General features: G+C 62.1%; 108 protein-coding genes, 1 tRNA gene and 1 pseudogene (1 of these 110 running past the window's edge). 57 read left to right on the top strand and 53 right to left on the bottom strand.

Annotated elements, in window-relative coordinates:
• Together IVA74_RS02955 and IVA74_RS02950 are read right to left on the bottom strand one after the other, a co-directional pair.
• Nucleotides 1-763, bottom strand: partial view of an amidohydrolase family protein gene (locus IVA74_RS02955; protein ID WP_247339724.1) — the 5' portion only. It extends 302 nt beyond the left edge of the window; only the first 763 of its 1,065 coding nucleotides appear in the window; it begins with the start codon at nt 761-763; the stop codon falls past the left edge of the window.
• A gap of 338 nt (nt 764-1,101) precedes the next feature.
• On the bottom strand, nt 1,102-1,242 hold the full coding sequence (locus tag IVA74_RS02950; RefSeq protein WP_164718835.1) for a hypothetical protein: 141 nt from the start codon (nt 1,240-1,242) through the stop codon (nt 1,102-1,104).
• 79 nt (nt 1,243-1,321) lie between these two features.
• Here IVA74_RS02950 and IVA74_RS02945 point away from each other — a divergent pair, with 79 nt between their 5' ends.
• The 5 genes from IVA74_RS02945 to IVA74_RS02925 all read left to right on the top strand — a co-directional run bounded on the left by IVA74_RS02945 (nt 1,322) and on the right by IVA74_RS02925 (nt 6,261).
• Entirely contained in the window at nt 1,322-1,891 is a 570-nt protein-coding gene (locus tag IVA74_RS02945) for an alpha-ketoglutarate-dependent dioxygenase AlkB (protein WP_247339723.1), read from the top strand.
• Nucleotides 1,892-2,123: 232 nt separating this feature from the next.
• The gene (locus IVA74_RS02940) at nt 2,124-2,618 is read left to right on the top strand and encodes a hypothetical protein (RefSeq protein ID WP_247339721.1); all 495 of its coding nucleotides are present in this window, start codon (nt 2,124-2,126) and stop codon (nt 2,616-2,618) included.
• Between the two features lie 125 nt (nt 2,619-2,743).
• Nucleotides 2,744-3,673, top strand: coding sequence for a carboxylesterase family protein (locus tag IVA74_RS02935; protein WP_247339720.1), 930 nt, complete (start codon nt 2,744-2,746; stop codon nt 3,671-3,673).
• A 168-nt stretch (nt 3,674-3,841) separates the two neighbouring features.
• Nucleotides 3,842-5,065 (top strand): ABC transporter substrate-binding protein, encoded by a 1,224-nt coding sequence (locus tag IVA74_RS02930; RefSeq protein WP_247339817.1) that lies wholly within the window; start codon nt 3,842-3,844, stop codon nt 5,063-5,065.
• Nucleotides 5,066-5,169: 104 nt separating this feature from the next.
• Nucleotides 5,170-6,261, top strand: a complete 1,092-nt coding sequence (locus tag IVA74_RS02925) for an enolase C-terminal domain-like protein (protein ID WP_247339719.1) — start codon at nt 5,170-5,172, stop codon at nt 6,259-6,261.
• A gap of 220 nt (nt 6,262-6,481) precedes the next feature.
• Here the strand turns inward: IVA74_RS02925 and IVA74_RS02920 are convergent, their stop codons facing one another.
• Nucleotides 6,482-7,909 carry a sulfatase-like hydrolase/transferase gene (locus tag IVA74_RS02920; RefSeq protein WP_247339718.1) on the bottom strand — a complete coding sequence of 476 codons (1,428 nt, stop codon included), beginning with the start codon at nt 7,907-7,909 and terminating at the stop codon, nt 6,482-6,484.
• Nucleotides 7,910-8,077: 168 nt separating this feature from the next.
• Between IVA74_RS02920 and IVA74_RS41095 the strand changes: the two genes are divergently transcribed.
• From IVA74_RS41095 to IVA74_RS02895, 5 genes are read left to right on the top strand one after another with little or no spacing between them, the layout of a single operon-like run.
• On the top strand, nt 8,078-8,842 hold the full coding sequence (locus IVA74_RS41095; protein ID WP_247339715.1) for a FadR/GntR family transcriptional regulator: 765 nt from the start codon (nt 8,078-8,080) through the stop codon (nt 8,840-8,842).
• 30 nt (nt 8,843-8,872) lie between these two features.
• Nucleotides 8,873-10,225: an extracellular solute-binding protein gene (locus IVA74_RS02910; protein WP_247339714.1), complete on the top strand. Its 1,353-nt coding sequence runs from the start codon at nt 8,873-8,875 to the stop codon at nt 10,223-10,225.
• The gene (locus IVA74_RS02905; RefSeq protein WP_247339695.1) at nt 10,222-11,118 is read left to right on the top strand and encodes a sugar ABC transporter permease; all 897 of its coding nucleotides are present in this window, start codon (nt 10,222-10,224) and stop codon (nt 11,116-11,118) included. The genes IVA74_RS02910 and IVA74_RS02905 overlap by 4 nt, the downstream gene beginning before the upstream one ends.
• The gene (locus IVA74_RS02900; protein ID WP_247339693.1) at nt 11,115-11,942 is read left to right on the top strand and encodes a carbohydrate ABC transporter permease; all 828 of its coding nucleotides are present in this window, start codon (nt 11,115-11,117) and stop codon (nt 11,940-11,942) included. The genes IVA74_RS02905 and IVA74_RS02900 overlap by 4 nt, the downstream gene beginning before the upstream one ends.
• 4 nt (nt 11,943-11,946) lie before the next feature.
• On the top strand, nt 11,947-12,759 hold the full coding sequence (locus IVA74_RS02895) for a hypothetical protein (RefSeq protein ID WP_247339691.1): 813 nt from the start codon (nt 11,947-11,949) through the stop codon (nt 12,757-12,759).
• A 35-nt stretch (nt 12,760-12,794) separates the two neighbouring features.
• Here the strand turns inward: IVA74_RS02895 and IVA74_RS02890 are convergent, their stop codons facing one another.
• The 4 genes from IVA74_RS02890 to IVA74_RS02875 form a co-directional block, all read right to left on the bottom strand.
• Nucleotides 12,795-13,037 carry a hypothetical protein gene (locus IVA74_RS02890; RefSeq protein ID WP_247339815.1) on the bottom strand — a complete coding sequence of 81 codons (243 nt, stop codon included), beginning with the start codon at nt 13,035-13,037 and terminating at the stop codon, nt 12,795-12,797.
• 14 nt (nt 13,038-13,051) lie between these two features.
• Nucleotides 13,052-13,525, bottom strand: a complete 474-nt coding sequence (locus tag IVA74_RS02885; protein ID WP_247339690.1) for an L-2-amino-thiazoline-4-carboxylic acid hydrolase — start codon at nt 13,523-13,525, stop codon at nt 13,052-13,054.
• A 200-nt stretch (nt 13,526-13,725) separates the two neighbouring features.
• Nucleotides 13,726-13,800 (bottom strand) — tRNA-Val (locus tag IVA74_RS02880).
• A gap of 74 nt (nt 13,801-13,874) precedes the next feature.
• Nucleotides 13,875-14,234 carry a response regulator gene (locus IVA74_RS02875; protein WP_007597092.1) on the bottom strand — a complete coding sequence of 120 codons (360 nt, stop codon included), beginning with the start codon at nt 14,232-14,234 and terminating at the stop codon, nt 13,875-13,877.
• Between the two features lie 359 nt (nt 14,235-14,593).
• On the opposite strand from IVA74_RS02875, the gene IVA74_RS02870 reads away from it, so the two are divergent.
• From IVA74_RS02870 to IVA74_RS02860, 3 genes are all read left to right on the top strand, one after another.
• A complete protein-coding gene (locus tag IVA74_RS02870; protein ID WP_247339689.1) occupies nt 14,594-15,484 on the top strand; it encodes an N-formylglutamate amidohydrolase in 891 nt (296 codons plus the stop codon).
• 538 nt (nt 15,485-16,022) lie between these two features.
• Nucleotides 16,023-16,805, top strand: coding sequence for a histidinol-phosphatase (gene hisN, locus IVA74_RS02865; RefSeq protein ID WP_247339684.1), 783 nt, complete (start codon nt 16,023-16,025; stop codon nt 16,803-16,805).
• Nucleotides 16,806-16,823: 18 nt separating this feature from the next.
• Entirely contained in the window at nt 16,824-17,789 is a 966-nt protein-coding gene (locus tag IVA74_RS02860) for a tripartite tricarboxylate transporter substrate binding protein (protein ID WP_247339683.1), read from the top strand.
• Nucleotides 17,790-17,797: 8 nt separating this feature from the next.
• Here the strand turns inward: IVA74_RS02860 and IVA74_RS02855 are convergent, their stop codons facing one another.
• A complete protein-coding gene (locus IVA74_RS02855; RefSeq protein WP_247339682.1) occupies nt 17,798-18,691 on the bottom strand; it encodes a LysR family transcriptional regulator in 894 nt (297 codons plus the stop codon).
• 94 nt (nt 18,692-18,785) lie between these two features.
• Between IVA74_RS02855 and IVA74_RS02850 the strand changes: the two genes are divergently transcribed.
• The gene (locus tag IVA74_RS02850; RefSeq protein WP_247339680.1) at nt 18,786-19,538 is read left to right on the top strand and encodes a sulfite exporter TauE/SafE family protein; all 753 of its coding nucleotides are present in this window, start codon (nt 18,786-18,788) and stop codon (nt 19,536-19,538) included.
• A gap of 5 nt (nt 19,539-19,543) precedes the next feature.
• On the opposite strand, the gene IVA74_RS02845 is transcribed toward IVA74_RS02850, so the two are convergent.
• Nucleotides 19,544-20,176, bottom strand: coding sequence for a LysE family translocator (locus IVA74_RS02845; protein ID WP_247339679.1), 633 nt, complete (start codon nt 20,174-20,176; stop codon nt 19,544-19,546).
• Between the two features lie 244 nt (nt 20,177-20,420).
• Here IVA74_RS02845 and IVA74_RS02840 point away from each other — a divergent pair, with 244 nt between their 5' ends.
• Together IVA74_RS02840 and IVA74_RS02835 are read left to right on the top strand one after the other, a co-directional pair.
• Nucleotides 20,421-22,217 carry an adenylate/guanylate cyclase domain-containing protein gene (locus IVA74_RS02840; RefSeq protein ID WP_247339678.1) on the top strand — a complete coding sequence of 599 codons (1,797 nt, stop codon included), beginning with the start codon at nt 20,421-20,423 and terminating at the stop codon, nt 22,215-22,217.
• A 174-nt stretch (nt 22,218-22,391) separates the two neighbouring features.
• On the top strand, nt 22,392-25,157 hold the full coding sequence (locus tag IVA74_RS02835; RefSeq protein WP_247339676.1) for a di-heme-cytochrome C peroxidase: 2,766 nt from the start codon (nt 22,392-22,394) through the stop codon (nt 25,155-25,157).
• 205 nt (nt 25,158-25,362) lie between these two features.
• On the opposite strand, the gene IVA74_RS02830 is transcribed toward IVA74_RS02835, so the two are convergent.
• Nucleotides 25,363-26,310, bottom strand: a complete 948-nt coding sequence (locus IVA74_RS02830) for an alpha/beta hydrolase (protein ID WP_247339671.1) — start codon at nt 26,308-26,310, stop codon at nt 25,363-25,365.
• Nucleotides 26,311-26,516: 206 nt separating this feature from the next.
• Here IVA74_RS02830 and IVA74_RS02825 point away from each other — a divergent pair, with 206 nt between their 5' ends.
• Together IVA74_RS02825 and IVA74_RS02820 are read left to right on the top strand one after the other, a co-directional pair.
• Nucleotides 26,517-26,987 carry an Hsp20 family protein gene (locus IVA74_RS02825; RefSeq protein WP_247339814.1) on the top strand — a complete coding sequence of 157 codons (471 nt, stop codon included), beginning with the start codon at nt 26,517-26,519 and terminating at the stop codon, nt 26,985-26,987.
• 360 nt (nt 26,988-27,347) lie between these two features.
• A complete protein-coding gene (locus IVA74_RS02820; RefSeq protein WP_247339669.1) occupies nt 27,348-28,118 on the top strand; it encodes an alpha/beta hydrolase in 771 nt (256 codons plus the stop codon).
• Nucleotides 28,119-28,179: 61 nt separating this feature from the next.
• Here IVA74_RS02820 and IVA74_RS02815 read toward each other — a convergent pair whose 3' ends face one another.
• Nucleotides 28,180-28,956, bottom strand: coding sequence for a hypothetical protein (locus IVA74_RS02815; RefSeq protein WP_247339668.1), 777 nt, complete (start codon nt 28,954-28,956; stop codon nt 28,180-28,182).
• A gap of 490 nt (nt 28,957-29,446) precedes the next feature.
• Here IVA74_RS02815 and gltB point away from each other — a divergent pair, with 490 nt between their 5' ends.
• Entirely contained in the window at nt 29,447-34,180 is a 4,734-nt protein-coding gene (gene gltB / locus IVA74_RS02810) for a glutamate synthase large subunit (RefSeq protein WP_247339667.1), read from the top strand.
• Nucleotides 34,181-34,337: 157 nt separating this feature from the next.
• Entirely contained in the window at nt 34,338-35,789 is a 1,452-nt protein-coding gene (locus tag IVA74_RS02805) for a glutamate synthase subunit beta (RefSeq protein WP_247339666.1), read from the top strand.
• A 48-nt stretch (nt 35,790-35,837) separates the two neighbouring features.
• On the opposite strand, the gene IVA74_RS02800 is transcribed toward IVA74_RS02805, so the two are convergent.
• Entirely contained in the window at nt 35,838-37,769 is a 1,932-nt protein-coding gene (locus IVA74_RS02800) for a DUF262 domain-containing protein (protein ID WP_247339665.1), read from the bottom strand.
• A gap of 86 nt (nt 37,770-37,855) precedes the next feature.
• Complete coding sequence (locus IVA74_RS02795) at nt 37,856-39,607, bottom strand: outer membrane beta-barrel protein (RefSeq protein WP_247339664.1); 1,752 nt, start codon at nt 39,605-39,607, stop codon at nt 37,856-37,858.
• A 192-nt stretch (nt 39,608-39,799) separates the two neighbouring features.
• Between IVA74_RS02795 and IVA74_RS02790 the strand changes: the two genes are divergently transcribed.
• Nucleotides 39,800-40,807 (top strand): KpsF/GutQ family sugar-phosphate isomerase, encoded by a 1,008-nt coding sequence (locus IVA74_RS02790; RefSeq protein WP_247339662.1) that lies wholly within the window; start codon nt 39,800-39,802, stop codon nt 40,805-40,807.
• A gap of 48 nt (nt 40,808-40,855) precedes the next feature.
• Here the strand turns inward: IVA74_RS02790 and IVA74_RS02785 are convergent, their stop codons facing one another.
• Entirely contained in the window at nt 40,856-41,407 is a 552-nt protein-coding gene (locus IVA74_RS02785) for a carboxymuconolactone decarboxylase family protein (RefSeq protein ID WP_247339660.1), read from the bottom strand.
• A gap of 72 nt (nt 41,408-41,479) precedes the next feature.
• On the opposite strand from IVA74_RS02785, the gene IVA74_RS02780 reads away from it, so the two are divergent.
• Nucleotides 41,480-41,818: a winged helix-turn-helix transcriptional regulator gene (locus IVA74_RS02780; RefSeq protein WP_247339658.1), complete on the top strand. Its 339-nt coding sequence runs from the start codon at nt 41,480-41,482 to the stop codon at nt 41,816-41,818.
• A 118-nt stretch (nt 41,819-41,936) separates the two neighbouring features.
• Here the strand turns inward: IVA74_RS02780 and IVA74_RS02775 are convergent, their stop codons facing one another.
• The 4 genes from IVA74_RS02775 to hemH all read right to left on the bottom strand — a co-directional run bounded on the left by IVA74_RS02775 (nt 41,937) and on the right by hemH (nt 45,713).
• Nucleotides 41,937-42,380, bottom strand: coding sequence for an NfeD family protein (locus IVA74_RS02775; protein ID WP_247339656.1), 444 nt, complete (start codon nt 42,378-42,380; stop codon nt 41,937-41,939).
• A gap of 72 nt (nt 42,381-42,452) precedes the next feature.
• Complete coding sequence (locus tag IVA74_RS02770) at nt 42,453-43,457, bottom strand: SPFH domain-containing protein (RefSeq protein WP_247339654.1); 1,005 nt, start codon at nt 43,455-43,457, stop codon at nt 42,453-42,455.
• Nucleotides 43,458-43,687: 230 nt separating this feature from the next.
• Entirely contained in the window at nt 43,688-44,665 is a 978-nt protein-coding gene (locus IVA74_RS02765) for an ABC transporter substrate-binding protein (protein ID WP_247339652.1), read from the bottom strand.
• A gap of 10 nt (nt 44,666-44,675) precedes the next feature.
• Nucleotides 44,676-45,713, bottom strand: a complete 1,038-nt coding sequence (hemH, locus tag IVA74_RS02760) for a ferrochelatase (protein WP_247339650.1) — start codon at nt 45,711-45,713, stop codon at nt 44,676-44,678.
• An 83-nt stretch (nt 45,714-45,796) separates the two neighbouring features.
• Between hemH and IVA74_RS02755 the strand changes: the two genes are divergently transcribed.
• Complete coding sequence (locus IVA74_RS02755; RefSeq protein WP_247339637.1) at nt 45,797-46,195, top strand: MAPEG family protein; 399 nt, start codon at nt 45,797-45,799, stop codon at nt 46,193-46,195.
• 154 nt (nt 46,196-46,349) lie between these two features.
• Here the strand turns inward: IVA74_RS02755 and IVA74_RS02750 are convergent, their stop codons facing one another.
• The 3 genes from IVA74_RS02750 to IVA74_RS02740 are packed head-to-tail and all read right to left on the bottom strand — an operon-like array spanning nt 46,350 to nt 50,178.
• Nucleotides 46,350-47,462 (bottom strand): nickel/cobalt transporter, encoded by a 1,113-nt coding sequence (locus IVA74_RS02750; RefSeq protein WP_247339634.1) that lies wholly within the window; start codon nt 47,460-47,462, stop codon nt 46,350-46,352.
• A complete protein-coding gene (locus IVA74_RS02745; RefSeq protein WP_247339633.1) occupies nt 47,459-48,097 on the bottom strand; it encodes a DUF1007 family protein in 639 nt (212 codons plus the stop codon). The genes IVA74_RS02750 and IVA74_RS02745 overlap by 4 nt, the downstream gene beginning before the upstream one ends.
• The gene (locus IVA74_RS02740) at nt 48,097-50,178 is read right to left on the bottom strand and encodes a M3 family metallopeptidase (RefSeq protein WP_247339631.1); all 2,082 of its coding nucleotides are present in this window, start codon (nt 50,176-50,178) and stop codon (nt 48,097-48,099) included. The genes IVA74_RS02745 and IVA74_RS02740 overlap by 1 nt, the downstream gene beginning before the upstream one ends.
• A 138-nt stretch (nt 50,179-50,316) precedes the next feature.
• Here IVA74_RS02740 and IVA74_RS02735 point away from each other — a divergent pair, with 138 nt between their 5' ends.
• The 5 genes from IVA74_RS02735 to IVA74_RS02715 all read left to right on the top strand — a co-directional run bounded on the left by IVA74_RS02735 (nt 50,317) and on the right by IVA74_RS02715 (nt 55,117).
• Nucleotides 50,317-50,571 carry a hypothetical protein gene (locus IVA74_RS02735; RefSeq protein ID WP_247339629.1) on the top strand — a complete coding sequence of 85 codons (255 nt, stop codon included), beginning with the start codon at nt 50,317-50,319 and terminating at the stop codon, nt 50,569-50,571.
• Nucleotides 50,572-51,228: 657 nt separating this feature from the next.
• Nucleotides 51,229-52,371: a type III PLP-dependent enzyme gene (locus tag IVA74_RS02730; protein WP_247339628.1), complete on the top strand. Its 1,143-nt coding sequence runs from the start codon at nt 51,229-51,231 to the stop codon at nt 52,369-52,371.
• Between the two features lie 143 nt (nt 52,372-52,514).
• The gene (locus IVA74_RS02725) at nt 52,515-53,102 is read left to right on the top strand and encodes an N-acetyltransferase (protein WP_247339626.1); all 588 of its coding nucleotides are present in this window, start codon (nt 52,515-52,517) and stop codon (nt 53,100-53,102) included.
• Between the two features lie 134 nt (nt 53,103-53,236).
• Nucleotides 53,237-53,626, top strand: a complete 390-nt coding sequence (locus IVA74_RS02720; protein WP_247339622.1) for a RidA family protein — start codon at nt 53,237-53,239, stop codon at nt 53,624-53,626.
• Nucleotides 53,627-53,674: 48 nt separating this feature from the next.
• Complete coding sequence (locus IVA74_RS02715; protein WP_247339619.1) at nt 53,675-55,117, top strand: homospermidine synthase; 1,443 nt, start codon at nt 53,675-53,677, stop codon at nt 55,115-55,117.
• 66 nt (nt 55,118-55,183) lie between these two features.
• Here IVA74_RS02715 and IVA74_RS02710 read toward each other — a convergent pair whose 3' ends face one another.
• The 11 genes from IVA74_RS02710 to IVA74_RS02660 form a co-directional block, all read right to left on the bottom strand.
• Complete coding sequence (locus IVA74_RS02710; RefSeq protein WP_247339618.1) at nt 55,184-55,519, bottom strand: hypothetical protein; 336 nt, start codon at nt 55,517-55,519, stop codon at nt 55,184-55,186.
• A 102-nt stretch (nt 55,520-55,621) separates the two neighbouring features.
• Nucleotides 55,622-56,338, bottom strand: a complete 717-nt coding sequence (locus tag IVA74_RS02705) for an MgtC/SapB family protein (protein WP_247339616.1) — start codon at nt 56,336-56,338, stop codon at nt 55,622-55,624.
• Between the two features lie 30 nt (nt 56,339-56,368).
• Complete coding sequence (locus IVA74_RS02700) at nt 56,369-57,388, bottom strand: WD40 repeat domain-containing protein (protein WP_247339813.1); 1,020 nt, start codon at nt 57,386-57,388, stop codon at nt 56,369-56,371.
• Nucleotides 57,388-58,434 (bottom strand): GTP-binding protein, encoded by a 1,047-nt coding sequence (locus tag IVA74_RS02695; protein WP_247339614.1) that lies wholly within the window; start codon nt 58,432-58,434, stop codon nt 57,388-57,390. Before IVA74_RS02695 ends, IVA74_RS02700 begins: the two co-directional genes overlap by 1 nt.
• 53 nt (nt 58,435-58,487) lie before the next feature.
• Entirely contained in the window at nt 58,488-59,351 is an 864-nt protein-coding gene (locus IVA74_RS02690; protein WP_247339612.1) for a zinc ABC transporter substrate-binding protein, read from the bottom strand.
• Between the two features lie 5 nt (nt 59,352-59,356).
• Nucleotides 59,357-60,226: a metal ABC transporter permease gene (locus IVA74_RS02685; RefSeq protein ID WP_247339610.1), complete on the bottom strand. Its 870-nt coding sequence runs from the start codon at nt 60,224-60,226 to the stop codon at nt 59,357-59,359.
• 6 nt (nt 60,227-60,232) lie between these two features.
• On the bottom strand, nt 60,233-60,988 hold the full coding sequence (locus IVA74_RS02680; RefSeq protein WP_247339604.1) for an ABC transporter ATP-binding protein: 756 nt from the start codon (nt 60,986-60,988) through the stop codon (nt 60,233-60,235).
• Nucleotides 60,989-60,990: 2 nt separating this feature from the next.
• On the bottom strand, nt 60,991-61,215 hold the full coding sequence (locus IVA74_RS02675) for a hypothetical protein (protein ID WP_247339603.1): 225 nt from the start codon (nt 61,213-61,215) through the stop codon (nt 60,991-60,993).
• A gap of 44 nt (nt 61,216-61,259) precedes the next feature.
• Complete coding sequence (locus IVA74_RS02670; RefSeq protein WP_247339602.1) at nt 61,260-61,760, bottom strand: hypothetical protein; 501 nt, start codon at nt 61,758-61,760, stop codon at nt 61,260-61,262.
• Complete coding sequence (locus IVA74_RS02665) at nt 61,757-62,368, bottom strand: permease (RefSeq protein ID WP_247339601.1); 612 nt, start codon at nt 62,366-62,368, stop codon at nt 61,757-61,759. Before IVA74_RS02665 ends, IVA74_RS02670 begins: the two co-directional genes overlap by 4 nt.
• A 214-nt stretch (nt 62,369-62,582) precedes the next feature.
• Nucleotides 62,583-63,179 (bottom strand): superoxide dismutase, encoded by a 597-nt coding sequence (locus IVA74_RS02660; protein ID WP_247339596.1) that lies wholly within the window; start codon nt 63,177-63,179, stop codon nt 62,583-62,585.
• Nucleotides 63,180-63,417: 238 nt separating this feature from the next.
• Between IVA74_RS02660 and IVA74_RS02655 the strand changes: the two genes are divergently transcribed.
• From IVA74_RS02655 to IVA74_RS02645, 3 genes are all read left to right on the top strand, one after another.
• Complete coding sequence (locus tag IVA74_RS02655) at nt 63,418-63,945, top strand: GNAT family N-acetyltransferase (protein ID WP_247339595.1); 528 nt, start codon at nt 63,418-63,420, stop codon at nt 63,943-63,945.
• 82 nt (nt 63,946-64,027) lie between these two features.
• Nucleotides 64,028-65,413, top strand: a complete 1,386-nt coding sequence (locus tag IVA74_RS02650; protein WP_247339594.1) for an MATE family efflux transporter — start codon at nt 64,028-64,030, stop codon at nt 65,411-65,413.
• A gap of 105 nt (nt 65,414-65,518) precedes the next feature.
• Nucleotides 65,519-65,953 carry a DUF2147 domain-containing protein gene (locus tag IVA74_RS02645; protein ID WP_247339593.1) on the top strand — a complete coding sequence of 145 codons (435 nt, stop codon included), beginning with the start codon at nt 65,519-65,521 and terminating at the stop codon, nt 65,951-65,953.
• Here the strand turns inward: IVA74_RS02645 and IVA74_RS02640 are convergent.
• From IVA74_RS02640 to IVA74_RS02615, 6 genes are all read right to left on the bottom strand, one after another.
• Entirely contained in the window at nt 65,950-67,101 is a 1,152-nt protein-coding gene (locus IVA74_RS02640; protein ID WP_247339592.1) for a DUF3095 domain-containing protein, read from the bottom strand. The two genes, IVA74_RS02645 and IVA74_RS02640, sit on opposite strands and share 4 nt — an antisense overlap.
• 206 nt (nt 67,102-67,307) lie before the next feature.
• Entirely contained in the window at nt 67,308-67,517 is a 210-nt protein-coding gene (locus tag IVA74_RS02635; RefSeq protein ID WP_247339591.1) for a hypothetical protein, read from the bottom strand.
• Between the two features lie 126 nt (nt 67,518-67,643).
• Nucleotides 67,644-68,366 (bottom strand): SDR family NAD(P)-dependent oxidoreductase, encoded by a 723-nt coding sequence (locus IVA74_RS02630; RefSeq protein ID WP_247339588.1) that lies wholly within the window; start codon nt 68,364-68,366, stop codon nt 67,644-67,646.
• The gene (locus IVA74_RS02625) at nt 68,359-69,741 is read right to left on the bottom strand and encodes a fatty acid--CoA ligase family protein (protein WP_247339580.1); all 1,383 of its coding nucleotides are present in this window, start codon (nt 69,739-69,741) and stop codon (nt 68,359-68,361) included. The genes IVA74_RS02630 and IVA74_RS02625 overlap by 8 nt, the downstream gene beginning before the upstream one ends.
• Nucleotides 69,728-69,973, bottom strand: a complete 246-nt coding sequence (locus tag IVA74_RS02620) for an acyl carrier protein (RefSeq protein WP_015688794.1) — start codon at nt 69,971-69,973, stop codon at nt 69,728-69,730. Before IVA74_RS02620 ends, IVA74_RS02625 begins: the two co-directional genes overlap by 14 nt.
• 141 nt (nt 69,974-70,114) lie before the next feature.
• Complete coding sequence (locus IVA74_RS02615) at nt 70,115-71,929, bottom strand: long-chain-acyl-CoA synthetase (protein ID WP_247339576.1); 1,815 nt, start codon at nt 71,927-71,929, stop codon at nt 70,115-70,117.
• A 385-nt stretch (nt 71,930-72,314) separates the two neighbouring features.
• Between IVA74_RS02615 and IVA74_RS02610 the strand changes: the two genes are divergently transcribed.
• Nucleotides 72,315-73,034 (top strand): SGNH/GDSL hydrolase family protein, encoded by a 720-nt coding sequence (locus tag IVA74_RS02610; protein ID WP_247339574.1) that lies wholly within the window; start codon nt 72,315-72,317, stop codon nt 73,032-73,034.
• Between the two features lie 44 nt (nt 73,035-73,078).
• On the opposite strand, the gene IVA74_RS02605 is transcribed toward IVA74_RS02610, so the two are convergent.
• Together IVA74_RS02605 and IVA74_RS02600 are read right to left on the bottom strand one after the other, a co-directional pair.
• On the bottom strand, nt 73,079-73,348 hold the full coding sequence (locus tag IVA74_RS02605; protein WP_247339572.1) for a DUF3551 domain-containing protein: 270 nt from the start codon (nt 73,346-73,348) through the stop codon (nt 73,079-73,081).
• Between the two features lie 33 nt (nt 73,349-73,381).
• Nucleotides 73,382-73,663 carry a DUF3551 domain-containing protein gene (locus IVA74_RS02600; protein ID WP_247339570.1) on the bottom strand — a complete coding sequence of 94 codons (282 nt, stop codon included), beginning with the start codon at nt 73,661-73,663 and terminating at the stop codon, nt 73,382-73,384.
• Nucleotides 73,664-74,090: 427 nt separating this feature from the next.
• Here IVA74_RS02600 and IVA74_RS02595 point away from each other — a divergent pair, with 427 nt between their 5' ends.
• Nucleotides 74,091-77,228 (top strand): efflux RND transporter permease subunit, encoded by a 3,138-nt coding sequence (locus IVA74_RS02595; protein ID WP_247339569.1) that lies wholly within the window; start codon nt 74,091-74,093, stop codon nt 77,226-77,228.
• Between the two features lie 28 nt (nt 77,229-77,256).
• Here IVA74_RS02595 and htpG read toward each other — a convergent pair whose 3' ends face one another.
• Both htpG and IVA74_RS02585 read right to left on the bottom strand, forming a co-directional pair.
• Nucleotides 77,257-79,134 carry a molecular chaperone HtpG gene (htpG, locus tag IVA74_RS02590; protein WP_247339567.1) on the bottom strand — a complete coding sequence of 626 codons (1,878 nt, stop codon included), beginning with the start codon at nt 79,132-79,134 and terminating at the stop codon, nt 77,257-77,259.
• 120 nt (nt 79,135-79,254) lie between these two features.
• A complete protein-coding gene (locus IVA74_RS02585; RefSeq protein WP_247339564.1) occupies nt 79,255-79,668 on the bottom strand; it encodes a hypothetical protein in 414 nt (137 codons plus the stop codon).
• A gap of 390 nt (nt 79,669-80,058) precedes the next feature.
• On the opposite strand from IVA74_RS02585, the gene IVA74_RS02580 reads away from it, so the two are divergent.
• From IVA74_RS02580 to IVA74_RS02555, 6 genes are all read left to right on the top strand, one after another.
• On the top strand, nt 80,059-81,276 hold the full coding sequence (locus tag IVA74_RS02580; protein WP_247339563.1) for a site-specific integrase: 1,218 nt from the start codon (nt 80,059-80,061) through the stop codon (nt 81,274-81,276).
• A gap of 552 nt (nt 81,277-81,828) precedes the next feature.
• Nucleotides 81,829-84,546 carry a PriCT-2 domain-containing protein gene (locus IVA74_RS02575; protein ID WP_247339812.1) on the top strand — a complete coding sequence of 906 codons (2,718 nt, stop codon included), beginning with the start codon at nt 81,829-81,831 and terminating at the stop codon, nt 84,544-84,546.
• A gap of 368 nt (nt 84,547-84,914) precedes the next feature.
• Nucleotides 84,915-85,109: a hypothetical protein gene (locus IVA74_RS02570; RefSeq protein WP_247339562.1), complete on the top strand. Its 195-nt coding sequence runs from the start codon at nt 84,915-84,917 to the stop codon at nt 85,107-85,109.
• Nucleotides 85,110-86,310: 1,201 nt separating this feature from the next.
• Complete coding sequence (locus IVA74_RS02565; RefSeq protein ID WP_247339559.1) at nt 86,311-86,526, top strand: dodecin domain-containing protein; 216 nt, start codon at nt 86,311-86,313, stop codon at nt 86,524-86,526.
• Nucleotides 86,527-86,696: 170 nt separating this feature from the next.
• Nucleotides 86,697-87,014 (top strand): hypothetical protein, encoded by a 318-nt coding sequence (locus IVA74_RS02560; RefSeq protein WP_247339557.1) that lies wholly within the window; start codon nt 86,697-86,699, stop codon nt 87,012-87,014.
• A 143-nt stretch (nt 87,015-87,157) separates the two neighbouring features.
• Nucleotides 87,158-87,337 carry a hypothetical protein gene (locus tag IVA74_RS02555; RefSeq protein WP_247339555.1) on the top strand — a complete coding sequence of 60 codons (180 nt, stop codon included), beginning with the start codon at nt 87,158-87,160 and terminating at the stop codon, nt 87,335-87,337.
• A 126-nt stretch (nt 87,338-87,463) separates the two neighbouring features.
• On the opposite strand, the gene IVA74_RS02550 is transcribed toward IVA74_RS02555, so the two are convergent.
• The 4 genes from IVA74_RS02550 to IVA74_RS02540 all read right to left on the bottom strand — a co-directional run bounded on the left by IVA74_RS02550 (nt 87,464) and on the right by IVA74_RS02540 (nt 94,166).
• Entirely contained in the window at nt 87,464-90,784 is a 3,321-nt protein-coding gene (locus IVA74_RS02550) for an adenylate/guanylate cyclase domain-containing protein (protein ID WP_247339553.1), read from the bottom strand.
• A 247-nt stretch (nt 90,785-91,031) separates the two neighbouring features.
• Entirely contained in the window at nt 91,032-92,816 is a 1,785-nt protein-coding gene (locus tag IVA74_RS02545) for an adenylate/guanylate cyclase domain-containing protein (protein WP_247339551.1), read from the bottom strand.
• Between the two features lie 206 nt (nt 92,817-93,022).
• Entirely contained in the window at nt 93,023-93,157 is a 135-nt protein-coding gene (locus IVA74_RS40900; protein WP_256467606.1) for a hypothetical protein, read from the bottom strand.
• 10 nt (nt 93,158-93,167) lie between these two features.
• Nucleotides 93,168-94,166, bottom strand: coding sequence for an ABC transporter substrate-binding protein (locus IVA74_RS02540; RefSeq protein ID WP_247339549.1), 999 nt, complete (start codon nt 94,164-94,166; stop codon nt 93,168-93,170).
• A gap of 422 nt (nt 94,167-94,588) precedes the next feature.
• On the opposite strand from IVA74_RS02540, the gene IVA74_RS02535 reads away from it, so the two are divergent.
• Nucleotides 94,589-96,025, top strand: coding sequence for a DUF1254 domain-containing protein (locus IVA74_RS02535; protein ID WP_247339811.1), 1,437 nt, complete (start codon nt 94,589-94,591; stop codon nt 96,023-96,025).
• Nucleotides 96,026-96,199: 174 nt separating this feature from the next.
• Here IVA74_RS02535 and IVA74_RS02530 read toward each other — a convergent pair whose 3' ends face one another.
• Both IVA74_RS02530 and IVA74_RS02525 read right to left on the bottom strand, forming a co-directional pair.
• A complete protein-coding gene (locus IVA74_RS02530; protein ID WP_247339546.1) occupies nt 96,200-96,499 on the bottom strand; it encodes a J domain-containing protein in 300 nt (99 codons plus the stop codon).
• Nucleotides 96,500-96,900: 401 nt separating this feature from the next.
• Nucleotides 96,901-97,209 carry a hypothetical protein gene (locus IVA74_RS02525; RefSeq protein WP_247339544.1) on the bottom strand — a complete coding sequence of 103 codons (309 nt, stop codon included), beginning with the start codon at nt 97,207-97,209 and terminating at the stop codon, nt 96,901-96,903.
• 496 nt (nt 97,210-97,705) lie between these two features.
• Between IVA74_RS02525 and IVA74_RS02520 the strand changes: the two genes are divergently transcribed.
• Together IVA74_RS02520 and IVA74_RS41045 are read left to right on the top strand one after the other, a co-directional pair.
• Nucleotides 97,706-97,888, top strand: a complete 183-nt coding sequence (locus tag IVA74_RS02520) for a hypothetical protein (RefSeq protein ID WP_247339542.1) — start codon at nt 97,706-97,708, stop codon at nt 97,886-97,888.
• A 392-nt stretch (nt 97,889-98,280) separates the two neighbouring features.
• Nucleotides 98,281-98,535, top strand: coding sequence for a response regulator (locus tag IVA74_RS41045; protein WP_276577005.1), 255 nt, complete (start codon nt 98,281-98,283; stop codon nt 98,533-98,535).
• Here IVA74_RS41045 and IVA74_RS02510 read toward each other — a convergent pair.
• Complete coding sequence (locus IVA74_RS02510; protein ID WP_247339541.1) at nt 98,532-98,876, bottom strand: response regulator; 345 nt, start codon at nt 98,874-98,876, stop codon at nt 98,532-98,534. The two genes, IVA74_RS41045 and IVA74_RS02510, sit on opposite strands and share 4 nt — an antisense overlap.
• Nucleotides 98,877-99,194: 318 nt before the next feature.
• Here IVA74_RS02510 and IVA74_RS02505 point away from each other — a divergent pair, with 318 nt between their 5' ends.
• From IVA74_RS02505 to IVA74_RS02475, 7 genes and pseudogenes are all read left to right on the top strand, one after another.
• On the top strand, nt 99,195-99,464 hold the full coding sequence (locus tag IVA74_RS02505) for a hypothetical protein (RefSeq protein ID WP_247339539.1): 270 nt from the start codon (nt 99,195-99,197) through the stop codon (nt 99,462-99,464).
• Between the two features lie 5 nt (nt 99,465-99,469).
• The gene (locus IVA74_RS02500) at nt 99,470-99,658 is read left to right on the top strand and encodes a hypothetical protein (RefSeq protein WP_247339537.1); all 189 of its coding nucleotides are present in this window, start codon (nt 99,470-99,472) and stop codon (nt 99,656-99,658) included.
• A 79-nt stretch (nt 99,659-99,737) separates the two neighbouring features.
• Nucleotides 99,738-100,130 (top strand): hypothetical protein, encoded by a 393-nt coding sequence (locus tag IVA74_RS02495; RefSeq protein ID WP_247339535.1) that lies wholly within the window; start codon nt 99,738-99,740, stop codon nt 100,128-100,130.
• A gap of 162 nt (nt 100,131-100,292) precedes the next feature.
• Complete coding sequence (locus IVA74_RS02490; protein WP_247339534.1) at nt 100,293-100,502, top strand: hypothetical protein; 210 nt, start codon at nt 100,293-100,295, stop codon at nt 100,500-100,502.
• Nucleotides 100,503-100,874: 372 nt separating this feature from the next.
• A pseudogene (locus IVA74_RS02485) lies at nt 100,875-101,195 on the top strand (hypothetical protein); the annotation flags it as partial.
• A 2-nt stretch (nt 101,196-101,197) separates the two neighbouring features.
• Nucleotides 101,198-101,926 (top strand): SOS response-associated peptidase family protein, encoded by a 729-nt coding sequence (locus tag IVA74_RS02480; RefSeq protein WP_247339532.1) that lies wholly within the window; start codon nt 101,198-101,200, stop codon nt 101,924-101,926.
• Between the two features lie 113 nt (nt 101,927-102,039).
• Nucleotides 102,040-102,267: a hypothetical protein gene (locus IVA74_RS02475; protein WP_247339531.1), complete on the top strand. Its 228-nt coding sequence runs from the start codon at nt 102,040-102,042 to the stop codon at nt 102,265-102,267.
• A gap of 432 nt (nt 102,268-102,699) precedes the next feature.
• On the opposite strand, the gene IVA74_RS02470 is transcribed toward IVA74_RS02475, so the two are convergent.
• Nucleotides 102,700-102,933 (bottom strand): hypothetical protein, encoded by a 234-nt coding sequence (locus IVA74_RS02470; RefSeq protein ID WP_247339530.1) that lies wholly within the window; start codon nt 102,931-102,933, stop codon nt 102,700-102,702.
• A 191-nt stretch (nt 102,934-103,124) separates the two neighbouring features.
• Between IVA74_RS02470 and IVA74_RS02465 the strand changes: the two genes are divergently transcribed.
• The 4 genes from IVA74_RS02465 (at nt 103,125) to IVA74_RS02450 (ending at nt 105,761) form a co-directional block, all read left to right on the top strand.
• Entirely contained in the window at nt 103,125-103,346 is a 222-nt protein-coding gene (locus IVA74_RS02465) for a hypothetical protein (RefSeq protein ID WP_247339528.1), read from the top strand.
• Between the two features lie 2 nt (nt 103,347-103,348).
• A complete protein-coding gene (ligD, locus tag IVA74_RS02460; RefSeq protein ID WP_247339526.1) occupies nt 103,349-104,269 on the top strand; it encodes a non-homologous end-joining DNA ligase in 921 nt (306 codons plus the stop codon).
• Between the two features lie 2 nt (nt 104,270-104,271).
• Nucleotides 104,272-104,496 (top strand): hypothetical protein, encoded by a 225-nt coding sequence (locus tag IVA74_RS02455; RefSeq protein WP_247339522.1) that lies wholly within the window; start codon nt 104,272-104,274, stop codon nt 104,494-104,496.
• Between the two features lie 1,034 nt (nt 104,497-105,530).
• Nucleotides 105,531-105,761, top strand: coding sequence for a hypothetical protein (locus IVA74_RS02450; protein WP_247339520.1), 231 nt, complete (start codon nt 105,531-105,533; stop codon nt 105,759-105,761).
• A 48-nt stretch (nt 105,762-105,809) separates the two neighbouring features.
• Here IVA74_RS02450 and IVA74_RS02445 read toward each other — a convergent pair whose 3' ends face one another.
• On the bottom strand, nt 105,810-106,301 hold the full coding sequence (locus IVA74_RS02445; RefSeq protein WP_247339518.1) for an HAD domain-containing protein: 492 nt from the start codon (nt 106,299-106,301) through the stop codon (nt 105,810-105,812).
• Nucleotides 106,302-107,629: 1,328 nt separating this feature from the next.
• Here IVA74_RS02445 and IVA74_RS02440 point away from each other — a divergent pair.
• The 4 genes from IVA74_RS02440 to IVA74_RS02425 all read left to right on the top strand — a co-directional run bounded on the left by IVA74_RS02440 (nt 107,630) and on the right by IVA74_RS02425 (nt 109,900).
• Entirely contained in the window at nt 107,630-108,133 is a 504-nt protein-coding gene (locus IVA74_RS02440) for a ferritin-like domain-containing protein (RefSeq protein WP_247339516.1), read from the top strand.
• A gap of 57 nt (nt 108,134-108,190) precedes the next feature.
• Nucleotides 108,191-108,448: a hypothetical protein gene (locus IVA74_RS02435; protein WP_247339514.1), complete on the top strand. Its 258-nt coding sequence runs from the start codon at nt 108,191-108,193 to the stop codon at nt 108,446-108,448.
• Nucleotides 108,449-108,643: 195 nt separating this feature from the next.
• Entirely contained in the window at nt 108,644-109,597 is a 954-nt protein-coding gene (locus IVA74_RS02430; RefSeq protein ID WP_247339513.1) for a DUF72 domain-containing protein, read from the top strand.
• A 60-nt stretch (nt 109,598-109,657) separates the two neighbouring features.
• Nucleotides 109,658-109,900 (top strand): hypothetical protein, encoded by a 243-nt coding sequence (locus IVA74_RS02425; protein WP_247339511.1) that lies wholly within the window; start codon nt 109,658-109,660, stop codon nt 109,898-109,900.
• Nucleotides 109,901-110,650: 750 nt separating this feature from the next.
• Here the strand turns inward: IVA74_RS02425 and IVA74_RS02420 are convergent.
• On the bottom strand, nt 110,651-110,911 hold the full coding sequence (locus tag IVA74_RS02420; RefSeq protein WP_247339509.1) for a DUF3551 domain-containing protein: 261 nt from the start codon (nt 110,909-110,911) through the stop codon (nt 110,651-110,653).
• Nucleotides 110,912-111,335: 424 nt separating this feature from the next.
• Nucleotides 111,336-111,782 (bottom strand): IS3 family transposase (locus IVA74_RS02415; RefSeq protein ID WP_247339505.1); only part of this gene is annotated, 447 nt, incomplete at its 5' end.

The raw sequence follows: 111,782 nt of genomic DNA, 5'->3' as shown, positions 1-111,782 counted from the left end.
TGGCGCGCCACATGAAGGTCGGCAGCCAGCTCACACCGGATTCCATCAGCACGACCTTGAGGTTCGGAAACTTGCCGAACACGCCCTCATAGATCAGGCTCAAGATCTGCGCCTGAAACGCCTGCGCCTCGACGAAGTAATATTCGTAGCGGTGCGACGGCCAGCCGGCTGAGCTCGGCGCCTGCCGATATTGCGTGCCGGCGTGGATCGCGAGCGGCAGCTTGTATTTCTCCGCGAGCCGATAGACCGGCCAAAAATGCCGCCGCCCCAGCAGCGTCTCGCCCTGAGCCAGCACCAGGATGGAGACGAAGCGATTGTCGCCGGCGCGGCGCTCGATCTCCTCGATCGCCAGATCCGGATCCTGCATCGGCACTACGATCGAAGCCCGCAGGCGCGGATCGCGCGACAGCCACTCAGTGGCGATCCAGTCGTTGATCGCCTTGCAGAAATCGGCCGCCATGTAGGGGTCGAACACGGCCTGCGCGCCATAGAGCACGTTGAGGATCGCGTGGCTGGCACCGAGCTGCTCGAACGCGCCCTTCTGCACCATCGCGAGATCGGAACCAGGCTTCGTGCCATTGGCCGGCCGCCAGTCGGTACGGCCAGTGAGCGGCATGCTCGGTGGATAGGAGGTGAGATCGAGTCCGTCGATGGCGCGGCTCACGACCTGCTCTTTCCAGTGATCGCTGAGATAGGGCAGCAGCGTCGTGCGCGTGCCACCAACCGCCGGGTGGACGTCGCAGTCGATCCGCGTCACCGCCATGAGCTTCCTCGCCGAGATCTTGTAAGCACATCTTATTGGCGGCGTTCTTGTGCGCCGCCCGCGAAGACTGCCCCTGCCCGTACGTTTGCGCAAGGTCGCGCGACCGCGCGATCCGTCATGGCTCGGTTGCATTTCCCAAGCGCGATATGAAGTTTGGCGGAATGTGCTCCGCCGCCGAAGCAGCGGAGCGCATTGGTCCGCCGCCTTCTTGCGTATTGTCTATGCCCATCAAGCCTCGATCAAGGTCGGCCCGAAGCGATGGCGCAGCGGCTGCGCGGCTCGATCAGGCTGAAGCCGACCGACGAGGGCGCGGCCTTCGAGCTGCCGTTTCCAATAGCCTAGATCGCGAACACCCAGGCGGCGACGATGGTGCCGATGGTGACCAGACCGGCGATGGTCCAGCCGGCGGCGTATTCCAGCTCAGGATGACCGGTCGCCCGCATGATCTCTGCCGGATCGGCGGTATGCTTCTGTGCCATGACAGCCTCGCACATTACTTCCTGCGTCATATGTAAGTCGCATCAGCAGCCATTAGGTTCCATCACGGAAATGCGAGGAATGACGCAGCTTGGTTTGTTCGTCGATCCGCAAGAAGGCCCCGACGGCCTTCGCTACACCGACAATTTTATCGAGGACGCCGCCGAGCAGGCGCTGATCGGCCGCATCGCGGCATTGCCGCTCCAGCGCTTCCAGTTCGGCGCCTTCGAGGGCAACCGCCGGGTGGCGTCCTTCGGCTATCGCTATGACTACGCCCTGCAGCGGCTCGCGAAGGCCGAGCCGATCCCGGACTGGGTGCTGCCCCTCGCGCATCAGGTCGAGACATGGGCGGGCCTCGTTGGCGGCAGCGTCCAGCAGGTGCTCTGCACCGAATACGACGCCGGCGTCGGCATCGGCTGGCATCGCGACAAGCCGCATTTCAAAGAGATCCTCGGCCTGTCGCTTGGCTCGTCCTGCAAATTCCGCTTCCGCCGCCGTAGCGGCGACAAATGGGAGCGCGACACGCTCGAAGCCCTGCCGCGCTCGCTTTACATGATGGACGGCGAGGCGCGGTCGCAATGGGAGCACAGCATCCCGCCGGTCGAGGCGCGCCGCTACTCCATCACCTTCCGGACGATGAAGCAGGCCTGACGGGGCGGCCAAAACAAAAAACGCGAAAACAACCCCATGCACAGTAGAACGGCGTTCTCGGCGCGAGGCTCGGCCCTGCGGCGTAACCGTTTGACACCTCGATGCAAAACAGCCGCGCCGCGCAAAGGCGCAAGGCCTGGCGAACTTGCCTTCCAATTCGCGTTTACATGCTAAACTGGTTCCACGCGCCGCCCAGGAGGGAAGCCGCGATTGCAGGTCCAGGGAGCCACGGATGAAACCCGTTCGATTGATCCTCGCCTGCGCCCTCGTTGTCGCAACCGCCTCCGGCGTCGCCGGTGCCTCCGGCGCGGCGCCGGCAAAGGTCTCCGGCTCGACGGCGCTGGCGCTCGCGGGGGTGATCGCGCCGGTGTCACCGGTTCTGTCCGGCGCCGAGAAGAAGGCAATGGCGATGCTGTTCGCCGCCAACAGCGACATTCCCTACAAGAAGCCGATCGTGGTGACCGCCGATAGAATCGTCTGTCGCACCGGCAACGTCGACATCACCGTGCGGAACTGCGAGGTCGCCTTCGGCAAGAAGACCAGGACGGTGAACGGCTCCACGGCCAACGAGATATTCGCCACCGAAGCACTGGCCGGCATTCCGCCCGACGGCGCGGCGGGATCGAATTTCGAGAGCCTGACGAACCTGAGCTGCACGATCGACCCCAATACCATCAGGCGGAAGGACGGCGGCGGGGCGGATTGCACGTTCCAGCCGGGGAATTGAACCGGGCCGGGAGGACGAAACCGGGGTGCCGTGAAATCGCCTCAAGACCAACTAACTAATAAGGCGAATTGAAAAGACAGGCCAAACGCGCGAGCCCATATCGGGCACGCGGGGCCGACACCGACATGAAGAATTATCTCGCATTTTTTCTAATTCTGGGGGTGACGGCAGCCTCCGCGCACGCTCCGTTGCCGATGCTGCCGGCCGCGCCGTCCGATCTCGTCCGGGTGGGCCTCACCGACAACGACACGAGCGCCGGTGGCACCGCGCGGCTGTGCGAGCAGGTCACCTTCTCGCGCGGCCTGCGCTACGGCGAGAGCGAAGCCAATGTGCTCGATATCGCCACCAGCACGGCCAAAGCGGATACCCCGCGGCCGGTGCTGCTGTTCGTGGCCGGCGACACCTTCACCGGCGACCACGCCGCGCCGGAGCTGTCGCGCCAGATCCAGGACCAGGCCATGTGCTTTGCCGCGCGTAACGACATGATCGGCGTGCGCGTCAGCTACCGGCTGGCGCCCTCGGCGACCTGGCCCACCGGGGCGACCGATGTGGCGGCGGCGCTGTCCTGGATCCACGGCAATATCGACCTGTTCAATGGCGATGCCCGCGAGATCGTCGCGGTGGGCTACGGCGCCGGCGCCTTCCATGTCGCCACCCTGCTGGCCCATCCCGAGTTCCAGACCGACCGCGCCGATGTCGCGGCGGTCGTGCTGGTGTCCGGGGTCTATCGCGCGGGCAAGGACGCGAGCGACAGTGAGAAGGCTTATCTTGGCAGCGACGCCAGCCAATACAACAAGCGCTCGGTCTTCCCCGGCATCCTCAATGTCGAGGTGCCGATCGTGCTGGCCTGGGCCGCGGACGATTCCGCCGGGCTCGTGGCACAGGGCGAGACCCTGAAGAAGACGCTCTGCGGCGCCGGCCATTGTCCGCGGGCCACACTGCTGCGCAGCCGCGACGGCATCGCGAGCGCCTTCGGCCTCGATGGCTCCGGCGACAGCCTCGCCGAGCCGACGCTGCTGCTGGTGCATCAACTCGAGGCGCGCGGGTTGCCGTAGCGGCACCCCGCTATCAGCGTCAGCGAGGCTGCCGTGTGGCTCCGAGCGCGCCGCGCACGGTCGAACGGAGCCATCAGGCCACACGATCGACAAACGCTTGACCTAGATCAAGCGGCCCTGGTGCAAATTGAGCCGACCTCGATCAGGGCCAACGTCAAGGTATCGAGCATGCGCGTCTCCGGCAGGATGCTGTTCGTGTTGATGGTTGCCCTGGCATCGCTCGGGGCGATGTCCCAAGAGCGCGCCGATCAATCCACCGTCGATAACGAAATCCGCATCGGCAACGTCATGCCGTATTCAGGACCGCTCTCCGAATTCGGCGCCATCGGCCAGGCGGAAGCCGCCTATTTCGACATGGTCAACGCGCGTGGCGGCATCAACGGCCGCAAGATCCGCTTCATCACCCGCGACGACAATTCCGATCCGGCGACCGCGCTGGAGCTGACCCGCAATCTGGTCGAGACGGACGACGTGCACCTGATGTTCGGCTCGTTCGGCACGCCCGGCAATCTCGCCACGCGCTGGTATCTCAACGAGAAGAAGATCCCGCAGCTGTTCGTCGCGTCCGGCGACGAGGAGCTGAGCCAGGCCAAGGCGTTTCCCTGGACCATGGGCTGGCAGCCGCCGTTCCGGTCGGAGGGGCGCATCTATGCCAACTACATCCAAGCCTATTATCCGCGGAAGAAGATCGTAGTGCTCTGGCAGAACGACCAGTTCGGGCGTTCGCTCCTCAAGGGCATCGAGGAAGGTCTTGGCGATCTGAACCGTCTCATCCTCGTCGACATCGCCTTCGACATTGCCGACGAGCATCTCGACGGACACGTCTCGATCCTCAAACGCGCCGGCGCCGATGTTTTCGTCTTTCTCGGCGTGCCGTCGACGGCGTCCAAGGTGATCAAGCTGGCGGCGTCACTGAAATGGCGCCCGGTCTTCATCGTCAACGACGCCTCCGCCTCGATCGCCAACGCGATGGCGCCCGCGGGCCTGGAGAATTCGGCCGGCGTGATCTCGGCGGCCTTTCTGAAAGATCCAAGCGATCCCGCGTGGAAAGACGATCCTGCCATGAAGGACTGGTTCGCCTTTATGGACAAGTACCATCACGTCGAAAGCACCAACAACAGCGCGGCGCTCTATGGCTACGCCGCGGCCGAGACACTGACGCAGGTGCTGAAGCAATGCGGCGACGACTTCTCGCGCGAGAACATCATGCGTCAGGCAGCTTCGCTCAAGAGTTATCAGCCTTCCGTCGCGCTGCCCAACATCAGGATGAACACCTCGCCGAACAGCTATCTGCCGATCAGGCAGATGCGGCTGGTCCAGTTCGACGGCCGGTCCTGGCAACCGTTCGGCGAGGTGATCGAAACCGCATTCACGGAAGGTGCGGCGCGGTAGGCGCAACGTCAGTCTATTGTGGTCGCAGCAAGCGCCTTTTCGTTTCATGGCGAATGTTTAAGATCGGCATTGACCTGCATTCACTCCGCCCGGAGATCCTCCAAATGACCGAGACCATCCGCATCAAGCGCTTCAATGCGCGCCCCGTGATCGTGCCGATGAACCTGCCGCTCAAGACCTCGACCGGGGCTGTCGCAAAGGCGCCGCTGGTGCTGATCGACTGCGAGACCGACCAGGGCGTGCGCGGGCACGCCTATCTGTTCTCGATCACGCCCTCGGCCTTGAAGCCGCTGACGGCGATGGTCACGGAAATGTCGGACCTCGTCGCCGGCGACGAGCTGCTGCCGTTCGAGATCGAGCGCAAGCTGACCCAGCGTTTCACGCTGCTGGGGCTCGCCGGCCTGCAGCGGATGGCACAATCCGGCATCGACATGGCCGCATGGGACGCGCTGGCGCGCGCACGCAGCCTGCCGCTGGCGCGGCTGCTCGGCGGGGCGCCGAAACCGGTCAGAGCCTACAATTCGAAGGGCCTCGGCATCATGCCGGCGGGTGCCGCGGTGGAGGAAGCTCACAAGCTGCTGGCCGAGGGCTTTCAGGCCGCAAAGATCCGCGTCGGCCGCCCCGATGCGCGGGAAGACCTGAATGTGGTGCGCGCCGTGCGCGAGGCGGTCGGCGACGACGTGACGCTGATGTGCGACTACAATCAGGCGCTGACGGTCACCGAGGCCATCCGCCGCGGCGAGATGCTCGACGATGAGGGGCTGACCTGGATCGAGGAGCCGATCCGTCACGACGACTATTCCGGCTGCGCCCGTATCGCGGATGCGCTGCGCACCCCGGTCCAGATCGGCGAGAATTTTGACAGCGCGTTCGCGATGCAGTCCGCGCTGTCGGCGGAAGCCTGCGACTACGTGATGCCCGACGTGCAGCGCATCGGCGGCGTCACGGGCTGGCTGCGCGCCGCGGCGCTCGCGCATGCCGCCGGCAGCGAGATGTCGACGCATCTGTTCTCGGAAGTCAGCGCGCATTTGCTTTGCGTGACGCCGACCGCGCATTGGCTGGAATATGTCGACTGGGCCGACGCGGTGCTGGCGACGCGGTTGCAGATCAAGGACGGCTTTGCGCTGCCGAGCGAGGAGTCCGGCAACGGCATTGCGTGGGACGAGGCGGCGGTGAGGAAGTATCTGATTGATTAATCGACACGGTTCCTTGTGGCCATCCTTCGAGACGCCCGCTTTTAGCGGGCTCCTCAGGATGAGGTCCTGTTGCGCGGCGAGACCGTAGACCCTCCGGCAAGGCTGTAGACCCTCATGGTGAGGAGCGCCGCTTACGGCGCGTCTCGAACCATGAAGGCCGAGCACTCTCGCAGCCTCGCCATATACGTTAGGCCTGCCGGGACCGGGCGAGGGAGTGCCGTCAACGCACCGCCGCGTTCAAATCCATCGTCTCCAGCAGGCTGTTCTGGCGCCAGTCGATAAAGGCATCCTTGAGACGGCTGATGATTCCGGCATGCTCAGGCATACCCCAGAGATTGCGCTGTTCAAGCGGATCGCGCTCGAGATCGAACAACTGCCCGTCCTCGGCGCCGTGGATGAACACGACCTTCCAGCGGTCATCGCGCACCATCGTGATCAGCCGCGCGCCGGTCATGGCGACGTCGCCGGCTTGCTCGCTGAACACGAACTCGCGGCCACTCCATTCCTCGCCCTTCAGCGCCGGCAGCAAGCTGCGGGCCTGGAACGGCTTTGGATGCTGCGCGCCGGCAAGATCGAGGATGGTCGGGCCCAGATCGAACAGCTGGCACTTTTCCTGAATCCGTCGCCCGTCGGAAGGAAGGCTGGGTGACCAGAACAGCAGCGGGACGCGGGTGACGGGCTCGTACATCGACCATTTCTGGCTGAGACCGTGTTCGCCGAGATTGTCACCGTGGTCCGACATGAAGACAACGACGCAATTGTCAAGGTAGCCCTTGTTTTCCAGCACCTCGATCAGGCGGCCGATCTGCTCGTCGATCATGGTGACGTTGGCATAGTAATGCGCGCGCAGGCGCCGCATCTCTTCGTGCGTCGGCGCCAGCTTCCATGACACCGCGTCGTGGTCGACCTCGGTGTCATGGCGCCGCTTCTCCTTCAGATACGCCGGAAGCCCCTCGATCTCGGCCTCGGTCGGCTGCGGCACTGGAAGGTCGTTGCGCGCGAGATAATGCTCCAGATATTCCGGCAAGGGGTCATAGGGCGGGTGCGGTCCGGGCAGGCCGATCTGCATGAACAGCGCTTCCGGCTTGGGGCGGGTCTCCAGCCACCACATCGCGGTCTCGGCGACAAAAATGTCCGGATGCAGCGACTTCGGCATCTCCCAGGTGAACGCGCCCATCCGGTCGCCATAATCCGGCAGGCTGCGATAGCCGGCGCGCGACGGCTTTGTCAGCTTGTGCGTGGCGAAGGCCTTGTCGAGCTCGTCGGCGAACCAGCGTCCCTCCAAAAAGCGATCCTTGTTCTCGACCACGAAGCGTTCGTGAAAGCCGGCCTTGGCGTCATAGGGGATCGTGTGCATCTTGCCGACATTGACGCAGTGATAGCCGGCTTCCGCCAGATTGCTGACCCAGGTCTTCTGCCAGTGTTGCCCGTTCTTCAGGACGCCCGAGGCGTGCGGATAGAGACCGGAGAACAATGCCGCGCGCGAGGGAACGCAGCTCGGCGCATTGATGAAGCAATTATCGAAATAGATACCTTCACGCACCAGACGATCGAGATTCGGCGTCTTCATGTAGGGATGGCCCGTCGCCGCGATCGTGTCGAAGCGTTGCTGGTCGGTCATGACCAGGACGATGTGGGGCTTTGTCACGATTGTTTTGTCCTACGCGGCATTGGGAGAGGAGAAAATATGTCTGACATAATAATTCTTGTCAAACTGCCCTCGGCTGGATTATCCTTCAGAACGGCCGCATTTATGCCGGTCATTTCTTCGCAGCCGCAATATATCAGACATTAAACCCAGCAGAGCCGGATCAACGTGGCAAAGGCCGACAGCAAGGACAGTCAGCAATCAAGCGGTCACGTCGCCCGCGAGGTGGCGCGGCTGATCCTCACCGGCGTGTGGCGCGAAGGCGCGACCCTGCCGCGCGAGATCGAGCTTGCGTCGCGCTTCGGCGTCAGCCGCGCATCGATGCGCGAATCGCTTTCGCTCCTGAAGGCGAAGGGGCTGATCGCCTCGAAGCAGAAGGCCGGCACGCATGTGCGCACGCGCTTCGACTGGAACATGCTCGACGCGGAACTGCTGAACTGGACCTTGACGGCGTTGCCGACGCAGGAGTTTGCCAAGCAGATCATGGAGATCCGCAGGATCGTCGAGCCCGAGGCCTGCGCGATTTGCGCGACGCGCGGCACGGACGAAGACTTTGCCAGGATCGAGCGGGCCTATCGCGGCATGGACGCTGCCGGAATGGACCGCGTCGCCTATGCCGAGCCCGACTTGCAGTTTCACCGCGGCATTCTCATCGCCACGGGCAATGACTTTCTGATTGCCTTTGGCGCCACGGTCGCAGCCGCACTGCGGATGTCGTTCAACTTGTCGAGCACCAATCCGGGCGCGCCGCGCAAGAGCCTGCCCTATCATCGCGCGGTGCTTGAGGAAATCTGGGCGCGCAATCCCGACGGCGCGCGTCAGGCCATGCACAAGCTGATGGATCTCACCGAACAGAACATCGTCTCGGCCATGTCGCGCCAGAAGAAAAAGGACACCGAGGACGAGAAGGCCCGCACCAGACGGGCGCGTTGAAACCGGCATACAATATTGAGGGAGATCAAGATGAAGAACGCATCGCGCGCGAGTTCGCTCACCCGCCGTAAACTGCTCAAGGCCAGTGCCGCGACCGCGGCGCTAGCCGCGTTCCCCGCGCCGCTGATCGCGCAGACAAAACCGTTTGCCGGCGTGACGCTGCACGGCGCCTCGTTCCAGCACCGCTTCTTCACGCTGCTGCAAAAATACATCCCCGAATTCGAGGAGCAGACCGGCATGAAGGTCGACCTGCAGCTCTCGGCCTTCCCGGTCTACAACCAGCAGGCCAATCTCGAACTGTCCTCGGGCGGCTCGGCCTACGACTTCGTCAACGTCACCTTCATCCTCGCTGCGCGCTGGGTCGCTGCGGGGCTGCTCGCCGATCTCAACGAATTCACCGGCGATCCCAATTTGACGCCCGCCGAGTGGAATCCCAAGGACTTCGTCGAAGGCGCGCAGGTGCCCTATCGCGACGCCAGGGGCGGCACCTATGGCTATTCCTGGGAAGGCGGCGCGATGCTGATGGGGCTGTCGCGCATGGACCTGATGGAAAAGAAGGGACTGAAGATCCCCAAGACGTTCGCCGAGCTCCAGCAGGTCTGCGCCGAGATCAACGGCACCGATGGCGTCAGCGGCATCACATCCTTCCAGCTTCATCACTGGAACCTGCCGCCCTACATCCAGGGCTTTGGCGGCGACATCTTCCGCAAGCCGCCGGGCGACATCATGCCGGCGCTGAACACGCCGGAGACCATTCAAGGCATCGAGTTCTACGCGAACCTGTTGAAGAACGCGCCGAAAGGCGTGCTCACCTATACCGAGGACCAGGCGCGGCAGTCGCTGCTCACGGGACGTTCCAACATCTTCATCCATTCCAGCTCCTGGGTGACGCCGATCCTGCTCTCCGACGAGAGCAAGGTGAAGGAGACTTCGCGCGTGGTGCGCTCGCCCGCCGGTCCCGTGCATGATTATCCGGCGTCGAATAGCCAGGGGCTCGGCATTCCCAAGAACGCCAAGAACAAGAAGGCCGCGTGGGAATTCATCAAATGGGCGCTCTCGCCCGACATCTCGATGCGGCTGGTGAAGGAGCACGGTCATTCCTCGGTGTGCCGGCGCTCGATCATCACCAGCGAGGCCTATCGCAAGCTCAACACGGTGAACGGCCAGGACCTCGGCGCGCTCTATCTCGAAGTGCTGGAGCTGCCGGCCAAGGGCGAGAACTACATGGCCTATCGCACCGTGAAGGAATTCCCGATCGTGGGCGACGTCCTCAACAAGGCGTTCGAGCAGGTCGCGACCGGCCAGCTGCCGGCAAAGGACGCGATGAACGCGGCGCAGGACCAGGCTATCGCCGCACTGCGCCGTTCCGGGACGCAGCTTTGAGCGAGAGTGGAATTGACGGAGAGCGCCGCAGGTTCATCGCCTTCGCGCTCACGCCGAGCCTGATCGTGCTGTTCGCGATCGCCGTGCTGCCGGCGATCTATCTCGTCGTGACGAGCCTCACGCCGTTCCAGCTGACGATGCCGGGCTCGGCCACCGATTTCAGCGCGCCGCTCCGCAACTACGGCCTGCTACCCGGCGACCCCCGTTTCGTCAATTCGCTGTGGGTGCAGGCCAAGCTGTCTTGCTGGGGCGTGCTGTTCCAGGTGTTGTTCGGCATGCTGCTCGCGCTGCTGCTGAACGTGCCGTCGCGCCTTGTCGAGTTCGCCCGCACCTTCTTCCTGATTCCGATGGTGCTGCCGCCGATCGTGGTCGCGGTGATCTGGAAGCTGATCTACACGCCCGACATCAGCCCGCTCTATTACGCGGCACAAGCCCTGCATTTCACCATGCCGGCACTGACATCGAGCGTCGATTTCGCGCTGACCGCGATCATCATCGCCGACACCTGGGAATGGCTGCCCTTCACCTTCCTGATGGTTCTCGCGGCGCTGCAGACCATCCCGGATGAATATTCGGAAGCAGCCCTGGTCGACGGCGCCAGTACGCTGCAGATTTTCTGGTACGTCACGCTGCCCTTCATCATGCCGATCCTGGTCATATCGGGCATGTTCCGGCTGATCGACAGCGTGAAGGCGTTTCCGCTGATCTTTTTGCTGACCAGCGGCGGCCCCGGCACAGTCACTGAAGTCACCAATTACTATGCATATCTGCTCGCCTTCGACACTAACGAGATCGGCTATTCCAGCGCGGTCACGGTCGTGATGCTGCTGCTGGTCGCCGGCGTCAGCCTTGGCCTGGTCTGGATGGGACGGCGCCGGGAGGCGATGGCATGAACGCGCCCACCTCACGCAAGGCGACGCCCGGCCGGCTGGCCGCGATCATGGTGACCCTGCTCATCCTGCTCTCGCCGTTCCTCTGGTTGTTGCAGATGAGCTTCAAATCGAACGACCAGATCCTGCAATTCCCGCCACCGCTGATCTTCACGCCGACACTGGAGCACTACAGCGCGCTCTGGCACAGCGCGTTCTCAGCTTCCTTCGTCAACAGTCTGCTCAGCGCCTCGTTTTCGACCGCACTCGCGCTGCTGCTCGGCGTACCCGCCGCCTACGCGTTGTCGCGCTGGGCCGGACGCGGCAAGCACGCGCTCTCCTTTGCGATCCTGGTCACGCGCATGGCGCCCCCGATTGCGTTCACGATCCCGTTCTTCCTGTTCTACCGCTGGATCGGCCTGCTCGACACTATCACCGGCCTGGTGCTGGTTTATACCAGCTTCAACCTGCCGCTGGTCATCTGGATGATGCAGCCGTTCTTCGACACCATCCCGGTCTCTCTGGAGGAAGCAGCGCTCGTCGATGGCGCAAGGACCCGGACGATTTTCACCAAGATCGTGCTGCCGATGGTGACGCCGGGGATCGCGGCGACCGCGATCCTGTGCTTCCTCTACGCTTGGAACGATTTCTTCTTCGCGCTGATCCTGACCCGGACCAATGCGCGCACGGCCCCCGTCGCCGTCGTCAACTTCATGAACTACGAAGGCTGGGAATGGGGCAAGATCGCCGCCGGCGGCTCGCTGGTGATGGCGCCGGTGCTGATCTTCTCGCTTGCCGTGCGCCGCTATCTCGTCAGCGGGCTCACGGCCGGCGCGGTCAAGGGATGAGGTCATGAAGCTTCCGACCGGCGCATCGCGCACCGTCTTCATCTTCGCCCATCCCGCCGGTCATGTTGGCGCGCCGCGCCATTACACGCCCTATTTCGAGCAGCAGGGCCTCGACTGGCATATGATGCCGATGGACGTCGAGCCGAAGCATCTCGCCGAGACGATCCGCGCGCTGGCAAAGTCGCCGAGCACCGCCGGCTTCAATTTGACCATGCCGCACAAGCCGGCCGCGTTCGAGCTCTGCGACGAGGTCGGGCCTGCCGCGACATTCGAGGGCGTGGTCAATACCATCCGGATCGAAGCCGATGGAAAACTCGTCGGAGAATCCTTCGACGGCGGCGGATTTCTGAACGCCGCGCGCGAGGCCGGCATCTTCGATCCCGACCGCGGCACCGTCGTGATCGGTGCCGGCGGCGCCGGCCGCGCGATCTGCCATGCCCTCGCGGCGGCAGGTGTGAGGCGCCTGCGCATCCTCAACGAGGTGCCCGGCCCGGTCGAGACGCTGGCGGCAAAGCTGCGCGGACAATTCCCTGATCTCGACATCAGTCTCGAGGAGCGCTTCGACGATTTAGGCCTGTGCGTCAATGCCACCTCGCTCGGTCTGCACGCGACCGACGCGTTGCCGATGGATCCGGCCAAGCTGCCGAAGGATTGTGCCGTGTTCGACATCATCGCCGCCCGCCGCACTGGATTCATGGAAGCCTGCGCGGCCCGTGGCCTCAAGGTCATCGACGGTGTCGCCATGATCCGGCATCAGTTGCCGCTGCAAACGGCGTTCTGGCGGGGAGCAACTGCTCCTTCCGCTCCGACATCCTGAGGCGCAAGCAGCGGGTAGTGCACCTGCAGATGCCTCTACCAAACCTCCGCGCCGGGGATTTTCTTGCGCACCGCCATGCGCTGGATCCAGATGCAGCGACGGACCGATCTATTGGAGCGGCCGACCGCGGATATTCCTTCGCCGGCCTGCAGCAGTGGCGCCACGTTTTCACGCAGCGCGCGGCAGCGCTGGAGCTCGGCCTGCCAGTCGATGATTGCTGCGTCGGCCCGCGACGCAATCAGCGACAGTACCGCCACGGCAAGACAGCTCGCTCGCATGGTCCGCATTCCCTTCACCGAGGTCCGGCCGGATGGCGCCGGTAGCGGAAATCGCAATGAGGCGCGCCTTGCATGATGGTCTGCGTCCGCGTCAGCGCGACGTCGGGACCGAACCCTTCTGCGGTCGCAAAATCGGCGGTGCAGACCAGGAGAAAGCCGAGCTCCGGCTCGTCCAGCGCCTTGTAGAACTCGGCATAGGCGCACCGCGTCACGTCGAACGCGAAGACGTCCTCGGTCTGCTCGATGACGTCATAGGCGAGCGCGTCGTCACGGGCATAGGCCCTGAACGCCGATGATACGGCCTTGCCGAGATCGGTCTCGTTCCTGGCTTTCCAGAATTCCTCGCCGTAGCCGCGATAGAGATTGCCGAGCGTGGTGCGCACCAGCGCGTTGGCGCGCGCCTCGCCGAGTTCGGCCTGGAGCGCCTTCACCAGCGGCACCAGGACTTGCGCCTGAATCTTTGCCTGTTCGATGACGGAAACGCTCATGGGCGGCCTCGTATCTGAGGCCACATCGTAGCCCGGATCGGACGAAGCGTAATCGGGGTTTCGTGCCGGATGACGAGATTTCCGGATCTCGTGAAGCGTAGTCCGGGCTGCGCGGGCCGCACACGTTCGGTTGTTTGGACTTGGCCGATGCCCGCTGGGCTTCGGCAAGGCATCCTTCACTCGGTACCGCGAGCGAAGGATGGTGGGCGCGACAGGGATCGAACCTGTGACCCCTACCATGTCAAGGTAGTGCTCTCCCGCTGAGCTACGCGCCCTAGATGTCGTCTAGATCGGGTCGGGACCCTATAACGGCTCAGGAGAGCCGGTGCAAGGACGGAAGGGGGCCGATTTAGGCCGCCAGCATCTTGTTCACTTCGCTGACCAATTCGCGCAAATGCACGGGCTTGGACAGCACCTTCGCGTTCTTGGGGGCGTCCGAATCCGAGTTCAGGGCGACCGCGGCGAAGCCAGTGATGAACATGATCTTGATGTCGGGGTCGAGTTCCGAAGCCCGGCGGGCGAGCTCGATGCCGTCCATCTCCGGCATCACGATGTCGGTGAGCAGCATTTCGAACGGCTCTTCCCGGAGCCGCTGATAGGCGGCCATGCCGTTGTCGTGGGACGAGACCTGAAAACCGGCGTTTTCCAGCGCCTTGACCAGGAAACGGCGCATGTCGTTGTCGTCTTCGGCGAGCAGGATTTTTGGCATGGCTGGAACGTCGAATCCCCAAGACAATTACAAGGCATCAGCAGAGGTCACTAAGCCCGACAGAGGGTAAATTTCGGGTGAAAATCTTTACCCTAGCCCGACCGCGCGGCCCCCTTGTGAACCCGAATGCGGCTCGAAGCAATCAAGTCGCGTTGGTCGATCCCCATCTCGATGCCCGCAGGGTTAAGACATGTTCCAGCGCAGATGACATCTTTTCGCTTGGCAGGATGGTTGCGATTCCGGACAATGACGACACATAACAGCCGCTCGATCGGCCGAATCAATTCGATCTGGCCCCTTTTCCGGATCCTGCGGCGCCAAGGGACGAAGCCTGAGAACAAGGGACGAAGCCTAAGAAGATGACCCGGTTTGACGGCGACATGTCGCCAGCGTTCGAGATCGTGGAGCCCGCGCAATGGCGCGCGCCTGTCATCTTCAACTCGCCCCATTCCGGCTCGACCTATCCGGACGAATTCCTCGCGGCATCGCGGATCGACCTGCCGCAGCTGCGGCGGTCCGAAGACTCTTTCATGGACGAGCTGATCGCCCAACTGAGCGAGCGCGGCTTTCCGACCGTGCGGGTCAACTTTCCGCGCTCCTATGTCGACGTCAATCGCGAGCCCTATGAGCTTGATCCCCGGATGTTCACCGGGCGCCTGCCGAGCTTCGCCAATACCCGCTCGATGCGGGTTGCCGGAGGGCTCGGCACCATTCCGCGCGTGGTCGGCGACGGCCAGGAGATCTATCGCGACCGCATCCTGGTTGAAGATGCGCTGGCGCGGATCGAGACTCTCTACAAGCCCTACCATCGCGCGCTGCGCCGGCTGATCAACAAGGTGCACCAGATGTTCGGCACCGTGGTGCTGGTCGACTGCCACTCGATGCCCTCGGTCGGCGTCTCCCGCGACGAGCCACGGCGGCCCGACATCGTGATCGGCGACCGCTACGGCACGAGCTGCACGCCGCTCCTGCCCGACAGGGTCGAGGAGACCATGACCGGACTCGGCTATTCGATCGGCCGCAACAAGCCCTATGCGGGCGGCTTCATCACCGAGCATTACGGCAACCCGGCCAGCGGCCTGCACGCCGTGCAGCTCGAACTCAACCGCGCGATCTACATGGACGAGCGGCGGCGCGAGCGCAGTCCGCGTTTTGCGCAAGTGGCGACGGACTTCGGCGTGCTCGCCGACGTGCTGGCGACCACGATCCCGTTCGGCGATCTCGGCCCGTTCCAGGCCGCGGCCGAATAGGCGCGACGTTTTCTTCGAACGATTGTGTTGGGTGCGATCAAGCGCGAACGCGTTTCGCGGCGCGCATTGAAATGAAAGCCAAGGGCTGAAAGAAATTAGAGGCTGAAAGAAAAAAGGGCCGCTTCTGATGAAGAAGCGGCCCAAGTCTAGGGAGGAAACGCCCAAGGAGGGCAGCAGTAACGCGAGAAGCGCTACCGCACCGCAACAATATGCGGCCGCGACGCACAAAGTGCAAGGGCTTTCGAGCGGTTTCCCATGCAATGAGGACATAGCTCGGTTGCTTCTAGAGAAACCCAGATTCAGTTCCTTTGATAAGGAAATTCAATGGGTTGATAGTCATTTGCATACGAACGAGGCAGATCCGGAACTAAGGTTTCAACTCAATGATCGATATTTGCCCAGTGAGTGGTCTTTGCCGAGGCGAACGCTTCCGGCATCCAAAATACCAGGGTGCGAAAGCAAGACAGCGCTGCACGATCCCTCCGATTTGAGCTAGGCAGGAGTGAGCTTCACCCGACTTTCGTTTTGAGGATGCGCCGTGACGGTGATCGACTTCTCCGCCTTCATCGAACGGCTCGCCACCGTCTCCGGCGAAACCATCCTGCCGTTCTTCCGCACTTCCCTATCGATCGACGACAAGAGCAAGACCAAGGATTTCGACCCCGTGACAGAGGCCGACCGCGCCGCGGAGGCGGTGATGCGGCGGCTGATCAAGGCCAGCTTCCCCCAGCACGGCATCGTCGGCGAGGAGTTCGGCAACGAGCGCGAGGACTCCGACTATGTCTGGGTGCTCGACCCTATCGACGGCACCAAATCCTTCATTGGCGGCTTTCCGATCTGGGGCACGCTGATCGCGTTGCTGCACAAGGGCACGCCGGTCTACGGCATGATGCACCAGCCCTTCATCGGCGAACGCTTTTCCGGCGACAGCGGCTCGGCTCATTATAAGGGCCCCTCCGGCGAGCGCCGGCTCCAGGTCCGGCGATGTGCTTCGCTGTCGGAAGCGACGACCTACACCACCAGCCCGCTGCTGATGAACGAGCGCGACCGCGCCATCTTCGGCCGCATCGAGAAGGGCGCACGTCTCTCGCGCTATGGCGGCGACTGCTACTCCTATTGCATGCTGGCCGCAGGTCACGTCGATCTCGTGGTCGAAACCGAGTTGAAGCCTTACGATATCGCGGCCCTGATCCCGATCGTGACCGGCGCCGGCGGCGTCGTCACCACCTGGGAAGGCAAGCCCGCGCAGGGCGGCGGCCGCATCATCGCGGCCGGTGACGCCAGGGTTCACGAAGAAGCACTGAAACTGCTCAACGGATAGGCCGCACAAGGAGCCTGCATGACGAACCGGCGTACGCTCCTTCTCGCAACCCTGCTTCTGTTTCCGACGCTCGTCTCCGCGCAGAATTACCCGGCCAAGCCGGTCAAGCTGATCGTGCCGTTCCCGGCCGGCGGCCCCAACGACATCATCGCGCGGGTGATCGGTCAGCGCATGTCGGAGCTGTCGGGCCAGCCGGTGCTGATCGACAATCGCGGCGGCCAGGGCGGCGTGCTCGGCACCGATTCCGTCTCCAAGGCTGCGCCTGACGGTTACACCATCGCGATCTCCAGCGCCGGCGCGCTGGCGATTAGCCCGAGCATGGAGCGGGTCGCATACGATACGCTCAACGACCTCACGCCGGTGACGTTGGTCGCAACCGTTCCGGAAATGCTCGTGGTCGCCACCAATGTAGAGGCCAAAAACATCGGCGAGCTGATCGCGCTCGCCAAGGCGCAGCCCGGAAAGCTCAACTTCGCCTCCTCGGGCCCCGGCAGTCTGCCGCATCTGGCCGGCGAATTGTTCAAGCTGACGGCCAAGATCGACATCGTGCACGTGCCTTATCGCGGCGCGGCGCCGGCCGTGAACGATCTGCTCGGACAGCAGGTGCAGATGACGTTCCTGGATCTCCCCGTGCTGCTGCCGCAGGTCAAGGCCGGCGCCCTGCGGCCGATCGCGGTCGGCTCGGCCGAGCGCTCCGCCACCGCGCCCGAGGTGCCGACCACCGCGGAAGCGGGCTTTGCGGACCTGCGCATCGAGAACTGGTACGGCATGGTCGCGCCGAAGGGCACGCCGAAGGAGATCGTCGCCGCACTGCATGGTCTCGCCACGAAGGCGATGGCGGATCCCGCGGTGAAGGAGAAGCTCGCCGCCCAAGGCGCAACGCTGGTCGGCGACGAGCCGGAGCATTTTCGGCAGTTCATCGCGGACGAGACGAAGAAATGGGCGAAGGTGATCAAGGACGCCGGGGTGGAGACGGCAAAGTAGCGCAGAGTTCATACCGCCGCCGTCGCCCTCAAATGCTCCACCAGCATCTTCGCCGGCCGTGACAATGTCTTGAAGCTGCGCGCGCAGATCACGAGCCTTCGGTTGGCGAAGGCGTCGCGCAGGCGGACCATGGCGAGCGGCATCAGTTTTGCGCAGCGGCGGGCGGCGGCTTCGGGCATCAGCGCGACGCCGACATCGGCGGCGACCATCTGGCAGATTGCGTCGAAATCGCGCAGCCGCGCGCGGAAATGCGGACGCATGCCGAGCCGCGCAGCGTGCTTCGAAATATGCACTTGAAGCGCAGTGGCGCCGGTTAGCCCGACGAACTCGCAATCCCCTGCCTCATGAAAATCGATCTGGCGGCGGCCAGCGAACGGGCCGCGCTTGGAAGTCACCAGCGTCAGGCGGTCCTCGCTGAAGACGAAGCGCTCGATATGGTCGGGCAGCGCATGCTCGGCGGCGAAACCGAGATCGGCAGCACCGGCGGTGATCGCAGCCGCAATGTCGGTGCTCTCGCGCTCCTCGATGTCGATGGCGACGTCGCGATGCTCGCGCAGGAAGCCGGCGAGAGCCTTGGGCAGATGCTCCGACAGACCCGAGGTGTTGGCGAGGAAATGCACGCTCGCCCGCGCGCCGCTGGCAAAGCCGGCGAGATCGCCGCGCATGTCGTCGATCTGGTGCATGACGAGCCTCGCATGATCGAGCAGGCTCTCGCCCGCCGCGGTCAACTCGACACCGCGGCGCCCGCGCTTGAGCAGCGCGACGCCGAGCGCGTCCTCGAGCCTCTTGATGCGCGCGCTGGCCGAGGCCAGCGCCAAATGCGACCGCTCCGCGCCACGGGTGATGCTGCGCTCGTCCGCGACCGCGATGAACAGCTGAAGGTCGACGAGGTCGAAGCGCATGGCAGGTTTCTCCCCCTCAGCCTTCGTCATGAACGAAGGCACTCTCCGTAACCTCCAGATTGTGCCAGGGCGTGGCTTCGGTCAATGTGCAGATATGATCGACCCGCTCCTCATTCTCATCGCCGCCGTCTTCCTGATCGCCGGATTCGTCAAGGGCGTGGTCGGCCTCGGACTGCCGACCGTGTCCATGGGCCTGCTCGCCGTGAGCATGGCACCGAGCCGCGCGATCGCCATCGTGATCGTGCCCGCGATCGTCACCAACATCTGGCAGACCTTCGTCGGCCCCCATCTGCGTGACATCCTGAGGCGGCTGTGGCCGCTGATGATCGGCACCGTGATCGGCTGCTGGCTCAATGCCGGGGCGCTGACCGGTCCCCATGCGCGCTACGGCACGATCGTGCTCGGCGTCCTCCTGGTCATCTACGCGATCATCGGGCTGAACAAATTCCAGTTCCGGGTCGCGCCGAAGAACGAGAAATGGGTCGGCGGCGTAGTCGGGGTGATCACCGGCGTGATCTCGGCCTCGACGGGCGTGCAGGTGATCCCCTCGATGCCGTTCATGCAGGCGATCGGCATGGAGAAGGACGAGCTGGTGCAGGCGCTCGGCGTGTTCTTCACGACAGCCACTCTGGCGCTCGCCTTCAACCTCACGGCCGGAGGATTGCTGACGCCGGCCAATGCCGTGCCGGACGCGGTGGGCATGGCCATGGCCTTTGCCGGCATGTACATCGGCCAGTCGGTGCGGGCGCGGATGCCGGCCGAAGCGTTTCGCCGCTGGTTCCTGATCGCGATGATCCTGCTCGGCCTCTATCTCGCCGGCAGCGCGCTGCTGAAAGAGTTCGGGTAGAAAAGTTACCGCGTCTCCAGCATGGCGACGCGGATGCCGAGATAGATGAAGAGGCCGCCGAGCGCGCGGTTGACCCAGGCGATCGCGCCCTCGGAGGTCCGCAAGCGGTGGGCGGCCTTGGCCGCGAACGCCGCCAGCATCAGGCACCACAGCGTTCCCGTGCAGATGAAGATCAGGCCGAGCGTCAGGAAGGCGAGCGGCTTGTGCGGCGCGTCGGCTGCGACGAATTGCGGCAGGAAGGCCAGGAAGAACAGCGCGACCTTGGGATTGAGCGCGTTGGTGAAGACGCCCTGGAGGAAAACCCGCCGCAGCGAGCTCCGCACCGGCTCGTCGATGGCCGATGCCAGTACCGGGCGCGACCACAGCATCTGGAGCCCGGTCACGACGAGATAGGCCGCACCGACCAGCTTCAGGATCGAGAACGCGGTCGACGAGGCCATCAGCAGGGCCGAAAGGCCGATCGCCGCGCCCGCGACATGGAAAAAACAGCCGCAACTGATGCCGAGCGCGGCGGCGCCGCCGCCTCGCCACCCCATCTGCATGCTGCGGCCGATCACATAGACCGTATCAGGCCCCGGCGTGATGTTGAGCAGCACGCCCGACAGGACGAAAAGCCAGATTTCGTGAATGCCCAGCATCTGTGAGGTGCCTCCGCCGCCGAGCCGTCGCCTCAGGGGCCGGCTTAGTCGGTTCGCTCGTCCCCGTCCATCGCCGGGATTGCGGAGCATTTAGCTCGAATTTGCAATGCGGATCATACTTTCGCTCGGCCTCATCTGCTCTATAAAGGCAGGTTCTTGAATGCGGGATTCGAGGCGACTGCCACGGCGTGGCCGGTCCTCGATCTCTTCCAAGTCTCTTGCAAGTCTCTTGGAGCTCCGGAATATGGAAAGACGTCTGGCCGCCATCATCTGCGCCGATGTCGCCGGCTATTCGCGCATGATGGGCAGCGACGAGGCCGGCACCCATGCCGCCTTCAAGGCCCATCGCAGCGCGATCCACCCCGTCATCCTCAATCACGGCGGCCGGGTCGTGAAGAACACCGGCGACGGCTTCCTGCTGGAGTTCCCGAGCATCGTCGGCGCCACCGAAGCCGCAATCGCGATGCAGACGCTGATGGCGGAGCGTAACCATCATCTGCCAGCCGATCGTGCGATGCAGTTCCGGCTCGGCATCCATATGGGCGACGTCATCGCCGACGAGGACGAGGTCTTCGGTGACGATGTCAACATTGCCGTCCGCCTCGAATCCGTGGCCAGCCCCGGCGGCTTCGCGATATCGGCCAAAGCCTACAAGGAGGCAGGCAAGCATCTCGCCGTGCCGATGGCCGATGCCGGCAACCACCGCTTCAAGAACATCAAGGATCCGGTCGGCGTCTGGACCTGGACGCACGAGGGCGCATCGGCGCTTGCGCCCGCGCTGAAGGAGACATCCGCCCTCTCGCAGCAGTACCGGACCGCCATCGTCGGCGTGCTGCCCTTCGCCAATCTCAGCGACGCCCAGGACGAATATTTCTCCGACGGCCTGACCGAGGACTTGATCCACGCGCTGTCGCTGCAATCCTTCTATCGCGTGCTGAGCCGTAACTCGACCTTTGCCTTCAAGGGCAACAATGTCAGCACTCGCCTGATCGCGCGGGAGATCGACGCGACCTATTTGATCCAGGGTTCGGTGCGGCGCGCCGGAGCCAAGATCCGCGTGACCGCAGAGTTGATCGCGCCGGAGACCGGCGAGCAGCTCTGGACCGGCCGCTACGACCGCGACATCGGCGATCTCTTCGCGATGCAGGACGAGATTACGACGAACCTGTCCGCCGCCATCGCCACCGAGATCGTCCGGGCCGAAGCCTCGGCGCCGGCACGGCTCTCGACCGACGTGACCGCCTGGGACCGCTTCCTCAAGGGGCTGTCGCACTACTACCGGCAGACCAAGGAGGATTTGAACCTCGCCGTCGCCCTGTTCAGGGAGGCGATCGCGGTCGATCCGAAGCTGTCGATCGCGCACGCCTATCTCGCCACGATCCAGATCCAGAGCATCCAGTTCGGCTGGGTCAAGGGCACGCGGGAGATGTGGGCCGAGGCGATGAAGCTTGCCGAAACCAGCGTCCGGCTCGATCCACGCTCGTCATTTGCATTCTCGATCCTGTCCTGGACCCACGCGCTGGAGGGGCATTACGAGGCCGCGATGGACGCCGCCAAGCGTGCGGTCGCGCTCAACCCCTACGACAACGGCGCGCGCGGCGTGCTCGGCATCTGCCATTTCGTCATCGGCGAGCACCGCGAGGCGATCGAACTGTTCTCGATGGCCGCGCAGCGCGACAACAGCGATCCGCGCTACCAATGGGCCGCGCTGAATGCCTTCAGCCACTATCTGCTGGGCCAATATGACGCGACCCTGTCATGGGCCCGCGAGCAACTCTACATCAACCCGAACCACATGCAGGCGCTGGCGATCCGCGCCGCGGCGCTCGCGCAATTGGGGCGGGCGGGCGAGGCGAACGAGGCGACCCGCGTGCTCATGGGTAACTACCCGACTCTGAATGTTGACCGTCATTTGCGCAATTTCCACTGGAAGCGCCCCGAGGACCTCGCCCATTACCGCGACGGACTCTTGAATGCGGGCGTGCCGCTCGGCAAGCTGACCCTGGTCCAGAGCGACCTGAAACGCGTCGCCGAATCCTGAGGGCCAGCCGCGGCCACGCGGCAATTTCCGTCCACCTTGATTGACACGACAGTGAATTCAACCACACTTCCTTACACGCTGAAGTAGTATAATGTACTGCCGGTTTGTTAGGACTTTCCCCGCTCTATCGCCGCGCCTGTATTTTACGATTCGCTGCTTTCAGGATTCTGGGCCATGCATGATTCCGCTTCGAAGCCCCCCTTCGACCCCTCAATCCAGGTCTCGCCGAACAATCCCTGTCCATTCCTGCGCGGCCTCGTCGGCGAAGGCTTTGTTGACGGCGGGACTGTCCCGCTCGGGACGCTGTCGCAGACGATTGCAAATGCAACCGGCGAGACCGGGCTGAAGAAGGCCTTCGCGCGCATCCAGGTCCGCGGGGTCGCGCTCATCGCAAACGGTCTCGGTCACATCCTGAAGAGCGCATTTTCGGGCGCTCAGCTCGACGCGCTGCGTGGTGGCCCCCTCGACAAGCGCGGTGCCGGCTCGCGCGTCCTCGGCGTCGACGGCAAGGTCGACGAGGACGAGCTCGCGCGGTTTGCGAGCTTCGGCCGGAATTACCAGAATCCGAACGGCGGCGGCTCCGAGCCGGGTCTCAACGCCTCGGAAATCGACGTCTTCATGCGCGACAACCTCAAGCGCGCCGGCAGCGCCGCGCGCTGGTACTACTCCCTGCTGATGAAGTTCGAATGGCCGATCCTGCTGAAGATCGTGGGCAAGGGCGAGGGTGAGGACCGCTATCTCAGCGTGGCCGACGTGCGCACGCTGTTCAACGAGCGCCAATTTCCTGCTCGCATCAACCAGCGGCTCGTATCGCAGCCGGCGCTGTCGGCCTGCCAGCGTGTGGTGCGGGGCGCCCTCAAGTTTGCGGCCCTGCTCGTCGCCCTCGGCCTCGTCTTGCTCGTTGCCGTCGCCGAATTCCCCGACCAGGTCCGCGCCATGCTGCCGCAAAAGGGGATTCTCGTGAATCTGCTGCCGCCGCCCCTGCCCGCTGTGCCCGAGACGAAGGCGGCCTATTGGCTCGAGCAAAACTGGTCGCTGAAGGACAGGCACTGGTTTCACCACGCCAGCCAGGGCACGGCGACCTTTCCAGTACCCTATGAATGGTTCATGGCGCTGGAGCAGCCGCGCCTGCACCTGTTCTCGCCCCCAGGCATGATGACGGACAGCGCCTATCTCGAGCGCTTCGGCTTCATCCCGAGCCCGCAGTCGATCCAGACCGACGCGGCGTCATTGCGCCGCTTCGGCTACGCCAATGTCTACGAGACGACGCAAGCGCCGGACTGGTCGACCAGGTGGACACCGGCGGAGAACGTCGACGGCCTGCCGGTCGGCTTCGCGCGGATGACCGGGGTCAGCGATCCCGCGACCGGCCGACGCGAAGAGGACAAGATCGGGCTGACCTGCGCGGCCTGCCATACCGGCCAGATCCATTACCAGGGCATCGACATCCGGTTCGACGGCGGCCCGGCCATGACCGACCTGAAGAAGCTCGAGCTCTCCACCGGCCTGTCGATCGCCTACACGCTTTACGTGCCGTTCCGCTTCCAGCGCTTCGCCGATCGCGTGCTCGGCCCCGACGCCAGCAAGACGGACCGCGACGCGCTCAAGCAGAAGCTCAGCGCGATCGGCAATTTCCTGATCGACTGGGCGAAAATCCAGCAAAAGACGATTGAAGGCAAGAAGACCTGGAACGGCAGGCAGCAGAGTGACACCGAGGAGGGATTCGGCCGCCTCGACGCTCTCAATCGCATCGGCAATCAGGTCTTTTCGCAGGACCTGGCGCTGAGCGGGATCAAGGGATTCGAGAAGAACCTGCACGCCCAGGACGCGCCGGTCAGCTACCCTCCGATCTGGACAGTGCCGTGGTTCAAGTTCGCCCAGTACGACGCCTCGATCGAGCAGCCGCTGATCCGCAACGCCGGCGAGGCACTCGGCGTGACGGCGCTGCTCAACCTGTCCGACGCCTATCCGGAGGACAGGATTTGGCGGTCCTCCGTTCATATCAACACGCTCGGCTGGATCGAGGACATGCTCAGGGGGCCCGATCCGTTCAAGACGGCTGATCCCTCCACCGGTCCGAAGTTCGGAGGCCTGCTGGCGCCGAAATGGCCGTCGCAGATCCTCGGCGACAATTGGAGGCTTGATCAGAAGAAGGTCGACAATGGTCGCAAGATCTACGCCGAGATGTGTTCCGGATGCCATTTGCCCGCCATCGACACTCCGGCTTTCTGGTCCTCCGGACATTGGGAGCCGAGCGGCGACGGCAAGGTCCTGAACGCGGTGACGATCCCCCTCGACGAGATCAAGACCGACCCCGAACAGTCGCTCGTGCTCAGCAACAGGATTGTCGATGTGCCCGGCTTCCTGAAGGTGAATACGGCCGACCTCCAGAAATGGTGGCAATGCGACGTCTCGACCGCGAGCTCGCCGACCGAGATGGTGTATGCGCTCGGGCTCATGACGGTGGTGGACCTGGTCGCCCGCAAATGGATGGACGATGAGAAGACTCCAGACGCCGAGCGGGCGAAATTGTGGAACCTCGCGCGCAAGAATTGCCTCAATCCGGTGGGGGGAGCACGCTATCGCGCGCGGCCGCTCAACGGGATCTGGGCCACCGCGCCCTATCTGCACAACGGTTCGGTGCCGTCTCTCTACTGGTTGCTGAAGCCTGCAAGCGAGCGTCCGCAAAAATTCTGCATGGGCCGCCGCGACTATGATCCCGTGACCGTCGGCTTTGCGGTCACCGCCGACGAGAAGTGCAAGACGGGTGAAACCGAGTTCTCGGCGGGGTCGGACAAGGATCCGATCCAGGGCAACAGCGTGCTCGGCCATTCCTTCGAGCGCAAACCGGGTGAGGAGAAACGTCCCGGCGTTATCGGCCGCGTGTTCAAGGACGACAACGAGCGCTACGATCTGATCGAGTATCTGAAGACGCTGTAGCCGAGCTCTGTCCCGAGCACGCCGCCCTCATCCTGAGGAGCCCGCACAAAGCGGGCGTCTCGAAGGATGGCCGAGGGCGAGAGCCGGGCCTTCATGTTTCGCCCGGCGATGCGAAGCATCGTCCGGAGACGCGCGTTCCGCGCTCCTCACCATGAGGGTCTTGCGACCAAGCGGGCCGAGGCAGCGCACCGCCGTCGCTCCCCCCTCACTTGAACAGCGGCGTGCCCGGCACGAAGGCGTCGAAGGCTGCCCAGAATTGGGAACGGTAGCGGTCCTGCTCCTGGAGGATCTCGTGCTTGGCGCCGGCGATCACGAGATGGGAGCCGGCGCGCAGATGATAGGCGAACTCCTCGATCGCCGCGGTCGAGACCACGGTGTCGCTGGAAGCCGCCAGCATCAGGATCGGCTGACGGATCTTCGACGGGTAGTTTTTGCCTCTGAAGGTGTTCATCGCGCGGAAGGCGGTATCGGCCCAGGCGACCGTCGGTGAGGCCAACCCCAGCGTCGGATCCTCCTCAAGGATCGCGGCATTGCGCGCGTAGCGCACGGGATCGCTGGTCAGTGGATTGTTGATGAAGGGATTGAGCCCGGTGATGTGGTCGCTACCGCCGGGGACGTAGCGGCCGCCCATTCCCAACACGCGCATCGTCTTCAAAAGCGTCCGCGCCGGAAACGAGGTAGCGCGGCCGGGCAGGTCGATCATCGGCGCCGACAGCACCATGCGGTCGAACCAGCGCTTGCCCGCATGCGCGACCCGCAGCAACACTGTGCCGCCCATGGAGTGGGCGAGGGCGAAGAAGGGCGGCGGGCAATCCGGCAGCACCACCTGCTGCACGAAGGTCTCGACGTCGATCTCGAAATCGGCGAAGTCACGTACATAGCCCTTGCGCGGATCCCGCAGGCGGCGCGAGGAGTGGCCCTGCCCGCGCCAGTCGATCATCGCCACAGCAAAGCCGCGGTCGCGCAGGTCGCGCACGGTCTCGAAATATTTCTCGATCTGCTCGCTGCGTCCGGTGAAGACGCAAACCGTGCCCTTGCGGTTTGCCGGCGGTGCCCAGCGCGCAAAGCGCAGCTCGGCGCCATCAGGGGTCTTGATGGTGCCGCTGACGACGTCTTCGGGAACAGGATTGGACGGAATCGAGACCAGCGTCATGGGCGGGAGGTTTTGAGAATCAGGGGGCGGGAGCGCCGAAAAGGCGCAGATAGCCGCCCTCTTGAACGCAGTTTCCCAAAACCCATATCACCATGGTGCAGGCCGCTACCAGTGTTTCGGAACCGGAACATCAGGCTGCACACAGACGAAAGCCCGGCCCGATTGGCGGGCGGGTTTCCAACAGTCGCTCAATGGAGGACTTGACCATGCGTACCTACGATCTGACCCCCTTTTATCGTTCCACCGTCGGCTTTGACCGCCTCTTCAACCTGCTCGACCAGACGAGCTCGGACGGCAGCCCCGGTTATCCCCCCTATAACATCGAGCGCACCGGCGAGAACGACTATCGCATCACCGTTGCGGTTTCGGGCTTTGCCAAGGATGAGCTCTCCATCGTCGCGAAGGAAAACACGCTGACGATCAAGGGCGAGAAAGTCACCAACGAGAACTCGAAGTCCGAAGTGCTCTACCGCGGCATCGCCGCGCGTGCCTTCGAGCGCGCCTTCCAGCTTGCCGACTTTGTACAGGTGAAGGACGCCTCGCTCGAGAACGGCCTGCTTCACGTCGACCTTGTGCGCGAAATTCCCGAGGCCAAGAAGCCCCGCCAAATCTCGATCAGCAGCAGCACGCCAAAGGCGCAGGTGATCGAAAACTCGGCCGCGCAAGCCGCCGCATAAATCACTCACGCCACTTCCAGGTTGCGAAAACGCCCCGGTGCCCCGGGGCGTTTTTTGCTTGTCCAGTCGTTGCCTCGCGAAAAGCCGCAAGTAGCCCTGTGGCTACTCCTCCATCGATATATTTCATACGGGTCCAACTGTCTCGTCAGCGCGGCAAGATCCAGCGGCAGTCAGCTGGTTTTCGTTGAAATCGAAATACAGGTTTGGGTCCGTTATTCTACGTTGCCCCCACACCTCGCGGGCTCGCCTGCGAGTCTCGTACGCGCCCGACACTTGTCACAGGTGAGTGACCACGCGTAACGCCGCCGCTCCGCACACCGTCCTTTGGATATCGAACACAAAATGAGACGGAAAACGATCATGACACTTTGGCGCAGCCTTTTCGTCGCCGCGAGCCTGCTGGCGGCCCCCATCAGCCTTGCTCACGCACAGACCCCGCAGACGGTGAAGGCCAGGAACGTCGTGCTGGTGCACGGCGCCTGGGCCGACGGCTCAAGCTGGTCGGAGGTGATCCCGATCCTCCAGGCCGCAGGCCTCAACGTCACTGCCGTGCAGAATCCGCTATCGTCGCTGTCGGACTCCGTCGAGGCGACCAAGCGCGCGCTGGCCGAACAGGATGGTCCAACCGTGCTGGTTGCGCATTCCTGGGGCGGCACCGTGATCAGCCAGGTCGGCAACGACCCAAAGGTCACCGGCCTCGTCTATGTCGCCGCCCGCGCACCCGATGCCAACGAGGATTTCGTCGCTCTGTCGAAGCAATTCCCCGCGGGACCGGTGCGCGCCGGCGTCGTCGAGCGCGACGGTTACACCAAGCTTTCGGAAGACGCCTTCCTGAAGTACTTCGCCAATGGCGTTAAGCCGGAGCAGGCCGAGGCGCTCTACGCCGTGCAATGGCCAACGGCCGCCTCGATCTTCGCCGGCCGCACCACGGAGGCGGCATGGCATTCCAAGCCGAGCTGGTACGCGGTGTCGAAGAACGACTACACCATCAATCCCGATTTCGAACGTTTCCTCGCCAAGCGCATGAACGCCACCACGGTCGAGCTCGATGCCGGCCACCTCTCGCTGGTGTCGCACCCGAAAGAAGTGGCGAACCTGATCCTGGAAGCGGCGGGGTACGGGCGGAGCTGACCGGCGATCGGCTCAATGAGAAAGCGCCCGAGGTTTTCGGGCGCTTTTGTTTTGCTCAGGTCTAATCCAGTCCCTGTGCGGCCGGCATCTCCTGCGTCGGCATGATCCTGGGAGCCGGCTTGGCCTGAACGACGGTTGCTGCCGCGGCTTGCGGTGCGGCTTCGGTGGGCTTGGCCTGCACGGCCACCGCCTGCTGCGCAGGCTGCGGCGCCTGGGCCTGCTGCGTCGTGGGTTCGGCCGGCTTGGCGGCGACCGGCGCCTCGCCACGCGGCGGGGCGGCCTTCGGCACCGGTACGGCGCGGCTGGCGACATGCGGAATCGGGGCCGGCGGGCGTGGCGGGCCACTGCGGACCATGGTCGGTGGCGGCAGCGCGCTTTGCGGGCGGTAGGGCGCAACCGCGGGCTGCTCGTAGGCAGGCGCCATGCCGTAGGCGTCAGCGGCCGGCATGAAGCGCAAAATTCTTCCGTCGCGGGCATCGATCACCAGCCGGCCGTCCTCGCCGCGGCGGTCGATCACCGCGATGGTGTAGACGCTGCCGCGCAGGCGCGGGATGCCCAGCGGCGAGAAGCCGTTATCGCGCAGCACCGCGTAGACCTCGGTCGACGGCAGCAGCACCGGGGGCGGGCCGCGGTCTTCGTAGCCATAGCCGTAGCCTTGGCCGTAACGCGGCGGCGTCGCGGCGTCCGATGGCGCATAGGGGCCGTCGAAATCCGACACCGCAATAGCGGCCCTGCTCCCGCTACCGTTCGCCGGAACTTGCGCAAGAACCTGCGCTTGAGCCGCGGTCGCAGCCAGCACCAGCGTGGCAGCGGCCACACATCCTGTGAAAAACTTCATGGTCGACACGCTCCTGTCAGCCCCCGAACGTCTCGCGCTCTTTCGCTTCTTGCGGCGTGGCGCGCCTTTCGAAGGGTCGATCCGAAGCATCCTTAGGGATTTCGGCGTCGGCAGGGCCGGATCAGGGCGCGTTTGCTTCAAAACCGGGGCCGCACGGCTTGCGGAAAGCGGTGATTGACACCTCGGGAATCGGGACTTGCACGCGCTTGTGTGATAGACAAAAATTTGGCAAGGTGATGGTTAGGACAGGAAGACTGTCTCAATTTTGCTTGCGATTCCGGCATAGGGATTGCAACGAAAGTCGGTGCTTTCGAGCGCCAGTAAGGCAACAGGCAAAGCCGTTCTCGGGGACGAAGAACGCCTTGGCCTGAATTTAAGAAAATGCGGCTCGCGAGCGGACGAGCGGTGACCCAGAAGCGGGTGCCGCGGGACGCCCAAGGTGCGCCGAAGATGGCGGTGAGGCAGCTTGCCGCATGGAGAGGACGAGGACATGAACGGGTCGCAAGTCGAGCGCGGAAACATCGTGGCAGAACAACTGTCGGCGACGCTCGCCTCGAAAACGAGCGACCCGATTCAGGAACACAATTCGCGCCCGCCGGCCATAGGCCTGTACGATCCGAGCCTGGAAAAGGATTCCTGCGGCGTCGGCTTCATCGCCAACATCAAGGGCCAGAAGTCCCACGAGATCGTCGCGGACGCACTCAGCATCCTCTGCAACCTCGAGCACCGCGGCGCCGTCGGCGCCGATCCGCGCGCCGGTGACGGCGCCGGCATTCTGGTGCAGATTCCGCACGCCTTCTTCACTCGCAAGGCCAAGGAGCTGGGCTTCGCGCTGCCCAATCCGGGCGAATACGCCATCGGCGCGCTGTTCATGCCGCGCGACACCGCCTGGCGCAACGTCATCAAGAGCATCATTGCCGACCAGATCAAGGAAGAGGGCCTGACGCTGCTCGGCTGGCGCGACGTGCCGACCGACAACTCCTCGCTCGGCGTCACCGTGAAGCCGACCGAGCCCGCCTGCATGCAGGTGTTCATCGGCCGCAACGGCACCGCCAAAACCGAGGACGATTTCGAACGCCGGCTCTACATCCTGCGCAAGTCGATCTCGCAGGCGATCTACCAGCGCCGCGACCGCGGCCTCGCCGGCTATTATCCCTGCTCGATGTCGTGCCGCACCGTGATCTACAAGGGCATGTTCCTCGCCGACCAGCTCGGCAAGTATTATCCCGATCTGCACGAAAAGGATTTCGAGAGCGCGCTCGCACTCGTTCACCAGCGTTTCTCGACCAACACTTTCCCGGCCTGGTCGCTGGCACATCCCTACCGCATGATCGCGCATAACGGCGAGATCAACACGCTGCGCGGCAACACCAACTGGATGGCAGCGCGCCAGGCTTCGGTGAGCTCCGAGCTGTACGGCAAGGACATCAACCGGCTCTGGCCGATCTCCTACGAAGGCCAGTCGGACACCGCCTGCTTCGACAACGCACTCGAATTCCTGGTGCAGGGCGGCTACTCGCTGCCGCACGCCGTCATGATGATGATTCCGGAGGCGTGGGCCGGCAATCCCTTGATGGACGAGAAGCGCCGCGCCTTCTACGAATACCATGCAGCCCTGATGGAGCCGTGGGACGGCCCCGCCGCGATCGCCTTTACCGACGGCCGCCAGATCGGCGCCACGCTCGACCGCAACGGCCTGCGGCCAGCGCGCTATCTCGTCACCAAGGACGACCGCATCGTGATGGCGTCCGAGATGGGCGTGCTGACGATTCCCGAGGACCAGATCATCACCAAGTGGCGCTTGCAGCCCGGCAAGATGCTGCTGGTCGACCTCGAGCAGGGCCGCCTCATCCCCGACGACGAGATCAAGGCCGAGCTCGCGAGGAGCCATCCCTACACGGAGTGGCTGGAGCGGACCCAGATCGTGCTGGAAGAGCTGCCGAAGGCGCCGACCACCGGCGTGCGCTCCAACCTGTCGCTGCTCGATCGCCAGCAGGCGTTTGGCTACAGCCAGGAAGACATCACCATCCTGATGACGCCGATGGCCTCGATTGGCGAGGAAGCCGCGGGCTCGATGGGCAACGACACGCCGATCTCGGCGCTGTCGGACAAGGCCAAGCCGCTGTTCACCTACTTCAAGCAGAACTTTGCGCAGGTCACCAACCCGCCGATCGATCCGATCCGCGAGGAGCTGGTGATGAGCCTCGTCTCCATCATCGGACCGCGGCCGAACCTGTTCGACCTGCAAGGCCTTGCCACCACCAAGCGCCTCGAGGCGCGCCAGCCGATCCTGACCGACGCGGACCTCGAAAAGATCCGCTCGATCTCTGACGTGGCCGACTCGCACTTCAAGTCGCGCACGCTGGACACCACCTTCCACGCCGGCCTCGGCGCGGCCGGCATGGACCAGGTGCTGGACGAGCTCTGCGCGCGCGCCGAAAGCGCGGTGCGCGAGGGCGTCAACATCATCATCCTGTCCGACCGCATGGTCGGCACCGACCGCGTGCCGATCCCGTCGCTGCTGGCTTGTGCGTCCGTGCATCATCATCTGATCCGCACGGGTCTGCGCACCTCAGTCGGCCTCGTCGTCGAATCCGGCGAACCGCGCGAAGTGCATCACTTCGCTTGTCTCGCGGGTTACGGCGCGGAAGCGATCAATCCGTATCTGGCGTTCGAAACCATCATCGCGATGAAGGACCGCCTGCCCGGCTCGCTCGACGACTACGAGATCGTCAAGCGCTACATCAAGTCGATCGGCAAGGGCCTGCTCAAGGTGATGTCCAAGATGGGCATCTCGACCTACCAGTCCTATTGCGGCGCGCAGATCTTCGACGCCATCGGCCTGAAGGCGGAATTCGTCGGAAAATTCTTCGCCGGTACGCACACCCGCGTCGAGGGCGTCGGTCTCGCCGAGATCGCGGAAGAGGCGGTGCGCCGCCATGCCGACGCGTTCGGCGATGCTCTGGTCTACAAGACCGCGCTCGACGTCGGCGGCGAATATGCCTATCGCAGCCGTGGTGAGGACCATGCCTGGACCGCCGAGTCGGTCGGGCTGCTCCAGCACGCCGCGCGCGGCAATTCGCTGGACCGCTACCGTGCCTTCGCAAAAATCCTCAACGAGCAGTCGGAGCGCCTGTTGACGCTGCGCGGCCTGTTCCGGATCAAGAACGCGGACGAAGAGAAGCGCAAGCCTGTCGCCCTCGACCAGGTCGAGTCGGCCAAGGACATCGTCAAGCGTTTCGCCACCGGCGCGATGAGCTTCGGCTCGATCTCGCGCGAGGCGCACACCACGCTGGCGATTGCCATGAACCGGATCGGCGGCAAGTCGAACACCGGCGAAGGCGGCGAGGAAGCCGACCGCTTCAAGCCGATGCCGAACGGCGACAGCATGCGCTCTGCGATCAAGCAGGTCGCCTCGGGCCGTTTCGGCGTTACCACGGAGTATCTCGTCAACTCCGACATGATGCAGATCAAGATGGCGCAGGGTGCCAAGCCCGGCGAAGGCGGACAGCTGCCCGGCCACAAGGTCGACGCGACCATCGCCAAGGTTCGCCACTCGACGCCGGGCGTCGGCCTGATCTCGCCGCCGCCGCACCACGACATCTACTCGATCGAGGATCTGGCGCAGCTCATCTACGACCTCAAGAACGTCAACCCCACGGGCGACGTCTCGGTCAAGCTCGTCTCGGAGATCGGCGTCGGCACGGTGGCCGCGGGCGTCGCCAAGGCGCGCGCCGACCACGTCACCATCGCGGGCTTCGAGGGTGGCACCGGCGCTTCGCCGCTGACCTCGATCAAGCACGCCGGCTCGCCGTGGGAGATCGGTCTCGCTGAAACCCACCAGACGCTGGTGCGCGAGCGGCTGCGCAGCCGCATCGTGGTCCAGGTCGACGGCGGCTTCCGCACCGGCCGTGACGTCGTCATCGGCGCGCTGCTCGGCGCCGACGAGTTCGGCTTCGCCACTGCGCCTTTGATCGCGGCAGGCTGCATCATGATGCGCAAGTGCCATCTCAACACCTGCCCGGTCGGCGTCGCGACCCAGGACCCTGTCCTGCGCAAGCGCTTCACCGGCCAGCCCGAGCATGTGATCAACTACTTCTTCTTCGTCGCCGAGGAAGTTCGCGAGATCATGGCCTCGCTCGGCTTCCGTACCTTCAACGAGATGATCGGCCAGGTGCAGCTGCTCGACCAGACCAGGCTGGTTGCGCACTGGAAGGCCAAGGGGCTCGATTTTTCGAAGCTGTTCGTCAAGCAGAAGGAAGAGAAGGGCCAGAAGGTCTATCACTCCGAGCGCCAGAACCATCATCTGGAAGCCGTGCTCGACCGCACGCTGATCGAGAAGGCAACGCCTGCGCTCGACCGCGGCGCGCCGGTGAAGATCGAGGCCGGGATCAACAGCACCAACCGTTCCGCCGGCGCGATGCTGTCCGGTATGGTCGCCAAGATCTACGGCAATGCCGGCCTGCCGCATGACACCATCCATGTCAGCCTCAAGGGCACCGCCGGCCAGGCCTTCGGCGCCTGGCTCGCGCATGGCGTCACCTTCGAGCTCGAGGGTGAAGCCAACGACTATGTCGGCAAGGGCCTCTCGGGCGGCAGGATCATCGTCAAGCCGCCGGCCAACAGCGCCATCGTGCCGGAAGAGAGTATCATCGTCGGCAACACCGTGATGTACGGCGCGACCGATGGCGAGTGCTACTTCCGCGGTGTCGCCGGCGAACGCTTTGCCGTGCGCAACTCCGGCGCGGTCGCTGTGGTCGAAGGCGCCGGCGATCATTGCTGCGAATATATGACCGGCGGCATCGTCGTCGTGCTCGGCAAGACCGGGCGCAACTTCGCGGCCGGCATGTCCGGCGGCATCGCCTATGTGCTCGACGAGAGCGGCGACTTCGACAAGCTCTGCAACATGGCGATGGTCGAGCTCGAGCCGGTGCTGTCGGAAGAGCTGATCAACGCCGGCACCTATAACCACTCGGGTGACCTCGAGGCGCACGGCCGGGTCGACGTGTTCAAGAACCTGCTCGCCTCCGACGTCGAGCGGCTGCACGTCCTGATCACGCGTCATGCGAAAGCGACCGGCTCCAAGCGCGCCGCCGACATCCTGGCCAACTGGAAGGACTGGCTGCCCAAATTCCGCAAGGTGATGCCGGTGGAGTACCGGCGCGCGCTGCGCGAAATGGCCGCCAACGCGGACGCCGAGCCGAAAATCGCGATCGGGGCGTAGCTAAGAAAGCCTCATGGTGAGGAGCGCGAAGCGCGTCTCGAACCATGAGACCATCAGCGGGGCCTTCATCCTTCGAGACGCGGCGCCAAGTGCGCCGCTCCTCAGGATGAGGGGTGAGAGAACAAAACGAATTTAAGCGGCAGGGACTTCGGGTTTAATGGGCAAGATCACGGGTTTTCTCGAAATCGAACGGCACGACCGCAAGTACACCCCGGTCGCCGAGCGCGTGAAGCATTTTGGCGAGTTCGTCGTTCCCTTGACCGAGAAGGAAACGCGCGACCAGGCCGCGCGCTGCATGAATTGCGGCATTCCCTATTGCCACGGCACCGGCTCGGTCGCGCCGGGAACGCCGGGCTGCCCGGTCAACAACCAGATCCCGGACTGGAACGACCTCGTCTACCAAGGCAACTGGGAAGAGGCCTCGCGCAATCTGCACTCGACCAACAATTTCCCGGAGTTCACCGGACGCATCTGCCCGGCGCCGTGTGAGGCCTCCTGCACGCTCAACATCGACGACAACCCCGTCACCATCAAGACCATCGAATGCGCGATCGTCGACCGCGCCTGGGACAATGGCTGGCTGAAGCCGGAGATCGCGGCGGTCAAGACCGGCAAGAAGGTCGCGGTGATCGGTTCCGGCCCGGCCGGCATGGCCTGCGCGCAGCAGCTCGCGCGCGCAGGTCACGACGTGCATTTGTTCGAGAAGTTCGCCAAGGCCGGTGGCCTGCTGCGCTATGGCATTCCTGATTTCAAGATGGAAAAGAACGTCATCGACCGCCGCGTCACGCAGATGGAGGGGGAAGGCGTCACCTTCCACTACAACAGCCATGTCGGCATCGACGGCAATATCGATCCGCGCGAGATGCTCAACGAGTACGATGCTGTGGCGCTGACCGGCGGCGCGGAAGCTCCGCGCGACCTGCCCATCCCCGGCCGCGAGTTTTCGGGCGTCCACTACGCGATGGATTTCCTGCCGCAACAAAATCGCCGCGTCTCCAGCGAGCCGCTCAACGGCGTCAGCGAGATCCTCGCTGGCGGCAAGCACGTCGTCGTCATCGGCGGCGGCGACACCGGATCCGACTGCATCGGCACCTCGCTGCGCCAGGGCGCGCTCTCGGTGACCCAGCTCGAGATCATGCCCGCTCCGCCCGAGCACGAGAACAAGGGCCTGACCTGGCCGAACTGGCCGCTGAAGATGCGGACGTCCTCGAGCCAGGCCGAAGGCGCGGCCCGCGAATTCGCCGTGCTGACGCAGAAGTTTTCCGGCGAGAACGGCCAAGTCAAGAAGCTGCACTGCGTCCGCGTCGACGACAAGTTCAAGCCGATCGCCGGTACCGAATTTGAGCTCGACGCCGACCTCGTCCTGCTCGCGATGGGCTTCGTCCATCCCGTGCACGAGGGCCTGCTCAAGCAGCTCGCAGTCGAGCTCGACCCGCGCGGCAACGTCAAGGCCAACACGCTCGACTACCAGACCTCGCGCCCGAACGTGTTTTCGGCCGGCGACATGCGGCGGGGTCAGTCGCTGGTGGTCTGGGCGATCCGCGAGGGGCGGCTGTGCGCAAGGTCGATCGACACGTTTTTGATGGGGAAGACGGATCTGCCGCGGTAAACCCATCGTCGCAGTCGTGGAGACTACGACGACTACACATCACAACGCTTACCGCTTCCACAACCTCAGAGCGCGATCAAAGAGGAGCCTCCCTCTCTCTTCAATAGCTGCCTCATCCCAAGTTGGAAAATCGTCGAGCATCTGATTGATAGGAAGCAGCGAGTGCCTTTTGATCTCTGGACGCTTTTGCTTCCAAGGAAGGTTCGACTGAGCTGAATTTAGTGCGGTTGTCAGAACCGTCAAATTGCCGAGTGTCTGAATCGCGCCCATTCTTTTAACGGTCGCAATCGCCCGAGAATCGCCATTGGCCAATTGCAATCCAGCATAATCGAGCCCCGTCGATCCATCGGGAAGAGGCCAATTGCTGATCCAGCTCTGAGGCATGATGTGCTCAATGGTTAGCTTTTCATCAATTGAAATCTTTTCAGCTTTAGGCGACATAAGCGTTTCATTTAGACGAACAAGGATGTGCACCAACTTCGGGTTGTTCAAAGGTCCATATTGAGCGTCGTTGAGCCACGAATTTCGGAACATCGCATCGTCTGGCCATACGCTGGACTCTCCACCTTGTTCCAACAAGAGTGACCGCAAGCGATCCGGCTCGAAGCCATCTCTTCTCAGGCTTCGCGTGAGCGCTAAGAAGATCCGGTTATAGTTTTTTGTGTTCAGATTGCATACAGACCTTCGGAGAAGGTATGATTCAAGAATAGTAGAAATAGCCGTCCAGCTAGAAGCATTTAGCTGTGCATCTAGCAGAGCCAGGAGGAGGGGGTATGCTGTTCTTATGTCGTAGGCCTCAAGAAACATACAAAGGCGATAAATGATATCGTCTTTTTCTGGAGCAATTATCCTCCGAAAAGCATCACCCTGGTTCGCAAGCGCCGCCAGTTCCTCGCTAACATTTGAAAACGGCTTAGTCATCTCTAGCCAGTGACGATACTCGACGAATAGATGCTTGATCGGGATATCGCGTCCTTGGTGGCTTGCTAGGAAGTGTTGCATGAACAGGTCACTACGAGGACGCACAAGTCGACCTTGTTTAACCTCCTGTCGCCAAAACTCGTCGTCAAACCGAGCCCAATACTTCTCATAGCTTGCCTCAACATCGAGACCAGCGCGGCTTGCCCGAAAAAAAATGTAATTCTTCAACAAGTCCGCGGGGAGAAGCGGCGCGCCGCGAGCGTTAAGTGTCTCAAATATGACCTGTGGATCGTCGTCCTTTTGCAAATCGATCACGACGACCATCAACGCATTTCGTAGTGCTTGAAAGCACTCGTCGACTCTAGTGGCCAGCTCGAACTCTGCGCCGGCGGGACTTTCACCTTCGCTGCCGAGGAAGAATTGCTTCAACTGCTCAAAAAAGAAGAGATAGGCCTCTACCATTCTAGGACGGGGCTCAGGCTTTCGCGCGTAAGGCCGCCGAACCAATGGATAACGCTTAAGCAACTCCTCTCGTGAACCAGACGCTATAACATTTCCAAATTGCGCGCGATCTAGCTGTGTTGGCCACACCTTAAATTTGTCGACTTCGGGATCAGCCATCATCCCTGCGTTAAATAGAAACTTGTCACACTCATCAGCGAGTGACTTACAGTTCTCTTGTTTGCAAAAGTCTCGATAAGCCGCAAGGAAGATTTGTAACGTTGTCAAGCGTTGCTGGCCATCGATCACTTGACGTACTACGACATGGCCCGTGGGAGTCTGCTTTTGATCTAGTACCATGGCTCCCAGGAAGTGATGAGGCGCATCGAGCCTGCCGCTAAGAGCATCGCTGAACTTTCGTTCAATATCCTCCCAAAGAGGGAGCCACTGCTGTTCCTCATCCCAAACGTATTGCCTCTGAAAGAGTGGAACCTCCAGTCTTTGCTTCGCATCAAACACGGAAAGCAGAGATGACTTATGAACGTCCATTTTTGAAAAGCCCCTAATGCAATTTTTGATTGCATCTGAGCCACTTTTTCCCGCGGATGTCCAGCGCAATGTCAGCCAGCCACTGCAGCTCTTTCTTAAAGGAAGGACTATTGGGGTGATCAAGCAATGGCGAGGCGAATCGAACTACGACCGGCTCAATTCTGCAACCTCACCCCCACCATCATCACCGTCCCCTGCGAGCTAGATCCCGCCTGGTTCGAGTCCAGGATGTCGTGGCGCAGCGTGCCCTTGATCCAGATGTTGCGGTTGAGCTTGTAGATCAGATTGCCTTCGAGCGAGTAGGTCTTGTCGTTGCGATTCTGGCCCTGGTAGTCGTAGGTGCCGTAGGTGAACTTGCCCACTGCCGTAAGCCAACGGCGGAAATCGTGATCGACTTCGGCGGCGTAGGTGTGCACCAGCACGCCGGATGAGCCGGGCACGGTGGTCTCCGCGATCTGCGTGTCGGTGGCGAATTTCACCGTGGTCAGGCCGCTCGCGTTCCAGATCAGCGAGCCCGAGGTGAGGAAGCCCGCGAGCTGGCTCAGCCGCGGATCGACATAGTTGCGCGCGGAATAGCCGACCGAGACCTCGCCCGTGAGGATGCGCGAGAACTCGAAGGACGAGCCGACCTTGGCGTACCCGCCGTTCGAATCGCGGAAGTAGCCGTTGCGGTCCGCGGGCTGGTCGTGGACGCGGGTGTCGCCCTGGATTTCGACGAACGGCTTCAGGCCCGGCTTCAGCTCGTAGGAAAAGCGCCCCACGCCGCCATACTGGTTGAAGTCACGATCATCGTTGCTGAAGGTCGAGCCATCGGTCAGCTTGGAATTGGTGTAGGCGGTGCGATCGACGGCGGCGCCGGCAGCGACCTGGAAGCGATTAAAGGTCTGGTCGAAGCCGACGGTCGTGCCGTAGGTGGCGTAAACAGGATATTTTTGCAGGCCGGCCTGCACATTCGGGCTGCCGGGATTGTCGGTGGCGAGCCGCAGGCGGAGCTGCGTGGTCAGCTTGAGATCGCGATTGACGTCGATGCGGCCGTCGACATGGCCGGTAAAGTCGGGGCGGTCAACCTCGACCGGCGAGGGCGAGGCAAAGCCGTCGATCGTCGCCGGCATGTTGTTGGTGTAGCCTGAGAACGAGCCGCGCAAATCGGCGACCAGCGCGTGGCGCTCCCAGTCGGACACCACGAGAAGGTCGGGCGCGACGACATAAGCCGGCGAGCCGACAGGCTTGTTCAAACGCGCCGGATTGGTGTCGTAGCCGGCGGAGAGCTCGAGCCCACCCTTGATCAGGAAGCTGCCGGCATAGTCGCCGACGGCGCCGAACGAATCCTCGTCGAGCTTGAGGCGGCGGCGCAGCGGCTGGCCGGGCACGTTGCCGGCCAGCGCCGGCGGCACCGGCGTCTTGTGCGCGGTCTCGGAGGGTGGCGGCGCGATGCGCGGCGGCCCGAGCGTTCGATCCGGCGTTGCCGGCGGCACCGGCGAGCCGGGACCGACCGGGCGTTTCGGCTTTGGCTGTCCGGGATAGAGCTTTGGCTGCAGCCGCTTGCGGTTGAGCGAATCGTATCCGGAGGCGCTGGCGCCATTGGCAGCGGGCAGGCCGTAGGTCGGCACCTGATTGGTCGGGTTTTGGCCCGCGCGCGCCGGCGCCTGCTGGCGCTTGCGCAAATCGGCATTGGGATCTGGGAGCGCCGGCAGCGCATCCAAGGGTGCCTGCGGCACGCCCGCGGTACGGCGGGTCGGCAGCGTGTCGGGTGAGGCGAAGCCACCGCGGTTGGGGCTGAACAGGTCGGGGGTGAGGCTCTGGGCGCCTGCCGGTGCGCTTCCGAGGGCCGTCAGCGCGAGACACGGCAAAGCGGCGCGCAGGAAATGCGCGCGTTTGCTCCGGCTCGTGCCTGGAGACGACCCCACGATGGAAGAACCCCAACGAAATCAAACACTTTCGCGATAGCCTCCGCCGGCTGGCGGGCACCATCGTTAATGGAGTTAAAACAATTATGGTTAACGACCGGTTGAGGGCTGGGGCGTCCTCGTCGCCTCGAAGGCCATGGCGTGCTAAGCAGGAGCCAACGGGCGAACCGCCCCTCCTCCCTGGACCAGAACATGCCGAGTTCGAAACCGCTGATGACCCAATCATCCGGCCCCATTCCCGACAGCGTCGAATCCGCACTCCGCACGCTGGAAACCGAGAGCGGCGGTATCAACGCACTCGCCGCCGCCCTGCGCGGCCCGCTTGGCGCGAGTTTCGCCAAGGCGGTCGATCTGATCCGCAACGCGAAGGGCCGCGTCATCGTCACCGGGCTCGGCAAATCGGGCCATATGGGCCGCAAGATCGCGGCGACGCTGGCTTCGACAGGCACGCCCGCCTTCTTCGTGCACACCGCCGAAGCCGCCCATGGCGACCTCGGCATGATCACCACCGACGACGTCATCATGGCGCTGTCCTGGTCCGGCGAGCAGCCGGAGATGAAGACCCTCGTGAACTATTCCGCGCGGTTCGCGATCCCGATGATCGCGGTGACGTCGAACGCCGCGTCCTCGCTTGGACAAGCAGCCGACATCGTGCTTGAGCTGCCGAAGGCGCGCGAGGCTTGCCCGCACAATCTGGCGCCGACCACCTCGACCATGATGCAGGTCGCGATCGGCGATGCCATCGCGATCGCGCTGCTCGAAGGCCGCGGCTTCACCGCGCTGGAATTCGCGCATTTCCATCCCGGCGGCAAGTTAGGCGCGATGCTGAAATTCGTCCGCGACTACATGCGCACCGGCGCGGAGATTCCGGTCAAGCCGCTCGGCACCAAGATGTCGGACGCAGTAATGGAGATGTCGGCCAAGGGCCTCGGCTGCGTCTGCATCGTCGATGATGTCGGCGGGGTTGCCGGCATCATCACCGACGGCGATCTGCGCCGCCACATGCGGCCCGACCTGCTGACGGCGTCGGTCGACGACGTCATGACCAGGCAGCCGAAAACCGTGCCGCCCTCGATGCTCGCCACCGAGATGATCGAGGTGCTCAACACCCGCAAGATCACGACGCTGGTCGTGACCGAGGCGGACAAGGTGGTGGGCATCGTGCATCTGCACGATCTGTTGCGCGCGGGCGTGGCGTAGGGCGCGCGCTCTCTCCTCCGTCATTACGAGCACAGCGGGTGGTTAGACCTAAGCGGGGAATCTTGCCGCCGTCTCCTCCAGCGGCAGCTTTAGTCCGTTCGCCAGATACGACACCGTGCGGTAGAAGCCACACAGCAGCATGATCTCCAGGATCTGCGCCTCGTCGTAATGCGCCGAGAGCGCGGCGAACTCGGCATCGTCGAACGTCGCGCGGTGATGCAGCGCATCGACGGCGGCGATCATCGCCTGTTCGGCCGGCGGCCAGCACGACGACGTCGCGTCGCCCTGCACGGTCGCACGCACCTCCGCCTCGCTGAGCCCCGCCGGCCCGGCGAAGATCACGACATGCACGCCCCATTCATATTCGCATTTGTTCAGCGCGCAGGTGCGGTCGATGACGATCTCGCGCTGGCGCAGGGACAGCGGGCCAGGATCGAGCAGGCCGCCGGCGCGGAACTTGTCCCAGGCGCGGGTGTGGCCCGCCATCACCCGGAACAGCCGCAGCGGCGGCGCGCCGCGCATGATGCGGTCGAACTGCGCCTGGATCTCCGGGGGATAAGGCGGGGTGAGCGGCGCAATGCGCGGCGGGGCCTGGGACATCGGCTGCCTCCCTTGCTACATTTACTGTAGCATCACGCTACATTATTTGTAGCAATACGCAAGAGGGCGACGATGGCGAAACAGTCCGCTTCCAGATCGCGTAGCGTCCGTGGTTCGCGCACGGGTCGACCGGTCATGGCGCTGCTCGACCTCCTGGGGCGACGCTGGAGCCTGCGTATCCTGTGGGAATTACGCGAAGCCCCCCTCACCTCGCGCGGCTTGCGCACTGCCTGCGACGAGGCCTCGCCGACCGTGCTTCAAGCGCGGCTGAGCGAGCTGCGCGAGGCCGGGTTCGTGGAGTTGGGCGAAGGTGGAGGTTATGGGCTGACGGCGCTGGGGCGGGAGCTGTGCGAGACGTTCATACCGCTGCACAGGTTTGCGGAGCGGTGGCGCAGCAAGAGAGGCGCCTAAGTCTGGCGACGCGGTCCTGACAAACTCGTCATTGCGAGCGGAGCGAAGCAATCCAGAATCTTTCCGCGGAGACAGGCTGGATTGCTTCGCTTCGCTCGCAATGACGGGGAGACAACAGCTACGTCGCCGCCACCGTCAGATTCGCACCGTCCACCTGCACCACCTTCACACGTGTCCCCGCCGGCGTATCCGGGCCGGCGACGCGCCACACCGTGTCGCCGATACGCATGGTGCCGTTGCCGTCGATGATCGGCTTCTCCAGCGTGAACTCGCGGCCCAGGAGCGCGTCCGCGCGCTTGTTGAGGAAGGGGCTGGCACTCGCATCCGCCCTCGGCCGCGCGAGCCGGCGCCACACCGGCACGGCGGCGGCGGCGAACGCAGCGAACATCACGAGCTGGATCTGCCAGGACACGACAATCGCGAACGAGATCAGGCCGACCAAAATCGCGGCGAGCCCGAGCCAGAACAGGAAGATCCCCGGCGCCAGCACCTCCAGCACCATCAGGATGAAGCCGAAGATCAGCCAGTTCCAGGTGCCGAGCGATACGAACATGTCGGTCATGACACGACCTCTTTATTTTAGACGCATGCCCTTATCGGAAAACCGGTGTCCGCTTCCGGGGGTGCGCTGTGACTATCCCTGCCGTGGCGGCACCGCCGGCGGCGTGGGGCTGGACGACGGCACCGAACCGCCGCGGCGAGCGGCAGCGGCCGCGGACGCCGCACTTTCGCCGAACGTCGCCTTCGCAATCTCGCCGATGCCGGCGAGCGAACCCAGCATGCTCATCGCTTCGACCGGAAGCATGATGATCTTCTGGTTCGGCGAGTCGGCCAGCTGCCCGAACGCCTTGATATACTTGTCCGCGATAAAATAGTTCAACGCGGAGATATCACCCTTGGCAATGGCTTCCGATACCACAAGCGTCGCCTTGGCCTCGGCCTCCGCGGAACGTTCGCGGGCCTCGGCGTCGCGGAATGCAGCTTCCTTGCGGCCTTCGGCCTGGAGAATCTGGCCCTGCTTGGCGCCCTCTGCACGCAAGATCTCGGACTGGCGCTGGCCTTCGGCCGCGAGAATATCGGCGCGTTTGACGCGCTCGGCCTTCATCTGCCGGCCCATCGCCTCGACGAGATCGGCGGGCGGCACGATGTCCTTGATCTCGATGCGGTTGACCTTGAGACCCCACGGCGAGACCGCGGCGTCGACGACGCGCAGCAGGCGCTCGTTGATCTCATCGCGATGCGACAGCACCTGGTCGAGATCCATGGAGCCCATCACCGAACGGATATTGGTCATGGTCAGCACGATGATCGCCTGCTCCAGATTGGAGACTTCGTAGCTCGCCTTCGCGGCATCGAATACCTGGAAGAAGGCGACGCCGTCGACCGTGACCGTGGCGTTGTCCTTGGTGATCACCTCCTGCTCAGGTATCGAGATCACCTGCTCCATCATGTTGATCTTGCGCCCGACGCGATCGAAATAGGGCACGATCAGATTGAGCCCGGGGCTCAGCGTCTGGGTGTATTTGCCGAACCGCTCGATGGTCCAGTCATAGCCCTGCGGCACCGTTTTCACGCCGGCAACCAGCGTGACGATGACGAGCAAAACCAGAACAATCGCGAAAATGTCGAAACCGCTCATATTTCCTCCGAGGCGGGAAAAGGTCTTTCCCGCGCTGTCATTGGTCGGGAATGCGACCCCACCGGTTCAGCGGTCGCGACTCACGTCGGCATTGGCGCGATTCTGCACAAGACGCAGGGAGAGGGAATGGCCGCGATTATGTATTTGCGAGGCGCTCTTGAAAGCGTGCAGGCGCAGACCTAGCGGCGGACGTTAACGAATCCAGCCATGCCAGCGGTCGCAGCCGAATTCTATTCGATGACCTCGTTCGCGGTTGCGAGCAGGCTTGGCGGAAGCGTGACGCCGATTGCCCTGGCCGTCTTCAAGTTGATCGCCAGCTCGAACTTGGTCGGATTCTGGACCGGGAGGTCGGCCGCTTGCGCACCCTTCAGGATGCGGTCGATGTAGGAGGCGGCGCGGCGGAGCTGCTCGGCACTGTCGGTGCTGTAGGACATCAGCCCGCCCTCGTCGACGAAGGTGCGGCTCCAGAACACTGCCGGCACGCCCGCTTCACCGATCGCCGCCAGGAGGTGCGCGCGGTTGGCCATGGTGAAGAAGTCCGGCAGCACCAGCAGTCCGCCGTCCTTTCGCGAGGCCAGCGCGGCGATCGAGGCGGTGTCGTGCACGGGCGCAGGCTCCACCGTCACATGGAGCGCGCGGCCCGCGTCCTCGATGGTGCGCAGCATCAGCGGCGCGAACGGCGCGGTGGCGGGATTGTAGACGACGAAGACACGGGACAGTTTTGGCGTGACCTGCGTCAGCATCTCCAGCCATTTGCCGGCCAGCGGGCCGTCGTAATCGGTGAAGCCGGTGACGTTGCCGCCGGGATGGGCGAGATTCTGGACGAAGCCCTGGCTGACGGGATCGGTGACGACGGCGAACACGATCGGGATCGTCGTGGTGCGCCGGCGCAGCTCCTCCACCGAGGGCGTTCCGACCGCAAGCAGGATGTCGGGCTTGAGCGCCACGAGTTCGTCGGCGAGTTGCGCGATGCGCGCGCGGTCGCCGCCGCCGTTACGCCAATCGATCTTGAGGCTGGCGTGCTCCTTCCAGCCATGGCCGGCGAGCGCCTCGACCAGGATGGCGCTTCGCGTCTGCCCGATCCCATCGTCGGCCGCAGTGACCGAGAGCACGCCGAGCCGCCGCGTCGCATTCGGCTGCTGCGCCAGCGCTGAAGCCGGCAGCGCTGCGGTCATCCCAAGGAGCGCCAGAATCTCGCGGCGGTTCATGGGGCGCTCCTCAGATCCAGCCCTGAAGCTCGCGCAGCACCAGCGTCCGGATCACATCCATGCCGGGATCGCTGTCGTTGAGGCAGGGGATCGCGGAAAACTGCTCGCCGCCATTGTGCTTGAATATCTCGGCATTTTCCTGCGCGATCTCCTCCAGCGTCTCCAGACAGTCGGCGGAAAAGCCGGGCGTCACGACCGCGATCCGGCGCACGCCCTCTTTCGCCAGACGCTCCATGGTCTTGTCGGTGTAGGGCTGGAGCCACTCGTCGAATCCGAAGCGCGACTGGAACGTCAGCAGCAGTTTCGTCTCGTCCATGCCGAGCCGGCGTCGCAGCGCCTCCGTCGTGGCCACGCATTGGCCCTGATAAGGATCGCCCTTGTCCACGTAGGCCTTCGGCATGCCGTGGAATGAGGCGACGATCAGCTCCGGCTTGAACGGCAGGCTCGCCAGATGCGTCTCGATCGAGGTGGCGAGCGCCTCGATATAGGCTTCGTCCTCATAGTAAGGCGGTGTCACCCGCAGCGTCGGCTGCGCGCGCAGCCGCGCAAGCACGCGAAACACCTCGTCGCAGACGGTGGCCGATGTCGCGGCGGAATATTGCGGATAGAGAGGTACGGCAAGGATGCGATCGCAGCCCTTCGCGATCAGCGCATCAACGCCCGACTTGATCGAGGGATTGCCGTAGCGCATCGCCCACTCCACCGTGACGTGGTCGCGGTCCGACAGCATGGCTCCGAGCTTGTCGCTCTGCGAGCGCGTGATGGTCTTGAGCGGCGACTCGTTCCTCTGGGTGTTCCAGATCTTGAGATAGTCGCGCGCCTTGGCGCGGGGGCGGGTGCGCAGGATGATGCCGTTCAGCACGAACTGCCAAATCAAGCCCTGATCCTCGATGACGCGGGCGTCCGAAAGGAACTCTTTGAGATAGACCCTCACACCCGGCGCATCGGCCGTATCAGGCGTGCCGAGATTGACCAGCAGCACGCCGACGCGCGGCAGACCGGACCGGACGGCCTGCTTCGCGGCTGCGATGGGGGCAATTGTCGTCATGTATCGTTGGGTCGCGCGTTGCTCCGAACTTGTCAAGATGAGGCCTGTTTCGCTAGGGTCGCACTCAAGCGGGGAGAGGAAAGATGACGCTCGCGGAATGGTGCGTCTTTGGAGCATTGCTGCTCTATCTGTTAACGATCGGCTCGATCAAATGGATCAGATTTCGCAGCTTCGACAATTCGCGGCCGCGTGATCCCGCCTTCTATCAGGACGCCATCGCGCAGCGCGCGCTCGGCGCGCACCAGAACGGCATCGAGACCTTTCCGTTCTTTGCTTTCGCAGTGCTGCTCGCCGAATACAGGGATTCGCCGCAGCGCCTGGTCGACGAGCTCGCGGCGCTGTTCCTGATCGTGCGGATCGCCTATGTGCTGACCTATCTCGGCAACCGCCCGACGCTGCGCTCCATCCTTTGGAGCATCGGCTTTGCGATCAATCTCGGGATCTTCTTCATGCCGGTGTTGAAGCGGTTTCTGCCGGTGTGACGCGCCGTGTCCCGGACGCGGTGCAGCGCGCTTGCGCTGCTCCGCAGAGCCGGGACCCAGAAGGCCACCCGCTACCCTACGGAGACATGGGCCCCGACTCTGCAGCGCACCGTCGAAGGGACGCTGCGCTGCGTCCGGGGCACGAGAGTCTTGCTCAAAAACACGTCGTCCGCTCAGCCGCGATGTAACCCAACAACAGGCCGGCGCCGAACAGCAGCACGAGGCCGGCGGCGGCGAATTCGATGCCGCGCATGAACAGCGCACCACCGCCGTCGCGCCCGGCGCTGAGGCGGGCGGCGATGTCCTTGGCGGAGACGGCGACCACCGCGATGGCGGCGACCGTGATCGCGGTGCCGAGCCCCATCAGCAAGGTCGCGGCGATGCCTGCCCAGAACAGACCTTGGGCCAGCGCGAACACCAGCACCAGGATCGCGCCCGAACAGGGGCGGATGCCGACGGTCAGGATCGCGCCGAAGCCGCGTCCCCAGCCGCCGGGGCCGGCGAGCTCGCTCGGCGCGGGACCGTGGGAATGGCCGCAATGCTCGTCATGGACGTGGTCATGCTCGTGGTGATGATGGGCGTGCGCGTGGTCGTGACTGTGATCATGGGGTCGATGATCATGCGCATCGTGATGATGGTGGCCGTGATCATGGTGGTCATGCGGCACGCCCGCGATCGCCGGCACTGGCTGAACTGCCTGGAGGGCACGGATGAAAGTGCGGCCCTTGACCCAGACCAGGCGCAGGCCGAACAGCGCGATCAGGGCATAGCTTGCGATCTCGATCGCGCCTTCCGCCTTGCACATGGTCTTGGCGGTCGCATTCAGCACCCAGGCCGAGACGCCGACGATCAGGATCGCCACCAGCGACTGCATCAGCGCCGAGGCAAATGACAGCACGATGCCGCGCCGGGCGGTCTCACGATTGGCGACGAGATAGGAGGCGATCACCGCCTTGCCGTGGCCGGGGCCGGCCGCGTGGAAGATGCCATAGGCGAACGAGATGAAGAGCAGCGTCCACACCGCCGAGCCGTCGGACTTCGCGGCGCGGATGGTCGCCGACATCTGGCGATAGAATTCCGACTGTTTTGCCAGGAGCCAGCCGATGACGCCGTTGGCCTCGGGGGCTGCTGGCTGGGTGGTGCGCGGCGCGCCGAACGGGTTTTGCGCGAGGAGATCGTGGAGCGCGGCATCGACCACGCTTACGACCAGCACAATGGCGGCGCAGGCGAGCAGCCCGCGGGCGAGCGGGGAGAGTTGCGGCTTCAAGGGCAATCCACCGTGATCTTGTTGGCGAACATCATGCCGAAATTCGAGTTCTCGCCGTTCATGAAGGTCTGCTCGTTGAGCTTCTGGGCGGTGGCGGAGCCGTCACTGGGCCGATCAAGCTTCATCTGGCAACCGGCGGGCGCGCCGACCAGCTTGACCGGATTGTCCTTGGCCATCTGGAAGTCGATGAAGAAGGAGCGGTCGAACACTTCGAGCACCAATTGCCTTGGCTTGACCGGGTTCTTCAGCGGCAGCGTGAAGTGCAGCGTCAGGACCGTGTCCTTGTAGTCGAGGAAGTAGTCGACCGGCTCCTGGAATCGCTCCTTCTTGCCGTCGGCTCGCGCAAAGGTGAAGTAGGCATATTCCTTCAGCGATTCGACATTGGTCTGCGCCAGCGGCCCGAGCTCCTCGCGCGTATAGGCGCCCTTGGTCTTGCTCTCGAGCCCTTGCACCGCATAGGCCGAGAACATGTCGTCAAACGTCCAGGAGTGGCGGACGCCGGTGATGGTGCCGTCCTCAGCGTAGAGCAGCTCGCTCGTCGCCGTAATCCAGACATGCGGATGCGCGCTCGCCGTTCCTGCCGCAAGCGACAGGGCGATGGCGAGCAGCAGTCCGAACAGGGCACGCATGCCCATCAGGCGACCTTTGCGTCGTCGAGCAGACCGCGGCGGCGCAGCAGCGCGTCCGGCTCCGGCGGGCGGCCGCGGAACGCCTCATAGGCAACTTCAGGATCGACCGATCCACCCGAGGAGTAGATGTCGTCGTGCAGGCGCTTGGCGACCTCAGGATCGAAGATGTTGCCGGCCTCCTCGAACGCACCGAAGGCGTCGGCGTCCATCACCTCCGACCACATGTAGCTGTAATAGCCCGCGGCATAATGATCGCCGGTGAAGATGTGACCGAACTGGGTCGGCCGGTGGCGCAGCGAGATCTCCTCGGGCATGCCGATCTTCTCCAGCTCCTTCTTTTCGAAGGCGCGGACATCCTGCGCGGCGGAGGCCGGCTGGGTATGGAATTCGAGATCGACCAGCGCCGAGGAGACGAACTCGACCGTGGCAAAGCCCTGGTTGAATTTTCGCGCGGCAAGGAACCGTTGCAGCAGATCGTCCGGCAGCGGCTCGCCGGTTTGGTAGTGGCGGGCGAATTGCTGCAGCACCTCGGGCCGCTCCTGCCAGTGCTCGTAGAGCTGCGACGGCAGTTCGACGAAGTCGGTGAACACGGAGGTGCCCGACAGCGACGGATAGGTCACGTTGGAGAGCATGCCGTGCAGGGCGTGGCCGAACTCGTGGAACAGCGTGCGGGCATCGTCGGGCGACAGCAGCGAGGGTTCCCCGCCTGCGCCCTTGGAGAAGTTGCAGATGTTGAGGATCAGTGGCGCGACCTCGCCGTCGAGCTTCTGTTGATCGCGCAGCGAGGTCATCCAGGCGCCGGAGCGTTTCGACGTCCGGGCGAAGTAGTCGCCATAGAATAGCGCCTTGTGCTTGCCGTCCTTGCCCCTCACCTCCCAGACCCGGACATCCGGGTGCCAGACCGGAACGTCCTTGCGCTCGGCGAAGGTGATGCCGAACAGGCGCGTGGCGCAGTCGAAGGCGGCGGCGATCATGTGGTCGAGCGCGAGATACGGCTTGATCGCAGCGTCGTCGAAATTGGCCCGCCGAAGGCGCAGCTTTTCGGCGTAGAAGCGCCAATCCCAGGAGGCGAGCTTGAAATTTCCGCCCTCTTCCGTGATCAGCGCCTGCATGTCGTCGCGGTCGGCAAGCGCGCGCGCCCTGGCCGGCTTCCAGACCCGCTCCAGAAGGCCCCGCACCGCTTCCGGCGTCTTGGCCATGGAATCCTCGAGCCGGTAGGCTGCGAAGGTCGGATAGCCCAGCAGATTGGCGCTTTCCTCGCGCAGCTTCAGGACCTCGACGATGGTCGCGTTGTTATCGTTGGAATTGCCGTTGTCGCCCCGCGCGGTGAAAGCCTTGTAGACCTTCTCGCGCAGGTCACGTCGGGCCGAGCTCTTCAGGAACTGTTCGACCGAGGAGCGCGACAGGGTGACGATGGCCTTGCCGGCCATGCCACGTTCTTCTGCCGCAGCCTTGGCGCTGGCGACAAAACTCTCCGGCAGGCCCTGGCGGTCGGCCTCGCCGAGCTCCATGAACCACTCCTGCTCGTCGCCGAGCAGATGATGGCTGAAGCTGGTGCCGAGCTGGGCGAGCCTCTCGTTGATCTCCGCCATCCGCGTCTTGGCCTCTTCGGAGAGGCCAGCGCCCGAGCGGTGGAAGCGGGTGTAGGTGCGCTCGAGCAGGCGGAGCTGTTCCGGTGTCAGACCGAGATTGGCGCGGTTCTCGTGCAGATGGGCGATGCGGCCAAACAGCACGGCGTTCATCATGATCGGATTCCAGTGCCGCGCCATCCGCAAGGAAACCTCTTTGTCGATCTCCAGGATGGCCGGATTGGAATGCGCCGAGACGAGGTCGTAGAAGACGGAAGCGACCTTGCTGAGCAGTTTGCCCGAGCGCTCCAGCGCCGTGACGGTGTTGGCGAAGTCGGCTGCGGCCGGATCATTGGTGATCGCCGCGATCTCCGCGGAGTGATCGGCGAAGGCCTGCTCGAAGGCCGGGAGGAAGTGCTCCGGCTTGACCTCGTCGAAAGGCGGGGTCGCAAACGGCGTCACCCAGGCCTTCAGCAGCGGGTTGGTCTCGGAGTCCGTAGTTTGGCGGGGTTCTGACATCACACGTCCCGATTTTCGAGCCCGAATTGTTGCGGCCAGCTATAGCACGCGATGGGGCTTTTTTGGGCCATTTGCCCTTGCTCCCGGCCGCCGTTTCGAGGAGATTGCGGCCCTCCAAGCCTAGGGACCCCTGAGCTCATGAACGCGCCTTCCTCGTCTTCCCGTCGGATCGTCTGGCCGAGCGTCATCACTGTCATCAGCGCCGCCATCCTGATCGGCGCCGAGGTGTTCGGCGCGGCGTTTGCCGGCGGATGGGCGCTCGCGATCCTGTTCGGGCTCGGCGACCAGGGCGCACATATCCTTCAGGCCGCGCTGTTCGCGCTCGGCGTGTTCGTGATGACCGCCTTCATCCGCGCGGCTCAGCGCGTCGAGCCCTTCACGAAGCGCAGCTGACGCTTCTCACGCGCGCGAGGGACACGCGCGCGCAGAAAACTTAACGCGCGTTCATCTTTCGCGCTGCTCGCGCAACACTGCGCAAGCAGATGTTAGGCAAATCTGTTCTCAGCCTAAAAAATCTCTTGCGAACCAGAGTCAAAACACCTATTTGCGGATTGCCCAATTTCGCACGTGCCTGTGGTCGTGTGTCAGTCGGTAGGTATCCGGACAAGAGGCCGGACAGCCGCCAAGGGGTGAAGAAGCCGAGGGGCTCTTCGGAAGTGCGGAGGTCGCGAGGCCTGAGCAAACCCGGAGCGTCCAGCATCTCTCTCAAAGAGATGCCTTGTCGAAGGTGACTTCACTTTTTGCAACCGTGACTGGCAGCCGGAGGCGAACCGGCGCACCCCGCTCTCAACGGGGGACGCGACTTAAAGCAACGACGGATCGGGCTTTTTTGGTCTCTACCGGCATTCCAACGCCGGCGCGGGCTACTGAAAAGGCTTGTCCTTCATTGCCAGGTGTGCGGGCGGGAACATTTCCCAACCAATCCACGGCAGCACAGTCTGATGTGAGTCTTTGGCTCGTCGCGCCTCCATCGCGCGATCTGGCCGGAGCGCTCTTATCCGACGTCATTTTTTGAACGGATCCCGTCGCTGGGCCGTTTGGGAGAGTGCTATGACCGATCGTATCCAGGAATTCCTGCGCAACCGCCGCAAGGATGGCCTCGACACCGAGCCGTGCCTCGTCGTCGACCTCGAAGTCGTGCGCGACAATTACCAGACCTTTGCCAAGGCGCTGCCCGACAGCCGCGTGTTCTATGCCGTCAAGGCCAACCCGGCGCCGGAAGTGCTGGCTTTGCTGGCGTCCATGGGCTCCTGCTTCGACACCGCGACGGTCGCCGAGATCGAGATGGCGCTGGCCGCCGGTGCGACGCCCGACCGCATCTCCTTCGGCAACACGATCAAGAAGGAGCGCGACATCGCGCGCGCCTTCGCGCTCGGCATTCGGCTGTTCGCGGTTGATTGCGTCGCCGAGGTCGAGAAGGTCGGCCGTGCCGCGCCCGGCGCGAAAGTGTTCTGCCGCATCCTCTATGACTGCGCCGGCGCCGAATGGCCGCTGTCGCGCAAGTTCGGCTGCGACCCGGAGATGGCCGTCGACGTGCTCGACGTCGCCAAGCGTCTGGGCCTGGAGCCGTGCGGCATCTCCTTCCATGTCGGCTCGCAGCAGCGCAAGGTGAAGGCGTGGGACCGTGCGCTGGCGATGGCCTCGCAGGTGTTCCGCGACTGCGCCGAGCGCGGCATCAACCTGACCATGGTCAACATGGGCGGCGGTTTCCCGACCAAGTACCTGAAGGACGTGCCGCCGGTGGTCACCTACGGCCGCTCGATCTTCCGCGCGCTGCGCAAGCACTTCGGCAACCAGATTCCGGAGACCATCATCGAGCCGGGCCGCGGCATGGTGGGCAACGCCGGCATCATCGAATCCGAGGTCGTGCTCATCTCGAAGAAGAGCGACGAGGACGAGGTGCGCTGGGTCTATCTCGACATCGGCAAGTTCGGCGGTCTCGCCGAGACCATGGACGAGTCGATTCGCTACGCCATCCGCACCCCGCATGACGGTGCGGACATGACGCCGTGCGTGCTCGCTGGGCCAACCTGCGACAGCGCCGACGTGCTGTACGAGAAGAACCCGTATCCGCTTCCCGTCACGCTCGAGATCGGCGACAAGCTGCTGATCGAAGGCACCGGGGCCTATACGTCGACCTACTCGGCGGTGGCGTTCAACGGCATCCCGCCGCTGAAGACCTACCACATCTGATTTGCCACATCTGATCCGCCTCTGATCTGAGGCCTGACGAACCCGGGAGCCGGCTTGCCGGCTCCCTCCCTGACATTTCGATCTGACGACGTCTTGGATAGGCGTGCTTTTCGCACGTCGTTTCAAGCGGGGACTGACGCGCCATGACTGCTCATCGGAAGACACAGGTTGACCTCTCTTCGAAAGCCGCTCCGTTCGCGATCCGCAGCGAGCGTGCTGCCGACGTTGCGATGCGTGAAGCGCTGCTGGATGCCAGCTTTGGCGAGAACCGCCATGGCCGCACCTGCCAGCGCCTGCGCGACGGACGCGCACCAGCCGCGGGGCTTGCCCTGTCGGCAGTGCGCGGAGGGACGCTCGTGGGAACCGTGCGGCTGTGGCACGTCAGCGCTGGAGGCAGGCCCGCTCTGGTCCTCGGACCGCTGGCGGTGGACCCTGCCTGCCGCGAGCTCGGGATCGGCGCCGCGCTGATGCATCAAGCGCTGGCCGCCGCCCGGGCGCGCGGGCATGCCGCTGTGATCCTGCTCGGCGATGCCCCTTATTACGCCCGCTTCGGCTTCTCACCCGCGAAGACTGGCGAGCTGTCGCTGCCCGGCCCGTTCGAGCGCGACCGCCTGCTGGCGATCGAATTCACGACGGGCGCGCTGGACAGCGCTGCCGGGATGATCGTCCCGACCCGCGCGGCCTTGCCCAAACGCCGGGCGGCTCGCGCTCTCCAGGCGCACGCGGCTTAAGGGATTGCCGTCTTCGACGACCCAAGCCGCGGTCGTACCCACGCCCGCGCTGACGCCTGTCCCTTTGGGGTTGCGCGGGCCCGAGAAACGCCCTTTAACCCGCGGAAACGCCCCTTTCAGTCGAGGCTGAACCGATGTCCCGTCGCCTGATTTCCACCGGCTCCCCGTTCGAGAAGACCGCCGGCTACAGCCGCGCCGTGATCGACGGCGAGTTCGCCTTCGTCGCGGGAACCACCGGGTATGACTACACCACGATGACAATGCCGGCCGATGTCACGAGCCAGTCACGCAACTGCTTCAAGACCATCGAAGCGGCCCTGAAGGAGGGTGGCTTCGAGATGGCCGACATCGTCCGCGCGACCTACTACATCACCGACATCAAGGACGCAGACGCACACTTCGCCGTCTGCGGCGAAGTCCTCGGCGATATTCGCCCGGCCGCAACGCTTCTCGTCGTCTCGGCACTCTACAAGCCCGAGATGAAGGTCGAGATCGAAGTGACCGCGAAGCGCCGCGGCGCCTGATCCATCCCTCACCCTTTGTCTGCCAGTACTTTCCGGAGAAACCATCCCATGAGCCCCGCCTCGCAGATCTACGCGAAGATTACCGGTCCTATCGTCATGGTCGGCTTCGGCTCCATCGGCAAAGGCACGTTGCCGATGATCGAGCGGCATCTCGATTACGACAAGTCGCGCATCACCGTGATCGATCCCAAGGACGAGGGCCGCAAAGCACATTGCGAGAAGCACAATGTAAAGTTCGTCCAGCAGGGCGTGACCAAGGACAATTATCGCGACTTGCTGACCCCGCTCCTCACTGAAGGCGGCGGCCAGGGCTTTTGCGTCAATCTTTCGGTCGATACCGGCTCCACCGACATCATGGAGCTCTGCAACGAACTTGGCGCTCTTTACATCGACACCGTCAACGAGCCCTGGCTCGGCTTCTATTTCGATTCGTCGAAGGGCCCGGAAGCGCGCTCCAACTACGCCCTTCGCGAAGCGACGCTGGCCGCCAAGAAGGCGCGCCCCGCGGGCTCGACGACGGCGGTCTCCTGCTGTGGCGCCAATCCCGGCATGGTCTCTTTTTTCGTCAAGCAGGCGCTGCTCAACGTCGCCGCTGATCTGAAGCTTAATGCTCCCAAGCCGAAGACCAAAGCCGAATGGGCGGATCTGATGCGGCAGGCTGGCATCAAGGGCATCCACATCGCCGAACGCGACACCCAGCGCTCCAAGACGCCGAAAGAGCCTGATGTCTTCGTCAACACCTGGTCGGTGGAAGGTTTCCTGTCGGAAGGCGTGCAGCCGTCCGAACTCGGCTGGGGCACCCATGAAAAATGGATGCCCGAGAACGCGCACACTCACGAAGCCGGGTGCGGCGCCGCCATCTATCTGATGCAGCCCGGCGCCAACACGCGCGTGCGCACCTGGTGCCCCACCCGCGGCGCGCAGTACGGCTTCCTCGTCACCCACAACGAGTCGATCTCGATCTCCGATTACTTCACGGTGCGTGACGGATCGGGCACAGCAATCTATCGGCCGACCTGCCACTACGCCTATCATCCGGCTGACGACGCCGTGCTGTCGCTGCATGAAATGTTCGGCCGCGCAGCGAAGATGCAGGAAAAGCACCACATCCTCGATGAGAACGAAATCGTCGACGGCATCGACGAACTCGGCGTGCTGCTGTTCGGCCATGACAACAATGCCTACTGGTACGGCTCGCAGCTCTCCATCGAAGAGACCCGCAAGCTTGCGCCGTATCAGAACGCCACCGGCCTGCAAGTGACCTCCGCCGTGCTCGGCGGCATGGTGTGGGCGCTGGAAAACCCGAACGAAGGCATCGTCGAAGCCGACGAGATGGATTTCGATCGTCTGCTGGAGATCCAGATTCCGTATCTCGGCCCGGTAAAGGGTTTCTACACCGACTGGACGCCGCTGACGGATCGTCCGGGACTATTTCCGGAGGACATCGATACGAGCGATCCCTGGCAGTTCCGGAATGTTCTGGTGCGGTGACAACCCAGCCGTCATGGCCGGGCTTGTCCGGACAAGCCCGGCCATGACGCTGCAACTACGAGTTCGCTATTTCTCTTTGATCGGCGGCGCGATCTTCTCGGCAGGTGCCGGCGGCAACGCTGGCTTAGCCGCGCCCGCCGCGCCTTGCGTCTGCGGATCGGGGCGCGCGGGCTCCGGGGCCGGCGTGGTCGGCCGATTACCGCCGGGCCTGGCTTCCGCAGGCTTGTTCTGATCGTCCGACGGCGCGCCCTGGAGTGGCTGCGTCACCTGCGCCGTTTGCATGCGGATCTCGGCGCGGATTTGCGCCAGCGACATGCCTGACACCACGACGCCTGCTGCGAACAGCGAGCACGCGATTATCAGGTCGAACTTCAGTCTGCGCTTGTCACTATTGCCGGTCATATCGATCACCGCATTTGTCCGCGGTATCAACGAACTTGCCCCCACCCCGGTTCCGCTGCCGGAAAGGCGGGAACCTGCCGCCCGCGAGCCAAATTGCCGCGCTTACTCCGTGGTGCTGACTTCCCACGTCGCATGCCGCACGCCGGGCAAGTGCTGGAGATCGGTCGCCGCCATGTTCAGTTCGTTCGGATCGACCGCGGTCGCGACCAGCTTGGCGACGATCTCCAGAATGTCGTCGCCGATCTCGACCACGTGGACGTCGGCTACCGGATATTTTGCGGCCTCGAGTTTCTCGACCAGGCGGTCGCGCATGTCGGGTAAGACGTCGGCCGCGACCGCGAGCTTGAAGTAGTAGGTCGCCTCGGAGGCCTTTTCGTTCAGCGGGATGCGGTTGATGGCGTTGACCAGCGGACGCAGCATGGTGTTGCCGGCAATCACGAACACCGTCAGCGCCGCGGCCTGCGCGACCATGTCGGCGCCAGCGCAGGAGCCGACCGCGGCCGAAGCCCACAGCGTCGCCGCGGTATTGAGTCCGCGCACATCCATCCCCTGCTTCATGATGACGCCGGCGCCGAGGAAGCCGATGCCCGAGACGACGTAGGAGATCACCCGCACCGCACCGTCAGCGCCGGTCAGGTGCATCGCGAGATCGACGAAGGCGGCGGCGCCGACCGCGACCAGCACATTGGTGCGCAGGCCCGCAGTGCGCTGGCGATACTGCCGCTCGGCACCGATCAGCGTGCCCAGCACGAAAGCCGTGAACAGGCTGACCAGCGTGTCGGCAAAGTCTGCAATCTGGAAGGTCGTGAGAAACCGCATGGCCCCATCTACGGTCAGAACGATGACGGCTTAAAGCTCCAGAAGCCCGCCGTCCCCATTTTCATCCGCGAACGCCAGCAGAGTCCCCTTGGCGTTCCAGGCGAGCGCAGCCATGGGCGGGGTGCCGTTGCGGCGAACCAGGATTTCCGCGCCGTCCTCCAGCCGCACCATCAGCACGGTGCCGTCGCTGTAGCCGGCGGCGAAGATGTCGTTCTTGGGGTGACAGGCAACCACCGACACGCGGGCCTGCAACGGCGCGAGCATCGCAGGCTCCTTGCCCATCGGGCCGTCCTTGCTGGCGAACGGCCACAGAATCACGGTGTCGGCGCCCGAGGTCGCCAGCGCCTTGCCGCCCGCGCTCCACGACATCGAGCGGACGCGTCCGGGATAGCCGGTCATGCGCATGTGCCTGTTGTCGGCGAGCCGCCAGCCGTGCAGCGCCGACTCATGCATCGTGGTGACCAGAAATTTGTTGTCCGGGCTGAAGGTGACGCCGAGATGCGAACCGGCCCAGGGCAGGAATTCGGCCGACGCCGCCATGTTGGGAAACCACAGCGTCGCGCCGTTGTAATGGGCGATCGCGAGCCGCAGGCCCTTCGGTGCGAACGCAAGCCCGCCGACGGTCGAGGGCACATCGATCGACTTCTCTTCTTGCTTGCCGCTCTTGACGAAAGCCGTCTTGCCGGCCGACCAGGCGTAGGCACCGTCCGGATGCAGCGCCACCGCATCGATCCAGCGCCGCTTCGGGTCGGTCGCAAGCAGCGTCACCGCGCCCTTGGCGTCGAGCGACACAACCTTGCCGTCGTCGCCGCCCATCACGAGGCGCTTGCCGTCGGAAGCGGTCGAGAGAATGCCGCCGCTGTGCACGGCGACCGTGCTGATCTCGCCCTGGCCATCCACGAACGCGACGTTCTCCTCGCCGCCGACGAAGGCGGCGCGGTCGCCAAGGAAATGGACCGCGGTCACGCCCATGCCGAGCGCAACCGGCTTGACGCGGTCGGTGACGGAGACGATCGAGGCGGAATCGGGGGCCGGCGTGAACTCTTTCATCACGAGACGATGCAGCTCTCAAAACCCTGGCGAATGAGATCTTGGGGCAATTCGCGGCCGATGAAGACGAGGCGGCTCTCGCGCGGCTCGCCGTCCTTCCACTTCCGCTGGTGGTTGCCCTCCAGCATCATGTGGACGCCCTGAAAGACGTAGCGGTCGTCATCGTCATGGAAAGCGAGGATGCCCTTGGAGCGCAGGATCTTGCCACCCTCCACCTGCACCAGGTTCTGGAGCCAGGGCATGAACACGTTCGGGTCAAGCGGCTTGTCGGACTTGAGCGAGAGCGACTGCATGTCCTCGTCGTGATAATGCTTCAGGCCGTGGCCGTGATCATGGTGGTGATGGTCATGCCCGTGATGATCATGGTCATGGTCATGATCATGATCATCGGCCTTCAGGAAATCCGGCTCGATGTCGAGGATGCGGTCGAGGTCGAACGCACCGCGATCAAGCACGTCGGCCAAAGCTACCGAGCAGCGCTCGGTGCGATGGAGCTTCGCATAGGGGTTGATGCCGCGGATGCGGGCCTCGACCTCGGCAAGCTCGGGCTTGGTCACGAGATCGGTCTTGTTCAGCACGATGACGTCGGCAAAGGCGATCTGGTTCTTGGCCTCGGGCGCGTCCTTCAGACGGTCGGACAGCCATTTGGCGTCCGCAACCGTCACGACCGCATCGAGCCGCGCGTTCTTCTGCACGTCCTCGTCGACGAAGAAGGTCTGGGCGACCGGGGCCGGATCGGCAAGGCCGGTGGTCTCGACGATGATGGCGTCGAACTTGCCCTTGCGCTTCATCAACCCGTCCAGGATGCGCACGAGGTCGCCGCGCACAGTGCAGCAGATGCAGCCGTTGTTCATCTCGAACACTTCCTCATCGGCGCCGATGATGAGGTCGTTGTCGATACCGATCTCGCCGAATTCGTTGACGATGACCGCGTATTTCTTGCCGTGGTTTTCCGACAGGATGCGGTTCAAAAGCGTGGTCTTGCCGGCACCGAGATAGCCGGTCAGGACGGTCACGGGAATTTTCTGGGAGGTCGCTTCAGACATAACAACTCCGGACTTCGGGCTTTACGCGCGACGCGAGGCGGGTGGCCCCTGCCCTAGTGGTCAAGCGCGCTGGTCAGGGCCTTTATATTGTGCCTGACCATATCAATGTAAGTGGGTCCAGGCCCCTTTTCGCCGGTCAAACCGTCCGAAATCAGGGTCCCGCCGACTTTTGAGCCGGTCTCCGCCGCGATCCGCCGGATCAGCCGGTCGTCACTGATATTTTCCAGGAACACGGCCGGGATTTTTTGGGCCTTGATCTGGCTGATGATGGTGGCGATGTCCCGCGCACTGGGCTCGGTTTCCGTGGAGACGCCCAGGGGCGCGATGAACTGGACGCCGTATTCGGCGGCGAAATAGCCGAAGGCGTCATGGGTCGAAATCACCTTGCGCCGCTCCGGCGGGATCTTGGCAAGGGCCTCGCGGACCTCGCGGTCGAGCATTTCGAGCTTTTCCAGATAGGCCTTGGCCTGGGCGCGGAAGAACTCCGCGTCATCGGGGTCGGCCGCGGCAAGCGCATCGGCGATGCCGGTGACGTAGATTTTGGCATTGGGGACGGACTGCCAGCCATGCGGGTCGGCGGCAGAGCCGAGCTTGAGCGGCGCGATGCCGGCGCTCGCAGTCACGACCTGCGCCTTGGCTCCGGAGGATTGCACGAGGCGCGGCAGCCAGCCCTCGAGGCCAAGCCCGTTGACGATGACCAGTTTTGCGTCCGCGATCCGCTTCGCGTCGCTGGGGGCCGGCGTGTAGACGTGCACGTCGCTGTCGGCCCCGACCAGAGTCGTCAGATTGATACGGTCGCCGCCGACATTGCGAACGAAATCGCCCAGGATCGAGAAGCTCGCGACGACATTGAGCCGCTCCGCGGCGTGCAACGGCGAGGCGATCAGCAGCAACGCAAAGAGCAGAAGGAAGCGCATCGCTGTCACGCTTCCAGATGCCGGCCGGGAAATAGTTGCCTGACAACACCGCCGACGCGGCCGAACAGGACGGAGACCATGTAGAGCGCGCTCGCCACCAGAATGATCGCAGGGCCCGACGGCACGCGGGTCTGAAACGACAGCACGAGGCCAGCATAGCCGGAGACGGTGGCAGCGACGACCGCGATGCAGATCATCACCGTGAGATCGCGCGACCAGAACCGCGCGATGCCGGCCGGCAGGATCATCAGGCCGACCGCCAGCAGGGTACCGAGCGCCTGAAAGCCATTGACGAGATTGATGACGACGAGCGCGAGGAAGGCGAGATGCGCAGGTCCGCCGGCACGACTGACGGTGCGCAGAAATAACGGATCGACGCTCTCGATCACCAGCGGCCGGTAGATCACCGCGAGCACCAACAACGTCACTGTGGCGTTGAAGGCGACGACCAGCAGCGTCTGGTCGTCCATCGCGAGGATGTTGCCGAACAGCACGTGCAGCAGGTCGATATTGGTGCCCTTGATCGAGACGATGGTCACGCCCAGCGCCAGCGAGGCCAAATAGAAGGTCGCGAGCGAGGCATCCTCCTTCAGCCCGGTCGAGCGCGCGACGAGGCCTGCGAGGATCGCGACGGCAAATCCCGCAATCAAGCCACCGGCCGTCATCGCGAACAGGTTGAGACCTGACAGCAGGAAGCCGACCGCCGCGCCCGGCAGGATCGCATGCGCCATGGCGTCGCCGACCAGACTCATCCGCCGCAGCATCAGGAACACGCCGATCGGCGCACCCGCGAACGACAGCGCGATGACGGCGGCAAGCGCGCGCCGCATGAACTCGAATTCGGTGAACGGGCCGATCAGCGCGTCATAGATCATCGGATATCAAGCCGCCCGCGAGCGGGCATCATCGGCCGAACAGGCGGCGGCGCTGTCGTCGAAGGCTTCGCACATGCGCATCGCGACGATCAGGTTTTCCGGCGTCAGAACCTCCGCCGTCGGTCCCCACGCCACGGGGCCGCGCGCCAGCACCAGCGTCTCGCTGAAATGGTTACGCACCATCTCCATGTCGTGCAACGCGGCGAGCACGGTGCGGCCCTCGCCGTGCCAGTGCTTCACCAGCGCCAGCAGATCGACCGTGGTCTTGCTGTCGATGGCGTTGAAGGGCTCGTCCAGCACGATCAGCCGCGCGTCCTGGAGCAGCACGCGCGCGAACAGCACGCGCTGCATCTGGCCGCCCGAGAGTGTGCCGATCGGGCGGTTTTCGAAACCGTTGAGGCCAACGGAAGCGACCGCGCGGAGGATCTTTTCGCGCGCGGCCTTGCCGATGCCGCCGAACAGGCCGGTCCCACGCCACAGTCCGGTGCCGACGAAGTCGAGCACCGAGATCGGGAAGCTGCGGTCGATCTCCGCGCTCTGCGGCAGATAGGCGATATCACGGGAGTCGAGCCCACCGAGATGGATGCTGCCGTCGAGCGGCTTGAGAATACCGACGATACCGCGCAGCAGCGTCGACTTGCCGGCGCCGTTCGGGCCGATCACGGCCAGCAGCGCGCCCGGCGCGACCTCACCATTGAGGTGGTGCACGGCCGGATGCCGGTCATAGCCGAGCGTGACATTGTGGAAATGCAGTCCCGCCATGGTCACCTCATCGCCAGCCACACGATGCCCCACAGCACCGCGCAGACGGCAAGCGCGGCCGCGAGGCGGCTGGCCATGGTCATGCGCAGGATCGACCAGTGCGCCGCCTGGGCCGGATGCGGCACTGCTGCGTCATGGACATGGGCGTGTGTATGGTCATGCCCATGGGAAGGGGCATGGTCATGGGCGTGGCCGTGAGGCTGGGTGTGGGACGCGGCGGGAACCATCCGGGAACGTTATATTATAACATTATCTCTGTCCACGCCCCGGCTCAGGGCTTGCCGATCACCATCGCGATGGCGGCGGCCACGAAGGGGAACGGCACCGAAACCGCGCAGCGGAACCAGACGAAACGGGCCGGCATGAACGGGATTTCCCACAAGATCACGCGTTGGAAGGCGAACAGCGCCCACGCGACGACATAGGCGACCACCTGCGGGACGCCGCCGCCCGACTTCAGCGCCACCGTACCGATGGAGAACCCGATCACCGGGCCGCCGGGCGTCGCGGCCCCGGCGACTACGGCGGTTGCGACCCCGAGCCAGCCGCTATCGGGGCCGAGCCAGCCGCTGATCACCTCCTGCGGGATGATGGCGGCGATGTAGCCGGAGCCGATCACCCCGAGCGCGATCCGCGGCACGATGTTGATGAAGTCCATGGAGCCTTCGCGCAGCGAGGCCTTGAACACCGGAGGCCCGCGGCGGAAGGCGATCAGGCCGACGCCGAAGACCGAGCCCCACAGCAGCATATCGATGAGAAGCGCCGCGCTCATGTCTCGTCGTCCTTCATGGCCGGCTTCGGATAGAGCCGGACATAGACAAAGCGGCCGAGCGCGCCGGCGAGCACCGGCAGCGGCAGCGAGATGATGATGCGCCACAGCGTGAAGTCGGTGCCCATGATCGGGATTTCCCAGGCCACCGCCCGGCCATAGCCGATCAAGGTCCAGCTCACGACCATGGCGATGACGGCACCGAAATCGGCGCCGACGGCGAGCAGCGCGCTCGCCACCGGATAGGCGGTGAAGGGACCGCCGGGCAGGATCGCGCCGAAGGCGGTGCCTATCAGAAGGCCCTTCAGGCCGGATTTCGGCCCGAGTGAGCGCGAGACTTTTTCGTGCGGCAGGATTTCCGAGATGAACGCGCCGAGCAGGCAGCCGGCCAGCACGCGCGGCAGGATGCCGCCGAACAGCGAGAGATCGTGGGTGAGAATTTCGAGAACGCCGTCGGTGCCGTCACGCCGCCAGACCAGCGCCGCGCTCACCGCCACCAGCACCGCGATCATGATTGTCGACCAGCCGATCGGCTTGCGCACGCGGCCCGGCCGCGGCTCGGACTCCACGTCGTCAGCGGGCGGCGGGTCTTTCTGGGAAGGTCCTGACAACGGGCTCGTTCGGCTCGAGGGTGATGCCCGTCCTGATTAAGGACGCCGTCCTCGCGATGCAAACAGTACCGGCGGCGGGAGCGTTGCGCCCCCTGCGCAGAGCCATGCGAGGCACAGACGAACTCCGTAAAGCATCAAAGGCGGCCGCGCATGCGACCGCCTTTTCAATCCCGTCATTCAGGAGCGGCAAAGCCGAACCCGAATGCTTGAAGCCTCAGGCCTTGTCGAACAGCGACTCGACGTATTCCCAGTTCACGAGGTTCTCGACGAACGCCTTGAGATAATCCGGACGACGGTTGCGATAGTCGATGTAGTAGGAGTGCTCCCAGACGTCCACGCCGAGGATCGGGGTGGCGCCGTGCACCAGCGGATTCTCGCCGTTCGGGGTCTTGGCGATCTCCAGCTTGCCGTTCTTGACCTGGAGCCAGGCCCAGCCCGAGCCGAACTGACCGACGCCCGCCGCCTGAAAGTCCGTCTTGAACTTCTCGAAGCCGCCGAGGTCCTCGTTGATCTTCTTCTCGAGCTTGCCCGGCAGCTTGGTGCCGCCGCCATTGGGCTTCATCCAGTTCCAGAAGTGGAGGTGGTTGTAGTGCTGGCCGGCATTGTTGAACACTGCGGGGTTCTTGCCGAACGAGCCCTTGACGATCTCCTCAAGGGACTTGTCTTCCCATTCGGTGCCCTTGAGCGCGTTGTTACCGTTGGTGACGTAGGCCTGATGATGCTTGTCGTGGTGGAATTCGAGCGTTTCCTTCGACATGAATTGCCCGAGGCCGTCATAGGCGTAAGGGAGTGGGGGCAGCGTAAAGGTCATGGGTTGTTGTCCGCGACTGATGGTGGAACGAGACTTAACGGTCACCCCTTATAGAAGGTTCCTTTGCCGTTAAATACCGCGAATTTGCCAAAACGGGTGATGCGGACGCTTGGCCGGATTGCATAAAATCGTCGCAAGGATCTGGAGCGTTTCAACCGGGCCTTAAAATGTCATTGCCTTTGAGGTGCTTATGGCAGAACGAACGCACTGACAGGGCGGAGATGCAAAAGAGAGAGCCATGAGCATCGAGATCGACATTTTGAACGGCGACGCCTCGTGGTCGATCGCGGAGCCGCTGCACAGCGCGGTCTGGCCGCGCCACAGCGTCGAGAAGCAGCCCTGGGCTCACGTCAAATGGGCCAATGCCGACCTGCGCGTGCTGATCGAGACGCCCGAGGATGGTCTCGTCTGCCATGTCGGCATCTACTTCCGGACAGTCACCTGGAACGGGCAGAAGGTTCACGTCGGCGGCATCGGCGGCGTCTGCACCCGCGAGGACCGCCGCGGCCGCGGCTACGCGACCATGGCGATCGACGCCGCAGTGCACACCATGCGCGCCAACGAGGCGGTCCGCTTCGCGCTGCTGTTCTGCGAGCCGCATAATTTTGCGTTCTACGAGGCTCGCAAATGGAGGCCCTTCACGGGCGAAGTCTATTGCGAACAGCCGGAGGGGCGAATCCGGTTCGACGCCATGGCGCCCTACGTCTTCGACATCGTCCGCGCGCCGACGCTGGGCGCCATCGACCTATGCGGCCTGCCGTGGTGAGCCCTGCGTGACGGCAGGTTGGTTCCGGCGCCGCACGCCCTATAATATGTCGAACATCATCTAATATTCCGCGCGGTAACACATGACGATCGACGCCTCCGTAGACGCCGTGCCGCCGCGTGCCCCGGTCGCCTCCTCAATCGCCAGTCTTTTGACGGCACCGATCCTGCCGACGCTGCTGCAGCTCGCGATTCCCAACATGATCGCGATGGCCGGCAGCACGCTGGTTGCGATCGCCGAGACCTCCTATATCGGCCGGCTCGGCACCATTCCTCTGGCCGCCATCGCGCTGGTGTTTCCGTTCGCGATGCTGACGCAGATGATGAGCGCGGGCGCGATGGGCGGCGGCGTCTCGTCCGCGATCAGCCGCTCGCTCGGCGCGGGAGATCGCGACCGCGCCGCGACGCTGGCGCTGCATGCCGCCATCATCGGCATCTGCGGCGGGCTTTTCTTCACGGTAATGATGCTCGCCTTCGGCCGCTCGTTCTTCATGCTGCTCGGTGGGCGCGAGCGCGTGCTCGAGGAAGCCAGCGGCTATTCGCAAATGCTGTTCTCAGGCGCGGTCGCGATCTGGCTCGTCAACACGCTGGCCTCGGTGATCCGCGGCACCGGAGACATGCGCCTGCCCTCGATGACCCTGATCGGGGCGAGCGTGCTCCAGATCGCGCTCGGCGGCACGCTCGGGCTCGGCCTGTTCGGCGCACCACAATTCGGCATGCCCGGCGTTGCCGCCGGCCAGCTGGTCGCGTTCAGCTGCGCCGCGATCTTCTTGCTCTGGTATCTCCTGTCCGGGCGCAGCCGGCTGCCGCTGAAGGTCCTCGACTTCCATTTCGAGCGCGCAATGTTCTTCGACATTCTCAAAGTCGGGGCGGTGGCTTGTCTGTCGCCGCTCCAGACCGTGTTCACCATTTTGATCTTCACGAGGATCCTCGCCACCTTCGGCACCGAGGTGCTCGCCGGTTACGGCATCGGCTCGCGCCTGGAATTTCTACTGATCCCGATCACCTTCGCCTTCGGCATCGCCTCGGTCCCGATGGTCGGCTTGGCGATCGGCGCGGGGCAGTTGAAACGCGCGCGGCGCGTGGCCTGGACTGCAGCTGCGGCCTCGGGACTCACAGTCGGCCTGATCGGCGTCGTCATCGCGTTCGAGCCGTCGCTGTGGGTCGCGCTGTTCACGAGGGACCCCGGCGTTACCGCCGCGGCGCACAGCTACTTCCACTGGGCCGGCCCGGCCTTCGTGTTCTTCGGTATCGGCGTGTCGCTGTATTTCTCCTCGCAAGGCGCGGCGCGCGTCGGCGGTCCCGTGCTCGCCTCCACCGCGCGGCTTCTGATCGTCGCGATCGGCGGCGTTGGCCTCATGATGGCGCAGGCCCCGGCCTGGACCCTGTTCGCGCTGATCGGCGGCGCCATGGTCGTGTTCGGGCTTTCGACCGCGGCCTCGGTCGCCTTCGTGCGCTGGGACAAATGAGCGCAGGTGAATAAGCGCAGGCAAGTAAGCGCAGGAATGTGATTCCATCCAGCGTTGCACTATCCCGCCAGGCTGCTATGGAGGCGCTCCACTTCGGGGCTCTCCATGACTTCCAGATTCGCTGCTCTCATCGTCCTCCTGGCTGCGCTACTTGGCGCGACTGCCGCCCGGGCGCAGAGCGCCGACGGGACTTGGCAGACCCAGGCCGGCGACGCCCACGTCAAGATCAGCAAATGCGGCGGCGGCATCTGCGGCAATGTCGTCTGGCTGCGTGAACCCCACGACACCGCGACCGGCCAGCCCGCGACCGACAGCAAAAATCCCAATCCCGCCCTCGCCAGGCGCCCGATGATCGGCTTGCCATTGTTCAACGGCATGCAGCCTTCAGGGCCGAACAAATGGTCCGGCCAGATCTACAATGCCGATGACGGCGGCACCTATGCCAGCAGCGTCAGCGTGACATCAGCGGATTCGCTGCGCGTCGAAGGCTGCGTCGGCGCGCTCTGCGGCGGCGAAACCTGGACGCGCGCGGGGCGTTAGCTCGCTCCCGCGATCATCGCCTTCAGCGCCGTGGCCGCCGAGGCGTAGCCGCCCCGCGCGCCGTCGATGAAATGGACGTGATCGCTGCGCAGCGCCGACGGCGTGAAGCAGGTCATCATCGCGGCGTCCTGCTGATAGAGACCATAGCGCACGATGCCGTCGCGCGCGGCCGCGGCGAGACGATCGCTGAGGGCGCGTTCGAGCTCCGGCGTACAGTCCAAGATCATGCGCAGGCCGTCGTCATATTTGCGGAAATCGGAGTTCTCCACGACTTGACGTGTATAGCGCTTCGGCACAAAGCCGCCGACGTTGAGATCAAAACGCATGATCAGATAGACGAACAGCGTGTAGGCCAGCACGCCGGCGCGGCGTGCGAGCAGCGGACCTCCGCGCTTGGTGCGCGCCTCATAGTCGAGCCCCTGCGGCGGCCATGTCAGCGGCGGCCCTTGCGGCGGCACGGGCCGACCGGCATCCGGACTGCGCTCGACGAGCTGGATGACATCCTCGATCACTTTGCGGAAGGCTCGCGGATCGGCGCCCTGGGTCGGCATCACCAGCACCGACAAAATCAGGCCGCGCGCAGCCGGAATCACCTCGAACCGGCAGGACAGGCCGGAGAGATCGGGCTGCGTGCCCGCGGGCGCTTCGGGTATGGCAAAGTCGCCGCGCTTCATCGCGGCGTCGGCCCAGGCAAGCCCGCCGCCCGAGAACATCGCATAGGACAAATTGGCCGACGGACCGAAGCGCGCGACGCGCACGTCGAGGCCCTGCGCTCGGATGGCACTCACCGGCACCAGCGCGACGCGCATCCCCAAATCGAGATCTTCCCGCACCCAGGTTGCGGTCGCAGCCAGAGCCCCGCGGGCCAGCTCGAGATCGCGAGGCGCGACCGCGAAACTCGCGCCGTCGCCGCCGAACACGAAGGGGAATTCGCGTCCTTCCAATGCGTTTGTCACCGCCCCGATCACGGCGGCGCCGGCCATGTTCACCGCCTTGTAGCGCTGCGCCGCGATTGCCTTGGTGGAATCCACGATGTCAGCAACGCCGACACTCCAGTCGTCCGGCAGCGGCGCATAGAGCGCAGGGTCCATCAGGCTGCTGAAGCCGCGGAAGACGGGAATGCTGCCGTAGAAGGAAGCGGCTGACATTGCGGTTGCCGGTCGAGTTTCGAATGAGGGAAGATACGCGGCGGGATCGCTTCGGGTTCGCCGGCCGGCTCGCCCGAAGGTCGCACCATCATTGGCCGAAACGACCTCAACGACAAGGTGCCGGTTCATTTCAGCACAAGACAATCGCGCCATCTGCTGACGTAGCGCCAGCCCGACGCCAGAGTTCTTCTGATGGACGATCGCCGCTAGTGCAGCTTCTCGTCCTCATGCTTGCGCAAGGCTTCGAGAGATGCGTCGTGGCAGCCGACCAGGCGCACGAACTGCTGCGGATACATTTCATAACCGTGACTGCCGGAATTCTGATGCGTCATCGGCGGGCAATGAACATCGTCCGGCTTGGCGCGAGATGGCTCGGTCCGGTCGGGATTTGAAGCGGTCATGTTTGACGTGGTCATGGACTGCTCCCTGTCAATTGGGGCAGATCGATTGACATAACCCAATCGATTGCGGGGCATCTTACGACCAAATCCGGCTTGATGTCATTGCGCCGGATCAACTCAATTATGGCGACCGGGTGCCGCTTACGCCGTATTCCCCGCGTCGATCGTAAACACGGTGCCGGTGACGTTGCGGCCGCCCTCGCCGAGCAGATATTCCACCATGCGCGCGACGTCATCCATCTCCGGCAAGCGACGCAGCGCGCTGCGGCCGGCGATGCGCTTGCGCCCTTCGTCGGAAAGATTGTGCGTGAGCTCGGTGTCGATGAAACCGGGCGCGATCGCATTCACGGTGATGCCGAGCTTGCCAACCTCGCGCGCGAGCGAGCGGGTGAAGCCGGTGGCGGCGGCCTTGGTCGCACCATAGACCGAGAGACCGTTATAGCCTGTCGTCGCGATGATCGAGGAGATGTTGATGATGCGGCCCACACCATCGGCCATCATCTGCCGCGCGACATATTTGGTGAGGATGATCGGCGACAGCACGTTGAGCTGCACCAGCGCCTCGATCTCGGAATTGTGCATGGTCGCGAGCAGGCCTTCGGTGCCGAGGCCGGCATTGTTGACGAGGCCGTAGATCGGGCCGAATTCGTCGCGCACGAGTTTTGCATAGGCCGGGATCGCGTCGATTACGGCGAGGTCGCAGGCGCGGAAATGCAGGCGCCCCTCCGACCCGGCAATCGCGGCCTTGAGCTCGTCGCTCTCGCGCCGCGCCGCCGCGATCACGTTGTAGCCGGCATCAACAAGCCGCTTGCCGATCGCAAGGCCGATGCCGCGGCTACCGCCGGTGACGAGAACATTATGCATCGGTGCGCGCCAGTTTGCCGGCCGGGGTGACGTCGAGCGCCTCGACGAAGCTGATCACCGCCGGCACCTTGTGGGACGCGAGCTGCGCGCGGCACAGATCCAGGATCTGGTCGCGGATCTCTTTCGCGCGCGCCGGATCGGTGCCGTCGGCAAGGATCAAATCAGCGACGACGATGCCGCCGGTGATCGGGCTCTTGCGCGACTTCGCCCGCGACATCCGCACGTCGGGATGACGGTTGATCACCGCCTCGATCTCCTCAGGGTGAACCTTCAGCCCACCGATATTGATGATGCCGCCGCGGCGGCCGACGAAATAGTACCGGTCGCCGCGCAATTCGACGATATCGCCGCTATCGACAAATCCGTCGTCATCGGTGAGCGCAGCAGCATTGCGGCCGATATAGGCATGCGCCGTGCGCGTCGAGCGGATGCGGAGCGAGCCGTCGACGACCTTCATCTCGACGCCGTTGCGGTTGCCGAGATAGTCGGCCGGGAAGCCTTCCAGCCCGTCATTGACGGCGAAGCCGACGCCGGCCTCGGTCGAGGCATAGGCATGGCCGACGGAGGAATTCGGGAATGCCGCCTTCAGGCCGTCCAGCACCGCCTGGTCGGCGATCTCGCCGGAGAGGCGGACGTAGCGCGGCGCAAATTGCGCGGCCGAGCCGCTCATCAACAGCTTGCGCCAGTGCGAGGGCGTGCCGGAGATATGGGAGACGCCACGCGCCTTCAGCCGCGTGACGTGATCGCCGAGCACCTCATGCGGATCGGACAGCACCAACGAGCCGCCGGAGAGAACGGCGCGGAGGAATATCTGCAAGCCGCCATAGCGGCGGATGTCGTAGAACGTCGCCCATACCGGCGCCGGTCCCTTCGCGGGGCCTTCGGCGACGATCGCCCCGGTGAGTGCCTCCAACGTATGGCCGGCGATCTTCGGCACGCCCGACGTGCCCGAAGTGAGCATCAGCCATTCCGTGGCGCGTTCGGTCGTGGCCGGGGCGGTGACCTGAAGCGGCAATTGCGCGGTGACGACCAGCGGCACGCCGGTATCGGCCCAGCGATCCGGCTCGTCGGTGACGACGGCATCGATCCCGGCATCCGCGATCAGCGCATCGAGATGCGCTGGGTTGAGATCGGGCGGGCACAGCAGCATGCGACGAGCGATACCGTCGAGCTCGATCATGGCAAGACCCGACCGGAGCTGATCGGACAATTTCAGCAGCACTGCGCGGCCGGACAATTCGCGCAGGCGGCCACCCAGGACCGTGTGCGACAAAATATCCGTCAGCGACACGACATCGTGCGCGTCCGACAGCGTGCGGCCCGTCAGCTCCGCGCCAAGATGGTCGCGGAGCGCAAAGTTCTCACGCGGGGACATTTTCGTAGGCCCGCACAAAATCGCCCACGGTGGCGGGGAACGCTGCGTCCTCGGAGATGGTGAAGGGGTCGACGCCGGTCTCGTCCTCGAGGCGCGCCACCAGGATGGCGAAGGCGAGCGAGTCGAAGCCCGTCTCGTGCAGGGACAGATCGTCCGAGAGCGCGGGAAGCGTGACGTGCTGCTCCTTGGCGATCTGCTGGATCGCTTCAATGACTTTAGACCGTACCGACATGGCTGGCTCGCTTCTGTTGTCGTTCGTATTGCGGCGGCTCTTGATGACCGCCTCCCATGCCCGTTTGTTTACCCGACAGAAGTAAATGGCTTCTTGGACAATTCGGATAAAATTGGACCTATCTGGCGGATTTTCACGCGGTTAAAGCCGGATCGTACCCTCGTTGATTTGCGTATAGGTCTTCGCATCCAGCGCAACGTAGGCGCCGGTCTTCGGGTCCAGCATGAATAGGGGATCGGAGATCGTCCCCGGATCAAATCCCTCGCGCGCGAGCTCGCCCTTCTTCTGCTTGAACGTCTCGGTCGCATCGAGCTCGCGCGAGATGCGCATGAAGACGGGGCGCGCATAAGCCGGCAGACGCTGCGCCAGATGTACGGGCAGCGCCGCGACGTCAAAGCCCTCGTTTACCACGATCGCGCTCATGCCGGCGCGGCCATCGGTGCCGGGGATGCCGACGCCGTAAGTGGTGGCGTCGATCACGCCGGTGAAATCGCGCACGGCGTCGTTGACCTCCGAGGTCGCCACGTTCTCGCCTTTCCAGCGAAAGGTATCGCCGATGCGATCGACGAAGTGGAAGAAGCCCTTGTCGTCGAGCCGCATCAAATCGCCGGTGCGGAACCAGGCATCGCCCTTGGCAAAGACATCGCGCAGGATCTTCTTCTCGGTCTCGCTCGCCTCGGTGTAGCCCTCGAAGCGACCGCCACCCGCATCCGCCGTGCCGATGCGGCCGATGGCTTCGCCGGCCTCGCCGCGCGCGCAGGGGATACAAAAGCCTTCTGCATTGCGCAGCGGCACGCCGCTATCGGGATCGAGCTTGGCGAGGCTGGCAGGGAAACGATGCGCGAGCAGCGGCGGGATGCGGCCGATCGCGCCGGGCTGACCCTCGACGTTGAACAGCGAGAAATTGCCTTCGGTCGCCGCGTAGAATTCGAGGATGCGGGGGATTGCAAAACGGGCCTGGAAATCTTCCCAGATGTCGCCGCGCAGGCCGTTGCCACAGACAAGACGAAGGCGATGCCGGTTCTCGTATTCGGACGGCGGCGCCTTCAGAAGATAGCGGCAGAGCTCGCCGATATATTGGAATAACGTGCAATCGTGACGCACGATCTCGGGCCAGAAATTCGATGCCGAGAATTTTTCCGCGACTACCACCGAGCCGCCGGCGGCCAGCATGCTGCATGGTGCAACGATGCCGCCGACCGAGTGGAACAGCGGCAGGCAGTCGTAAAGCCGATCCTGAGGCGTTGCGCCGGTGAGGCCGGCAAACCAAAAGCCCCAGTTCAGGATGCGGCGGTGGCTGATGCTGGCCGCTTTCGGTAGGCCGGTGGTCCCGGACGTGTAAATCAGCAGGGCCCGATCGTTGATGGTGACGTCGCCACGCTCGTCCGGAGAAAGCGGGCCGTCATCGAGCGCGGCAAGTGCGACGTCGATCGCGCGTCCACCGCGGGCATCGCCATGGGTCCAGACCTTTGCTTCCGTCTTCAGGTGCGGCGACGCGCTGTCCAGCGCCTTCGTGAGCTCGTGCGCGACGATAATTTGAGCGGGCTTTGCGACATCGATGCAATGCGCGACCGACTGGCCGACGAGCTTGGTGTTGATCAGCGCGACCACGCCGCCGACGCGACTGATCCCGAGCCAGGCCGCGACATAGTCGATGCCGTTCGGCATGATCAACGCGACAGTGTCGCCCTTGGCTACACCGGCCGAGCGGGCCCACCGCGCATAACGATTGATGCGTTTCGAGAGCCCCTCATAGCCGAGGCTTGCGTCATCGGCGACCAATGCGACGCGATCGGGCTGCCGCTGCGCCCAATCGTCGACGACGTCGGCGAATAGCCGGCCCGGCAGCGTCTCGATCCGCGCGGTGAGCTCGATGGCCTTCAGCCAGATCTTTGAAGCCGAAGGTACGCGCGCGGCTTTCGGTTGCTCGGTGACGCCGATGGTCATGCCGTTCATTCTTTCGGAACGTGTCTGCTGTTTCCGGCAGCTTAGCTCGCACGCCCTGCCCAGATGTTAAGAGACAAGGTAAAACCCGGTTAGTGCGCGATTAACTCTAGTCATCCTTTATCAAGCCGGTGGGATCGGCGTGCGCGGCTGCGCAATTCTTGCGATAGCAAAGCCAGTTGCCTTGGGACGCGCCGCGCGTGTCCCCTTGTCCTGCTTGCGGGGCGCAGGTGAACTGGAGAGCGTCATGATCACCACGCGACATTTTCCTTCATGCTTGTCGGGGATCAGGAAGGAGTAGCGACCTGTATCAGGGCGCGCGAGGCTAGGCGGGCCCGGGTAAACGGTCTAAGCTTTTCGACCCTGCATTGTCCGGGTTGCAAAAGGGAGACGACCCGTGGCTCTCGACTCGTCAGAGTTTCCTGTCCAGGCCGCGCCGTTCGAGCAGCCGCTGACCAATTTTGCCAGCCGCCTGAAGGAAAGACAGGTCAAGGTGGTCGTGATCGGCTCGTCGACCACGGCGGGCGAAGGAGGCATCGCGCCCTATCCGCAGCGGCTGCTGGCGGACCTGCGGATAAAATTTCCAAATGTCGCAATCGAGGTGATCAACCGGGGCGTCGGCGGCGAAGAGGCCTGTCTGGAGCTGAGGCGGTTTGACCATGATGTCTTCGATCTGAACCCTGATCTCGTCATCTGGCAGGTCGGCACCAATTCAGTGTGGCAACGGAATCCCCCATCGTTCAAGGACACCAGGCAGGCCATCCGTGACGGTGTTGACCGGCTGCTCGGCGCCAAACGGATCGACGTGATCTTGATGGACCTGCAATATGTGCCGGCGCTGCTGACACCGGCCAAGGCCGACAAGACGAACGCGATGGTCGCGGCGATCAGCGAGATCGCCCATGCCAAGAGGGTCAACGTCTTTCGTCGCTTCGCGCTGATGAAGGCCTGGCACGATGTTGCAAAAATTTCGTTCGACCGCATGGTCGACCCCGGCGATGGCGACAGGTTGCACGCAAGCGACTGGACCACAGACAAGATGACCTGGGAATTGACCAACGCGATCGCCGTCGCGGCCGACAAGGCGCCGCCCTCCGGAGACGCACACAGCACGTAGTTCTTCATGCTCCGTCGGATTGACGACCGAACGAGCGGCGAGTGCTAGCCGCCTCGCCTATGGCGCAAGCGCTGCGGCGGTGCGTTGAACGGATAATACGGATTGAGATCGCAGCTCGCGGAGCGGCCCGAAGCGGTGGCGCGGCACTGCGGCAGCGAGGTGAAGGAGCAATCGTACCACTCCCCGCCACCGCCATTCGCGCCCGAATAGACATGCATGCAGATGGGATAGCGTGGGTCGAAGGTCTGCGCATGCGACGGCGCGGCTGCAAGCAATGCACCGACGATCGCGATCAGGCCGAATGAGCAACGCATGAAAAATGTCCCGGACATCGCAATCGCCAATCGTTAGTGCACCTTCTTGTGACGCCGGCGCGGCGCCGGCGGCGGTTCGTCGAAGGCGTAATAGGGGTTGACGTCGCAGCTCGCCGAGCGGCCCGACGCCGTGGCGCGGCACTGCGGCAGCGAGGTGAAGGAGCAGTCGAAATAGTCGCCGCCGCCCCCGCCGAAGCCGCCGGGCGTGTAGACGTGCATGCACACCGGGTACCGCGGATCATAGGTCTGGGCGCCGGCATCTGCCGCAACGAACAGCGTGGCAATCGCGGTGAGGGTCAGGATCGGCAGGCGCATCGGACAGTTCCTCGAATCGGTGGCAACGGCACGCGTTATGCCATTTCGATATGGCACAACCGCACGGAAGAAGCGATTGTTCCTATTCCATGGCTCTCTCGCTTGTGACGCGCGGCGAAATGGATGAGAGACAGCGCCGCAAGGATGCGAAAGCGGAAAGCCCCCCCTTTCCGGCCTGCGCGGAACGCATAACTCGCTGCAGCTCTCCTTCGACAAAGGTCGCAAGCATCCGGCGCAGGAATTCGTTCGCTGGCCGGAGCGAACGGACTAGTCTTTCGATCACAACGCTGGCCCCGGACCGACGACGTTCCAGGGCAATCAACAAACAAATGGGCTGAAGGAAACGCGCTTTCGCGCTCGGGCTCTCGGGCGCGGCTCCGCCGTGCGCGGGGAGAAGATGCGCTGGCCAGGCTGGTGGTGTCAGGGCATGCAAGAGAGCTTCTCGTCTCCGTTCATCCGCTATCCGATCGGCACCTCACTGCTGATGGCGGGCATCCTGTTCGTAGGCCTCGTGGCCTATCCTCTGCTGCCTGTTGCCCCGCTGCCCCAGGTCGACTTTCCGACCATTCAGCTCTCGGCTTCGCTTCCCGGCGGCAGCCCGGAGACCATGGCCTCTTCCGTGGCGCAGCCGCTCGAGCGCCAGCTCGCGCAGATCCCCGGCATCACGCAGATGACGTCGACCAGCTCGCTGGGTTCGGCGTCGATCACCATCCAGTTCGACCTCAACCGCAGGATCGACGCCGCCGCCAGTGACGTGCAAGCCGCGATCAATGCGGCGAGCGGCCAACTGCCGAAGAACCTGCCCTCGCCTCCTACCTATCGCAAGGTCAACCCGGCGGATTCGCCGGTCATGATCCTGTCCGCGACGTCGGACACACTGCCGCTGACCGTCGTCAGCGACCGCACCGACGCGCAGCTCGCGCAGCAGATCAGCCAGCTATCCGGCGTCGCGCAAGTGTTCGTCGGCGGGCAGCAGAAGCCCTCGGTCCGCATACAGATCGATCCGGCCAAGCTCGTCGCCAAGGGCCTGTCGCTGGAGGACGTGCGCGCCCAGATCGCGGCTGCGACCACCGACAGCCCGAAGGGCAGCATCGACGGCGCCAGGCGTGCCTACACGATCTACGCCAACGACCAGCTCACCCAGGCCCAGCACTGGCAGGACGTCATCGTCGCCTATCGCAACGGCGCGCCGTTGCGGATCCGCGACATCGGCGAGGCAGTGGCAGGGCCGGAGGACATGAAGACGGCGGCCTGGGCCGACGGCAAGCGCGGTGTGTTCCTCGTCATCTTCAAGCAGCCCGGCGCCAACGTCATCGAGACCGTCGATCGGATCAAGGCGCAGCTGCCGCGGCTGATCGCGGCGATCCCGCCCGCGATCTCGATCAAGATCATCAGCGACCGCACCATCACCATCCGCGCTGCCGTCGAAGACGTGCAGATCACGCTCATGACCACGATCGCGCTCGTGGTGATGGTGATCTTCATCTTCCTCCGCAGCTTCTGGGCCACGATCATCCCGAGCATCACGGTGCCGCTGGCGCTGCTGGGAGCCTGCTCGCTGATGTGGGTCTTCGGCTATTCGCTCGACAACCTCTCCTTGATGGCGCTGACGATCGCGGTCGGCTTCGTGGTGGACGATGCCATCGTGATGCTGGAGAATATCACCCGTTACGTAGAGCAGGGCGAGAGGCCGCTTGCTGCGGCCTACAAGGGCGCGGCCGAAATCGGCTTTACCATCGTCTCGATCAGCATCTCGCTGATCGCGGTGCTGATCCCGTTGCTGCTGATGGGCGGTATCATCGGCCGGCTATTCCGCGAATTCGCGGTCACTCTGGCGATGGCGATCCTCGTCTCTCTCGTGGTGTCGCTGACCCTGACGCCAATGATGGCCTCGCGCTTCCTGCGTGCCAATCACGAGGCCCGGCACGGCCGCTTCTATCAGTGGAGCGAACGAATGTACGAAAGCGTGCTCGGCGCCTACGAACGCGGGCTCGATGTCGCGCTACGCCACAGTTTCGTGACCCTTTGCATCTTCTTCGCGACCGTAGCGCTCTCGGTCTACCTCTTCGTCCTGATCCCGAAGGGATTCTTCCCGCAGCAGGACAACGGCTTCCTCACAGCCGTGTCCGAGATGCCCCAGGACATCTCCTTTGCTGAGATGAAACGGCGCCAGGTGGAGCTCAACACTATCGTGCAGGCCGACCCCGCCGTCGATTCGATCGCGATGTTCATCGGCGGCGGCGGTACGGCACTGAACTCGGGGCGCATGTACATCACCTTGAAACCGCGGGAGGAGCGCGACGCCGGCGCACAACAGATCATCGCGCGGCTGCGGCCCAAGCTCGCCAAGGTCGAGGGCGCCAGGCTCTATATGCAGGCCTCGCAGGACGTTCGTCTCGGCGGCCGCGCCAGCCGCACCCAGTTCGAATTCACGCTCCAGGACGCCAACCTAGCCGAACTGAACGAATGGGCGCCGAAAATCCTCGCCGCGATGAAGACACTGCCGCAACTGCGCGACGTCGCGACCGACCAGCAAACCGAAGGCACGACGGTTCAACTCAGGATCAATCGCGACACCGCCGCACGCTACGGCATCCAGCCGCAGCTGATCGACGATACCCTCTATGACGCGTTCGGCCAGCGTCAGGTGGCGCAATACTTTACCCAGACCAACAGCTATCACATCGTCCTGGAGATCACGCCGGATCTACAAGGCCAGCTTGGTACGCTCGACAAGCTCTATCTCAAATCGCCGCTTACCGGCGACGAGGTGCCGCTCTCGGTGTTCTGCAACTGGACCAATGTGCCCGTGCGCCCGCTCGCGATCTCGCATCAAGGCCAATTCCCCTCGGTGACGATCAGCTTCAATCTCGCCGAGGGCGTTGCGCTGGGAGAGGCGACCGACGCGGTGCTGCATGCGGTCGGCGAGATGCGGGCGCCGCCGGCGCTGGCAACGAGCTTTCAGGGCACCGCGCAGGCGTTCCAGCAATCGCTCGGCACCGTGCCGTTGCTGATCCTCGCCGCACTGGTCGTGGTCTATTTGATCCTGGGCGTGCTCTACGAGAGCTACATCCACCCTCTGACCATCCTGTCCACGTTGCCCTCGGCCGGCGTCGGCGCCGTCGCGATCCTGATGATCTTCGGCTTCGACTTCAGCCTCATTGCCCTGATCGGAGTCATTCTCCTGATCGGCATCGTCAAGAAGAACGGCATCATGATGGTGGATTTCGCCATAGCGGCCGAACGGGAGCAGCATCTCACCCCGGAGCAATCGATCCGCCAGGCGGCGCTGCTGCGTTTTCGCCCGATCATGATGACGACGATGGCTGCCCTGCTCGGTGGCGTGCCGCTGATGCTCGGAAGCGGCACCGGTTCCGAAATCCGCCAACCGCTCGGTTATGCGATGGTCGGCGGCCTTCTCGTGAGCCAAGCGCTGACGCTGTTCACGACCCCGGTCGTCTACCTCTATCTCGACCGCTTCTCCGACCTGCTCTCGCGCTGGATGGAGAAGAAGCCGCAGGCCGCCGCCGCGCGCGACGAGCAGAAGGATCACGCGGCGGAATGAACGCAGCGGAGCATATGGCCTGTGGCTGCTATCCGCCGAGCCCCTGCAACACCAGCCGGTTCAACCTCGCCGCAAACGCCGCAGGGTCTTCCGGCAGTTCGCCATCCATGATCTGCGCCTGTTCGAGCAGGAGCAGGCTGAGGTCATCGACCAGCTTCGAGCCGGCCTGAGCCTTCGTGATCGCCGTGACCAGCGCATGGCGCAGATTGATCTCGAGGATCGGCTTGGTGCGCATGCCGCGGTTCTGCTGCGCCAGGATGCGCTCGAGCTCGCGGCTCGGGCCCTGGCTGTCGGCGACGAGGCAGGAGGCGGAGCTGGTGAGGCGCGTCGAGGCCTTGACGTCGCTGACGCGCTCGCCCAGCGCGGCCTTGATCACGGCGATAGTGGCGGCCTCGTCGGCGGCCGGCTCGTCCTTCTTCGCCTCGTCCGCCTCGTCGACGCGCGAAATCAGGTCGAGGTTGAGGTCGCCCTGGCTCAGCGACTTCAGCGGTTTGCCCTCGAACTCCGATGGCATCGAGGTCCAGAAGGCGTCGACCGGATCGGAAAGCAGCAGCACTTCGATGCCGCGCGCTGTCGCCGCCTCGAGCCGGGGGCTCGACTTCAGCCGCTCGATGCTGTCGCCGACGAGATAATAGATCTCGGTCTGGTTCGGCTTGAAATCGGCGATGACGTCCTTGAGCGAGCGCTTCTCGCCCGAAGTCGTGGTGAAACGCGACAGCGCGAGCAGCTTTTCACGGCGCTCGAAATCCTCGTAGATACCTTCCTTCAGCACCGCGCCGAAGGCCTCCCAGATCTTCGCAAAGTTCTCCGGGTCCTTGTCGGCAAGGCTTTCGAGTTCGTTTACCACACGCGTCGCCACCGCTTTACGGATCTGCACGAGCTGCGGATTGTTCTGCAGCATCTCGCGCGAGATGTTCAGCGGAAGATCCTCGCTGTCGACGACGCCGCGGATGAAGCGCAGATAGCCCGGCAACAGATCGGCGTCATCCGTGATGAAGACGCGGCGGACATAGAGCTTGACGCGACCTTTACGCGAGGGCTCGAACAGGTCGAACGGTTTCGTCGACGGCGCGAACAGCAGCACGGCGTAGGAATAGCGGCCTTCGGCGCGGTAGTGCAGCGTCATCGCGGGATCGTCGAAGGCGGATGCGATCTGCTGATACGCCTTCTTGTAGTCCTCGGCTGTCAGCTCGGACTTGGAGCGCTGCCACAGCGCGCTCGCGGAATTGATCTGGCGCGGCTCGCCCTCTTCCGGCACCAGCTCGATCGGGAACAGGATGTTGTCGGAATAGGCGCCGACGATGCGCTCGATCTCGTAAGTCTCAAGATACTTCTTCGCGTCGTCTTTGAGGTGCAGGACGATCTCGGTGCCGCGTGCCAAGCGCACCGCTTCCTCGTCGCTTGCGCGCGCAATCTCGAAGCCGGAGCCGCCGGAGGACGTCCAGGTCCACACGTCGCTCTCGCCGGCACGGCGGCTGACGACGACGATCTTGTCGGCGACCATGAAGGCGGAATAGAAGCCGACGCCGAATTGGCCGATCAGGCCGAGGCCGTCCTTGGCTTCCTTGAGCTTCGACACGAAGGCCTTGGTGCCGGAACGGGCGATGGTGCCGAGATGGTCGATCAGCTCCTGCCGCTCCATGCCGATACCATTGTCGGCGATCGTCAACATCCCCGCGGTCTTGTTCGGAATGATACGAATCTTGAGAACGTCGCCCTCGCCCAGCAGCGCCGGACCGGCGATGGCTTCATAGCGCAGCTTGTCACAGGCGTCCGATGCGTTGGAGACGAGCTCGCGCAGGAAGATGTCGGTCTCGGAATAGACGGAGTGCACCATCAGGTGCAAAAGCTCGGAAACCTCGGCCTGGAAGGGCTGCGTATGCACAGCCGTGTCTGACGTCGTCATGCGTTCACCCGGTCAATCGAAGGGGAAGAGACCCGGGATATAACGCGATGGGGTAGTGGATCAAGTGGACGTGAACAATCGCCCTCCCCGCGGAGGGCGACTTATCCCGGTCCATGCCGATCAGGTCACACAGCGGCCGGGCTGGAGCAGCTTTGCGACCTCGGTCAGGGAGCTGACCATCGGCTCGCAGGCAATCGTCGGCTTTTTGCGGCTCTGCTTCTGGTTCGGGAGCAGCACCGGCGGCTTGGCATTGCCGGTCTCGATCACCGCGGGGATGCGCAGCAGCACCGACGTGTCAGCCAGGTCGTTCAGCCGCATCGACACAGTGCGGGTCGGGACCCCCGCCTGCTTGATATCGGGCAGCCGGTCGGCTTTGCTGGAACGATTGACGTTATGGCCCGGCTTGTCTGCAACAGCCTGCCAGCGGTCGGCCAGATCATGGCCGGAGGCCAGCTGCACTGCGCCCACCTGGACGGCGCCGAGCGTTGCGGCAATCGCGACGGCGCCCAAAAATACCTTTTGAATCTGTGACATATCTATCGGTCCCTCGCCCCATGGCGATGCGGGAACAACGGAGCAGAGGACCGCGAGTTCTCAATCGTTAAGATCACTTAACCGTGTGCAGGACGCTGGCAAAAAATTTCGCAACCGCCTGGAACGACTCCGGCGGCGGGGAGTCGTTTCAACAGCCGGCTATTCCCCCCTGCCCCATAAGCCGGCGACGTAGGGCGCGACTGTGGTGATGCCAGTCGCGCCTTACTTTTTTCTTCCAGTTGGTTCAAGCGCTTAGGGGCCAATCCTCGACGCAAATAGCGCTTTCCGGCAAATTTACCCTCCGGGCAAGTCCGTCTTCATCCGGCTATCTCCGACGTTGGCCTTGGGGCATAACGAGGGGCGCGACTGTTGAAAACGGAGCCGGCCGCCGTGACCCTGCATATCCTTAAAGCGACCGACGTCATGAAACACCTTGACCAGGGCCGCTACAGCGACGGCGGAGGGCTGTTCCTACACGTCCGCAGCGCCACTGCGCGGTCGTGGATCGTCATCTTGCACAACAAAGGTAAACGTCACGAAATCAGCATCGGCCCGGCTGTCGGTCCCGGCAAGGCGGGCATGTCTCTAGTCGAAGCCCGCGACGCCGCCGAAGACAAGCGGCGCCTCCGTACCGCCGGACAGTTGGGAGTGTCGCCGGTCGTCGTTCCCATCGAAGGCCGGTCCTTCGAGCAGGTCATGACCGAGTGGTTCAAGAACGTCTATGAGAAGGAAGTTATCCCAAAGACCGTCCGCGACGCGAAGAGCAGCATCGAGCGCCACGCTGCAAAGCTCTTGAAGATGGACGTCCGGGCGATCACGAAGACGCACGTCATCACTGTGCTGGAACCGATTTGGCAGGACGTCAACCGCACTGCGAATGACCTACGCTTTCGGATCGAAACGATCTTCAACTACGCGCGTGCGAAGGACTACATCGCCGAGGACGCACCAAACCCAGCAGACTGGCACGTGCTTCAGCATCTGTTGCCCGACGTAACGCAGCCCGTCAAACATCACGACTCGGTGCCGTACGCCGAATTGCCGGGCGTTATGCGTACCCTCCGAACTAAGAATCGCGCAGCGGCGCGCGCGCTTGACCTCGCCACCCTCTGCGCCGTCCGGCCGACCGAATGCAGGGCGGCCCGCGTGCGCGAAATCGACTTCTCGAAGAAAACGTGGACGATTCCGGTCGCGCGCCTGAAGGTGAAGGAAATCGTTTTAAAAAACGGGAAGACCGTGAAAGCGCCAGATCACGTGGTCCCATTGTCGCGCCAAGCCATAAAGCTCTTGAAGGACATCATTCCAATCGATGCCGATCCTAATGACCTGATCTTCGAGGGCGAGAAGGCTGGACAGATGATTGGCCACAACGCGATGGCGCACACCTTACAGCGCATCGCGGACGGAACTGCCCACGGCATGCGATCTTCGTTCAGCAAGTGGCGCGCCGAACAAACTAAATATGAATGGCGTTTGTCGGAAGCCGCCTTGGCGCACGTGTTCAAGACCGAGTCGGAAGCGGCATATGACAGAAGCCCCTACGTCGAGCCGCGCCGTCCGTTGATGCAGGATTGGGCCGATTATCTTGACTCGGCCAAAGATGGTTAACGCTCCTTTTCCGGGTTGACTCCGAGTTCGTCCGAACTATTTTCGCAAATGCCAGTCGTTGAAGACGCAGGGCGCGGCTACGGGCCGCCCTGAAGAGACGAAAGCCGGGGCTGAAATAAGCCCACAGCGAGACCGTCGCGGATGGCCGCCCCTCTCATTGGGTGGACAAATTCCATCGCGAACTCAAGCGACGCCCTTGAGGCGCGTGGGTCTTGTTATGCGTAAGCCTCCCAAACTCAAGCAACCTCGAATCGCGCCGATTCCACCCGGCCAAATTTGCCATACGCCCGAACAAGTCGCAGAAGCGCTCGGCGTGGCAATGTCTACGTTCTGGCTCATTCTCAAATCTGGCGCTCTTAAGAGCTTTAAGGCCGGTCGCTCGCGACGCATCACCGCCGACGCATTTCGCGATTATCAAGATCGCCGCGCGATATGAAAACGCCTCGTACCCAATCCGGCAGTGTGTACTGCCTATCGCGAACAGAAACCTCTCCGCACGAATGCACAGCGCGCGAGACGCTAGATACTGACAAGTGGAGTGACGCCGTGAGTATGACCAACGCTGTCCATAATGGCAAAGCAACCAAACCGAAGAAATTCCAAGCTGACACCTTCGAACAATTTCAGAAAACGGTGGCGGCAGGCTTTTCGCCCATCACCCTGCACCATCCGTTCGCGACACGCACTGACAAGCGAATTGGCAAGGTGCGTGAAATGGGCAAGGCGCCAGTTGATGCGAATTGGCCCCGGATGCACTATGACTCAAAGACGGTGATCGCCGATTGCTATGCAAACTTCCAAAATATGGGTTACCGCATTGCCGATGGCGTTGGCGGGCTTGATGTGGACGAGCGCTCCGGCGGGCTCAAGTCGCTCAAGAAGCTGTGTAAGCGTTTCCCAAGCTTCGATCCTTCCAAGTATCCGCGGGCTATCAGCGGCGGCGGCACGGGCGCTGGTGGCCATCTACTCTTCAGAATCCCGAAGGGGGTGAAGCTGAAGAAGAGCCTCGCCGACGACGGCTTCCCCGGCCTTGAGCCCGTGTGCGTCGGCCGTCAGCTTGTATCGCCGGGATCGCTTCATCCGACGACCGGCCGGATGTACGAATGGGACGAGACGCATCCTGACGTGGAAGAAGGCCTGCCTGAACTTCCGCCCAATGTGCTCGCGTTCCTTACCCGTCCCAAGCGGCATCGCACCGAGCATCCGAGCGCGGGAATCCTGACCAACGAACAGGTTGCGCGGATGCTATCCGGCCTCGACCCGGAGGACTTCCGCGATTATGAATCCTGGCTCACTATCGGCATGGCCGTGCACTACGCCACGGACGGCATGGGTGACGACGTTTGGCGTAACTGGTCCGCAGCCGACGAAGAGTTCTTCAACGACGAAGAGCTGGACTTGAAGTGGCAGTCCTTCGGCATTGGTCACGAAGACCCGGTGACCCACTTGCATTTGTTCAAACTCTTGAGCATGGCGGGCAAACGCAACCTGATCCCAGTTTTGGCCGGCTCGGTCGATGACGACTTCAGCGACGATCCGGATATGCCTAACGGCGAAGGAGATCCAGACGCTTGGCTAAATGGCGATAGTAGCTCGCTCGACGGTATCTTGCGGCGCGCGAAGACGAATCCGGCTGCCCCGTTTGAAGAGTCTGCGTTAACTGCCCTCGCGCAGCTAACGCCTGAGGAGCTGCACACGTGGCTCCAGAAACTCAGGGGAATTGGATTCAAACAACTTACGGCCCTCTCTATGGAGGTCCGCCGCGCACGACCGAAGAAGTCCGCCAAGAAAGCGGCCGAAACCCCGATGAGCCTGCTACAGCGGATCGTCGGCACTGAAGCCGACCTGTCGATGCAGTCTGACGGCAGCGTGTTCGCCCAAGTCACGACAGACGGTGTCGTTAAGTGCATGTCGGTTGCGAGCAAAGAGTTCGATGAGTGGCTTGCTTATCGTCTTTACTCACTACGTGGCATGACCGCGTCCGATCCGGTGTTGAGAGATCTGAAGCGAGTCCTGATCGCATCGTGCAAGCACGAAGGCGCGCCGGTCATTCCAAGCTTCAGGCGCATCGCGCCCATCAGCAACGCCGTTTACATCGATCTGTGCAACGACGCACGGCAGTTCGTGAAAATCACCGCCAACGGCTGGGAAGTCAACTCGTCGAGCCAGTTGCCGAAGTCTTTTCGCTTCACGCGTAGCGCCGGGATGCAACCATTGCCGATTCCGGCGGATTTACAAGAAGGCGACCTAAGCATCTTGCGCAGCATTCTGACCATCAAGGCAGATGGTAACGTGCCAAGCATTGAGGACTCCGGGTTCGTGCTTGCGGTTTGCTGGCTGCTATCGTGCTTCACCAACGGACCTTATCCGATTCTCACCATCGATGGCGGCGCGGGGACAGCCAAGTCAACCACCTGTGACCTGATTCGATCCGTCATTGACCCGTCGTTCGCGCCGTCTCGTTCGATGCCGTCGAGCGAACTAGATTTGTTCGTGGCGGCGCAATCGGCGTATGTCCAGCTTTACGACAACCTGTCACGCATCCCGCCTTGGTTTTCCGACGCGCTTTGCCGGCTGGCGACGGGGGGCGGTTTGTCGAAGCGAGAGCTTTTCACCGACGCCGAAGAGTTCCTGATGAAGGCACGCAACCCCATCATGCTCAATGGGCTGCATTCGGACATGCTGAGACGCAACGACCTTCTAGACCGTGCGTTGATGGTATCACTCCGGAAGATCACGACGAAGAAGACCGAGGCAATGGTCAAGCGGGAGTTCAACGACGCGTTGCCGGTCGTGCTGTCCGGCCTGTTCAACATGGTTGCGCACGGATTGCGCAAATTGCCTTTGGTCGCCGAGACGGGCGCAGCAACCCGACTGGCCGACTTCGAACGATGGCTGACGGCATGCGAACCCTACCTGTGGCGACAGGGAACGTTTCAGCGGGTCTTCATGGGCATGCGCGCGGTCGCAAAGTCGAAACTGCTAATGCGCTCGCCGGTCGCACGGACCCTAATCGAGTTCATGGCGGATAAGGAGTCGTGGACTGGCACCGCTAAATCGCTGAACGCCGCGCTCGAAAAGCTTCACGACTTCGAAGACGATGGCCCCACGTCGGACGAACGATGGCCGGGCGGACTGCACATCTTCGGCCGCCGATTGCGCGACGCAACGGGCATGCTCCAAGAAGTTTATAAGCTTGACGTGGACTTCCGGGAGGCGGATGACCGAGATATCGCAATCAGAAACGGGCGCCTTCTCGACTTTGGCTGACCCACGCTGCCCACGCTAAAAGCGGTTATTCTCTATGGAGAGAGAAAAAAAAGCAAAGTGAGTGATATTTCCTTTTTTCACTTCATATAGAGACTGAGCAAAGTAGCGTGGGTCAATGCCCCACCCCCTCTGGCGCCCGCTATCGCTGCTAACAGCAATCAGTGTTCCGTTGCATCAATGGAAGGCGCCCGAGCCCGAGACGTTCCCTCGCCCGAGATAACGCCTAAGCGCATTGTGTAGCCCTACGCCTATCGGCGGTAATAAGCGCCGATCGTGCCCTCATTGGTGCGTGAGCCATACTAGCTTTTTATTTCTCTTATCAAAGAGATGCGATCCGAAACAGGCAGCGCGAGATTTGTCTGCTCGACGTGAATGCAGTTGAAATATGCAACATCAGCAACAGGGCCTTTGATGGGCGTGCGCGCACATCAACCATCGAATTTGGTGGTATGGATGAAGAGAAATATTCGCTGCGCATAGTCCTAAGCAATATTTCTCTGGTTCCCCCTGAAAGCGTGAAGAATTATGAGGGAAAGAACGGAGCGCAGGACGGCACCCGATAGGGATAGAAAAATATCTCTGAAGGTAATGTGTTAGCCAGTAATATGATTAGGGGTTTCTTGCCTACAGATGTGGCCCGATGAAACCTGGAGGAGTGGGTGCAGGCCTCGGCTCAGATTGTCACTCTGGCACAGCACGCGAGTTACGATACGCGATGTCGTCGGCGCCGGGAATAGCCCCTACTGTCTTGGACGACTGGGCAAAGCAAACACCAGATCCGCTGCGGTGCCCCACGGCGTCCAGGAGAGCCTAAAACGACGAAAAGGGCCCGCGGAGCGTAAAACAATAGCGATGGGCATCTGTCGGCCCGCGATATCAACGATGAAACTGAATGGCATTAAGTCACATCGTCGATCGACCATCGCCTAAGGCGGCAAAAGAGGAAAGCTCAGGTGCTGCCACACCCGCACGGGTCTCGTTCGTCGAGGTTATTCGGCTTGAGCTTGAAAACGCGGCTTCGAGGTCGTGCAAAAGGGGGCCTTTGACTTCTTTCGGCGGCGCCTGACAGCTCCCCATAGCTTCCCTGGCTAAGGTGTTATTAAAGTATCCGCAGGCGATAAAGCCCTTTGGCGCGTTAGGCCTCGACCTGCGGAAGTTGAGCTTCGTAGGCCATCACGTTCGACCTCTAGGTCCGCGCGCTGAGACATGCGCTTAAAACGTAAACCAGCGTTTATGTTTGACGCTTCATCAACCTGCCTTCAAATCGGCACGTCTTCTTTGCTTTGGATAGCGGACATTCTTTTGGGCTCGATCAATGTCGCAGATGGGCCACTTCCGGAACTCATTCAAGTCTTCGCACGTGCTCTAGAAGGTCAGAAGGCTTGCCCTACAGGCCGCACGTTTTAGAAACCAAGAGTTGCATTTCGGGCACGGATTCTGAGGGCCTGATCGTCTATCGTTCAAGGTGGAATTGAAATCAAGCGTAGCTGCCGGAACAAACTCATAAACGGTCGCTGGTGCATTTATCGTTTCAGATAAATCAGAAGCGATGAAGATGGAGAAATACCATGAAGACTTTTCTGGTGTGTATCGCTCCGAGTTTGAGCCCGCCGCGGGGTCAAAAGGCGCCACCTCCAAATGCAGCTTGTTCCTTATCGGCTAGGGCGAGCATCCGAGATCGTATCGCGTCGTATCATCCTGATGCTAGATTTCACAACGGCAGGGAGCGCCTGCTTCCTGCTTCATACCGAACAGGAGGACGACATGCCTGATAGCGTCTACAAGGTCATTGAACTGATCGGTACCAGCAGCGACTCATGGGAGAAGGCGGCCGCTAATGCGGTCGAGTTAGCTGCGAAATCTCTCCGAGATCTTCGCATTGCAGAGGTCGTCAAGCTCGATATGCAATTGGATGCGAAGGGAAAAGTAGAGGCCTATCGCGCCAAGCTCAACGTATCGTTCAAGTTCGAGGATTCCTGAGCCTCGGCACCTCGCCCCGCTTTGCGGGGCGAGGTTGGCGCACTGGAGAACAGCGTGTCGCGCTGGCCCCGGCCGCCGTTTGTGACGCATCCTGGAAGTAGGGCCCTGGTCCAACTGGGACCCGCTATGCTTTGGTGAGTGGAGCGGGAACCGTAGCGCGTGGTGACCTCATGTACATAGTCATTCGCAAGTACACCAAGGTTCGTTCGGTTGCAGACGCTGCTCGCCGCGCCAAGAGCGGCATCGGTCAGATCCTAAGGCAATCGCAAGGATTCAGATTTTACTACCTGCTGGATGGGGGCGATGGCGTTGGTGTCGCCGTGATGATATTCGAGGACCGCGAAAGCGCAAATGCAGCAAACGCTAAGATACTGGAGTTTGTTCAGGCAAGTCTGCATGACCTCGATCTTGGAGATCCCGAAATCACGACTGGCGAAGTATTGGTGAATATCGAACCTGATGCGTCCTTGGGCATAGAGTATTCGTAAACCCCGCCGGTTCCGTGGGGTGCCACCCCCTGCAGCTGAAGTCGATCCGATCGCCGTCGCGTTGGGGCGATCGCACTCTGGACAGACGGATGTCGTCCGTCAGAAATATTCGTTGCGCGGGCTTTTTGAGGAGTAACAACAACATGAAGCAACACACCTTCGAAACATTTCTCACTACCGCGATCGTCTGGACGTCGCTCGCGGCTATGGGCGCCGTGATGCCGCCCCGAGATCCTGATGAAGACGAAGAAGACGAGGAGGACGGCGAAGAGGAGGATGACGCCGACGAACCCGCAGTCGTACGCGAGCCGGACGAAGACTAGGGCGCGTACTCATAAATTAACCGCGTGAACCAATGTCCGCTTGTCCCCAAATAGCGGCGCGAAAGCGGATGTTGTCGGACTTTCAAGAGGGGCCAAGCTCGGAAGTCGTTAGACCATTCGACTGGCTCACGAGGCCAAGTCGTCGAGCAACGCCTTGGCCTCTTTCAAATCGAGCGTGTCGAACCCTTCAGTGAACCAGCCGTAAACCGGAGCCAGCAGATCACGTGCCGCGGTGCCTTTGCCCTCATCGCGCCATAAGCGGGCAAGGCTCGTCGCTGCCCGGAGCTCAAGTGATTTCGCCCGTTGTTGCCGAGCGGTTTGTAGGGACTTCAGCAGCCATTTGCTCCCTCCGAGCTGGCCTCGAGATAATGCCACCAACCCTCGCAGCCGAGAGATTTCCGCATCCCACCAGTGCTCGCCGCTTTGTTCCGCAATGGCAGCAGCACCCGTCAGGGCTTCGGCTCCGCCGGGGTGGTTTCCTGTGTGACAAAGCACTTCGCAAAAGAGCGCAAAGCTATAGGGAGCGTACTGGATCGTGCCTCGCTTCGCCGGATCAGCAAGCGCGGCGCGGTAGGAGGCAATCGCCGCCTCAATCCTCTCCGGTGCCAACAACGCCCAGCCGCGGAGAACTTGTGGATCGAGCGGCAAGGCAATGCGCTTCTCAGCCGCTAGGGTCTCTGCGCTCTCAATGCACTGCAGCACCGAAGCTGAGTCACGCCGGAACTGGTGCAATATCGACGCATGCAGACGCGCCATAGCAAGGCTGAAGGGATGGTTCACCCGTTTCGCAAGCTCCAACGCGTCATTCACGCGAGCGAGCGCCGTGTCAGGGTAGCCGAGCAGCCAGGCGCTCCAGGCACCTAGCGTTCCTGCACAGACTCCAGGGTCGTGGCCGTAGATGTGTGCATGCGTCCGGTGCTGCTCGAACTCATAAAGGGTTCGGCCCTTATCGCAATGCTCCTGCGCCGGAGCGAGCTCGCCGCAGAAGAAATGTGTTGTCCAACCCGTATGATGAGCTTCGAGCCGAAGGCCGACATTATTACTCTTTTCGACCAGGCTCAGGAGCCTATCTGAAAGCTGGCGCGCCGCATTCCAATCCGACGTACGTCGGAAAGTCCACAACCCCCATATCGCGGTGAACTGAGAATCGATGTCCCCTATCTTATCGGAAAGCTCGAGCGCACGAGCGTGCGCTTTTGCTGCTTCGGCTGAGGAGAAGCCGTTGGCGTTACTAAGAGACACGCCTTTAGCGAGTTGCAGCTTGATCTCTTGCTGATCGCGCTGCGCATCCAAGAGAGATGGCAGCAGGAACAGACCACGATCGAAATGACTGACCGCCTCGGCATACGCGGAGCGGGAAGCTGCAAACTGGCCCGCTTTTAGCCATTGATCAGAGGCTCGTTCCGCCTGTCCGGCACCCGTCAAATGATGGGCCAGTATCTCTGGCTGGCGATCGACCAGATCTGCGAAATGCTGCTCCAACGTGGTGGCAACTCGTGCATGCAACTCTTGCCGTCTTGGGCGCAGCAGCGTGCCATAGGCAGCGTCCTGCACCAGCGCGTGCTTGAATAGATAGCTGGAATACGGAGGCACACCTTGTCGGAACAACAAGCCAGCGGAGATCAGACGGTCTAAGGCGGATGCCAACTCTGGCTCCGGCTTGCTCGCAACGGAAAAAAGCAGGGTGTGAGAGAACTCTCGCCCGATCGCGGAACCGATCTGGGCCACCTCCTTGGCGGGCCCGAGCTGGTCGAGCCTCGCCATAAGCGAGGCGTGCAGGCTTGCGGGGACCGCCGACGCAGGTGACGGAATATTGCTTGTAGTTCGCCGCGCTTCGCCCTCGCTCTTGGTCTCCAGCACCGCCTTCGTCATCTCCTCCACAAAAAGGGGAATCCCGTCCGTGCGCTCAATGATGTCCTGCCGCACGCTCGCCGAAATAAGCTGGTTGCCCACAATGTGATCAATCACCGTCTCGATTTGGCGCTGCGCCAGCCGATTGAGGGTGAGAGCAGTGACGTAGTGCCGCCCGATCCAGTGCGGTTCGAACTCTGGACGGAACGTCACAATCAACAGCACACGGTAGGTCCGAAGCCGGTCAACGACCCCGCTGAAAGCTTCCTGACTCGTGGGATCGGTCCAATGTGCATCCTCGACGATCATTAGCACAGGTGTGGAGCGCGACAATGCCTCCACCTGTGACCCGAGCGCTTCAAATGTCCGCTGGCGGTGCTGTTCGAAGGGTATGTCGAGCGCCGCGTAGCGTCCGTCTTTTGGCAGCGACAGCATGTCGGCGAATAGCGCCATATCCTCCAAAGAGGTTGAAGTCTGTGCCAATACTGTATCGAGCTTGTCCAGCTTCGTTTCCAGCGCGTCGTCATGCGCAAATCGTGCGGCCCGTTCCATCTGGCCGATGATCGGATAAAAAGCGCTGTCGGTATGCTGCGGCGAGCAGAAATAGCGCAATCGGGTATGCGGCTCGTTAGCGATGCTTTCCAGCAGCGCCGCCGTAAGCCGCGATTTGCCAATACCAGCCTCGCCGGAGAGCAGCACTACTTGGCCTTCACCACTCTTTGCCTTGGACCAGCGTCGCAACAGGAGTTCGAGTTCTTCGTCGCGCCCAACAAGCTCGGTCAATCCGTTCGCGTGCAAGGCCTCGAAGCGGCTTTCGACTGAAGCCGGCCGCAACGCAGCCCATGCCCCTACGGCGCCTGAGATACCTTTGAGCTCTTTCGGCCCAAGTTCTTCAAGCTCGAACAGATTGCCCAACAGCTTCCGAGTACTCTCCGCAATGACGACGCTGTTCGGCTCAGCAATGCCCTGCAAACGTGCCGCAAGGTTTGGCGTTTCACCGATTATGGCGTGCTCCTGAGAAGCGCCGGACCCGATGAGGTCGCCGACAACCACCAGTCCCGTTGCGATGCCGATACGCGTCTGCAGGGGCGCACGGATCTTCAGAGCACCTACGCCAGCCACCAACTCCAGCCCCGCCCGGACGGCCCGTTCCGCATCGTCTTCGTGCGCCTGCGGATACCCGAAATACACCAGTACCCCATCGCCCATATACTTCGCAACAAAGCCGCCGAACCGCCGCACGATGTCGGTGACGCACTTCTGATACGCGGAAATGATCTCGCGTAGGTCTTCAGGGTCCATGCGTGCTGAAAGTGCTGTTGAACCCACAAGGTCCGAGAACATCACAGTGACTTGGCGACGTTCGGCGGCATCTTGGGGCGTCAACTCGGCCGTAACGCGTTGAGCTACGGCAGGGCTCCCAAGCTCCTGGATAGCCGCAAGCATTATGCGCCGATGCCCGAGCAGCACGCCGATGTCCTTAAGATCCTGATCGGTCAGATGGCGAAGTGCTGCGAAACCAATCCCGTTTTCAGCAAAACGCTGCGCGTACTCGGACATTCCGAGCTTTTGGAGCCAGTGGGCAATTTGCTGCATCGCGGCCCCTCCGGATTTTGTGTTACCCACTCTGGACCGATAGGACCGAAAGTCTACCACGCGCGCCGACTTATTCCAGCACCCGCCGCGACGTTGCATTTCCGGTCAGGGTCCAAAAGCGTCGGTCTAGCACTCCACTGCAAACTTCCGGTCTACCCCTCTGAGCCGACATGTAGCAGCACCGCCCCAACGGTAGCGATGGGCCGTGAGCGGACTTTCACAATTCCAGCTGTCGGTGATCATTGCGTCATTCGGGGAGACCCGCCCTGCGAAGGCCGTCTCGGAAACGCTCCGCGTCCGTTGTATTTCTGAAAGGTATTGGTGGTAAATTGCTCACGGTGGCACCCGGGATCGCGAGAAGCCAATCACCAATGGCCGCGCGCGCGTCATCTTGCTCGCCTAGCAGTGCACAGCTGACGGCAAGAAGGGCATGGCCTTGCCACCAGTCTGGCTTACGTTGCACGGCTTTTTCGGACCACTCGCGAGATTTCACGTAGTCCTGAGCAACAAAATATGCCAGCGCAAGCCCAGAGAAGCGGAAAAAATTGCCAGGTTCGCGCGGGTTCAGCCTGATGCATGTCTCAGAATTTCGGATACTCTCTTCTACCCGTCCAGCGAGGGCAAGCACGGTGCCGAGACTGCCAAAAGCAATCAAAAAATTTGGATTGAGCTCGAGGGCTCGGCGATAGGCCGCGATGGCCTTGTCATGGTACCCAAAACCCTGACCCAGGATACCGCCCAGCATCCAATGCGAATATTCGTCGGCATCATCGAGCCGGATCGCTTTCTGGACTGACTGCAAAGCTGCCTCAAGCATTTCCCGTGAATTGCTGGAAAAACCCATCAGCGCCAAATGATATGTCGCGGCAGCAAGAAGCTGATGACCCTTTGCAAATGATGGATCGATGCGCGTGACTTCGCTCGCGATCTCGCGCGCTGCTGCGATGCTTTCCGACGTCAGCCCGTAAATTTCCTTCCATCCGCGCTTGGCGAGATCCCAGGTGCGAAAATCCGGTCTCTCGCTTCGTTCAGCCAGAACCCCTTCGCTAAAGACAACCTGACATTGGGTCGAGCCCACGACGCTGCGCGTGATTTCGTCCTGTATTTCAAAGATGTCGGCGAGATCGCGGTCGTATTTCTCGGCCCAAAGGTGACGCCCCGTTGCGGCCTCGACTAGCTGCGCGGTGACACGAACACGCTGGTTCATGCGCCGGACGCTGCCCTCAAGCACGTACCTGGTACCCAGGTCGTGTCCAACCCGCTTCACGTCGACCGCCTTGCCCTTGTAGACAAACGTCGAGTGGCGGGCGATGACCGACATCGTGCTGGTATGGGCCAGTTCGGTTATGATATCTTCTGTAAGCCCGTCAGCGAAATATTCCTGCTCGGGATCGCCGCTCATGTTTTGGAACGACAGCACTGCGATGGAGGGCTTGTCGGGATGCGAGAGTGCCGGAGGCTGGCCCACAGCCGAACCTGATTTTACTGCGGAAGGGGTCCGACCAGACGGCCGGACCCGCCACGCCCGCATTGGCTCAGCAATATTTTTGAGGGACTGCTGTCCCATGTCATCACAGGCAATTTCAACTTTGCCCCGGACCTGTCGATAGGCATCATCAGACATGCAGACCCCGCCCGGTTCGGCGATGCTCTCAAGGCGGGCGGCAATGTTGACGCCATCACCGAAAATGTCGTTGTCATCGAAAATGACATCACCGACATGGATGCCGATCCGGAATTCGATTTTTTGATCCGGCGGCACGCCGGCATTCTGCTCAGCCACACTCCGCTGGATTTCAACTGCACCGCGCACCGCATCGACGGCGCTGGCAAACTCGATCAGCATGCCATCACCGGTGGTCTTGACCATGTGGCCTCGATGGGAGACTAGGGTGGGATCAATGATGGCCTTCCTTACAGCCTTTAGCCGGACCAGCGTCTCTTCTTCGTCGGCCCCCATCAGCCGACTATATCCCGCAACATCCGCCGCCAGCACCGCTGCCAGTCGCCGTTCCACGCGCTCGTTGCTCAAGACGCACCTCGGCCTGGAAAACCAAGGGCCAGTTTAGCAGAAAAGTGGGCCGATGTCCGATAGGCCCAATGTCTGTTTCGGGGTCAAAAGCGTCGGTCTAGCACTCCACTGCAAACTTCCGGTCTACCCCTCTGAGCCGACATGTAGCAGCCCCGCCCCAACGGTAGCGATGGGCCAACTGCAGACTCGTGCAGCGCAGAAGATCGTTATTCAATCACCTCGTTGGCGCGGCCGAGCAGCGTCGCAGGGAGATCGATGCCGAGCGCCTTGACCTTCGAGAACATCGGAATGCTCCCGATCCTCAACCCGGAGGTCTGCAATGGGTGGTCATTAGCGGACATCGCTGAGCGCTTAGCGCACGTCCGCTTTAATCAACTCGTCAGCCCTCGCGACCAAATGCTGAGGAACAGATAGGCCCATATCTTTGGCAGCTTTGAGGTTGATCGCAAGATGGAATTCGCTCGGCCCTTCGACGGGCAAATCACTTGGCTTTGCGCCGTTGAGGATCTTCTGAACGAAATATGCGCCCCGACGCCATATTCCATCAATTGTCGGACCAAAGGCAAGCAGTCCGCCGCTCCGCACCCATTCTCGATATTCATGCGCGTTCGGAATTTTGTTTTCTATTCCGAAGTCGACAATCCTCTTGCGATCAAAGACGAACATCGGATCGGTGACGGTAGTCATCGCATCAATCATCGTATCCTGCCTTTTGCGCAGGATTGAAGCAAACGCGACCTCAAATTCCGGCGGTGAACGAACTTCAAACGGCTGCGCTTCAATTTCCAATTTTTCAAATCCCGAAGAAATACTGTTGAGATGATTGCTGGCGTAGGAGGGAAGCGGATTGTAAAGAACTGCCAACCGCGATAGTTTTGGAACAATTTCTTTCAAGAACTCGACACGTTTGACATCGCGAGCAGGCGAGAGATTGTCGATACCCGTAAGGTTCCCGCCAGGATGTGAAAGAGACGAGTATAATTTGGTTTCAACGCCGCCGCGGCTCGAGAGCACGACAATGGGAATTGTCGCAGTAATCTTCTGCACCAAAAGTCCGGGGTAATTTCCCACAGCCACGATCACGTCGACATTCTGCCGGACGAGATCGGCAGCCATCCCGGGCAGAAGTTCCGAATGTCCTTTTGCCTCCCGCCATTCGATGGTGAGATTGTTGCCCTCTGAATAGCCGCGATCACTTAATTCGCGAACGAAGCCGTTTACCCAAGGATAGCTGCTCAGATTAGCCGTCAGATATCCAATGCGGTAAATCTTTTTAGATTGCTGCGCTTGAGCCGCCAGCGGCCACACCGCAGCGCCGCCGAGTGCCGTTATGAACTCGCGCCGCTTCATGTCTGATGCCTCCGCAAAGCCTAGAGACAACCTATCACTCGCCCCAAACTAACACATTGGGGCCGGCCGGCCATGACCTCTGCCACAGAATCTCGAGTACGCCTGCCAGCCGCGCGATGTGCGGTGCGGGTTCAAAGGCGAAAAACTCAACGCGAGCATATTCAGTCCGCTAAGCCCGATGGAACGGACCTCAATGAGACGTGCTGCCAATCGTGGATGGGCCAGAAGCGGTCTTCGACCAGCTGCGGGCGGCAGGTCAGTTAAGGGCAAAGAGTCGCCCTTCACCGCAATAGCAGTGCAGGGATATCAGCGTTCGCTGCCGAAACTGCATAGGACCGGGCAGGCCGGATCGGTACAACGAACAGCTCCTAAAACAGCACTCAATCCAGTTGGAGGCTAGTTTGAATAAAGTCACTGTTGCCTTGGTGATCGGCCTCCTCACGGGGCCTATCCTTCCGCACATCGCACAGGCCCAGAGTGCCATCACCGCAGACGACGCGCACGCCATCGCCGTGGACGCCTATATCTATTTGTATCCGCTGTTGTCGATGGATATTTCTCGTAAGACCTTCACAAATGTCGAGCCGGGCAAGGAATTTGGAAAAGGCCCGATGAACACCTTCACCAATGTTCCGCAATATCCGCCTGCCGATTTCAAGGGCGTTGTCCGCTCCAACTTTGACACCCTATATTCCATCGCTTGGCTGGATATAACGAAAGAGCCTGTGGTCATCTCTGCTCCTGATACCGATCGCCGTTACTACCTTTTGCCTATGTTGGACATGTGGACCGATGTGTTCGCTTCGCCCGGATGGCGAACCACAGGCACCAAGGCCGGCACTTTCCTAATAGCGCCCCAGGGTTGGAGACCAGATTTGCGGGACAGGTTTATCGACGAGTTTAAGCTTCCGAAGGAAACTCAGCGAATTGACGCGCCCACCCCGTATGTCTGGCTCATTGGCCGTACCAAGACGGACGGTCCGCCAGATTACGATGCGGTTCACAAGATACAGGCGGGCTATAAAGTCACGCTTCTTTCCGAGTTTGGCAAACCGCCAAAGCCTGTCGAGGTCAAAATCGATCCAAGCATCGATATGAAGACGCCACCAAAGACCCAGGTTGATACCATGGCAGCCGGGAAATACTTCGCCTACGCCGCAGAGGTGCTTAAGCTACAGCCGCCCCACATTACCGATGAGCCTATTTTCGCTCAAATGAAAAAGATCGGGATCGAAGTAGGCAAGAGCTTCGAGATGAGCAAACTCGATCCGGCCGTACAAAAGGCGGTTGAAAGCGCGCCCCGCGATGCTCAGAAGCTGATGGCATGGAAGCTGCCAACATTGGCTCGTGTGGCGAACGGCTGGGTGATGAACACCGACACGGTTGGCGTATACGGCAATTATTACTTGAAGCGGGCTATTCTCGCGCAGCAAGGGCTTGGCGCGAACTTGGTCGAGGATGCTATCTATCCACTCAACCTCGGCGATGAAACAGGAAAGCCGCTCGATGGCGCAAACAAATACACGATCACTTTTGAGAAGGGTGCAGCGCCACCGGTCAATGCCTTCTGGTCGATCACGCTTTATGATCAGGAAGGATTTCAGGTCGGCAACGTGTTAAACCGTTTCGCCGTCAGCAGCTGGATGCCATTCAAGTACAACGGAGACGGCTCGCTCGACCTATACGTCCAAAACGAAAGCCCCGGGAAGGATCAGGAGGCCAATTGGCTGCCTGCGCCCAAAACACCATTCAATTTGTTGCTGCGCATGTACGCGCCAAAGTCGGAGGCGCTCACCGGCAAGTGGAATCCTCCGCCGGTCACGAAAGCTCAAGGCATTCCGACCCTGGCCGCTCAATAGATCGTCAAAGGCCCCTCTCGGGTTTGCGACTACCGCGACCGAGAGGGCCAGCGAGCCATCCTAGTCTGCATTGGGTCACAAGCCGGCTTTGAGCCTCCAGCCACGAAAGGTCCGCTTTGATTCCATATGCGGACCAGAAATCGGGAATGCAGGCGCAATCCGTCTCCAGAATCCCTATCGGCAGCCCTTCTCGTTCCGAATGGTGTCGTAGGCTACGTTGAGGCGTTGGGCCTCTGCTTCAGCAGCCTCACGAATTGTAATGCTCCGGTCAGCGACCGTGTCGGGATGACACTTGACGATTGCAAGCCTGTACGCCGCTTTGATCTCCGCCATCGTCGCTTCGGGGGAGACGTTCAAGATCGCATAGGGATCGTCGACCGCGTTCTCGGCCTGGTCGTGATCGCTTGAACATTGGTCAATCGCCTCGTCTGCATCACCGGCGTAAAACTTCAGGAGTGTCGCTTTCATGCTCATCTATGAATCGGTTGCGTCGGCGAACAGCGACGAGCGTCGCCAAACCGAGCGCCCATCCAAAAACGGTCGCTATTTCGATTTGTCGACCAATAAGCCGCGGGTAAACATTCCAGACAAGTAGATCAGCCAACGCGACCGTGGACGTACATGTGGAGGCAAGCAGCGGAAGCAGCGAAGCCCGATAGGGCCGCGATGAACCCAAGACGAAATGCTCTTCCTCGCCTATTGCAACACTGCCCGCATTGATTGGCGATGAACGTATCTCGAGGGGTTCTGTCAACTATCTTAAGAGACAAGAAGATAGAGATCATTATTATGAAGCGCTGCGTAGGGCCAGCTTGCGAGAGTGAGATCCGGCGGATCGAGCGTGCTGACGTTGGCGTCTCGAAGCCGTGCGTGCTTCACTCAACCTCAACTACACCGAAGCGCTGTCGTCCTTCGATCCGGCTGATTGCAGCCAAGACGTCGTCATTCGTGAGCGCGTCCATCAGCTTTTCCACTGTGAACTCTGCATTGCGCGGGACGCCGGGCACCAGATAGTTGCTCAACACCGAACGCGCTTCCAAGAAGGCAGATATCAAGGTCTGAATATCTGATCGCTTGGGTACAATTGAGGGCACGTGCTCTTCTTCAATCGGGTATTCAACTGCGGTGGCTTCAGGATCGTTCTTCCTAAGCCATTCGACGGCAGAATCGCAGGAAGCGAACACCTTTACGCAATCGTTCTCGACGCTGACATATTACCAAACTGAATGGCTCACGGCGCTGCCTCTAATCCATGACTCCTGAAGTGACTTCGTTCGTCGATGCGGGACAACGCTGCATCAACTTCATCGCTGTCGAGCAAGTCGATGATTCGGTCCAGCACCTTCACCGCGTCCCGTGACCCGAACCGATTGCCGGCTTAGTTCTACGCGGGCCGCTCGAATGGCATCCAGGCAAATTCCGGCATCTGTTTCCTAAACGCGATTCAATCGTGCGGCGCCAGACAGGTTCCTAACAGGTGGGAAATGGCTTTCTTCGACCAATATGATCGTAGGGAGGTGGACCGGAAAGGATGGAAGCGACCTCTTCCGCCTGAAACCGTGATGGTGCCGGACCGTAACTCTCGACATGCATCAAGGTGACTTGCCAAGCGTCAAACGACGTGGGGAGTTTTATGGATCGCAACGCGAAAGACGGAACCACGGAGCAAGATGGAAAGGCATGAAAGCAGACAAATACCTTGAACTAGCGGAACGATATCGGGTGGCGCTGGAAACCGCCAAGGATGCATTCAGCCGCCACTACCTGGAAGCGATGGAACGGAGCTACCGAACCCTAGCGGAGAGTGAACAGGCGCTCGGCAAGTCGGGCCGATTCGCCGATGTTTCGGACGAACAAAACTGACCAGAGCCTAGACCCTCGCGCCGACGCTTAAGGGTCTATTCCTGCCGGCACTCTAGCGCAGCGGCAAAGCTTGCATACTCTTGCGCCATTCGCAGCAATTCGTCTCGCGCACCGGGGGTTGATGACAGCGCCGCTTGGTGTAGGCAAAGAGCTTCAATTGCGCGGTACTGGGCAGAGGTCATGCCCCAACATTCACTCCTGGAGCCGCTGCATTAGCTTGGGTTAAAAGTGCACACAATCCCTCCGGCATTCGCCGGGGAACCTCAGCCATTCGCGCATGTTTATTCTGCGAAGGTGCTCTCCATGAGGCATACAGTTCTAGTTGTCGATGATGATGAAGCCGTGCTCGACGTGCTCGCGTGCATGCTTGAAGACCTTGGTTGCGAGGTAGTATGCGCACACAGCGGCCCGGAAGTCTGGATACGCTGACAAAGAACGAAGATGTTTCGATCCTGATCACGGATATCAATATGCCGGGCATGGATGGGTACGAATTGGCTGAGCGTGCCACGCGTGTTCGGCCAAAGCTGAAGGTCTTGCAACTATCGGGCCGTGAGCGCAGACGTGACGGCTTCCCCATGCTCCGTAAGCCGTTTTCTGAAGAAGAATTAGCCCGCGTGATGCAACAAACAACCGGCGTTTGTTAGCGCAGAAGAGTCCCCAAGCAGCTTTCAAGCTCTTCGATTAGAAATGGCTTGCGCAAGAATGGATGGCCTTTGAAGGCGGTCGGTATCCCATCCGCGTTATACTCGGTAGCAAATGCAAACGGAATGCCTCCGCTTTGCAGCGCCTCTGCGATTGGTTCAGAACTTTCCTTGCCAAGGTTTACGTCCAAAATGGCGGCTTCCACGCCCGGTGCCGAAGCAAGCATGAGGCCGTGTGCCACATCGCCCGCTTCCCCGGCCACTGTGTGACCTAGCTCCGCCAGCATATCCGCCACCATCACGCGGATAAGCGACTCGTCTTCAACTAAGAGGACTGACGCCATATACCTACCCTTGTCGGCTATTCAGACGCCAACTACTTCGCCGCTTCTGCCAATGCCCGAGGGCCAACGGGACGATGCTCCCCAAGAGAATGCCGTCCCGCTTCCGCAGCTTTCAGAAGCCGGTCCGCCACCATCTTCCGAGCGTCGTGGTCGCCGCCCTTCGGAAGCTCACTGCAAACCTCTTCCAATACGACTTCTAGGTTTGACGTGACACGATCTCAGCGACATCGCCTTTCCGTTTGTTGTTCCTGCAGTGGAACTTATGTTCCCACGCCCCGTTGTGGTGTCAAGATCCCTATGCAAGGTGGGAGGTGAGACATGAGCGAGCGACGCCGTCGGGTCACGCATACCCAGACATTCACGAATCGCCTTATGGAACAGGCGGCGAAGTTCAGGGAAGCGGCTGAGCGGCTTGCTCCCGGTACCGAACGCGAGCTTCTGATGAAGCGTGCGGATCAGGCAGAACAGGCGGCCCAGATGAGCGACTGGTTGACCAAGCCAAACAGTGCCCCGCCAGCGCAGTTGGACGGTCTATTGAAGGCCGCCAAAAACAGCCTGGCGCGACGAGAGGGCGGCGTGGGGAAGTAGGGTTCGTGAAACTGCTAAATGAATATCTTGAGCGGGCAGTTCAGCTTGAAGCCTTGGCGGCGGCCAAACCTGATTCAAATTTCAAGAATCAATTGATAGCCCAAGCACAATCGTACCGTAAGCTCGCGGCGAAACGGGCAGCGGAATACGGGCTTCCGTCGCCGAAACCGGCCGATCCGAACGCCTCCATATGACGGATGCCGATTCGATCCATACGGACGGTCGTTGGTGTCCACGTAGCGGCAGCTATTCTCATCCACTCAGGAGGCTCACTTGGCGAAGAAAAAATCAATAGTCGATAGGATTTCAGACACGGTTACAGAAATCGTGGACACTGCGTCAGCAGCGCTCAAGCCAGATCCCGAGGCGGTTGCAGCAACTACGAACGAACAGGTCTGCATCCCGGAAGCGACCGACGCTGCGGCCACGCCAGCTCCACTGTTCGCTCGGAAGAAGCGCGGACCTGCCCCTATGAGAGCCAACAAGAGAGTGGCGGCGGCAATGGCGAAGAAGAGAACGTCCCGTTCTCAGAACACTGCAGAGCAATCGAAGAAGGCCGCAAAGAAGGCCGCTCCCAAAAAACCGGCTAAACGCGCGCCAACAAAAACTGCAAAGAAGGTTGCACCAAAAAAGACCGCGAAGAAGGGCAAGAAATCGAAGCGCTAGTTGCGCTTTCAGTTTGATCCGGCGCCGCTAACTACCAGTCATTGTGCGCCAATTCGCTGAGCTGTTTTCTGAGTTATTACCAATTTGGCAAACTTCCAGAGTTTTCCGGATATCGAACTTTTACGGCGCTTGACTACTTTTCGTGGCGAAGGAGCCTCTTTCATGAAGCCATCCGAGATTTACAAAGAGAACGCCGATAACTGCGCCATGCTCGCAGAAGGAGAGCCCTCAAAGGATAGTCCAGCTTACAAGCGGTACCGGCGCATGGAACAGGCGTGGCGCGCTTTGGCCGAAGAGCAGGAATGGCTGGATGGCGAAGTACCACCGCTTGAGACGGATCATGCCGACGTATTGAAAAGGCCGCTTCGTTAGGGTCGCCTCTCCCTTAGAGACTGCGCCGTTGCCTAGCTTGCCGCGACCTAGCGGGTCATGTTCATTCAAGCCAAACAGCCGACATCTATAAGTATCTCAGAGCTCAATTGTTCTCCGCGACCTCAGCCGCAAGCTCTGCCACAGCGCGTCTGCCTGCCTCGGTCAACCCGCCCAGCGTTTGGGTGTGAAGCGAAGCGCATTCGACAATCTTTTCGGCCACGAAATTGCGGGCCGGATACGCTTAAAAAAATTGAGCCTGCAAGCCCGATCGAGTGCCACACTCTCAATATCATTTTTGCTTCCTGGAACGGCTGAATACTGGCAGGCCTTCTCGATGACGCTCGTGCACAGGCCAAACCCGCCGTCTCTGTGAAGGCGCTGATCTAGACGGCCGACAAGCTCCTCTGCGAAAGTCGGAACGAGCGAATGTGGGCCAACGGCGGTCCGATCGACCCATTGCCGTCGATCGACCAAGCTGTGAACGGGGGTTACCAGTGGCTCGAAATAGAATGCTCTCGCGGTAAGACAAAGCGAGACGTTGACTTGGCCGAGTTGCGTCACCCGCCGACGACCTTTGTCCATGATCTTGCGAGTCGTCTCCGCTGCAGCAAGTGTGCCAAGACAGGCCGCAGGCCTAGCGCGACGCTATTGCAGCTGGGCCTGCGACCTCGTCAGATCGATCAGGATACCTGAGGATGTGTAATCTTTACTCGATGACGAAAAACGTCGATGCGATTCGGCGCTTGTTCGGAGCGCTCAATAGCAAAGTCGGCAACCTACCGAGCATGCCCGGCATCTTTCCGGACTATCCAGCGCCAATCGTTCGCAACGCTTCTAATAGACGAGAGATCGTCATGGCGCGGTGGGGCATGCCGTCGTCGCAGAAGGCCATCATGGACGCAACGAAGAAGCGAGCTGACAAACTAGAATCCAAAGGCAAGTCGGTAGACTTTAAGGAACTGCTGCGGATGGAGCCGGACGGCGGCACGACCAACATCCGCAACGTGGAGAGCAAACACTGGGCCCGCTGGCTCGGCGTCGAGAACCGTTGCGTGGTGCCGTTCGACTCGTTCAGCGAGTTCAACAAGGCAAAGGGCGGCGACATCTGGTTTTCCATCGACGAGAGCCGCCCCCTCGCTTGCTTCGCCGGCATCTGGGCCAACTGGACGTCCGTTCGGAAGGTCAAGGAAGGCGAGACAACGAACGACCTCTATGCCTTTCTTACGACGGAGGCGAACGCCGAGGTATTCGCTGTTCACCCAAAGGCGATGCCAGTGATCCTGACGACGCCGGAACAGGTCGAGATCTGGATGCGGGCACCCTGGGACGAAGCGCAGGCGCTAAAGCGTTCGCTCCCGGACGGCGCGCTCCAGATCGTGGCTCGCGGTATGAAGGAAGATCAGCCGCAGCATGAAACACGCTGAGCCTCGTGGTTGCTATGGAACTCGCCCGCGTTTGCCATATTGGACACTGATTACGCGGCCTGCTCAACTTGTCCCGTTAACGGTCCCTGCACTCCACCTTTATGGAGGAAGCTATGTCTGACAGGCGAGAACTCTATCGAAGCCCGAACGGCGACACTTGGTTTATCGGACGCGAACCGATGAATGGCCACGCCTTCATTATTCATCAGCCGAATGCTCCGTCTGGCGGGCATCTATCTCACATTGAGCTAGGGGAGTTTTTGCGTGATGTGAAAGGGCCAGAGCAGCAAGCTCTGTTGCGATTGATCGGCACCTTGGTGGAGGTACCTCCCTTCGCCTAACGAGGACAAGAATGTCCCGCTCTTCGAGCCAGCCTATTTTTGCGTAGAGAGGACACTTTCTGGCGGAGATTGTCATAGAGGTCCCCCTTAGCGGATGCAGAACAACCTTTGGCGGAGGTACCAGCACTCTCTGTCACCGGAAACCACCACTGGGAATCAGCGAGAGCTAGAAGTACCCGAAGTCGAAATTGACTCAGGAAACCGCAATAGCGGGCGGATGTTGAATCGCCGCCTCGAGCGCGGCTCGCCGTGAAAAGTGTGACGTCACATCGCAAATTAAAAACGGCCCCGCTGTTAGGACAGTCGGGGGCCGAGTTGAGCGCTTGCGGTTCTATTAGCAAGCAAAGCTTAGTCCAATAGCTTGCCGCGTCTAAAGTTCCCATAGCGCCCCGGCCAATCCCGGCCAGTAGGGTGAGGAGTGCGGATCTGCGGCTATCTCTTTGCTTTCTTGACCTTCTTCTTCGCAGCCTTCTTCTCCACCCGGACGCCTTTGAACTTCTTGGCGGCCTTCTTGCCTTTCTTCGGTTTTTTGACCGCCATGAACTCGCCGGAGCTCTTGTCGCGCTTGGTCCAGGCGGACGCACCGCCGAGCGTCGACTTTGTCTGTGATCGTTTTTTCACGGCGCCTTTGCGCGCGTTGTCGCCGGTGGGCTTGTTGACGGCCAATTGTTCCTCCTATGCGGATAGTTAAAGGCATTGCCAGCTTCGGGAACGAAATCAGGTCGCGTCAAATTGAATCCCGGTTCCGTGGCGTTGGAGTTGTGTATGCGTCAGTCCCGTTGGATGCCGTCGATCGTCCCTGATGACGAGCCCACCGTGTACCTGGTGGCCGATGATTTCGGGCGGGCCGGCCGCGCTTGGCGCGAAGCCGATATGGAGACCTCGGATCTCGAGACGGTCATCCAGGATCTGATGGCTGGAGAGTACCGCCGCCCGATCAGGACGTATCCGAAGACATCGCGCGCGAGATCCAGCACCGCTTCAATCTGCAACTCACAGATGTCCCCTCGCACCTGCAGGAGTTCGTCGACCGCTACGCCGCCCAGGACCTGCGGCAGTTCAGCCTGCGCCTGGTCTAGCCGTGGCGTTTCAGCGAAAGAAACCGGAGGCAAACGGCGTAAAGGCGCCGCTTCCCGGATTCATCGAGCCAGCCTTGGCGACGTCGATCGACCGCGTGCCCTCCGGCGATCGCTGGGTCCATGAGATTAAGTTCGACGGCTATCGCGTCCAGGTGCATCTCGCCAACGAAACGGTGAAGGTTTTCACCAGGCGCGGTCATGACTGGACCAATCGCTTCAAGAAGGTCGCTGCAGATGCTTGGCACATCAAGGCTAGCTCGGCGATCGTCGATGGCGAAATCGTGGTACCGGCCGCAGATGGCACCACGGATTTTTCGGTGTTGCAGAACGAGCTCAAAGGGACGTCGACCAAGATCGTCCTGGTTGCGTTCGATCTGCTCTATCTCAATGGCCGGGATATGCGGAAGCTCCCCCTCGATCAGCGCAAGGCCGCGCTGACGAAGATCATTGCCGGCAGCGACGTCCAATTTAGCGAAAGCTTCGAGATCGACGGCCGCGAGATGTTCGCGCACGCCTGCAAGATCGGGATCGAGGGTGTGGTCTCGAAAGTGCGGGACAGTGTTTATGCGAGCGGCCACGGCAACAACTGGGTCAAGAAGACCTGCGCGCAACGCGAAACCCTGACCATCGCCGGCTTCGCGCTGGATGAGGGCAAGTGGGATGGAATGTACCTGGCTCGGCGCAAGGGGAACGAATTGATCTATGCGGGCAAAGTCGACCACGGCTTCGACAAGAAGTCCGCTGCCGAGCTTCGCAACCGCCTGGAGCCTCTGAAGCGAAAGACGCAACCCTACACCGAGCGCATCGGGCACAAGGGCATCTGGGTCGAACCAAAGCTGCTCGTCGAGATCGAGTACCGCGCAAAGTCGGCCGTGGGCAAGGTGCGGCATCCCTTCTTCAAAGGGCTGCGGGAGGATCTGTGACCATGGCCCGCCTGACTCCGGCCGAGCAGATTGAACAGAGTTACGACCTCGCCATGATGGCATTCGCCGACTACCTCACACACGAGCGAGATGCACCAGCGACGGTCGACCGGCTGATCGCCATCCTTGATCTTGACAGTCTTCGCGACGCAATCACGGAAGTCTTGGTTGACTCCCGCGTCCACCCGAGGCCGCAATCCGAGATTTCAGCTAGCTTCCGAGAATGAACGTTATCGGAAGTGATTACGGACTTACCGCGCGAAATACCCGTTCTGCGTCAGCATGCGGCGCCGCATAGCCCTCCTTCACTCAGGGCTAGGTGGTACTGCTCGACCAAGCCCCGAGTTGCTAAAGCGATTGGTTCAACGTTTCGCAGGCGGACCGCTCTTGTTGCCCGGGAGTCCTTTAACGCCGCTCGGATCCTGCTGTTGCACAGTAGAATCGCCCGCTGAGCCGACGGTGCCTTGACCGGGGGGCGGTCCGCTCTTACCGCCGGGTGCACCACTGATGCCGGTGCCGGAGTTTTGCGCGCTAGTAGCGGTTGCAGCGCCGCCGACTCCAGGTTGCCCAGGCGGGTGCGCTGCGGCGCCGGGCGCCTCCTGGCTCCCAACGTTTCCAGAGGCGCCCGAGTTATGAGTTTTTACGCCTTTATCCGCCTCGTTCTGCAGGTTCTGGTTTGGTGTGGCTTGCTGTGCCATGACCGGTCCTAAGGACAAGGCGGAGACGACGAGTGCAGCCGACAATTTCCGCATGAGCTTCCTCCATTGTTTCCCCCGCCGCCTCATCAACTCGCGTCCGACCCGAGATTTCCTGCGCACGGCAAATATGCAGCCTGCTTAGCCTCGAGGGCGCTTTTTTCCAAAAAGGGCGCCCTTCGAACAACTTCTTCGGCAAGTATCGTGGTCAGAAGGGACGCGACGGCGCCCAGGGCGCACTTCCGCTCCATCGCATCTCAGTTGGCGGGGATCCGCCCTTGCTGCGGCGAGTTCGTCTTCTTAATCATCCAGCGCTGGAGCGAGCTTATATCGGCTGCACAGCGAAACGGCGGCGGCGCGGTGATCCCCGTTAATGAGCCCGGCGCAGCGTCTGGGCGCGGCGACTTGCTGAGGAGTAAGCCCTGAGGCCCGCGCGACCCCGCCGGTGGGCCGTGGTGGGCACTCGTGGCTCTCCAAGAAAGAGCGCTTCTGCTACACTGCTGCATCGCGCTGCGCGGTGGGGCTGGAGCCTGGAACTTGCAGGCTGGAGTGGGCTTAGGTTGTACATGCCCCGCTACTATTTTCACATCAAGCATGACCGCCACCAGCCCGATACCGAGGGCGAGGAACTGCCCGATAAGCACGCCGCCTGGAAAGAAGCCACCGTGACGGCGGGGCAGATCCTCCAGGGGTTGGACGGCAGGCTCACACCTGATCGAGAGTGGCGCATGGAGGTTACGGACGAGTTGGAGAACATCCTGTTCGTGCTGCACATTAACGCCGAGAAGCCCTCATAGGCATTGGGTGAAAGGCTTCGCGCGTTGTCGAGAAGCTGAAACTAACGATCAGCGCTTATCTCGCCCAAACAGAGAATGAATGTTTTGGCCCAGCCTGACCAGAGCGTTCGCGCACATGTCTTTGTCGCTACGTCCGGCTAGGAAGTCTTCAATTCCGCTTGCGATTGCCGCCGTCAGGCCAGTTCTGGAGCTTGGCTGGAAGAGCGGTAGCTCATCGAGGCAATCGTTGTCGTCATCGAGGACAACGTACCGAGTGACCTCCTGGTGCTCCCGAAGCCATGTTTGCACCTCTTCGCAGCGGGGAGCACCCGGCATATCCGGGCACATATCGTGGAAAGGCACCTTGTAGAACTTCGCAGCAAGGAGACCGACAGGATCCACTCTCCACGTCGACGACAGAACCACGTTAGCGCCGGTTTTGGTGACAAGCTCTTGAAAGCGGGCTAGCAGTTGGCCGTCCACGATGTATGGAAATTTGCGGGGATTAGGCGTCACATCGCTGTTCAGTACACCATCGATGTCCAAAAAAATGACTTTCATGACAGTGTAATGACAGCGGTGGCCGGTCGTTCCTCTGGGAGACACGTCCTCTATCAGCCGCAAGTGGCATCGGATTGTCTTAGGAGGTGTAAGCCGCTCGATCTGATGGGGTAGGTGGCATTCCAGAACGCCCGGACGCAAGAGCGGACCACCTCCTGGACAGGGACACGACGGTCAGCAGCAGGATCCAACCAACGTGAAAGGCCTGGCTGGTAAAAAGAGCGGCCCGCTCGCGAAACGCCGAACAGTGCGATCGGTTCGGCAGTCCCGAACCTTGCCCTCAAATCTAACGTGAAAGACCCGCCACTCATTGTCTGGCGGGTCTTTCTGCTCGCTCTATTTGCCCTTCATCTTCGGGGCATTCATCGTCGCCCCCGGATTTGCGGAGCTTGGGCTGTTTGATTCGCCTTGTCCGCTGGCCGCTGCTGGAGAATTGCGGCCACCGCCCGCTCCCGCACCACCGCCGCTACCGGCGCCGCCTGATCCGCCCGCTTCCCCGCCTGCACCACCAGCGCCTCCTCGAGACCCTCCCGCCTGCGCCGAGGCTGCAGCGACGCCTGATGCTGGCGGATAGCCGCAGTACCTCCGCTGGACCAACAACGGATCAACGCGATTGCGAAGCGACGAGGTGATGAAGCCGGCGCGCATCGAATGTGCGGCGAACGCCGCCTCTTTCAGGGCAGCAATCGCGATCGCGCCTTGCGATCCGAAGCCTACACAGCGATGTCAGGTCTTGAAGAAGACCATCCAAACCCCGCCCAGGGTAACCATCGCGAGCACCGTGCTTATGCCGAGCAGCAAAAGCGCACTCGGACCAGGCTCAGCCTGCCGAGCCTCGGTCGGAGTCTCCACGGTTCTTCCGTTCTCAAATTCTGGCATGAAATATCCTTGGGTATACCTCAACCAATAGGGGTCAGGGGGCATTGGTTCCCAGAGAGGGAACGCACCCGCCTTGGGCGTTCTATCCGGCCGACGAGAAACAGTTCGCTGTGGTGACCGACCACGACAATCCAGCAGCGATCCCAATCCATGGTCCTGAAAAATCTGGAAGTGACGATGCCGGCTTCGCTCGAACGGCGTCGCAGAAGATCGCGAATCTCCGTGACGCCAATGGAAGACGCCGTCAGCTGCCGCGTGAGCTTCCGAATATTGTCTTCAATCGCGACCGCGGCACCCAAAGAGCCGGGGCCCGAGCACGTGGACGCACTATTACCAGCACTGGACCTCGAGAGACATCCACCGGCTTTTGTCGCGTCCATGTAGGCTTCCGGAGGAACCCCTGAATAGCCCAGCGTGTTTCCTGTCCGGAAACCACTCCGGAGGATGCCGTGGGCTTTTTTACTAAAGACATCAAAACACTCAACGACCTCTTCGTGCATATGCTGCAGGATATCTATTACGCAGAGCAGCAGATCGCGAAGAACCTGCCCGACATGATCGAGAAGGCGACCGATCCAGGCCTTAAGAACGGTTTTCAGACGCATCTCTCCGAGACCAAGGGCCAGATCACGCGGCTGGAAAAGGTGTTCGAGATGCACGGCGTCGAGGCCAAGGGGGTCGATTGCCCTGCTATCGACGGCATCCTGAAGGAAGCGAGGGAAGTCGCAGGCGACATCGACGACAAACAAGTTCTCGATGCAGCCCTGATCGCAGCGGCCCAGGCCGTCGAACACTATGAAATTACGCGGTACGGCACTCTGATCGCCTGGGCCAAAATGCTGAGCCGCGACGATTGCGCCTCGGTCCTGCAGCAGAACCTCGACGAGGAGAAAGCGACGGATCAAAAGCTTAACACTATGGCACTGCGCAGCGTGAATCAGAAAGCAGCATGAGCCGTTAACAAGCGAGGCCGCCTGCATGCGGGCGGCTAGCCATTTCAGCAGGAAAAGATGGACCCCGAAATTCTCAGAGCGGCGGCTGCGGCCATCACGATAATTGCGGCCACAATGGTCGCGGCTAATTTGAACGCGCGGATCACCGTGGGCGGCTTCGCCATCTTTATTGTGGCTTCGATTGCCTGGAGTGCGGACGGCGTGCTTGAAGGCAAAACCTCGCTTGTTGTCCAGAACGTCGTGCTTCTCCTGATCAACCTTCTGGGCGTGTGGCGTTGGCTGCCGCGCGCCGGCAAGGAAGCCTGCGCGATCTAAACCTGCGCCCTTTTAACGTCAGCTTGTTTTGCAGCGGCGGTCGCAGCGGGCAAGCGGCGGTTCCCGTGCTTCCGTCAAGCGCCGATCGTTCTGCGGTACTCGACGCAGAAATGGAGCAGGAGGAAAGGGCCGAGCTCTCGCGAGGATCTCGAAGCCGTGCAGCGCCGCGTGGAAGCCAAGGAGAAAGACTGAGCAATGCCGCGTCCGGCTGCAGCTCCCGTGATCAAAGAATTGACGCCCGAGGAAAGACGCGAGCGTCGTCAAGTTCGGCGCGAGAAACAGCGCGAAAACAATATCGCTCGCGCAGCGAAGATGCACCAAAGCCGGCTCAAAATGGAGAGCGAGGGACTGAAGTCGGCGCCGTCTTTGAAGAAAACCGTCTTCGTAGGGTGTTCCGGCTGGCGCTACTGGAAATGGCGGGACTCATTTTATGCGGAAGTGCCACAGCCAGACTGGTTCGAGCACTACGCATCTGCCTTCGACACAGTTGAGATAAATGCTTCCTTTTATTCGTGGCCGACCGTCGCGAATGTTCAGGCGTGGCGGCGTCAGGCGGGCGGCCAGGATATTGTCTACACGGTAAAGGTCTGCGAGTTCATCACACACGTCAAAAAGTTCAAAGGTACAAAAACACTGATCCGGGATTTCGGCATCATCGCTGATATTCTTGGCGAGCGAATGGGCTGCTTTCTTTTCCAGCTGCCGCCGAGCTTCCGCTATACCAAAGCGCGTTTGAATTCGATCGTCAGCCAGCTCGATCCGGCCCGCCGCAATGCGGTTGAGTTCCGACACAAGAGCTGGTGGAACGAAGATGTCTACGGTGCCTTCCGCAAGGCCGGGATCATCTTCTGCTCATGCAGCGGTCCGCGTCTCCCTGACGAGCTCGTCCGGACGGCTGACGAGGTCTATGTCCGCCTGCACGGGCCTGAGCGCTGGTACCAGCACAATTACTCAGACGAGGAGCTTTTGAAGTGGGCCAGCAGGATCAAATCGAGCGCCGCAAAGAGAGCGTGGATTTATTTCAACAACGACTACGACGCCCATGCGCCGCAAAACGCAAGAACGCTGCACCGCATGCTCTCTCCTTCCCGCCCCAAGCGGCAGACCGCGCATCCCACCTTTGGAACCGCGGCGGCCAAGGACGCTTAACCTGCGCGTTCCGCGATCCGTGAACGCCTCGGTCGTGCAGGTACTCAAGCGGGAGTTCACATGTTCTTCTGGCATTCAGCTCTAATACTCATGGTCGATGCTCTCCAGGTGATAGATATGCGGCTTCGTCAGCTTGCGGCCGGTAATGGCACCTCCGATGAAATGTTTCTTATGGTGACGGAGAAGCTCGATGCTGCGGCAGAGGCCGGAACCATTTTCGTCCGCAGCGGCGATTGCAGTCACGTCCTTGATCAATACCGCAAAGTGGTTGCCGCGAATATTGAGAGATTATCGGCGAGGTAACAAACCGGGTGGGGTCTTACTTCTCTCCCCGGCCCTCGGGCTCATGACAGTATGGGAGACCAAACCCATCTGTCCTTGGGTTCTCAAAAGAACGCGTTCAACGCTTGGAACGCGGACCTTCGATTGATGATTTCTCAACTAGCTCGCGGCGGAGCCTGTACCAAATACCAAGTGACCCGACCCGTCTCTTACGCCGCGACGAATAGCCGGAGCGCTACTCGGTTCCCAATGCCCGCTCAACCGGCAACCTTTTCCTCAATCAGCGTTAGGGGTGGTGAGATGCAACAGCCTGTTCGGAAGTTCTAATCGTATCTGTCAAAGATACCTCGTTTCTGATCTGAGTCTTCGGCGAGCATGTTCTATTCGGCTGCGAGACGGAGCCAAGCCTGTTTGTCGCCAACGTTGTCCGCCTGTGCAGCCAGCCGCCGGCATTGCTCAGCCCTACTCTTAACTCAGCTTTCGGACACATCATTTTCCCTACGTCTGCTAGCGCTAGAGGTGCAGCGTTCCGGGCACGAATGTCCCGGTCAAGAGTGGTTGCCAGAGGGACCGATGCAGTAGGTAAGCCGCTCAATCCAGCATCTAGAAGAATATCTTACTACCTTCGGCTCTCTCTTGGATTGCACGCAGCGGACAGCCTGCACAAGCACGTCGTAGCTCGGCTCAGCGCGTTTTAGCTGACCGATCCGGGCTCCCGGTTGATTTGCATTTCTCAATCGGCGGAAGGCGGCGACCACCACCCTCCTTCGGCTACCAGGCACCGTGATATGGGATGGCAGAGCGGCGCTGCGTTGAGGCCTTCATCGGGTTGATACCGCAATCCTCATTGGTGCCACTAGCCGTGGCTTTGCACTGCGCAAAGCTTGAAAACGAACAGTTACCGGGATAGCCCGACTGGCGACCCTGCAGACAATAGCTGTCTTGCACCGGCGTAGCTAACGCTGGAGAAATTCCGGCAAAAGAGATGACGGAGAGAGCCGCGAGGACAGGAACGGATAAACGCCACGACATGTGAATGCTCCAATGCATGCCGCGTCACGCGACACGTCTTTTTAAGATACGTTCGAACACGCCGATGCTTTCACGGCCGAGGATTAAATCGCGTCCATGGTTGGAAAGCCGAACGTCTCCGGCCAAGCTGCATAACAATGCCAAGTGAGACGCACTCCTGATCTTATGTCCAGCGAATGTAGGCCGGATCGCGTGGCCGGCCGGGGATTGCGTCCGGGCGGACCAAGGATGACCCACTAAAAGGATTCGGCAGCTACGAACAAGGTCGGCCAAAGTTTCAGCAACCTCGGAAGAATAACTTTCTCGATTGCTGATCTGTTTCTGGAACGGGGCTTCCGCGCTGCCGTTGGACCGTACATTCTAAACAGGAGTTTCAAATGAAGAAGTTGATTATTGAGCTGCACCCGGTTCTGTTGACACCGGCTTAAGCTAATCCAACCTTCCGTTCGAACTCCATAGGGCTCAGATATCCGATCGTCGAATGCCTTCGCTTCGGATTGTAGAAGCGCTCGATGTAGTCGAACACGTCGGCCTTGGCCTCGTTGCGTGACCGGTACACTTTGCGCGCTGTTCGCTCGGTCTTCAAGGACGAGAAGAAGCTCTCCATTGCAGCGTTGTCCCAGACATTGCCTGACCGGCTCATCGAGCAGACCACGCCGTGATCGGCCATCAGCCTCTGGAACTGTTCGCTGGTGTATTGGCTGCCGCGATCGGAATGATGCAACAGCGCGTCCGGCTTGCCTCGTCGCCAGATCGCCATCACCAGGGCATCGGTGACGAGCTGTGCCGTCATTGCTGTACTCATTGACCAGCCGACCACCCGCCGCGAGAACAGATCAACGACTGCGGCCACATAGAGCCAACCCTCCGC

Origin of the sequence: Bradyrhizobium sp. 132, assembly GCF_023074185.1 — a bacterium.
GTDB lineage: Bacteria > Pseudomonadota > Alphaproteobacteria > Rhizobiales > Xanthobacteraceae > Bradyrhizobium.
Note: the sequence above shows the minus strand (reverse complement) of the source record. Positions and strands in the feature narration are given on the sequence as shown.

What these genes read in the sequence shown, in the direction of transcription:
- gltB (WP_247339667.1), top strand. Translation starts at nt 29,447, where the DNA reads ATGAACGGGTCGCAAGTCGAGCGCGGAAACATCGTGGCAGAACAACTG.
- IVA74_RS02575 (WP_247339812.1), top strand. Translation starts at nt 81,829, where the DNA reads ATGACCAACGCTGTCCATAATGGCAAAGCAACCAAACCGAAGAAATTC.
- IVA74_RS40900 (WP_256467606.1), bottom strand. Translation starts at nt 93,157, where the DNA reads ATGTCCGCTAATGACCACCCATTGCAGACCTCCGGGTTGAGGATCGGG.
- IVA74_RS02745 (WP_247339633.1), bottom strand. Translation starts at nt 48,097, where the DNA reads ATGGGCATGCGTGCCCTGTTCGGACTGCTGCTCGCCATCGCCCTGTCG.
- IVA74_RS02620 (WP_015688794.1), bottom strand. Translation starts at nt 69,973, where the DNA reads ATGTCGGTACGGTCTAAAGTCATTGAAGCGATCCAGCAGATCGCCAAG.
- IVA74_RS02780 (WP_247339658.1), top strand. Translation starts at nt 41,480, where the DNA reads ATGGCGAAACAGTCCGCTTCCAGATCGCGTAGCGTCCGTGGTTCGCGC.
- IVA74_RS02845 (WP_247339679.1), bottom strand. Translation starts at nt 20,176, where the DNA reads ATGCTGGGCATTCACGAAATCTGGCTTTTCGTCCTGTCGGGCGTGCTG.
- IVA74_RS02855 (WP_247339682.1), bottom strand. Translation starts at nt 18,691, where the DNA reads ATGCGCTTCGACCTCGTCGACCTTCAGCTGTTCATCGCGGTCGCGGAC.
- IVA74_RS02890 (WP_247339815.1), bottom strand. Translation starts at nt 13,037, where the DNA reads ATGCGAGCGAGCTGTCTTGCCGTGGCGGTACTGTCGCTGATTGCGTCG.
- IVA74_RS02815 (WP_247339668.1), bottom strand. Translation starts at nt 28,956, where the DNA reads ATGAAGTTTTTCACAGGATGTGTGGCCGCTGCCACGCTGGTGCTGGCT.
- IVA74_RS02435 (WP_247339514.1), top strand. Translation starts at nt 108,191, where the DNA reads ATGGACCCCGAAATTCTCAGAGCGGCGGCTGCGGCCATCACGATAATT.
- IVA74_RS02930 (WP_247339817.1), top strand. Translation starts at nt 3,842, where the DNA reads ATGCGCGTCTCCGGCAGGATGCTGTTCGTGTTGATGGTTGCCCTGGCA.
- IVA74_RS02585 (WP_247339564.1), bottom strand. Translation starts at nt 79,668, where the DNA reads ATGTCACAGATTCAAAAGGTATTTTTGGGCGCCGTCGCGATTGCCGCA.
- IVA74_RS02490 (WP_247339534.1), top strand. Translation starts at nt 100,293, where the DNA reads ATGAAGCCATCCGAGATTTACAAAGAGAACGCCGATAACTGCGCCATG.
- IVA74_RS02690 (WP_247339612.1), bottom strand. Translation starts at nt 59,351, where the DNA reads ATGCGCTTCCTTCTGCTCTTTGCGTTGCTGCTGATCGCCTCGCCGTTG.
- IVA74_RS02565 (WP_247339559.1), top strand. Translation starts at nt 86,311, where the DNA reads ATGCCTGATAGCGTCTACAAGGTCATTGAACTGATCGGTACCAGCAGC.
- IVA74_RS02600 (WP_247339570.1), bottom strand. Translation starts at nt 73,663, where the DNA reads ATGCGCCTGCCGATCCTGACCCTCACCGCGATTGCCACGCTGTTCGTT.
- IVA74_RS02425 (WP_247339511.1), top strand. Translation starts at nt 109,658, where the DNA reads ATGTTCTTCTGGCATTCAGCTCTAATACTCATGGTCGATGCTCTCCAG.
- IVA74_RS02720 (WP_247339622.1), top strand. Translation starts at nt 53,237, where the DNA reads ATGTCCCGTCGCCTGATTTCCACCGGCTCCCCGTTCGAGAAGACCGCC.
- IVA74_RS02680 (WP_247339604.1), bottom strand. Translation starts at nt 60,988, where the DNA reads ATGGCGGGACTGCATTTCCACAATGTCACGCTCGGCTATGACCGGCAT.
- IVA74_RS02765 (WP_247339652.1), bottom strand. Translation starts at nt 44,665, where the DNA reads ATGAACCGCCGCGAGATTCTGGCGCTCCTTGGGATGACCGCAGCGCTG.
- IVA74_RS02785 (WP_247339660.1), bottom strand. Translation starts at nt 41,407, where the DNA reads ATGTCCCAGGCCCCGCCGCGCATTGCGCCGCTCACCCCGCCTTATCCC.
- IVA74_RS02715 (WP_247339619.1), top strand. Translation starts at nt 53,675, where the DNA reads ATGAGCCCCGCCTCGCAGATCTACGCGAAGATTACCGGTCCTATCGTC.
- IVA74_RS02710 (WP_247339618.1), bottom strand. Translation starts at nt 55,519, where the DNA reads ATGACCGGCAATAGTGACAAGCGCAGACTGAAGTTCGACCTGATAATC.
- IVA74_RS02560 (WP_247339557.1), top strand. Translation starts at nt 86,697, where the DNA reads ATGTACATAGTCATTCGCAAGTACACCAAGGTTCGTTCGGTTGCAGAC.
- IVA74_RS02705 (WP_247339616.1), bottom strand. Translation starts at nt 56,338, where the DNA reads ATGCGGTTTCTCACGACCTTCCAGATTGCAGACTTTGCCGACACGCTG.
- IVA74_RS02775 (WP_247339656.1), bottom strand. Translation starts at nt 42,380, where the DNA reads ATGACCGACATGTTCGTATCGCTCGGCACCTGGAACTGGCTGATCTTC.
- IVA74_RS02630 (WP_247339588.1), bottom strand. Translation starts at nt 68,366, where the DNA reads ATGCATAATGTTCTCGTCACCGGCGGTAGCCGCGGCATCGGCCTTGCG.
- IVA74_RS02840 (WP_247339678.1), top strand. Translation starts at nt 20,421, where the DNA reads ATGGAAAGACGTCTGGCCGCCATCATCTGCGCCGATGTCGCCGGCTAT.
- hemH (WP_247339650.1), bottom strand. Translation starts at nt 45,713, where the DNA reads ATGACGACAATTGCCCCCATCGCAGCCGCGAAGCAGGCCGTCCGGTCC.
- IVA74_RS02860 (WP_247339683.1), top strand. Translation starts at nt 16,824, where the DNA reads ATGACGAACCGGCGTACGCTCCTTCTCGCAACCCTGCTTCTGTTTCCG.
- IVA74_RS02625 (WP_247339580.1), bottom strand. Translation starts at nt 69,741, where the DNA reads ATGTCCCCGCGTGAGAACTTTGCGCTCCGCGACCATCTTGGCGCGGAG.
- IVA74_RS02695 (WP_247339614.1), bottom strand. Translation starts at nt 58,434, where the DNA reads ATGTCTGAAGCGACCTCCCAGAAAATTCCCGTGACCGTCCTGACCGGC.
- IVA74_RS02895 (WP_247339691.1), top strand. Translation starts at nt 11,947, where the DNA reads ATGAAGCTTCCGACCGGCGCATCGCGCACCGTCTTCATCTTCGCCCAT.
- IVA74_RS02940 (WP_247339721.1), top strand. Translation starts at nt 2,124, where the DNA reads ATGAAACCCGTTCGATTGATCCTCGCCTGCGCCCTCGTTGTCGCAACC.
- IVA74_RS02950 (WP_164718835.1), bottom strand. Translation starts at nt 1,242, where the DNA reads ATGGCACAGAAGCATACCGCCGATCCGGCAGAGATCATGCGGGCGACC.
- IVA74_RS02770 (WP_247339654.1), bottom strand. Translation starts at nt 43,457, where the DNA reads ATGAGCGGTTTCGACATTTTCGCGATTGTTCTGGTTTTGCTCGTCATC.
- IVA74_RS02655 (WP_247339595.1), top strand. Translation starts at nt 63,418, where the DNA reads ATGAGCATCGAGATCGACATTTTGAACGGCGACGCCTCGTGGTCGATC.
- IVA74_RS02505 (WP_247339539.1), top strand. Translation starts at nt 99,195, where the DNA reads ATGAGCGAGCGACGCCGTCGGGTCACGCATACCCAGACATTCACGAAT.
- IVA74_RS02550 (WP_247339553.1), bottom strand. Translation starts at nt 90,784, where the DNA reads ATGCAGCAAATTGCCCACTGGCTCCAAAAGCTCGGAATGTCCGAGTAC.
- IVA74_RS02675 (WP_247339603.1), bottom strand. Translation starts at nt 61,215, where the DNA reads ATGGTTCCCGCCGCGTCCCACACCCAGCCTCACGGCCACGCCCATGAC.
- IVA74_RS02825 (WP_247339814.1), top strand. Translation starts at nt 26,517, where the DNA reads ATGCGTACCTACGATCTGACCCCCTTTTATCGTTCCACCGTCGGCTTT.
- IVA74_RS02755 (WP_247339637.1), top strand. Translation starts at nt 45,797, where the DNA reads ATGACGCTCGCGGAATGGTGCGTCTTTGGAGCATTGCTGCTCTATCTG.
- IVA74_RS02595 (WP_247339569.1), top strand. Translation starts at nt 74,091, where the DNA reads ATGCAAGAGAGCTTCTCGTCTCCGTTCATCCGCTATCCGATCGGCACC.
- IVA74_RS02520 (WP_247339542.1), top strand. Translation starts at nt 97,706, where the DNA reads ATGAAAGCAGACAAATACCTTGAACTAGCGGAACGATATCGGGTGGCG.
- htpG (WP_247339567.1), bottom strand. Translation starts at nt 79,134, where the DNA reads ATGACGACGTCAGACACGGCTGTGCATACGCAGCCCTTCCAGGCCGAG.
- IVA74_RS02455 (WP_247339522.1), top strand. Translation starts at nt 104,272, where the DNA reads ATGGCCCGCCTGACTCCGGCCGAGCAGATTGAACAGAGTTACGACCTC.
- IVA74_RS02555 (WP_247339555.1), top strand. Translation starts at nt 87,158, where the DNA reads ATGAAGCAACACACCTTCGAAACATTTCTCACTACCGCGATCGTCTGG.
- IVA74_RS02475 (WP_247339531.1), top strand. Translation starts at nt 102,040, where the DNA reads ATGTCTGACAGGCGAGAACTCTATCGAAGCCCGAACGGCGACACTTGG.
- IVA74_RS02640 (WP_247339592.1), bottom strand. Translation starts at nt 67,101, where the DNA reads ATGTCAGCCGCTTCCTTCTACGGCAGCATTCCCGTCTTCCGCGGCTTC.
- IVA74_RS02875 (WP_007597092.1), bottom strand. Translation starts at nt 14,234, where the DNA reads ATGCCAAAAATCCTGCTCGCCGAAGACGACAACGACATGCGCCGTTTC.
- IVA74_RS02420 (WP_247339509.1), bottom strand. Translation starts at nt 110,911, where the DNA reads ATGTCGTGGCGTTTATCCGTTCCTGTCCTCGCGGCTCTCTCCGTCATC.
- IVA74_RS02830 (WP_247339671.1), bottom strand. Translation starts at nt 26,310, where the DNA reads ATGACGCTGGTCTCGATTCCGTCCAATCCTGTTCCCGAAGACGTCGTC.
- IVA74_RS02870 (WP_247339689.1), top strand. Translation starts at nt 14,594, where the DNA reads ATGACCCGGTTTGACGGCGACATGTCGCCAGCGTTCGAGATCGTGGAG.
- IVA74_RS02835 (WP_247339676.1), top strand. Translation starts at nt 22,392, where the DNA reads ATGCATGATTCCGCTTCGAAGCCCCCCTTCGACCCCTCAATCCAGGTC.
- IVA74_RS02530 (WP_247339546.1), bottom strand. Translation starts at nt 96,499, where the DNA reads ATGAGCATGAAAGCGACACTCCTGAAGTTTTACGCCGGTGATGCAGAC.
- IVA74_RS02670 (WP_247339602.1), bottom strand. Translation starts at nt 61,760, where the DNA reads ATGAGCGCGGCGCTTCTCATCGATATGCTGCTGTGGGGCTCGGTCTTC.
- IVA74_RS02910 (WP_247339714.1), top strand. Translation starts at nt 8,873, where the DNA reads ATGAAGAACGCATCGCGCGCGAGTTCGCTCACCCGCCGTAAACTGCTC.
- IVA74_RS02445 (WP_247339518.1), bottom strand. Translation starts at nt 106,301, where the DNA reads ATGAAAGTCATTTTTTTGGACATCGATGGTGTACTGAACAGCGATGTG.
- IVA74_RS02925 (WP_247339719.1), top strand. Translation starts at nt 5,170, where the DNA reads ATGACCGAGACCATCCGCATCAAGCGCTTCAATGCGCGCCCCGTGATC.
- IVA74_RS02480 (WP_247339532.1), top strand. Translation starts at nt 101,198, where the DNA reads ATGTGTAATCTTTACTCGATGACGAAAAACGTCGATGCGATTCGGCGC.
- IVA74_RS02725 (WP_247339626.1), top strand. Translation starts at nt 52,515, where the DNA reads ATGACTGCTCATCGGAAGACACAGGTTGACCTCTCTTCGAAAGCCGCT.
- IVA74_RS02900 (WP_247339693.1), top strand. Translation starts at nt 11,115, where the DNA reads ATGAACGCGCCCACCTCACGCAAGGCGACGCCCGGCCGGCTGGCCGCG.
- IVA74_RS02510 (WP_247339541.1), bottom strand. Translation starts at nt 98,876, where the DNA reads ATGGCGTCAGTCCTCTTAGTTGAAGACGAGTCGCTTATCCGCGTGATG.
- IVA74_RS02790 (WP_247339662.1), top strand. Translation starts at nt 39,800, where the DNA reads ATGCCGAGTTCGAAACCGCTGATGACCCAATCATCCGGCCCCATTCCC.
- IVA74_RS02615 (WP_247339576.1), bottom strand. Translation starts at nt 71,929, where the DNA reads ATGAACGGCATGACCATCGGCGTCACCGAGCAACCGAAAGCCGCGCGC.
- IVA74_RS02885 (WP_247339690.1), bottom strand. Translation starts at nt 13,525, where the DNA reads ATGAGCGTTTCCGTCATCGAACAGGCAAAGATTCAGGCGCAAGTCCTG.
- IVA74_RS02850 (WP_247339680.1), top strand. Translation starts at nt 18,786, where the DNA reads ATGATCGACCCGCTCCTCATTCTCATCGCCGCCGTCTTCCTGATCGCC.
- IVA74_RS02805 (WP_247339666.1), top strand. Translation starts at nt 34,338, where the DNA reads ATGGGCAAGATCACGGGTTTTCTCGAAATCGAACGGCACGACCGCAAG.
- IVA74_RS02945 (WP_247339723.1), top strand. Translation starts at nt 1,322, where the DNA reads ATGACGCAGCTTGGTTTGTTCGTCGATCCGCAAGAAGGCCCCGACGGC.
- IVA74_RS02450 (WP_247339520.1), top strand. Translation starts at nt 105,531, where the DNA reads ATGCCCCGCTACTATTTTCACATCAAGCATGACCGCCACCAGCCCGAT.
- IVA74_RS02540 (WP_247339549.1), bottom strand. Translation starts at nt 94,166, where the DNA reads ATGAAGCGGCGCGAGTTCATAACGGCACTCGGCGGCGCTGCGGTGTGG.
- IVA74_RS41045 (WP_276577005.1), top strand. Translation starts at nt 98,281, where the DNA reads ATGCGCACACAGCGGCCCGGAAGTCTGGATACGCTGACAAAGAACGAA.
- IVA74_RS02735 (WP_247339629.1), top strand. Translation starts at nt 50,317, where the DNA reads ATGAACGCGCCTTCCTCGTCTTCCCGTCGGATCGTCTGGCCGAGCGTC.
- IVA74_RS02605 (WP_247339572.1), bottom strand. Translation starts at nt 73,348, where the DNA reads ATGCGTTGCTCATTCGGCCTGATCGCGATCGTCGGTGCATTGCTTGCA.
- IVA74_RS02700 (WP_247339813.1), bottom strand. Translation starts at nt 57,388, where the DNA reads ATGAAAGAGTTCACGCCGGCCCCCGATTCCGCCTCGATCGTCTCCGTC.
- IVA74_RS02660 (WP_247339596.1), bottom strand. Translation starts at nt 63,179, where the DNA reads ATGACCTTTACGCTGCCCCCACTCCCTTACGCCTATGACGGCCTCGGG.
- IVA74_RS02730 (WP_247339628.1), top strand. Translation starts at nt 51,229, where the DNA reads ATGACCGATCGTATCCAGGAATTCCTGCGCAACCGCCGCAAGGATGGC.
- IVA74_RS02650 (WP_247339594.1), top strand. Translation starts at nt 64,028, where the DNA reads ATGACGATCGACGCCTCCGTAGACGCCGTGCCGCCGCGTGCCCCGGTC.
- IVA74_RS02645 (WP_247339593.1), top strand. Translation starts at nt 65,519, where the DNA reads ATGACTTCCAGATTCGCTGCTCTCATCGTCCTCCTGGCTGCGCTACTT.
- IVA74_RS02740 (WP_247339631.1), bottom strand. Translation starts at nt 50,178, where the DNA reads ATGTCAGAACCCCGCCAAACTACGGACTCCGAGACCAACCCGCTGCTG.
- IVA74_RS02820 (WP_247339669.1), top strand. Translation starts at nt 27,348, where the DNA reads ATGACACTTTGGCGCAGCCTTTTCGTCGCCGCGAGCCTGCTGGCGGCC.
- IVA74_RS02430 (WP_247339513.1), top strand. Translation starts at nt 108,644, where the DNA reads ATGCCGCGTCCGGCTGCAGCTCCCGTGATCAAAGAATTGACGCCCGAG.
- IVA74_RS02685 (WP_247339610.1), bottom strand. Translation starts at nt 60,226, where the DNA reads ATGATCTATGACGCGCTGATCGGCCCGTTCACCGAATTCGAGTTCATG.
- IVA74_RS02935 (WP_247339720.1), top strand. Translation starts at nt 2,744, where the DNA reads ATGAAGAATTATCTCGCATTTTTTCTAATTCTGGGGGTGACGGCAGCC.
- IVA74_RS02635 (WP_247339591.1), bottom strand. Translation starts at nt 67,517, where the DNA reads ATGACCACGTCAAACATGACCGCTTCAAATCCCGACCGGACCGAGCCA.